Annotated in this window: 89 protein-coding genes, 4 pseudogenes and 2 riboswitches; of the genes and pseudogenes, 58 read left to right on the forward strand and 35 right to left on the reverse strand. The window is 70.5% G+C overall.

Translation table 11 applies throughout. The annotated features are described in order from the left end of the window. The 4 genes and pseudogenes from T398_RS12810 to T398_RS12825 form a co-directional block, all read right to left on the reverse strand. Positions 1-370: pseudogene (locus T398_RS12810) on the reverse strand (cell wall anchor protein); the annotation flags it as partial. A gap of 6 nt (positions 371-376) precedes the next feature. Continuing rightward, positions 377-514, reverse strand: a complete 138-nt coding sequence (locus tag T398_RS12815; protein ID WP_496446901.1) for a hypothetical protein — start codon at positions 512-514, stop codon at positions 377-379. 283 nt (positions 515-797) lie between these two features. Next, positions 798-1,400 carry a hypothetical protein gene (locus T398_RS12820; protein ID WP_496447030.1) on the reverse strand — a complete coding sequence of 201 codons (603 nt, stop codon included), beginning with the start codon at positions 1,398-1,400 and terminating at the stop codon, positions 798-800. 379 nt (positions 1,401-1,779) lie between these two features. After that, positions 1,780-2,616, reverse strand: coding sequence for a phosphatase PAP2 family protein (locus tag T398_RS12825; RefSeq protein ID WP_496446903.1), 837 nt, complete (start codon positions 2,614-2,616; stop codon positions 1,780-1,782). A 42-nt stretch (positions 2,617-2,658) separates the two neighbouring features. Here T398_RS12825 and T398_RS12830 point away from each other — a divergent pair, with 42 nt between their 5' ends. Then, the gene (locus T398_RS12830) at positions 2,659-3,870 is read left to right on the forward strand and encodes a DUF4032 domain-containing protein (RefSeq protein ID WP_496446904.1); all 1,212 of its coding nucleotides are present in this window, start codon (positions 2,659-2,661) and stop codon (positions 3,868-3,870) included. A 48-nt stretch (positions 3,871-3,918) separates the two neighbouring features. Here T398_RS12830 and nagA read toward each other — a convergent pair whose 3' ends face one another. From nagA to T398_RS12845, 3 genes are read right to left on the reverse strand one after another with little or no spacing between them, the layout of a single operon-like run. Further along, a complete protein-coding gene (gene nagA / locus T398_RS12835) occupies positions 3,919-5,028 on the reverse strand; it encodes an N-acetylglucosamine-6-phosphate deacetylase (RefSeq protein ID WP_496446906.1) in 1,110 nt (369 codons plus the stop codon). Further along, positions 5,025-6,002, reverse strand: a complete 978-nt coding sequence (locus tag T398_RS12840; protein WP_496446907.1) for an ROK family protein — start codon at positions 6,000-6,002, stop codon at positions 5,025-5,027. The genes nagA and T398_RS12840 overlap by 4 nt, the downstream gene beginning before the upstream one ends. After that, entirely contained in the window at positions 5,999-6,928 is a 930-nt protein-coding gene (locus T398_RS12845; protein ID WP_496446909.1) for an SIS domain-containing protein, read from the reverse strand. The genes T398_RS12840 and T398_RS12845 overlap by 4 nt, the downstream gene beginning before the upstream one ends. A 184-nt stretch (positions 6,929-7,112) precedes the next feature. Here T398_RS12845 and T398_RS12850 point away from each other — a divergent pair, with 184 nt between their 5' ends. The 4 genes from T398_RS12850 to T398_RS12865 all read left to right on the forward strand — a co-directional run bounded on the left by T398_RS12850 (position 7,113) and on the right by T398_RS12865 (position 10,684). Further along, positions 7,113-7,898, forward strand: a complete 786-nt coding sequence (locus tag T398_RS12850; RefSeq protein WP_496446910.1) for a DeoR/GlpR family DNA-binding transcription regulator — start codon at positions 7,113-7,115, stop codon at positions 7,896-7,898. Between the two features lie 142 nt (positions 7,899-8,040). Then, positions 8,041-9,018 carry an ATP-binding cassette domain-containing protein gene (locus tag T398_RS12855; RefSeq protein ID WP_496447032.1) on the forward strand — a complete coding sequence of 326 codons (978 nt, stop codon included), beginning with the start codon at positions 8,041-8,043 and terminating at the stop codon, positions 9,016-9,018. Then, positions 9,015-10,028, forward strand: a complete 1,014-nt coding sequence (locus tag T398_RS12860) for an ABC transporter permease subunit (RefSeq protein ID WP_496446912.1) — start codon at positions 9,015-9,017, stop codon at positions 10,026-10,028. The genes T398_RS12855 and T398_RS12860 overlap by 4 nt, the downstream gene beginning before the upstream one ends. 197 nt (positions 10,029-10,225) lie before the next feature. Beyond that, positions 10,226-10,684 carry a DUF3263 domain-containing protein gene (locus tag T398_RS12865; RefSeq protein WP_496446914.1) on the forward strand — a complete coding sequence of 153 codons (459 nt, stop codon included), beginning with the start codon at positions 10,226-10,228 and terminating at the stop codon, positions 10,682-10,684. Between the two features lie 31 nt (positions 10,685-10,715). Here T398_RS12865 and T398_RS12870 read toward each other — a convergent pair whose 3' ends face one another. Beyond that, complete coding sequence (locus tag T398_RS12870; RefSeq protein WP_496446915.1) at positions 10,716-10,931, reverse strand: hypothetical protein; 216 nt, start codon at positions 10,929-10,931, stop codon at positions 10,716-10,718. 217 nt (positions 10,932-11,148) lie between these two features. Here T398_RS12870 and T398_RS12875 point away from each other — a divergent pair, with 217 nt between their 5' ends. Further along, the gene (locus tag T398_RS12875) at positions 11,149-11,658 is read left to right on the forward strand and encodes a GNAT family N-acetyltransferase (protein ID WP_496446917.1); all 510 of its coding nucleotides are present in this window, start codon (positions 11,149-11,151) and stop codon (positions 11,656-11,658) included. On the opposite strand, the gene T398_RS12880 is transcribed toward T398_RS12875, so the two are convergent. Beyond that, positions 11,652-13,982, reverse strand: a complete 2,331-nt coding sequence (locus T398_RS12880) for an AAA family ATPase (RefSeq protein WP_496446919.1) — start codon at positions 13,980-13,982, stop codon at positions 11,652-11,654. The two genes, T398_RS12875 and T398_RS12880, sit on opposite strands and share 7 nt — an antisense overlap. A 196-nt stretch (positions 13,983-14,178) precedes the next feature. Between T398_RS12880 and T398_RS12885 the strand changes: the two genes are divergently transcribed. From T398_RS12885 to T398_RS12895, 3 genes are all read left to right on the forward strand, one after another. Next, positions 14,179-14,814, forward strand: coding sequence for a class I SAM-dependent methyltransferase (locus T398_RS12885; protein WP_496446921.1), 636 nt, complete (start codon positions 14,179-14,181; stop codon positions 14,812-14,814). Positions 14,815-14,931: 117 nt separating this feature from the next. Beyond that, the gene (locus tag T398_RS12890; RefSeq protein WP_496446922.1) at positions 14,932-17,778 is read left to right on the forward strand and encodes an alpha/beta fold hydrolase; all 2,847 of its coding nucleotides are present in this window, start codon (positions 14,932-14,934) and stop codon (positions 17,776-17,778) included. Continuing rightward, the gene (locus tag T398_RS12895; RefSeq protein ID WP_496446924.1) at positions 17,778-18,677 is read left to right on the forward strand and encodes an ABC transporter permease; all 900 of its coding nucleotides are present in this window, start codon (positions 17,778-17,780) and stop codon (positions 18,675-18,677) included. Before T398_RS12890 ends, T398_RS12895 begins: the two co-directional genes overlap by 1 nt. 93 nt (positions 18,678-18,770) lie before the next feature. Here T398_RS12895 and T398_RS12900 read toward each other — a convergent pair whose 3' ends face one another. After that, entirely contained in the window at positions 18,771-19,040 is a 270-nt protein-coding gene (locus T398_RS12900) for a DivIVA domain-containing protein (protein WP_496446926.1), read from the reverse strand. 588 nt (positions 19,041-19,628) lie between these two features. Between T398_RS12900 and T398_RS12905 the strand changes: the two genes are divergently transcribed. Further along, positions 19,629-19,862 (forward strand): winged helix-turn-helix domain-containing protein, encoded by a 234-nt coding sequence (locus T398_RS12905; RefSeq protein WP_496446928.1) that lies wholly within the window; start codon positions 19,629-19,631, stop codon positions 19,860-19,862. A gap of 110 nt (positions 19,863-19,972) precedes the next feature. Further along, positions 19,973-20,200 (forward strand): winged helix-turn-helix domain-containing protein, encoded by a 228-nt coding sequence (locus T398_RS12910; protein WP_496447033.1) that lies wholly within the window; start codon positions 19,973-19,975, stop codon positions 20,198-20,200. Positions 20,201-20,551: 351 nt separating this feature from the next. Here T398_RS12910 and T398_RS12915 read toward each other — a convergent pair. Further along, a pseudogene (locus tag T398_RS12915) lies at positions 20,552-20,794 on the reverse strand (hypothetical protein); the annotation flags it as partial. Between the two features lie 26 nt (positions 20,795-20,820). Further along, entirely contained in the window at positions 20,821-22,023 is a 1,203-nt protein-coding gene (locus T398_RS12920) for a helix-turn-helix domain-containing protein (RefSeq protein WP_496446930.1), read from the reverse strand. 511 nt (positions 22,024-22,534) lie between these two features. On the opposite strand from T398_RS12920, the gene T398_RS12925 reads away from it, so the two are divergent. From T398_RS12925 to tmk, 3 genes are read left to right on the forward strand one after another with little or no spacing between them, the layout of a single operon-like run. Beyond that, complete coding sequence (locus T398_RS12925; RefSeq protein WP_496446932.1) at positions 22,535-23,269, forward strand: DNA glycosylase family protein; 735 nt, start codon at positions 22,535-22,537, stop codon at positions 23,267-23,269. Further along, positions 23,253-24,749, forward strand: a complete 1,497-nt coding sequence (locus tag T398_RS12930) for a B12-binding domain-containing radical SAM protein (RefSeq protein WP_496446934.1) — start codon at positions 23,253-23,255, stop codon at positions 24,747-24,749. The genes T398_RS12925 and T398_RS12930 overlap by 17 nt, the downstream gene beginning before the upstream one ends. After that, complete coding sequence (gene tmk, locus T398_RS12935; protein WP_496446936.1) at positions 24,746-25,348, forward strand: dTMP kinase; 603 nt, start codon at positions 24,746-24,748, stop codon at positions 25,346-25,348. The genes T398_RS12930 and tmk overlap by 4 nt, the downstream gene beginning before the upstream one ends. Here tmk and T398_RS12940 read toward each other — a convergent pair. Continuing rightward, positions 25,345-25,890: a class IV adenylate cyclase gene (locus tag T398_RS12940; RefSeq protein ID WP_496446937.1), complete on the reverse strand. Its 546-nt coding sequence runs from the start codon at positions 25,888-25,890 to the stop codon at positions 25,345-25,347. The genes tmk and T398_RS12940 overlap by 4 nt on opposite strands. A 133-nt stretch (positions 25,891-26,023) precedes the next feature. On the opposite strand from T398_RS12940, the pseudogene T398_RS12945 reads away from it, so the two are divergent. From T398_RS12945 to T398_RS12955, 3 genes and pseudogenes are all read left to right on the forward strand, one after another. After that, positions 26,024-26,410: pseudogene (locus tag T398_RS12945) on the forward strand (transposase); the annotation flags it as partial. A 101-nt stretch (positions 26,411-26,511) separates the two neighbouring features. Beyond that, positions 26,512-27,096 (forward strand): winged helix-turn-helix domain-containing protein, encoded by a 585-nt coding sequence (locus tag T398_RS12950; protein WP_496446939.1) that lies wholly within the window; start codon positions 26,512-26,514, stop codon positions 27,094-27,096. 1 nt (position 27,097) lies between these two features. Beyond that, positions 27,098-28,351: an MFS transporter gene (locus T398_RS12955; protein ID WP_496446940.1), complete on the forward strand. Its 1,254-nt coding sequence runs from the start codon at positions 27,098-27,100 to the stop codon at positions 28,349-28,351. 110 nt (positions 28,352-28,461) lie between these two features. On the opposite strand, the gene T398_RS12960 is transcribed toward T398_RS12955, so the two are convergent. Next, positions 28,462-29,100 carry a TetR/AcrR family transcriptional regulator gene (locus T398_RS12960; protein WP_496446942.1) on the reverse strand — a complete coding sequence of 213 codons (639 nt, stop codon included), beginning with the start codon at positions 29,098-29,100 and terminating at the stop codon, positions 28,462-28,464. Positions 29,101-29,273: 173 nt separating this feature from the next. On the opposite strand from T398_RS12960, the pseudogene T398_RS12965 reads away from it, so the two are divergent. The 4 genes and pseudogenes from T398_RS12965 to paaN all read left to right on the forward strand — a co-directional run. Next, positions 29,274-29,504: pseudogene (locus T398_RS12965) on the forward strand (acyltransferase family protein); the annotation flags it as partial. A gap of 272 nt (positions 29,505-29,776) precedes the next feature. Then, positions 29,777-29,910: riboswitch (SAM riboswitch) on the forward strand. A 10-nt stretch (positions 29,911-29,920) separates the two neighbouring features. Beyond that, positions 29,921-31,207 carry a threonine synthase gene (gene thrC, locus T398_RS12970; protein ID WP_496446944.1) on the forward strand — a complete coding sequence of 429 codons (1,287 nt, stop codon included), beginning with the start codon at positions 29,921-29,923 and terminating at the stop codon, positions 31,205-31,207. A 272-nt stretch (positions 31,208-31,479) separates the two neighbouring features. Continuing rightward, a complete protein-coding gene (locus T398_RS12975; RefSeq protein ID WP_496446946.1) occupies positions 31,480-32,478 on the forward strand; it encodes a GNAT family N-acetyltransferase in 999 nt (332 codons plus the stop codon). Positions 32,479-32,530: 52 nt separating this feature from the next. Beyond that, positions 32,531-34,204 carry a phenylacetic acid degradation protein PaaN gene (gene paaN / locus T398_RS12980; protein WP_496446948.1) on the forward strand — a complete coding sequence of 558 codons (1,674 nt, stop codon included), beginning with the start codon at positions 32,531-32,533 and terminating at the stop codon, positions 34,202-34,204. Positions 34,205-34,353: 149 nt separating this feature from the next. Here paaN and T398_RS12985 read toward each other — a convergent pair whose 3' ends face one another. The 3 genes from T398_RS12985 to T398_RS12995 form a co-directional block, all read right to left on the reverse strand. After that, the gene (locus T398_RS12985) at positions 34,354-35,133 is read right to left on the reverse strand and encodes an SAM-dependent methyltransferase (protein ID WP_496447035.1); all 780 of its coding nucleotides are present in this window, start codon (positions 35,131-35,133) and stop codon (positions 34,354-34,356) included. Between the two features lie 99 nt (positions 35,134-35,232). Continuing rightward, positions 35,233-35,391 (reverse strand): hypothetical protein, encoded by a 159-nt coding sequence (locus T398_RS12990; RefSeq protein WP_496446950.1) that lies wholly within the window; start codon positions 35,389-35,391, stop codon positions 35,233-35,235. A 24-nt stretch (positions 35,392-35,415) separates the two neighbouring features. Continuing rightward, a complete protein-coding gene (locus T398_RS12995; protein WP_496446952.1) occupies positions 35,416-35,952 on the reverse strand; it encodes a GNAT family N-acetyltransferase in 537 nt (178 codons plus the stop codon). Positions 35,953-36,162: 210 nt separating this feature from the next. Between T398_RS12995 and T398_RS13000 the strand changes: the two genes are divergently transcribed. Then, the gene (locus tag T398_RS13000) at positions 36,163-36,366 is read left to right on the forward strand and encodes a cold-shock protein (protein WP_007073263.1); all 204 of its coding nucleotides are present in this window, start codon (positions 36,163-36,165) and stop codon (positions 36,364-36,366) included. A gap of 603 nt (positions 36,367-36,969) precedes the next feature. Further along, entirely contained in the window at positions 36,970-38,592 is a 1,623-nt protein-coding gene (gene groL / locus T398_RS13005) for a chaperonin GroEL (RefSeq protein WP_011904189.1), read from the forward strand. A gap of 57 nt (positions 38,593-38,649) precedes the next feature. On the opposite strand, the gene T398_RS13010 is transcribed toward groL, so the two are convergent. The 3 genes from T398_RS13010 to T398_RS13020 form a co-directional block, all read right to left on the reverse strand. Continuing rightward, the gene (locus T398_RS13010) at positions 38,650-38,853 is read right to left on the reverse strand and encodes a hypothetical protein (protein ID WP_496446954.1); all 204 of its coding nucleotides are present in this window, start codon (positions 38,851-38,853) and stop codon (positions 38,650-38,652) included. A gap of 86 nt (positions 38,854-38,939) precedes the next feature. Further along, positions 38,940-39,869 carry a GNAT family N-acetyltransferase gene (locus tag T398_RS13015; protein WP_496446956.1) on the reverse strand — a complete coding sequence of 310 codons (930 nt, stop codon included), beginning with the start codon at positions 39,867-39,869 and terminating at the stop codon, positions 38,940-38,942. 45 nt (positions 39,870-39,914) lie between these two features. Next, positions 39,915-42,344 carry a S8 family serine peptidase gene (locus T398_RS13020; protein WP_496446958.1) on the reverse strand — a complete coding sequence of 810 codons (2,430 nt, stop codon included), beginning with the start codon at positions 42,342-42,344 and terminating at the stop codon, positions 39,915-39,917. Positions 42,345-42,456: 112 nt separating this feature from the next. Between T398_RS13020 and T398_RS13025 the strand changes: the two genes are divergently transcribed. Then, the gene (locus T398_RS13025; protein ID WP_496447036.1) at positions 42,457-44,268 is read left to right on the forward strand and encodes a glycerol-3-phosphate dehydrogenase/oxidase; all 1,812 of its coding nucleotides are present in this window, start codon (positions 42,457-42,459) and stop codon (positions 44,266-44,268) included. Between the two features lie 50 nt (positions 44,269-44,318). Here T398_RS13025 and T398_RS13030 read toward each other — a convergent pair whose 3' ends face one another. Then, complete coding sequence (locus T398_RS13030; protein ID WP_496446960.1) at positions 44,319-45,713, reverse strand: FAD-binding oxidoreductase; 1,395 nt, start codon at positions 45,711-45,713, stop codon at positions 44,319-44,321. Positions 45,714-45,901: 188 nt separating this feature from the next. Here T398_RS13030 and T398_RS13035 point away from each other — a divergent pair, with 188 nt between their 5' ends. Further along, complete coding sequence (locus T398_RS13035; protein WP_496446961.1) at positions 45,902-47,125, forward strand: FUSC family protein; 1,224 nt, start codon at positions 45,902-45,904, stop codon at positions 47,123-47,125. Positions 47,126-47,186: 61 nt separating this feature from the next. Here T398_RS13035 and T398_RS13040 read toward each other — a convergent pair whose 3' ends face one another. Further along, positions 47,187-48,431 (reverse strand): aminotransferase class V-fold PLP-dependent enzyme, encoded by a 1,245-nt coding sequence (locus T398_RS13040; protein ID WP_496446963.1) that lies wholly within the window; start codon positions 48,429-48,431, stop codon positions 47,187-47,189. A 44-nt stretch (positions 48,432-48,475) separates the two neighbouring features. After that, positions 48,476-48,595, reverse strand: a riboswitch (SAM riboswitch). 24 nt (positions 48,596-48,619) lie between these two features. On the opposite strand from T398_RS13040, the gene T398_RS13045 reads away from it, so the two are divergent. Further along, positions 48,620-50,092: a PrsW family intramembrane metalloprotease gene (locus T398_RS13045; protein ID WP_496446965.1), complete on the forward strand. Its 1,473-nt coding sequence runs from the start codon at positions 48,620-48,622 to the stop codon at positions 50,090-50,092. A 48-nt stretch (positions 50,093-50,140) separates the two neighbouring features. Here the strand turns inward: T398_RS13045 and T398_RS13050 are convergent, their stop codons facing one another. Beyond that, the gene (locus T398_RS13050) at positions 50,141-50,308 is read right to left on the reverse strand and encodes a hypothetical protein (RefSeq protein WP_018218073.1); all 168 of its coding nucleotides are present in this window, start codon (positions 50,306-50,308) and stop codon (positions 50,141-50,143) included. Positions 50,309-50,396: 88 nt separating this feature from the next. Further along, entirely contained in the window at positions 50,397-50,735 is a 339-nt protein-coding gene (locus tag T398_RS13055) for a GroES family chaperonin (RefSeq protein ID WP_496446966.1), read from the reverse strand. A 179-nt stretch (positions 50,736-50,914) separates the two neighbouring features. Here T398_RS13055 and T398_RS13060 point away from each other — a divergent pair, with 179 nt between their 5' ends. Continuing rightward, positions 50,915-52,192 carry an AI-2E family transporter gene (locus T398_RS13060; protein WP_496447037.1) on the forward strand — a complete coding sequence of 426 codons (1,278 nt, stop codon included), beginning with the start codon at positions 50,915-50,917 and terminating at the stop codon, positions 52,190-52,192. A 22-nt stretch (positions 52,193-52,214) separates the two neighbouring features. Here T398_RS13060 and T398_RS13065 read toward each other — a convergent pair whose 3' ends face one another. Continuing rightward, entirely contained in the window at positions 52,215-54,275 is a 2,061-nt protein-coding gene (locus T398_RS13065; protein WP_496446968.1) for an ATP-dependent DNA helicase, read from the reverse strand. 138 nt (positions 54,276-54,413) lie between these two features. Here T398_RS13065 and T398_RS13070 point away from each other — a divergent pair, with 138 nt between their 5' ends. The 10 genes from T398_RS13070 (at position 54,414) to T398_RS13115 (ending at position 63,542) form a co-directional block, all read left to right on the forward strand. Next, positions 54,414-54,920, forward strand: a complete 507-nt coding sequence (locus tag T398_RS13070; protein ID WP_496446970.1) for a DUF402 domain-containing protein — start codon at positions 54,414-54,416, stop codon at positions 54,918-54,920. Positions 54,921-55,453: 533 nt separating this feature from the next. Then, a complete protein-coding gene (locus T398_RS13075) occupies positions 55,454-56,080 on the forward strand; it encodes a DUF47 domain-containing protein (protein WP_496446971.1) in 627 nt (208 codons plus the stop codon). A gap of 3 nt (positions 56,081-56,083) precedes the next feature. Then, complete coding sequence (locus T398_RS13080; RefSeq protein WP_496446973.1) at positions 56,084-57,088, forward strand: inorganic phosphate transporter; 1,005 nt, start codon at positions 56,084-56,086, stop codon at positions 57,086-57,088. Positions 57,089-57,140: 52 nt separating this feature from the next. Further along, positions 57,141-57,983: an NUDIX hydrolase gene (locus T398_RS13085; protein WP_496446975.1), complete on the forward strand. Its 843-nt coding sequence runs from the start codon at positions 57,141-57,143 to the stop codon at positions 57,981-57,983. Between the two features lie 162 nt (positions 57,984-58,145). Continuing rightward, the gene (gene phoU / locus T398_RS13090; protein WP_496446977.1) at positions 58,146-58,790 is read left to right on the forward strand and encodes a phosphate signaling complex protein PhoU; all 645 of its coding nucleotides are present in this window, start codon (positions 58,146-58,148) and stop codon (positions 58,788-58,790) included. Between the two features lie 252 nt (positions 58,791-59,042). Further along, positions 59,043-59,999 (forward strand): PstS family phosphate ABC transporter substrate-binding protein, encoded by a 957-nt coding sequence (locus T398_RS13095; protein ID WP_496446979.1) that lies wholly within the window; start codon positions 59,043-59,045, stop codon positions 59,997-59,999. 1 nt (position 60,000) lies between these two features. Next, the gene (gene pstC / locus T398_RS13100) at positions 60,001-60,948 is read left to right on the forward strand and encodes a phosphate ABC transporter permease subunit PstC (RefSeq protein ID WP_496446980.1); all 948 of its coding nucleotides are present in this window, start codon (positions 60,001-60,003) and stop codon (positions 60,946-60,948) included. Next, a complete protein-coding gene (gene pstA, locus T398_RS13105; protein ID WP_496446982.1) occupies positions 60,945-61,865 on the forward strand; it encodes a phosphate ABC transporter permease PstA in 921 nt (306 codons plus the stop codon). Before pstC ends, pstA begins: the two co-directional genes overlap by 4 nt. 64 nt (positions 61,866-61,929) lie before the next feature. After that, positions 61,930-62,796 carry a phosphate ABC transporter ATP-binding protein PstB gene (pstB, locus tag T398_RS13110; protein ID WP_496446983.1) on the forward strand — a complete coding sequence of 289 codons (867 nt, stop codon included), beginning with the start codon at positions 61,930-61,932 and terminating at the stop codon, positions 62,794-62,796. 17 nt (positions 62,797-62,813) lie between these two features. After that, positions 62,814-63,542, forward strand: a complete 729-nt coding sequence (locus tag T398_RS13115) for a winged helix-turn-helix transcriptional regulator (RefSeq protein WP_496447039.1) — start codon at positions 62,814-62,816, stop codon at positions 63,540-63,542. Here the strand turns inward: T398_RS13115 and mshD are convergent. From mshD to T398_RS13130, 3 genes are all read right to left on the reverse strand, one after another. Beyond that, complete coding sequence (mshD, locus tag T398_RS13120) at positions 63,539-64,462, reverse strand: mycothiol synthase (protein WP_496446984.1); 924 nt, start codon at positions 64,460-64,462, stop codon at positions 63,539-63,541. The genes T398_RS13115 and mshD overlap by 4 nt on opposite strands. A 25-nt stretch (positions 64,463-64,487) precedes the next feature. Continuing rightward, entirely contained in the window at positions 64,488-65,357 is an 870-nt protein-coding gene (locus T398_RS13125) for a polysaccharide deacetylase family protein (protein WP_496447040.1), read from the reverse strand. Positions 65,358-65,479: 122 nt separating this feature from the next. Beyond that, positions 65,480-66,199: a winged helix-turn-helix transcriptional regulator gene (locus tag T398_RS13130; protein WP_496446985.1), complete on the reverse strand. Its 720-nt coding sequence runs from the start codon at positions 66,197-66,199 to the stop codon at positions 65,480-65,482. Positions 66,200-66,451: 252 nt separating this feature from the next. On the opposite strand from T398_RS13130, the gene T398_RS13135 reads away from it, so the two are divergent. The 5 genes from T398_RS13135 (at position 66,452) to T398_RS13155 (ending at position 69,934) form a co-directional block, all read left to right on the forward strand. Next, positions 66,452-67,483: a hypothetical protein gene (locus tag T398_RS13135; RefSeq protein WP_496446987.1), complete on the forward strand. Its 1,032-nt coding sequence runs from the start codon at positions 66,452-66,454 to the stop codon at positions 67,481-67,483. Positions 67,484-67,604: 121 nt separating this feature from the next. Then, positions 67,605-68,396 (forward strand): LmeA family phospholipid-binding protein, encoded by a 792-nt coding sequence (locus tag T398_RS13140; protein WP_496446989.1) that lies wholly within the window; start codon positions 67,605-67,607, stop codon positions 68,394-68,396. An 18-nt stretch (positions 68,397-68,414) separates the two neighbouring features. After that, positions 68,415-68,570: an Ms5788A family Cys-rich leader peptide gene (locus T398_RS13145; RefSeq protein WP_018726408.1), complete on the forward strand. Its 156-nt coding sequence runs from the start codon at positions 68,415-68,417 to the stop codon at positions 68,568-68,570. 183 nt (positions 68,571-68,753) lie between these two features. Beyond that, positions 68,754-69,602: a sulfurtransferase gene (locus T398_RS13150; protein ID WP_496446991.1), complete on the forward strand. Its 849-nt coding sequence runs from the start codon at positions 68,754-68,756 to the stop codon at positions 69,600-69,602. Continuing rightward, a complete protein-coding gene (locus tag T398_RS13155; RefSeq protein ID WP_496446993.1) occupies positions 69,599-69,934 on the forward strand; it encodes a DUF1416 domain-containing protein in 336 nt (111 codons plus the stop codon). The genes T398_RS13150 and T398_RS13155 overlap by 4 nt, the downstream gene beginning before the upstream one ends. A gap of 26 nt (positions 69,935-69,960) precedes the next feature. Here the strand turns inward: T398_RS13155 and T398_RS13160 are convergent, their stop codons facing one another. Together T398_RS13160 and T398_RS13165 are read right to left on the reverse strand one after the other, a co-directional pair. Continuing rightward, on the reverse strand, positions 69,961-70,287 hold the full coding sequence (locus T398_RS13160; RefSeq protein ID WP_496446995.1) for a hypothetical protein: 327 nt from the start codon (positions 70,285-70,287) through the stop codon (positions 69,961-69,963). Beyond that, on the reverse strand, positions 70,284-70,697 hold the full coding sequence (locus T398_RS13165) for a DivIVA domain-containing protein (protein WP_496446996.1): 414 nt from the start codon (positions 70,695-70,697) through the stop codon (positions 70,284-70,286). Before T398_RS13165 ends, T398_RS13160 begins: the two co-directional genes overlap by 4 nt. Positions 70,698-70,894: 197 nt before the next feature. Here T398_RS13165 and T398_RS13170 point away from each other — a divergent pair, with 197 nt between their 5' ends. After that, the gene (locus tag T398_RS13170; RefSeq protein ID WP_496446998.1) at positions 70,895-71,134 is read left to right on the forward strand and encodes a winged helix-turn-helix domain-containing protein; all 240 of its coding nucleotides are present in this window, start codon (positions 70,895-70,897) and stop codon (positions 71,132-71,134) included. A 10-nt stretch (positions 71,135-71,144) separates the two neighbouring features. Here T398_RS13170 and T398_RS13175 read toward each other — a convergent pair whose 3' ends face one another. Then, on the reverse strand, positions 71,145-71,681 hold the full coding sequence (locus T398_RS13175; RefSeq protein ID WP_496447000.1) for an RBBP9/YdeN family alpha/beta hydrolase: 537 nt from the start codon (positions 71,679-71,681) through the stop codon (positions 71,145-71,147). 259 nt (positions 71,682-71,940) lie between these two features. On the opposite strand from T398_RS13175, the gene T398_RS13180 reads away from it, so the two are divergent. The 3 genes from T398_RS13180 to T398_RS13190 all read left to right on the forward strand — a co-directional run bounded on the left by T398_RS13180 (position 71,941) and on the right by T398_RS13190 (position 73,875). Then, complete coding sequence (locus T398_RS13180; protein ID WP_496447002.1) at positions 71,941-72,180, forward strand: winged helix-turn-helix domain-containing protein; 240 nt, start codon at positions 71,941-71,943, stop codon at positions 72,178-72,180. Positions 72,181-72,482: 302 nt separating this feature from the next. Beyond that, positions 72,483-72,908, forward strand: coding sequence for a hypothetical protein (locus tag T398_RS13185; RefSeq protein WP_496447004.1), 426 nt, complete (start codon positions 72,483-72,485; stop codon positions 72,906-72,908). Beyond that, complete coding sequence (locus tag T398_RS13190) at positions 72,898-73,875, forward strand: pentapeptide repeat-containing protein (protein ID WP_496447006.1); 978 nt, start codon at positions 72,898-72,900, stop codon at positions 73,873-73,875. Before T398_RS13185 ends, T398_RS13190 begins: the two co-directional genes overlap by 11 nt. Before the next feature lie 626 nt (positions 73,876-74,501). Here T398_RS13190 and T398_RS13195 read toward each other — a convergent pair. After that, complete coding sequence (locus T398_RS13195; RefSeq protein WP_496447007.1) at positions 74,502-78,857, reverse strand: S8 family serine peptidase; 4,356 nt, start codon at positions 78,855-78,857, stop codon at positions 74,502-74,504. A 255-nt stretch (positions 78,858-79,112) separates the two neighbouring features. Between T398_RS13195 and T398_RS13200 the strand changes: the two genes are divergently transcribed. Together T398_RS13200 and T398_RS13205 are read left to right on the forward strand one after the other, a co-directional pair. Then, the gene (locus tag T398_RS13200; RefSeq protein WP_496447042.1) at positions 79,113-79,568 is read left to right on the forward strand and encodes a winged helix-turn-helix domain-containing protein; all 456 of its coding nucleotides are present in this window, start codon (positions 79,113-79,115) and stop codon (positions 79,566-79,568) included. Between the two features lie 54 nt (positions 79,569-79,622). After that, positions 79,623-80,474 carry a hypothetical protein gene (locus tag T398_RS13205; protein WP_496447009.1) on the forward strand — a complete coding sequence of 284 codons (852 nt, stop codon included), beginning with the start codon at positions 79,623-79,625 and terminating at the stop codon, positions 80,472-80,474. An 88-nt stretch (positions 80,475-80,562) separates the two neighbouring features. On the opposite strand, the gene T398_RS13210 is transcribed toward T398_RS13205, so the two are convergent. After that, complete coding sequence (locus T398_RS13210) at positions 80,563-80,937, reverse strand: DsrE family protein (RefSeq protein ID WP_496447011.1); 375 nt, start codon at positions 80,935-80,937, stop codon at positions 80,563-80,565. A 13-nt stretch (positions 80,938-80,950) separates the two neighbouring features. Between T398_RS13210 and mtfM the strand changes: the two genes are divergently transcribed. Beyond that, positions 80,951-81,052 carry a small membrane protein MtfM gene (gene mtfM / locus T398_RS13215; protein ID WP_496447013.1) on the forward strand — a complete coding sequence of 34 codons (102 nt, stop codon included), beginning with the start codon at positions 80,951-80,953 and terminating at the stop codon, positions 81,050-81,052. Then, positions 81,052-81,645 carry a nitrobindin family protein gene (locus T398_RS13220; RefSeq protein ID WP_496447015.1) on the forward strand — a complete coding sequence of 198 codons (594 nt, stop codon included), beginning with the start codon at positions 81,052-81,054 and terminating at the stop codon, positions 81,643-81,645. Before mtfM ends, T398_RS13220 begins: the two co-directional genes overlap by 1 nt. Here T398_RS13220 and T398_RS13225 read toward each other — a convergent pair. Then, on the reverse strand, positions 81,602-82,513 hold the full coding sequence (locus tag T398_RS13225; RefSeq protein WP_496447016.1) for an aminotransferase class IV: 912 nt from the start codon (positions 82,511-82,513) through the stop codon (positions 81,602-81,604). The two genes, T398_RS13220 and T398_RS13225, sit on opposite strands and share 44 nt — an antisense overlap. Positions 82,514-82,646: 133 nt before the next feature. Here T398_RS13225 and T398_RS13230 point away from each other — a divergent pair, with 133 nt between their 5' ends. From T398_RS13230 to T398_RS13265, 8 genes are all read left to right on the forward strand, one after another. Beyond that, a complete protein-coding gene (locus T398_RS13230; protein WP_018218115.1) occupies positions 82,647-83,075 on the forward strand; it encodes a Fur family transcriptional regulator in 429 nt (142 codons plus the stop codon). After that, on the forward strand, positions 83,072-84,181 hold the full coding sequence (gene ygfZ / locus T398_RS13235; protein WP_496447017.1) for a CAF17-like 4Fe-4S cluster assembly/insertion protein YgfZ: 1,110 nt from the start codon (positions 83,072-83,074) through the stop codon (positions 84,179-84,181). Before T398_RS13230 ends, ygfZ begins: the two co-directional genes overlap by 4 nt. 111 nt (positions 84,182-84,292) lie before the next feature. Beyond that, entirely contained in the window at positions 84,293-85,135 is an 843-nt protein-coding gene (locus T398_RS13240; RefSeq protein WP_496447018.1) for a beta-keto acid cleavage family enzyme, read from the forward strand. Between the two features lie 92 nt (positions 85,136-85,227). After that, positions 85,228-86,187 (forward strand): asparaginase, encoded by a 960-nt coding sequence (locus T398_RS13245; RefSeq protein ID WP_496447019.1) that lies wholly within the window; start codon positions 85,228-85,230, stop codon positions 86,185-86,187. A 160-nt stretch (positions 86,188-86,347) separates the two neighbouring features. After that, on the forward strand, positions 86,348-86,998 hold the full coding sequence (locus tag T398_RS13250; protein ID WP_496447020.1) for a helix-turn-helix domain-containing protein: 651 nt from the start codon (positions 86,348-86,350) through the stop codon (positions 86,996-86,998). 104 nt (positions 86,999-87,102) lie between these two features. Then, positions 87,103-87,681 (forward strand): hypothetical protein, encoded by a 579-nt coding sequence (locus T398_RS13255; RefSeq protein WP_496447021.1) that lies wholly within the window; start codon positions 87,103-87,105, stop codon positions 87,679-87,681. Between the two features lie 90 nt (positions 87,682-87,771). Next, the gene (locus T398_RS13260) at positions 87,772-88,083 is read left to right on the forward strand and encodes a DUF2516 family protein (RefSeq protein WP_496447022.1); all 312 of its coding nucleotides are present in this window, start codon (positions 87,772-87,774) and stop codon (positions 88,081-88,083) included. Next, a complete protein-coding gene (locus T398_RS13265; protein WP_496447023.1) occupies positions 88,080-88,967 on the forward strand; it encodes an alpha/beta fold hydrolase in 888 nt (295 codons plus the stop codon). Before T398_RS13260 ends, T398_RS13265 begins: the two co-directional genes overlap by 4 nt. A gap of 142 nt (positions 88,968-89,109) precedes the next feature. Here the strand turns inward: T398_RS13265 and T398_RS13270 are convergent. Continuing rightward, positions 89,110-90,302, reverse strand: a 1,193-nt coding sequence (locus T398_RS13270) for an autotransporter outer membrane beta-barrel domain-containing protein (protein WP_496447024.1), incomplete at its 5' end; no start/stop codon positions are given.

Raw genomic sequence — 90,302 nt, forward strand, 5'->3', positions numbered from 1 at the left:
GGCCGGAACTGTTGGCGCCCCAGGCCAGCATGGTGCCGGTGGAGGTTACCGCCAGACTGTGGCCTTGGCCGGCGGCGACGGCGGTGATTGTGGTGTCGGCTGGCAGATCCACTGTCACGGGGGTGTTGCTGTTGCTGTTGGTCCCGTCGCCTAACTGGCCGTCGGCGTTGTTGCCCCAGGCCAGGCCGGTACCGGGAGGGCTTGCCGCCGCCGCCGGCACGCTCTGCGCGAGCACGGGTGCCGCGCCGACCGAGGTTATGCCCAGCACGATCGCCACCATCAGCGGCACCGCGAACAGCCCCCGCAGACTCGCGGGCCGGAGCCAGCTTCTTCTCACGTCCGCGACCGTGCCGGTCCAGGAACTCTCCATCTACCCCTACCCCTCTGACTCCCCGCCACCGGCCACGTCCGACCACGGCCGGTACAACGACTCCAGCCGGCCGCAGGCTGCGTCGGTGAGGTTGGCGCTGCGCAGGTCGGTGCGGGTGAGGCCAGCGTGGTAGCGGCCGTTCAAAACGGGGTTGATACGGGTCTGCGGTCGGCAGTCGGGGTCGGCGGTTGGAGAAATAGAGCATCTTGTTGATGCGTCGGTCGATGGTAGTCGATGCATCAGGTCGATGTCCCGTCCGCCGGGCCTTCCGGTGTGTGGAAGATGCCCGGTCTCCTAAACCCCGAGACACGGCTGTTGGCCGGCACCCGAATCCGGTACCGGCCAACAGCGTGCTCTCCCCTGGTGGGGGCATGATCTTGGTGGTTCAGCTGACCAGCCCGGCGGCGTGGTCAGCGACCCGGTCGGCTCACTTGTTGAGCCGCCACTGGTCTACGGTCTCGCCTCGGAGAACGCTGAGCAGTGCCTCTTTGTTCTCGAAGCTGGTGACCTTGTCCCGGTCCTCGCTCAGGTGGATGTGCCAGAGGTGCGACGGGTCGGAAGTGGCGGCTTCGTCCTTGCGGAAGTCCCAGCCTTCCACCTCGTTGTCGCTGTCGGCCTGCCCGAAGAACTCGCGCCAGCCGTCCAGTCGAGGATCATCGGGATCCTGGCCGGAGGCGAGCAGACGGCTGGAATACTCCGCGATGTTGGTGGCCTCCGAGAAGGTCCAGTCGTAGGCAGCGGCCTTGTCCGAGGGTCCGCCCTGGTCGTTGTCGTCAAGGACGGAGTAGTCGGTGGGGCCGTTGGCCGCGCGGGTGTTGTGATAGCCGGGCTTGTCGGTGTAGACACCGCCGTCGGCCGTGCCGGACTGCAACTTCAGCAGCTCCTCCTGCAGCCACGACGAAGCCTCGGCCACCTTGTCCGGATGCGGGTTGCTAGCAGCGGTTGCGGGCGTGGCACCCACCGCGAACGCTCCGCCCAGAGTCGCGGACGCAGCCAGGGCCAGCACACTACGACGCAGAATCGTGTTCATGAGAATGCTCCATTCGGGGGTCGACACCCCACACGCACCCGAAGGGGGCAGGTGGCAGGGGTGCAGGCACCGTCCGGCGCTCAACAGAACAGGAAAAGAAGATCCTCGACTACCGCGGTCCGGTGGGACACACACGGTGCCGGGTCCATGTGTAACGACCGGCGGGCCGCCATCATTCCGGGGCCTCACCCACCCCGCGGGCGGGGTCACTTCCTCGGTCGTACGCATGGTGTAACGCCCCGACGCCGGCCGGGATTCCGCCACCACCATGCCCCCGACCACACCCCACACGGGCATCATGGGATATCAGTGATGACGGCCTGACCGGGTGCCGAACCCACCCATACACGACAGGATTCCACGCGGTAGCGGGTCTGAGTCAGTTCGTGCGCTCGGAGGTCCGCCTCCGGCGGCCCTGGTCGATCCTCCGGGGCAGCGGAATGTCAGCCCAGGGCACCCGGTGCAGCACCCGGTCCAGCAGGAGGCCGAGCAGCAGCCCGGCGATCGAGTCGGTCAGCCAGTGCCAGCCCAGGTACAGGGTCGTGGCGAACACCACCAGGGGCGGGACGACCCGCGCCGCGACGGCGAGCCGGGGCGGCAACGTGCGCCCGTACGTCTCCACCAGTTGGGCGAGGAGCAGGACGATCACACCCCACCAGATGATTGTGTTGACGACGTGCCCGGACGGGTAGGAGCGGGTGAACTGCAGCGCCAACTCGTGCTGGAAGAGCGGCAGGGTCTGCTCCGGCGCGAGGAAGGGTTCGCGCGTGCTGGCGCTGGGCGCGGGCCGGGCCGTCGTCACCTTGAGCCCGCCGACGACAAGGTTGATCAGGATGAACCCGGCGACCGGCGGCAGTAGTGGGCGGGCGGAGCGGAGCCGTACGGCGAGCAGAACGCCGAGCCCGACCGCGACCAGGGTCAGCGGTCCGCCCTGGCCGAGGTAGTTGAGGATGAAGGCGACCCAGTACGCGGCGGCCGGCCGGTGCGCGTCCGACCAGTCGGCCACCGCCCGGTCGAGGCCGAAGAGGTAGCCGGCGGCGAGGGCGGCGGTCAGGGCCACCAGACCGGCGAGGAGCAGCCCGTCGCACCACCAGCCAGCCGGGCTGACCGGCCGGAGCCGTACCGCTCGCCACCGGGTCATTGCCTGCCGCATCTCGGCCACGCTACCGGCCCGTTCGTCCCCCGGCCCGGTCCGGGTGGCTGTGTGCCGAACCACGCGGGGAGGCGTTCCGGCGGGGGAGGGCGCAAACTGGAGTGCGTGCGGATCACCTCGGCTCTCGTAGACCCGGCGCTGCTCGACCTGCCCTGGTCGACCCCGCTGGTGGAGTGGCCGGCGCAGCACCTGGTGGCGTTGCCGCAGGGCATCTCTCGACATGTTGTCCGGTTCGTCCGGCTCGGCGGTTACGTGTACGCGGTCAAGGAGACCGGCGAGCGGGTGGCCGAGCGAGAGTACGACCTGCTGCGGGCCCTGGAACGGATCGACTTCCCAACGGTGGAGGCGGTGGCGATCGTCGCCGACCGGCAGACCGAAGCCGGGGAACCGCTGGACCCGGTGCTGATCACCCGGCACCTGCAGTTCTCCCTGCCCTACCGGGCGCTCTTCTCGCACACGCTGCGGCCGGAGACGATGGAGCGGCTCCTCGACGCGTTGGCCGCGCTGCTGGTCCGGATGCACCTGACCGGCTTCTTCTGGGGCGACTGCTCGCTGTCGAACACCCTCTTCCGCCGGGACGCGGGCGCGTTCGCCGCCTATCTGGTGGACGCGGAGACCGGGGTGCTGCACCGCTCGTTGTCGAACGGGCAGCGCGGTGAGGACCTGGAGATCGCCCGGGTGAACATCTTCGGGGAGGCGTTGGATCTACAGGCGGCCGGGCTGCTGCACGAGTCGATCGACCCGGAGGCGGTGTGCGAGGAGGTCGTGCAGCGGTACGAGCGGCTGTGGCATGAGATCACCTATGAGCAGCAGATCGAGCGGGAGGCTCGGCACGACATCGAGGGCCGGATCCGCGGGCTCAACGAGCTGGGCTTCGACGTAGCCGAGATCGCCGTGTCGACGATCGACGGCGGGCGGTATCTGGTGCGGCCGAAGGTGGTGGACGCCGGCTACCACACCCGGCGGCTGCTTCGCCTGACCGGCCTGGACGCGGAGGAGAACCAGGCGCGTCGGCTCCTCAACGACCTGGACGCCTACCGGGCCGAGAGCGACCTGGTCGACGAGCAGCAGGCGGCACACCGCTGGCTGACCGAGGTCTTCGAGCCGGTGGTCCGCGCCGTGCCAGCGCACCTGCGCCGCAAGCTGGAACCCCAGGAGATCTTCGCGCAGATCATCGAGCACAAGTGGCTGCTCTCCCAGCGGGCCGGCCGGGATGTTGGCATGGCCCCGGCGGTGCAGTCGTACCTCGGCGACGTGTTGGCGCACCGCCCCGACGAGCAGGCGGTGCTCGGGGTGGAGATCCCGCCCCCGGGCTGACGGAGGTACGCGCCGTGCCGTGGGCCGACGCGGCCCCGCTCGGCCCGGTCAGTCCAGCCAGGTGCCGGCGCGCATCACCCGGACCACATTCAGGTCGTCGTCGAGCACCAGCAGGTCCGCTCGGAGACCGGGCTGGAGGGCGCCGACCCGATCGCCGAGGCCGATTGCCCGGGCGGGCGTGGTGGCCACCATCTGGGCGGCCTCCGGGACGGCGAACCCGGTGGCGACCGCGTTCCGGAAGGCGGCATCCATCGTCAGCGTGCTGCCGGCGACCGCCCCGTCGCTGGCGAGTCGGGCCACACCGGCAGTCACGGTGACCCGCTGCCCGCCCAGCTCGTACTCGCCGTCGGGCTGACCGGCGGCGGCCATCGCGTCGGTGACCAGCGCGGTCCGCTCCACACCGGCGGTGGTGGTGGCGAAGGCGAGCATGCCGTCGTGCAGGTGCACCCCGTCGGCGACCAGTTCGCAGACCACTGTGGGCGCTTCCAGCAGGGCGATCACCGGTCCCGGCTCCCGGTGGTGCACCGGGCGCATCCCGTTGAACAGGTGGGTGGCGACGCGCGCGCCGGCGGCGATGGCGGCCTGGGTCTGCTGGTACGTGGCGTCGGTGTGGCCGATCGCCGGGACCACGCCGTGGGCGGTGAGTAGCTTGATCGCCGCGGTCGCTCCCGCGCGCTCCGGGGCGAGGGTGACCATCCGGATCGTCCCGTGGCCCAGCTTCAGCAGCTCGGTCAGCTCCGCGGTGGAGGGATCGCGCAGGTACGCCGGGTTCTGCGCCCCGCAACGGGCCGCGGAGAGGTACGGGCCCTCGAAGTGAATCCCGGCGAGCACCCCTTCGGCGACCAGTGGCCGAAAGGCGGTGGTGGCGGCGCGCAGCAGCGCGAACGGCGAACTCACCAGGCTGGCCAGCAGGGTGGTGGTGCCGTGCCGGAGGTGGAAGCCGGCGGCGGCCCGGGCTTCGTCGGCGTCTCCGGTGGTGAAGGTGTGTCCACCGCCGCCGTGGGTGTGGATGTCCACGAACCCGGGGAGGATCCAGTGCCCGTCCCGCCCGGACGGGTACTCGGCGACCGCGGTGATCTGCTCGTTGCTGATCTCTACGCAGCCCTGGCGGATCACCCCGGCGGGGGTCACCACCCTACCGGTCACCCGTACTGTCATCGCTTCTCCAAGCTGTCCAGGGCGAGCAGGGCGGCGCCGATGCAGCCCGCCTCGGCGCCGAGGGCCGCCGGGACCAGCCGTGGCTCGCGGTGAAAGGTCATCCGGTCGGTTAGCGCGGCCCGCAGCGGGTCGAGCAGTTGGGCGCCGGCCCGGGCCAGCCCGCCGCCGAGCACGACCGTCTCCACGTCGAAGAGCGCCTGGCCGGTGGCGAGGCCGTCGGCGAGGGCCGCGACCGCCTCCGTCCAGACCTGCTGGGCCAGCCGATCCCCGGCGGCGGCGCGGGCGGCCACTTCGGCCGCGCTCGGCCCTGGTGTGCTGCCGGTCAGCTCCGCGTAGCGGCGGGCGACCGCTGAGGCGGACGCGATCGCCTCGAGGCAGCCGGCCTGCCCGCAGCCGCAGCGCGGCCCACCGGGACGGACCAGGATGTGGCCGAGTTCCCCGGCGGCGCCGTGCGCACCGGCGGCGGCTGTCCCGTCGATCACATGGGCGGCGGCGATGCCGGTGCCGATGGCGACGAAGAGGACGTGTCGGTCGTTCTGGCCGGCGCCGAGGCGCGCTTCGGCGATGCCGCCGACGCGGACGTCATGGCCGAGCACCGCCGGCATCCCGAGCCGGGTCGTGGCCAAGGCCCGCAGCGGCACGTCGCGGAAGCCGATGTTGGACGACCAGATCGCCACCCCCGCTGCCTCGTCGATGACGCCGGGGACGGCGAGGCCGAGCGCGACCGGAGTGAGCTCTTCCCGGCGGGCCGTGTCCGCCAGGCCGTCGGCCACCTCGAGGATGGTGTCGACCACGGCCGCCGGACCGCGGGCGGCCTGGGTCGGGTGGTGTTCGGTGCGCGCGACGGTGCCGTCTCGGTGGACCAGGGCGCACTTCATGCCGCTGCCGCCGACGTCGATCGCGACCACGACCTGCTGCCGGTCGGGTGCGTCGTCCGGCGCGCTCAGCTTTCCGCCCGGCTTCCCGCTGTTCATGCCAGCACCACGGAGCGGGCGAGGTGCCGTGGTGCGTCGGGGTCGAGGCCACGGCTGGTGGCGAGCGTGACGGCGAAGCGCTGCGCCAGGATCAGGTCGGCCATCGGGTCCAGCGGGGTGCGACCGGCGGCCCAGTTTCCGATCACGCTGCGGCACCCGTGGGTGCGGCTGTGTACGAAGGCGGCACCGGTGGACGCCACATCCTCGGCAAGCCCTTCGGGTAGGTCACCGAAGGCCCAGACCAGCCGGCCCGGTGCGGCGACGGAGATCGGGCCGTGCCGGTAGTCCATGGCTGGGTACGCCTCGGCCCAGAAGGTGGCGGCCTCGCGGCACTTCAGCGCCGCCTCGTGGGCCAGCCCGACGGTCCACTCCCGGCCGAGGAAGGTGACCTGTTCGATTTGGGCGGGGTCGATCGGTAGGGGGGCGCGTACCGCCACCTCGGCATCGGCGGAGAGCGCGGTGATGTTGTCGCCCAGGTGGGCGCGGAGCAGGGCCAGCGCGGTCGTCGCGAATCGGGTTTGCACCACCGCGCGTTCGTCGGCGAAGGCCAACGGCACCGTGGCGTCGGCGAGGTCGGCGGCGAGGGCGGCGGGGTCACCGACCAGGACGGTGGTGGGCAGCACTCCGCGGAGCGCGGCGAGCAGCTCGGTCACCTCGGTGGTGGTGCCGGAGCGGGTGATCGCGATCAGCCGGTCGTAGCGGCGGCCGGTGGGAAATTCGCTGGCCTGGAAGGCGTCGGTCTCGCCGTGGCCGGCGCGTTCGCGGCGGGTGGCGTAGGCCATCGCCATGAACCAGGAGGTGCCGCATCCGACGACGGCGACTCGCTCGCCGGGCTGGGGTAGCTGGTCGGCTACCGAGGTGGCCAGCCGTGCCGCCGTCCGCCAGCATTCGGGTTGACTCGCGATCTCCATGTCGACGTACGACATCAGGTTCTCCAGAGCGTGCGCAATTTGGCTCGTTAGGCCCGGCTTTCGCGCGCTATTGTGCGCCGATTTGGGTGGTGGTGGCAACCAGGCCGGGTATCGAGCAGAACCGGCGTTGCCTTTACCTAGTTTCGCGCACTAGTGTGCACGCACAATCACCAATCGTGCAGCCGCTGGAGGGCTCGGGGTGGACCGGTACGCGAGATGGAACGCCCTGCTCGAGATGCTGACCGACAGCGGTCGGGTCAGTGTCGAGGGAGCCGCCGAGCGCCTGGCCGTCTCGCAGGCCACCATCCGTCGGGACTTCGACCAGCTCGCCCAGCAGCAGATGATCACGCGTACCCGGGGTGGGGCGGTCGCCAACGGCGTCTCGTACGACCTGCCGCTGCGGTACAAGTCCGCGAAGCACTCGGCCGAGAAGCAGCGGATCGGCGCGGCAGCCGCGGCGCTGGTGACCCCGGGCACGGTGGTCGGCCTCAACGGCGGCACCACCAGCACCGAGGTGGCGCGAGCGCTGGCCGTACGGCCGGATCTGAACACCAGCGCCGAGGGTGCCCAGCTCACCGTGGTCACCAACGCCCTCAACATCGCCAACGAGCTGCTGGTCCGGTCCAGGATGAAGGTCGTGGTGGCCGGTGGGGTGGTGCGACCCAAGTCATTCGAGCTGGTCGGCCCGCTGGGTGGGGCCCTGCTGCGGGAGGTCACCCTGGATGTGGCCCTGCTCGGGGTGGACGCGGTTGATCCGCAGCTCGGCGCCGCCGCCCACCATGAGGGGGAAGCGGCGATGAACAGCCTGATGGTGGCGCGGGCGAAGCGGGTGGTGGTGATCGCTGACTCCTCCAAGCTGGGTGGCCACGCCTTTGCCCGGATTTGTCCGGTGGACCGGATGGAGACCCTGGTCACGGACTCCGGTGCGGCACCCGAGGTGGTCGCCGCCTTCCGCGCGGCCGGCGTGCGGGTGGTCTGCGCCTGAATCACACCGGAGAGCCGCCTGTCGCCGCTTTCCGCCGCGATGTGCGGATTGGGTATCGCGCAAACGGTAGTACCGCGTATTGTGTGGTGAGTGCCGCCAACGGGGGAGGTGCAGCTTGCCGGCTGTCCTGGAAATAGCAGGTCTGCAAAAGTCCTATCGAAGCCGAAGGCGGGGCGTCCGCAACGCGCTCGACGGCTTCGACATGCGGGTGGAGACGGGCCAGGTGCACGGCTTCCTCGGCCCGAACGGGTCGGGTAAGACGACCACCCTCCGTACGCTGCTCGGTCTCATCCGGCCCGATGGCGGCCGGATGAGATTGCTCGGGCATGAGGTCCCAGCCGACCTACCCGCGGTCGCCGGTCAGGTCGGCGCGATCGTGGAGAGCCCACAGTTCTTCCCACACTTCACCGCTCGGGACACCCTGTCCCTGCTGGCCACCGCGGGCCAGGTCCGCTCCACCCGGATCGACGAGGTGCTGGAGTTGGTGGGGCTGCGAGACCGGTCCCGGGAGCGGGTGAAGACCTACTCGCTCGGCATGAAGCAGCGGCTGGCCGTCGCCTCCGCCCTGCTGAAGGAGCCGCGACTGCTGATCCTGGATGAGCCCGCCAACGGGCTGGACCCGGGTGGCATCCGGGAGATGCGGGCGTTGATGCGAAACCTGGCCGAAACGGGCACCACGGTGCTGCTCTCCAGCCACATCCTCGCCGAGATCCAACTGATCTGTGACTCGGTCACGATCATCTCGTTGGGTCGCCGGGTCGCGTTCGGCCCGGTGGAGAAGGTGCTGGCGACCCACTCGGCCGGCATCGTCCGGGTACGCCTGGAAGCGGCGGCCGACCTGCCGGAGGCGAGCGAGGCGTTGACCCGGGCTGGGTTCCGGGTCACCCGGGAACCGGATCACCTGTTGCTCGCCGGGGTGGAGGAAGCCGCCATGGTGACCCGCCTCCTCGCCGGTCAGGGCCTGTACGTCAGCGAGCTGGTCTGGGTCGACGCCGACCTGGAGAGCGTCTTCCTCGAGCTGACCGCGACCGCGCCGGCCCCCGGCCAGAGCCGGCAGGTCGACCAGTCAGCCAGACCCGCGGCGGTGGGTCAGAGCACGACAGGAGGGTGGGGCGCGTGAGTCTCTACCGTGCGGAACTACGCCGGCTGGTACTGCGGCGCCTCACCCGCTGGGCGACCGTGCTGGGCCTGGCGGTGTTGGCAACCGTGGCCGTCGGGGTCTTCCTGTCGAACCAGAAGATCGACGACGCGGCCCGGGCCAAGGCCGAGGTGGCCGCCGAGGAAAACTGGCAGCAGCTGGTGCGGCAGACCGAAGAGTTTCGGGCCGAGTGCGAGCAGGCGGCGGACCGGGGCGACCAGTCGGGTCGCTTCCCCCCGGACTGCTCCCAGCTCCCGCCCCCGCCCCCGGACGTCTACCCGGTGGAACAGTACCTACCGACCACCTTCGACTTTCGGGCCAGCTTCGGCCAGACGTTGACCGCGCTCGCGGCGATCCTGGCCCTGGTCGGTTTCGTGGTGGGCTCCTCTTTCGTGGGCGCCGAGTGGAACACCGGCGGCATGATGACCATGCTGTTGTGGCGGCCGAAGCGGGTGACCGTCCTGCTCACCAAGCTGGCCGCCCTGCTCACCGGGCTGCTGGCATTGGCGGTGACCACGACGGTGCTCTGGTTCGGCAGCTTCTGGCTGATCGCCACCACGCGCGGCACCACCGAAGGGATGACCGCCGGCGCCTGGCAGTCCTTCGCCCTGACCGGCCTGCGTGGCGTGACGCTCGCCCTGGTCGCCGCCGTTCTCGGCTTCGGGCTGGCCTCGCTCGGCCGGCACACCGCGATGGCGCTGGGCGGCGCGGTCGGGGTGGTGGTGGTCGGGCAGTTCGGTCTCGGAGTGCTGCTCAGCCTGACCGGAGCGAAGTTCATCCAGGCATGGCTGCTCCCCACCTACGTGCTCGCCTGGATGCAGAAGGAGGTCGTCCTCCAGGACTTTCAGACGTGCAACGTCAACCCCTTCGGTCAATGCGAACCGGAGACCCTGACCGTCACCTGGCAACAATCGTCCGGGCTGCTCGCGGCGGGGCTGGTGCTCATCCTCGGCGGGGCGTGCTGGGCGATACGTCGTCGCGACATCTCCTGACGCCCGCCGGACCGCGCCCGCCGGACCGCGCCCGCCGGGCCGCGCCCGCCGGGCCGGCTCGCCGTCCGGCGAGCCTTGCAGAGGCGCGCTCGCCTCGCCGCTCGGCCAGCCGTCTCGTGCGGCTGGCCGAGCGGCGCACTAGGCTGAGGCACCCCCGGGTCGGCCGTACCGGGCCGACCGCCCTCGCGAGGAGTGTCATGCCGCCCGACACCGCCCCGGCCGCCGCCGAACCCTCCGGCGAGGGGCGACCTGGCGAGGGGCGCGGGCGCTCCGTCGTACCACCGCCCCGGCCGGTGCCCGAGGTCGAGGCCGTCGCGTCCGCCGACTTTGAGCCGGACGCCGCCGCCGACGGCGGTGCACCGGGAGACTCCGCCGGCGACGCGCCGTTGGGCGACGCCGCATCGGGGGACGCCGTCGGCTTGACCGTCGGACTGACCGGGCGGGAGCGGGACATCCTCGACTTCGAGCAGCAGTGGTGGCGGCATCCGGGCGCCAAGGAACAGGCCATCCGGGACCGGTTCGGCTGCACCGCCACCCGCTACTACCAGCTGTTGAACGGGTTGCTGGACAACCCGGCGGCCCTGGCTGCCGAGCCGCTCCTGGTGGGGCGGCTGCGTCGCCTGCGTTCGGCCCGAGCCCGCGACCGACGTCGCTGAGGCCGACCCACGGCCGGCCCCTGCGGTCGGATCAGCGCTTTTCGTGCATGCGCAGGCCGTTGCCGATGGCGAAGAAGGTCGGAGCCCACTCGCCGATGAAGATCCCCCAGCGGTCGGCGCGGGCCATGCCCGCCCGCTCCAGATGCTTCGAGAGGAACCAACTGCCAAACGACAGGCCAATGCTCACGAAACCCGCGATATAGGCGTGCTCCGCTCGAAGGCCGGTCTCGTGTAGGCGCTGCAACATCCGCGATCCCCCTGTCGCAAACGGTCGGCTCGTGCCACGGAAGCCCGGCGGGCCACCAGTGCTGACGCTACCCGCTGCCGTGGTGGGGGACGGAGAAATCAGCGATGGAAGGTGAGGAGGATTCGGATAGGGCCGACCGGTCGATCCCTTTGTCCGGATCGCCAGTCCGCCCCGCTTGAGCTGGACGCTCACCGATGAGCCCGGCAGACTGCCGGACGTGGCGGGTGACGTGCGGTTGGAGCCGGTTAGTGAACGCAACCTCGAATCGTTGCTCTCCGTAGCTGCTGCAGAGGCGGATCCGGCCGATGTTATGCCGCCGGTCGAAGCCCCGGCCGGCTGGTCGCAGGCCCGGCGGGAGGCGTTCCGCGAGTTCCACCGGGCCAGCTTCGCCGGGTTGCCGGGCCCGACCCGCACCCGGATGTACGCCGTGCTGGCCGCCGGCGAGGTCGTCGGGGTGATCCGGATGACTCGCTGCGACGAGCCGGAAGCGGTCGAAACCGGGCTGTGGCTGGGGCGTTCGGCGCGGGGCCGGGGGATCGGGTCGGCCGCGCTCCGGGAGCTGCTCAACAAGGCCGCAGCGGCCGGCATGCGCCGGGTGGTCGCGGCGACCACCCCCGACAACCGGGGTGCGCTCTCCGTGCTCACCAACTGCGGCGCGCAGCTGCGCGAAGCGAACGGCCAGGTCCACGCCGAGCTGTCGCTGGACCTTACGCCGAAGGATCACTGACGTTTCTTCGCGTACTCGGCCAGCCAGGCGACCTGGGCCGGGTCCAGGGAGGGGCGTACGCGGGTGCGGGCGACCGCGACGTGGGCGGTGGTAACGGTCGCCGCGGCGAGCGATTCGCGCATCGCGGCGAGCGCCGCCTCCCGGATCAGCGCCGCGCAGTCCGCTGCGGAGAAGCCGTCCAGGTCATCGGCGAGCGCGCCGAGGTCCACCTCCGGTGCCAGCGGCACGGTGCGCGACGCCGCCCGCAGGATCTCCGCGCGGCCCGCCTCGTCCGGCGGCGGGACGTAGACCAGCCGTTCCATCCGGCCGGGGCGCAGGAGAGCCGGGTCGACCAGGTCCGGCCGGTTGGTCGCACCGACCACAACCACGTTGCGTAAGGACTCCACCCCGTCCAGTTCGGTGAGGAGGGCGGCCACCACCCGGTCGGCCGTACCGCCGTCGGTGGCCTGACCCCGTACCGGTGCCAGCGCGTCCACCTCGTCCAGGAAGACCAGCGTCGGCGCGGCCTCGCGGGCCCGGCGGAACAGCTCGCGCACCGCGCGTTCGCTCTCGCCCACCCACTTCGACAGCAGCTCGGCGCCCTTCACCGAGAGCACGTTCGCCCGGCCGGAACCGGCCAACGCGGTCACCAGGTACGTCTTGCCACAGCCCGGGGGGCCGTAGAGCAGGACCCCGCGGGGCGGCTGCACCCCCAGCCGCGCGAAGGCGTCCGGATTGGTGAGGGGCCACAGCACCGACTCGGTCAGGGTCTGCTTGACCTCGGCCAGGTCCCCCACGTCGTCGAGGGTCACCGACGCCAGCTCCAGGGTCGACGCCGCCATCGTGGTCGGGCGGACCACCGTCAGCGCCGCCCGCAGGTCGGCCATCGTCATGCTGGGCCGCTCCACCGTCTTCTGCCGCAGGGCGGCGCGGACCCCCGCTTCGCGGACCAGTGCGGCCAGGTCGGCGGCGACGAAACCGGGCGTACGCGCCGCGACCTCGTCCAGCCGTACGTCCTCGGCCAGCGGCACCGGTCGGGTCAGCACCCCGAGCTGCTCCCGGCGCCCGGCGGCGTCCGGCAGCGGGACGCTGACCCGCAGCGGGAGCAGGTCCGGGGAACGGAGGGTGGGGTCCACGGCGTCGAGGCGGCTGGTGGTGCACACCACGGCGGCCCCGGCCGCGACGGTCTCGGCCACCACCTTGCGGAAGACGGTGGCCACCGGTCCGGGTGCGGCAGCCGGGGCGAGCGCCTCCACGTCGGTGACCAGCAGGACGGCTGGTCCGTCGGCGCGTACCGCGGCGGCCGCGGCCCGCAGCTGCTCGGCGGCGGCCGAGTTGGTCAACGCGGCGAGCTCCGGCCCCCAGAGTGGCCGAACCCGCGCCTCGAGCCGGGCGGCGACCGCGCGCACGAGCGCGGACTTGCCGGACCCGGCCGGGCCGTCGAGGAGTACCCCGAGCGCCACTGTGGTGCCGAGCCGGCGCAGCACCGCACCGCGGTGGAAGCCGAGGTCGAGTAGCTCGGTCAGCTCCTCGGCCTGGGCCCGCAGCCCGGGTAGCTCCTCCACTGTGGGGGCCGTTGGGCCGGTCGTCTCCGCCGGCTCGGTATCCCGTGCCCCGGTGGGCGCGGCGGTCCGGGGCAGGGGTGAGCCCTCGGCGGGGGAAAGTGCCGGGGACGCCGCCAAGTCGTGGGTGGCGGGGATCGCCGGGTAGTGGGTGGCGGGGATCGCCGGGTAGTGGGTGGCGGGGCCGTGCTCCCACCCGACGGTGGTCTCCATCGTGACCAGCGCCGCCGACGCCGGCGTGGCGGCGGTGACGGTGAGCAGGGCACTGGTCCAGGCGTAGCCGACCCGGTTGGCCAGGCTCTGCCGGGCAGCCGTCAGGAGGCCACGTAACGAAGGGTCGGGCAGCACCGTCTGGGGCAGCGCCTCCTGGGGCGGCAGCTCCTGCGGCAGCAGCGAGATGTCGTCGCCGGTGGTGACCACCTTGCCGAGTAGTGCGAGCCGGAGCAGCTCCGGGGAGACGGCCGCGACCACCTGCGGTGCGCCGGTGAGCACCACCCGGGCGGCGGCGGTGACCGGGGTGGGGCCGACGGTGACCTCGCCGCCGTCGCGGAGGCCGAGGTTGCCCAGGGTCAGGTCATCGGCGTAGAGCAGGCCGGGGGTGGCCTCCGGCTCACTCTCCGCGGCGAGTGCGGCGGTGACCCGCCGGCCGGCCAGCCGGACCGGGTCGCCGGGGCGGATTCCGAGCGCGGTGAGCACCTCCGGGTGCAGCCGCACGATGCCCCGTCGGGCGCCGAGCGCGGCCGGCTGCCGGCTGGCGGTAAGTACGAGTTCCGATCCCCCCACCTACCGAACCCTAGCCGGTGCGAGGAAGGATCTCGGTGAACGCTGCGGTGGCGCAACGGCCGTCGTGATGTCCCGGTCGTCGCTGGTTCTCGCCACCCTCCCCTTTGCCGAACCGGCAAGGATGTTTGCGGCCTCGCGTTGCGCTGCCGGAGGCTGGCACTTCCACGTAATCCGGTATTTGCCAGAGGAACCTGTGATGACTGACTTCGACGCCTTCTTCAACGTTGACTACTGGGATCAGCGATACAGCGCGACCGGGCAGGTGTGGAGCGGCGAGCCCAACCCCGTGCTCGTTGAGGAGGTCGCCCCCCTTGCCCCGGGTACGGCCCTGGAGGTGGGCTGCGGCGAGGGCGCGGACGCCATCTGGCTGGCCGGACACGGCTGGCAGGTCACCGGCGTGGACTTCTCCGCGCAGGCCCTCGCCCGTGCCGCCGAGCGCGTACCCACCTCTCTGGCCGAGCGGCTGCGGTGGCAGCGAGCTGACATTCGCGACTGGCAGCCCGACGACGGCCCCCGCTATGACCTGGTAGCCACCTCCTACCTGCACTTCCCCGGGGCACTGCGGCGACGGGTGTTCGCCACGCTCGCCACCCGGGTGGCCCCGGACGGCCACCTGCTGATCGTTGGGCACCACCCCAGCGACCTGGACACCGCCGTGCGCCGACTACAGGAACCCGACCTGCTCTACACGGCCGACGAGTTGGCGCAGGCCCTGCCCACCGACGACTGGGAGTTGCGTACCCGGGCGGCCCGCCCGCGCGCCGCCACCACACCGGACGGCACGCCGGTGACCATCCACGACACCGTGCTCACCGCCCGCCGTATCCGTTGACGCCGGCAGCGCCGGGCCGGCGCCCAGCCCGGCGACGGCCCGGTGTTCTCCGCCGACAGTGGTGCGTTCTGTGTTCACTCAGGCAATCCTCAGCTTTCCCCCCGTAGCGTGTGCCGCATGAGATCGCCGTCGCCGGCCGCGTGGATCCGGCGTGCCCTGCCCACCCGTCGGCGTGCGCTGGCCGCGGCGGCGGTGGTCGTCGTCCTGCTCGCCGCCGGAGTCGCCGGGGCCCTCCGGCCCGCCGAACCGGACCTGCGCACCGAGGCGGCGCTGGTCACCGTCCGGTCCGGGCCGACCGGCGACGAGCCGGTCGAACTGGACACCACGCTCTACCTGCCCCCCGCCGCGGCCGCCGACGCCCCGGTGCCGGCGGTGCTGCTCGGGCACGGCTTCGGCGGCACCAAGGAGTCGGTCCGCGCCGACGCCGAGGAGTTCGCCGAGCGCGGGTACGCGGTGCTGACCTGGACCGCGCGGGGCTTCGGCCGCAGCGGCGGGCAGATCCACCTGGACCACCCGGACTACGAGGTCCGCGACGCGCAGCGCCTGCTGGACTGGCTGGCCGCCCGCCCGGAGGTCGTCACCGACGCCGCCGGGGACCCGCGAGTGGGGGTGGTCGGCGGCTCCTACGGCGGTGCGCTGGCGTTGCTGCTCGCCGCGCAGGACCAGCGGGTCGACGCGATCGTGCCGATGATCACTTGGAACGACCTCGCCCGCTCCTTCCTGCCGGAGAACAGCGGCGAGGGGCCGGAGCAGGGAGTGCTCAAGAAGGGGTGGGCCGGGCTCTTCTTCGGCAGCGGCGGCAACCCCGGTCCGGCCTCGGTCGGCGGCTCCGGCCCGGCCGGCGGCCTTGCCCCCGGTGGCGGGTCCGCCCCGGGCGGCTCCCTCCCGGAGAACGCGGCCACCACGGCCGGCGCCATCGACCCCTCCTGCGGGCGGTTCGCCGCCGACGTGTGCGCCGCGTACCTGCGGATCGCCACCACCGGGCGCGCCGACCCGGATGCTGTCGCACTGCTGCGCCGCTCCAGCCCGGCCGGGAAGCTCGACCGGGTCGAGGCGCCGACGCTGCTCGTGCAGGGGGCGGCCGACACCCTCTTCCCGCTCACCGAGGCGGACGCGAACGCCCGGGAACTCGCCGCGACCGGCACCCCGGTCCAAGTGGCCTGGTTCACCGGCGGGCACGACGGCGGCGACGGCCCGAAGACCGACTCGGACCGGGTGCGGCACCTGACCGCGCAGTGGCTCGACCACTACGTCAAGGGCGAGGGCGCGGCCCCCGCCGACGACTTCACCTTCTCCCGGATCGCCGGGTTCGACGCCCTCGACCGGGGGCTGGTCGCCAGCGGCTTCCGCGCCACCGGCTACCCGGGCGTTGACGGCACCGGCCAGCAGCCGGTGTCGGTGAGCGGTCCGGCGCAGTCAATCGCCAACCCGCCGGCCGGCAACCCGGCCGCGATCTCGTCGGTGCCCTTCGCCGGGGAGCTCTCGTCGCTGCTCGACGGGGTCGCCGGGGACATCCCCGGCCAGCACGCCCGGTTCGAGTCCGCGCCGTTGTCGGCGGCCGTGGACGTGGTCGGCGCGCCGACCATCTCCATCCGGGCCGCGTCCCCGACCGGCACGGCCGTGCTCTTCGTCAAGCTCTACGACGTCGCCGGTGACGGGTCGGCGACCCTGCCGAACGGGCTGGTCGCGCCGATCCGGCTGACGGGGCTACCGGCGGCCGTCGAGGACGCCGAACCGGTCACCGTCACCCTGCCGGCGATCGTCCGCCGGATCGAGGCCGGGCACCGGCTGCGGGTCGTGGTGGCGACCTCCGACCAGGCGTACGCCACCCCGGTCGAACCGGCCGTCTACAGCGTGGCCCTGGCGAGCGGCGCGGTCACCCTGCCCACAGTCGCCAGTGAGCCGATCCCCACCGACGCCGTCGTCTGGCGTTGGGTCCTCGCCGGGCTGCTCGCCACGATCGTGGTCGGGCTCGTCGTGGTCGTCGCCGTCCTCCGCCGCCGGCACCGGCGTCGGGAGAGCCGGGTCCACCCGGCGTACGCGGGCGTCCCGCTCGCCGTCCGGGAACTGCGCAAGGAGTACGCGGACGGCTTCGTCGCCGTCTCCAACGTCGACTTCGAGGTGCACCCCGGGCAGGTGGTGGGCCTGCTCGGCCCGAACGGCGCGGGCAAGACCACCACGCTGCGGGTGCTGATGGGGCTGACCCAGCCGACCGCCGGCGAGGTCTACGTGTTCGGACACCGGCTGGTGCCGGGCGCCCCGGTGCTGTCCCGGATCGGAGCCCTGGTGGAGGGCCCCGGCTTCCTGCCGCACCTGTCCGGGCTGGACAACCTGAAGGCGTACTGGCGGGCGACCGGGCGGCCGTGGGCCGACGCGCACTTCGACGAGGCGTTGGAGATCGCCGGGCTGGGCACCTCGGTGCACCGGAAGGTCCGGACCTACAGCCACGGCATGCGGCAGCGGCTGGCGATCGCGCAGGCGATGCTCGGCCTGCCGGAGCTGCTGGTGCTCGACGAGCCGACCGACGGCCTGGACCCGCCGCAGATCGCCGAGATGCGCCGGGTCCTGCGGCGGTACGCCACCGGCGGCCGGGCGGTGCTGGTCTCCAGCCACCTGCTCGCCGAGGTGGAGCAGACCTGCACCCACGCGGTGGTGGTGACCAAGGGGCAGATCGTCGCGTCCGGCCCGGTCGAGGAGATCGTCGGCGAGTCGCCGAGCGTCCTGCTCGAGGTCACCGACCCGGTGGCCGCGCGGGAGGTGCTGGACCGGCTGGCGGGCGTCTCGGTGCTGCCCGACGGCGACGGGCAGCTCGTGGTGGACACCAACGGCACCGCCCGCAGCGAGGTGGTCGCCGAACTGGTGCGGGCCGGCATCGGGGTGGACCGGGTGGTGCCCCGGCGACGCCTGGAGGACGCGTTCCTGGCCCTGGTCGGCGAGAACTCTCGGGGAAGCGGGGATCGATGATGGCGCAGACGACGGTCGAACCCAACGCGGGTGACTCCGGCGGCACCCCGTCCGGTGCGGCGGCGGGCTACCGGCCCTTCGCCACGCTGCCGTTGCGGGCCGAGTTCCGGCGGCAGGCGTCGCGGCGACGGACCCAGCTCGCGCTGGGCTTCATGGTGCTGCTGCCGCTGATCATCCTGATCGCGTTCCAGTTTGACTCGGGCGACGACGACAACGGGCGCGGCGAGTTCGGCAGCCTGGTCGAGTTCGCCACCTCCGGCGGACTGAACTTCACCCTCTTCGCCCTCTTCGTCTCCGCGTCGTTCCTGCTGGTGGTCGTGGTGGCGCTGTTCTGCGGCGACACGGTGGCCAGCGAGGCAAGCTGGGGCAGCCTGCGCTACCTGCTCGCCGTGCCGGTGCCGCGGGCCCGACTGCTCGCGGTGAAACTAGTGGTGGCGCTCGCCTACTCGGGCATGGCGCTGCTCCTGCTCGCCGGCACCGCGCTGCTGCTCGGCACCGTGCGGTACGGCTGGGGGCCGCTGCGCAGCACCGTCGCCGCCGAACTGGAGCCGGGGGAGGGGCTGCTGCGGTTGCTGGCGGTGCTCGGCTACCTGGCCGTCGTACTGCTGGTGGTGGCGGGCCTGGCCGTGCTGCTGTCGGTGTCGACGGACGCCGCACTGGGCGCGGTCGGCGGGGCGGTGCTGCTCTGGATCCTGTCCAGCATCCTCGACCAGATCACCGCCCTCGGCGTGCTGCGGGCCTTCCTGCCGACCCACTACAGCACCGCCTGGCTGGGTCTGCTGTCAACGCCGATCCAGACCGACGACGTGGTCCGGGGAGCGATCTCGGCCATCAGCTACGCGACGCTCTTCTGGGGGCTGGCCTTCTGGCGCTTCACCCGCAAGGACGTCGTGTCCTAGCGGTACGCGGATGCTGTCGGTCCACCGGGCTCCGCGGTCGGTCCACCGGGCTCCGCTCCTGGCGGCAGGCAGTTGCGGTCGGTCCACCCGCGCTCAGCGGTGCCATCGGCTGTTCGCGGTCGTGGCGGCGTGCTGGCAGTCGGTGTGCCGGGACTGCCACTGCCGCAGCGCCTGCCGGATCAGCTCACCCTCGGCGTGGGCGGTCGTCGCCTCCCGGGTGAGTCGTTCCAGCTCGTCGGCGACGCGGTCGAGGTAGGCGTACACCTGCTCGGGGTCCAGGCCGCGCCAACGCCGCCGGGCGAAGGTCGCGGCGCGTACCTGGGATGAGAAGAGGCGTCGGGCTCGGTAGATCATGGCTGTCACGTCCTTTCGGTAGGTGCTGGGTCGGGGCGGCGCCGAGGCGGGCGGGGGCGACCGGCACGTCCGCGCGTGGCGTACCGGCCGGAGCCCGGCACCCGCCCCGGGCCCTTTCCCACGTCGCGGACCTTCGCGAGCGGGCGTCAGATGGTTGGGTGCCGGCGGTCAGATTCGGTGTGTCTTTGCTACTTCGCCGGGCCGGAGCGCGGCGTACGGGCAGCCTGCGCTGATCAGCTCCAGCAGCAGCACGGTGGCGGTAGCAGCGGCGGGCTACGTCTCGCGCAACTCCGCCATCATCTGCCCTATCGCCGGGGCGTTGCTGGCCGCCGAGGCTTCCGACGCTCTCATGTGAATCCCCTCCCTCCGAATGGATGCCGGGGCAGCGCGTACCCAATCCGAAAGGCTGCAGAATGCGCAAGGGCTGCCCCGGCATTGCCGGCCAGGATCCCGGCTAGGAGCGACGCGTCCAGCTGCCGAGCGAGGAGCATCGCTCTCTCGAGCGTAAGGTGTCTAAGGTGTCTAAGTCAACGTCGAAGTTGTAGGTGTTGAAGCTGGCGTGTTGGAATGGGCGGGCCGAGCGAGGAGTTGTCCGTCATGCCCAACCGCACCGCTGACTACGTCCGCGTCGTGGATTCGATCACTGCTCAGATTCGAGCGGGTGAGCTTGCGCCGGGAGACAAGCTGCCGACCTACGCGCAGCTCGCCGACCACTTCAAGATCAGTGTCACGACCGCCCAGGCCGCGCTGCGCATCCTTCGGGAGCGCGGACTGGTCGAGGGGCACCAGGGCAAGGGAACGTACGTCGCGGAGCGCCTCGATCCGGCGTAGCGCGTCGGGCGAAGGTCGCGGTGAGTACCTGCGATGAGCGCAGGCACCTCGGCAGATCATGACTGCCGTGGGATGATCGGATGGCCATGCCAGCCCGGAAGGATCCTGACCTGCCTGTGTTGCCGCTGAGCTATGCCGAGATCGCTGCGGACATCACGGCTCGCATTGAAGTTGGCGAGTATGAGCCAGGCGCCAAGTTGCCGTCCTACTTCCAGCTTGCCGATCTCTACTCGGTCTCGAAATCGACGGTTGCCCGCGCCGTGGCACTGCTGCGCGATCGGGGAGTCGCTGTCGGCGCACCGGGGCGAGGGGTGTACATCCGGCAGCCGGACCGTTGAGGGAGCGGGCCACCCGCCCCGGCGTGCCGGATGCGAGTGGCCCGTTGTCGGCTGGCGGCGCGACTTGGCCGCGCGTCTGGCTGATCGCGATCTGCCGACGAAACATCGATCCGCGCGTCGCGAGCTGCTACGTCAGGAAGCGGGTACGGCGCCGGCGCCCGATCAGGTAGCCCGCACCACCGAGGAGCAGTAGCGCGCCGCCGCGCCACCTGGATCACCGACTTCTACAACCGGCGCCGCCGGCACTCCGTCTGCGACTGGCGATCCCCCATCGACTACGAACGATCAGAGACCCGCGCCCTGAAGGCCCAGGCCGCATAACGGAGCCCTCCACGATTCCAGGGGATTGACAATCCAGCGTTCCTCCCAGTTCTGGGAGATGTAGCCGGGCTGTGGCTGGTGGCGGTCGCGTGCCTCGGGGACGAACACGACGAGGGTTCCTGGCCCGGTCCAGCCGTCGGCGAGCAGGCGCAGCGCGTCGGGTCGCCACGACGGCGCGTCGGGATCGCGGGGCATCGGCCCGGCGACGAACACGGATGCCTGCCAACTGTCGGGGGGTTGCTCGCCGGCGTGCACCACGACCGTCTTTCCCACGGGCTCTCCTTCTGCTGGGTGGCTGGTCAGAGCGGGATGCCGACACGTTCGCACAGGCCGCGCAGCTCTGCCCAGCCAGAGCCCCGTCGGGCCCGGTCCAAGGCGCCGCGCAGGGTTTCGGCCACGATCGGGGAGTTGCGTACGCGCTGCGGTGCGAGGCGTTCACCGACCAGGAGCATCCGTACTGCCTCGGTGTCTTTGCCGGTATTCGACAGTGCGCGGGCGAGGTCGATGTAGAACGCGGCCTGCCGGGATACGGCCGGTACAAGGTGTGGGGTAACGCTGCGGGCGATCTGCACGGCGTGGCCGGGGTCGTTGCCGTCGGCTTCCATGCTGATGCGCCAGAAGTTGATGTTGGTGGGGCCGAAGTGTAAGCCGAGCGCGTCGGATTGGCCGGTGCGTTCAGCGATATCGGCGGCCTCGGTGACGGCGGCGGCGGCACCGCTGATGTCGCCCTGGGCGTACTTGGCGAACCCGGACACGGTAACCAGTTGTCCCAGCAGTTCCAGGCCGCCGGGCTTTGACAGGTGTCCTTGCAGCGCGGTGGTGCCCTGGTCGGCGATGATTTGCGCGCGGGTGTAGAGGCCGACGCCGCTGGCGGCGTGGGCCTGCGACCAGGCGGCCATTCCCAGCATGATCGGGTCTTCCAGTGCGGTCGCGGCTTGCCGGGCGCGGTCGGCCACGAGTACGGCGGAGGCGGGTTCGCCGAGGTATCGGATGACGAACGAGGCCGCGTCGGCGGTGAAGACCAGGGCCTTGAGCGCTTCGGTGCGTTCGTGTCCGGCGGCTGCGGCGTGTAGACCGGCCAGGAGGTCGGGGAGTAGGCGGGCGGCCCCGAGGTAGTCGCAGCCGAACCGCAGCGCGGTCACGGTGTCGAGTTGCCGCAGCAGCGGCTGCAGCGGCCCGGCCGCGACGGTGGCTGGGTAGTCGAGGTCGGCTTCGATGATTGCCTTAGTGATGCCGTGGATCGCGTCGCGGGATTGACCCTTGTCGCCGGGTAGTACCCCGGTTGTGGTCAGGTCGGACAGCGGCACCCGCAGTGCGGTGGCGATCTCGGCGAGGAGGAACCGGTTGTCGGCCGACCGTAGGCCGTGCTCGATGCGCGACCAGGTGGTGTGGCTGATCCCGGTGACGCTGGCGGCGTAGCGGATCGACCAGCCGCGCTGCTGGCGTAGCAGTTTGATGCGCTCGCCGATCGGTTCGTCGGAGATCAGTCGCGGTGGCCGCATCCCACTTCTCCTTCCCCTGTGGATGATCGACTTATTCGGTTATGGCCTGCTACCAGCGTAGACGCTGTGGTGCCAGTTGGCACCAGTCACACCGACCGATGGATTTACGGTCGGGTCACGGGACGCGGCGGTCCGTGACTAAGCCTCCAGGCCGCTGCACCCGGACCTGTTGGCGAAAGCGAAGGACGGTCTTTGTCTAACCCGAGAGGGGGTACAGCCCATGGTTCGCTGGCTACTTCGCCGCCACCGTTCCGAACGGCCTACCTAACCCGCTGCGCGGGTTCCCGGGCGTCGGATCGGCCGGGCATTGTCGGTGTGACATACCGGATGAAGGGTGATGCCGGCGGCATCACGGCTAAACCTGCTAGACCTCATCCCACCCGTTGGGTTTCCGGAAGACGGGCCGAGGCGCGAGGACGTGCCGGTAGGGCAGTGAGGGAACGACATGGCGACGCTGATGCAGGACCACCCCGGTTGGCAGGAGACGAGCGGGGGTGCGTGGGTGCGAGTGATGCGGCGCTCCACAGAGCGGTGGCTGCTGACATGGCATGCCGGCGATGAGGTCGTCAGCACCACGTCTGCCGGCCGAGGCAACGGCCTACCTCCGGTGGTGGATCGCATAGAGCCGGTGGTGCCGGTGGGTGCGCTCGCCGTGCTCGCCCCCGCCGTGGAGGAGACCGGCCCGGTGCTGAGGGCGCGAAACGGTGACCTCTGGGACGCGATCGGTACGGCGATCATTCGGCAGGTCATCCGAGCCGGGCAGGCACGCATCATGTACGACCGGTTCTGTGTCGCACACGGCGAGGCCGTGGCGACCCCCTACGGTGTGCGCCACCTGTTCCCGTCGCCCGAGGTGGTCGCGGCCCTGCCGGTGGAGGCGTTCGCCGAGCTCGGCATGGCGTTCAAGCGACGGCCCTTAGCCGCAGCGGCCGAGGCGTACATCGGCAATGCGGAAAAGTGGGAGCAGCTCGACCCGCTCACCGTGGTGAAGGCACTGCAATCCGTACCGCGTATCGGGCCGTGGACCGCCGGCGCCGCCATCGCCGACGTCTCCGGCGACTTTTCCCTCTACCCCTATGCGGACCTTGCGGTCCGCACTTGGGCGCACCGCGCAGCACCCGGCGTCGCCTGGCCGGAGGACGAAGCCTCCTTCGGCGCCCTCTGGCGGCGCGATGCCGGAAACCACCTATCGGCACTCACATTGCTGACCCTCGCTTGGGGAGGAACGCATGTCCGTACACCATGACTACCCGTCCACGGCCGACATGACCGCCGGCCGGGTCGCCGGTCACGACTCCGCCCGCCCTCTCGACCTGCTGTTCGTCAACGCGCCCCTGCGTGACTACGCCGAACGCCCCCGGGTCAACGACTTCACCCTGCCCGTGCTCGGCATGGCCTACCTCGCCACCTACGCAGCCCGCCACGGCTTCAACGTCGGGGTGCTCGACGCCGAAGCGCACGGTATCCCGGTCGACGACACGGTGACCCTGGTCAGCTCCCTCCGGCCCCGGTGGGTGGGGTTGAACCTGCTCGCCCCCACATACGAGATCAGCGCCCGCATCGCCGACCGGCTCGACCCGGCTATCCGAGTCATGCTCGGCGGGCACCAAGCCAAGGCGATGCCAGGGCAGATCCTCACCGACCGGAGGATGCGCAACGCCTCCGCGCTGGTCCTCGGGGAGGGCGAAACCCGGGTCGTGGAGCTGCTGCGCGACCACCGTAGCCGCGCCGACCTACCCGGGATCATGTGGCTCGACCCGATACTGCGCACCACGGTGACAGGCGGGCGTCTCGGCGTGGGGCATCATCACCTGGCGCCTGACATCGACGCCTTGCCATACGTCGACCGCCGGTACCTCACGCGCGATCCTCGGGTAGCTGAGGACGGCCGTATCGAGGCGAACATGGTCGGCGCCCGCGGCTGCCCTTACGACTGCTCGTTTTGCGGCGCTGCCGTCAGCGCCAACCCCGATGTGACGATCCGGGTTCGTGCGCCGGAGAACATCCTTGGCGAGATGTCCGACCTGCGAGAACGGTACGGGGTGACGGCGTTTCGCTTCGTTGACGACCTGTTCCTCGGCGCCCGCCGGGTCATCGACGCGATGATGAAGGCGTTCGCCTGCGCCCGGGTCGGCGAGTGGGCAGTGTGGGATGCCACGGGGCGCATCAATGTTCTCGCCAGGGTCAGCGACACCGGACTCGACCGGCTCGTCGGTAACGGGCTGCGCGAGGTGGCGCTCGGGATCGAATCCGGTAGCCCGCGAGTGCTCCAATACATCGACAAGCGGATCAACCCGGATATGATCCGGACCGTGGTGCGCCGGCTGTGCGAGCGCGGCATCGCCGTCAAGGGCTACTTCATTCTCGGTTTTCCCGACGAGAGCCCGGAGGAACTGGGCGAGACTGTCCGCCTGGTCCAGGAGCTGTGGGCGCTGACCGACCGGCTACCCGGCAGGTTCCGAGCCAGCGTGTTCGAGTTCCGGCCCTACCCCGGGACACCGGAGTGGACACGACTCATGTCCACCGGCCGCTACACCCCGGCGCAGCTTCTCGCCTACGACGCGGTGGACCTGACCAGCGACGGTGCGGATGAGGCGATGCGCGGCCGTGACGAGTTCAACTTCTCCGTGGGCATTCAGTTCGGCGGCGTCCCAGTCACCGAGGTCCGCCGCCACCTCGCCGAGTTGACCCGCGAGCAGCACGCCCGAATCGCGGTGCGCGCATGAGCCGGGAGGGCTTCTTCGTCGTTCTCGACGGCCCCAGCGGGGTCGGTAAGTCCACGCTCGCCCGGCTGCTCGCCGAACGGCTAAACGGTGCCGGGCACCGATGCGTCGTGACGAGGGAGCCCTCCACGGGACCGATCGGCATAGTGGCCCGCGACGGCACCCACGCCTTCCACGGGCTCACGCTCGCCTGTCTGGTTGCCGCTGATCGCTATCACCACCTCGCCACCGAAATCCGACCCGCGCTGGCCGCCGGCTACATGGTGATATGCGACCGCTATCTACCGTCGTCGCTGGTGCTGCAACGGCTCGACGGCGTCCCCACCGAGTATGTGTGGAGCCTCCACGTCCACGCGGACCGCCCGCACCTGACCATCATCCTGGCCGGAGACCCACAGCTCTGCCAGCACCGCGCAGCCCAACGCGGCACCTACAGCCGCTTCCACAACGGCATCGCTGGCGAGATCGAGGCATACCGCGAAGTAGCCTCCGTCCTGGACACAGCGGGCTACCCGACCATCACCTACGACATCGGCCATGGCCCTCCGGAACAGGTCGCGGACGCCTTGAGTCTGCGGATCCTCGCCTTCCTCGCCTGCTAACCAGCCGTCGCCGGCTGCCGAACAAGCTGGTCGTAGGTCGCGCCCGTGCGCTCAAGCGGCGCCCCCAGCGACGCCACCCACCGGGCCAGTTGCGCCTGCGTGCGGCCCATATTGTCGGTGCCAACGGCGATCGCCTCCACCTCGAGGAACGCGCCGGCCCCGTCGACCTCGTCCAGACACAAGACGTAATCATCCACGCGAGCGGTACGGCGCTGCTTGGAGAAACGCACGGTGGGTCGGTAGCCCATGGCCAGGATCGCGTGGTGCATCTGTTCCCGGTCGTTCACCACTGTCTCGAACTCGCGGCACGCCAACACGTTGTCAACCGGAGTCTTCGCCGTGAACGTGCAATGCCCATCCTGGGTCCGCAGCCGCACAAACGTGACCCCAGTCCGAGGCTCACCGTCCCGCCAGGTCTCGGGGGCATACGCCTGGTCGTCCTGATGCGTCGGCGGTGACAACTCGATCCCCCGCAGCGCCAGCACACGAGCCACCTCAGCAGGGTCGAGTACGCGGTACTTGACCTCAATCTCACCACTCACACACGTCAGCTTTCCCTACAGGGCCGCGATGATCAAAGCGCTCGCTTGGACCGACTGTCGCCTCGCTTCGGCCACCGTTGGGAGTCGCTGCAAGACGTGGCTACTGGGATAGGAGTGGCATCAACCATCGATGTCGCTTCCCGGCGCCAGCTGGCAGCGCTGCCGCACCCACTACGCCGCGAACCTCATGTCGATCACCCCGAAAGCCTCCTGGCCCTAAGTGAAAACCCTGCTGCACTCCGTCTACGACCAGCCCGACGCCGCCTCCGTCCACGCCCAGTACGACCGACTCACCGACATCATCGCCGAGAAACCGCCCGCCGTCGCCGAGCGCCTGGACACCGCCCGCGCCGACGTGCTGGCCTTCACCGCCTTCCCGAAGGAACTTTGGCCTCAGATCTGGTCCAACAACCCCCAGGAGCGGCTGAACCGTGAGATCCGCCGCCGCACCGACGTCGTCGGGATCTTCCCCGACCGCAACGCCCTGATCCGCCTCGTCGGCGCTGTCCTTGCCGAACAAAGATCACGGCTTCCGGTGGCGCGACCTCAAGCGAAACGGTCATTGCGAAGACTGAGTCCACAAGCGTATAAACGAAAGAAGTCTTTCGTTTGGGAGTGTCGATGGAGTCGAACGAGCCGGAACGCCGGGTGCGCGTGCAGGACGCGACCAAACTGCGGGCGCTCGCGCACCCGTTGCGCCTGCGGCTGTTGCGCTACTTGCTGGCCGCCGGCTCGAGAACCGCAGCGCAGTGCGCCGAGGCGCTCGGCGACACCGGGTCGAACTGCAGCTATCACCTGCATCAACTCGGCCGTCACGGCCTTATCGAGCGGGTTCCCGCCGAGGGGGCCAACCGGCGTGACCGGCCTTGGCGTGCCGCCTCCGTCGGGTTCGAATTCCTGCCCGAGCCGGGTGATGTCGACGGTCAGCAGGTCAACGCGGCGCTGACTGCGCTCGAGCTTGAGGAGTTCTTCCGGGCGCTGCAGCGCTACCAGCACCAGCAGCACAAGCTGACGGACGAGTGGCGGGAGAGCGCGATCTTTCACCACTACACGCTCTCGGTTACCCCTGAGGAGTTGCGGCACCTCAAGCTGACTCTGGACGCGGTCATCCGGCCCTACCTGCGTCCGATGCGCAACGCGCCTCCGGGGGAGGCCCGGCCGGTCAGTCTCAGTCTGCAGGCATACCCCACGCCTGAGTTCATCTGAGTTGTTCACGCTACTGCGCCACCGTGGAGTCGTTCTGATTCTGCTCGCCGGGCTCTCCTCGACCGTGGCGAGTTGGCTGCTGCTCACCGGGCTGCCGATCTATGTGTTCGGGGTGACCGGTTCGGCGTTCATCACCTCCGCGGTCTTCCTCGTCGAGTTGCTGTGCGGCATTACCCTTGGATCGTTCGCCGGTGCCCTGGCCGACCGCTTCGACAGGTTCCGGCTCATGAGCTGCGTCGCCGTGCTCCAGGCGGTGGCGGTGATCCCCCTGCTGGGTCAACCTGAGCACCACCTGTGGGTCATCTCGCTGGTCGCCGGGGCCCAGGCGGTGCTGACCCAAACGTTTGACTCCGCCCGCAACGCCGCGTTGCCGGGCATCGTCGAGGCCGCGCACCTGGTGCGCGCCAACAGCATGGTGGCGCTCAATGTTAGCGTGGGGCGGCTCATCGGCGGCTCGCTTGGCGGATTCGCGATCACCCGCGAGGGCACCCGTTACCTGGCCGTCGGCGCCGCTGTGGCCTTCGTGGTCGCGGCGGTCCTGGTCACAGCCGCCCGCCGGGCTGCGGACCAGTCCAATCCGTCGGGGACGCCGGAGCGTACGGCGTCGTTCTTCGCCGCCTGGCGGTCCGGCCTCGCGGCGATGCTGCGCAACCGCAGTGTGTGCGTGACGTTTCTGAGCGTGGCGCTGAGCGGTATCGCGCAGGGTCTGTTCGTAGTGCTCTTCGTGGTCTTCGTCAGCCGCGCGCTGCAGGCTGACAGCACGCTCACCGGCATGCTGCGGGGTGTCCAGGCGATCGGCGGTGTGGCGGGCGGGCTTATTGTCGGCACACTCGGCGCGCGACTCAGTCCCCGGCTGCTGATGAGCCTTGGCGCCACCACGTTCGGCCTGCTCAGCTTGGTGATCTGGAACGGACCGGCGGTCACCCGTCAGCCCGGGTGGTACATCCTGCTGTTCATCCTGGTCGGGGCGCCCGGCATCGCCTACAACAGCGGAGCCTTCGCGCAGATTCAACAAAGCGTGCCCGACACCGACCTGGGCCGGGCCTTCGGTGGCTACTACGCGATATACAACGCATCACAGGGGCTGGGCATGGCAGCCGCCGGTCTGCTTGGCGACGCGTTCAGCGTCGTGCTCGTCCTCAACGTGCAGGCCGCGCTCTACCTGGCCTCCGGAGCGGTCGCCTACCTGGGCCTGCGCGCGGTCCTGCGGCAGCGCCGCGACCTGCGACAGCGCTCCACCATCGACATTGGGTAGATCCTGATCGGGGAGTCGCTGTCAGAGCACCGAGGCGAGGGTGTGTATCCGGCAGCAGGACCGCTCCCCGAGCACCAGATACCGACTGGTCAGCGGGCTACGCCGCCGTATCAGCCCGGAGAGCCGTCCCTAGCGTCATCGGCGGTCGCCGGGGCGGCACCGAACAGGCCCAACTGCAGTAGGCGTTGGTTGGCGGCGCTGCGGCGGGCCAGCACCTGCGCATCGAACATGGGCCGGTCCAGGTTGGGCTGCATGACCGGCTCCAGTAGTAGTGGGCCGAGAATCAGGCACAGCATCTGGAACGGCGCCCACTCGAGGTCTGCGTCCGTCTGGCCGTTCTCGGTCGTGATCAGCCGTTCCAGTTCGGTACGAGCACCCGCCAGCAGGCGGCCAAACAGCGCGGCGCTGGCCGGGCTCTCCTCCTGCAGTGCCCGGCGCAGATAGCCGCGCAGCACCGGGTCGGCGCCGAATATCCGCGCGGACACCTCGCCCAGCGACGCCATCAGATCCGTGCCGCTCGGATCCAGTTCCCGAAGGGCAGTGCCGAGCCGGGCGAGAACCTCCTCGTCGACGGCGGCGCGCAGCCCTTCCTTGGAGCCGAAGTGGTGCATCACCAGGGCCGGCGACAGGCCGGCCTCGGCGGCTACCGCGCGGGCCGAGGTGGCGGCGAAGCCGCGCTGCGCGAACAGGCGCAGGGCCGCCTCGCGCAGCCGCGCCCGCCCGGTCAGGTCCGACGGCGACGCTTGCATGCCAGCACGGTATGTCACCGCACCGGCACCGCCCCGCAGGAGCTTCCGGCAGCGGGGATCTCCGGGTTCCACCTGATCCAGGCTGAACGGCTGTTCAGTACGCTGAACCTATGGCCAGTCTCGTGGACAAGCCCGCCGCCCCCGCATCCCGCACTACCTGCGAATTGCCATGATTTCGGGACGCCTTCGCCGGTCACCACCGGCTCACCCGCGCCATGGCCGCCAACTCCTACCCGATCTACATCATCCACCTGCCGATCGTCGTCGTCCTGCAGTTCGCGTTCGCCCGTGCGGGTCTACCCACCTTGGCCACCTTCGCCGCCGTTGCCACCCTCGGCGTGGTCATCAGCGTCGCCGCCGCCGTGGCAATCCGCCGCCTGCCCGGCCTCCGCACGATCCTGTGACCGCCACCCAACTCCCCACCCTGGCCACGATCGTCGAGGCCGCATCGAGCCGGCAGCCGATGCTGATGACGTAGGCTTCTTCAGCCTCGCGAGGGGGCGGTTACCAGCGCTCCTGACGGCCAGGCCGTCACGGGGAGTGAAGCGGTGGCCGTCGTCACGATGGCCGAGTGGCGGACGATGGCGCTTGCGGGGTGAATCACATTCCGCCACAGAGTGGGACCGGGCGGTCATCGGCCGTCGTCGCCGGCCTAGACTCGGCGGCACAACTGAATGCCTCATCCAGAGGGGCTGAGGGACACGGCCCGACGACGCCCCGGCAACCACCCACGTGATCACCCAGAGTGATCGGCGGGGCAGGTGCCAATTCCGGCCCCGCCGCAGAGTGCGACGCGGGGGCAGATGAGAGGAATCTCGAGATGACGTCCACCCTCGCCCCGTCCGGGATCGACCCCGCCGCCAGCCCGGCCCGGGCCCTGATCTGCCGCGCCTGCTCGGCCCGGTACCCGCTCGTCGCCCAGCACGCCTGTTACGAGTGTTTCGGCCCGCTGGAGGTCGACCACGATCCCGCCGCGCTGGCCGCTGTCACCCGTGAGCAGATCGAGGCCGGCCCGCGCAACATCTGGCGGTACGCGCCGCTGCTGCCGGTCGGTCAGGACCCGGCCACCCGGGTCACTCTCGACCCGGGCTTCACCCCGCTGGTCGCGGCCCCGCGGCTGGCCGCCGAGTTGGGCCTCACCGCGCCGCTGTGGGTCAAGGACGACAGCGCCAACCCGACCCACTCGTTCAAGGACCGGGTGGTGTCGGTGGCGTTGACCGCCGCCCGGTCGTTGGGCTTCACCCGGTTCGCCTGCGCCTCCACCGGGAACCTGGCCAACTCGGTCGCCGCGCACGCCGCCCGGGCCGGCGCCCCGTCGGTGGTGTTCATCCCCAGCGACCTGGAGCAGGGCAAGGTGCTCACCACCGCCGTGTACGGCGGGGACCTGGTCGCGATCGACGGGTCGTACGACGACGTGAACCGGCTCTGCGGCGAGTTGGTGGAGACCGACGAGTTCGAGGACACCGCCTTCGTCAACGTCAATGTGCGGCCCTACTACGCCGAGGGCTCGAAGACGCTCGGCTACGAGGTGGCCGAGCAGCTCGGCTGGCGAATCCCCGCCCAGGTGGTGATTCCGATGGCCTCCGGTGAGCTGCTGACGAAGGTCGACAAGGCGTTCGCCGAGTTGGTCGAGATCGGCCTGGTCGAGGCGCCGGCCGGCGGCTGGCGGGTGTTCGGGGCGCAGTCGGCGGGCTGCAGCCCGATCGCCGCTGCCCTGCACGCCGACAGTGACACCATCAACCCGGTCAAGCCGACCGGCATCGCCAAGTCGTTGAACATCGGTGACCCGGCCGCCGGCCCGTACGCCCTGGAGTCGGTCCGCCGGACCGGTGGTTGGATGGCGGCGGCCGACGACGACGAGATCCGGGCCGGGATCCGGCTGCTCGCCCGTACCGCCGGGGTCTTCGCCGAGACCGCTGGCGGGGTGACCGTGGCGGTGCTGCGAAAGCTTGTCGAGTCCGGCCGGCTCGACCCGACCGCCGAGACGGTGATCTTCAATACCGGTGAGGGGCTGAAGACCCTGGACGCGGTGGCGGATCAGGCGGGCCCGAGCCACCGGATCAAGGCGTCGCTGCGGGCGGCCCGGGATGCCGGCCTGATGGGTTGATACGTCATTTAGTGATTGATGAGCCCCGGACTGCGTGAAACCTGCCCGTGCGGGCTTGACGTCCGGTTTTTCATGGCGAAAAATAGCTAGTGCGGGAGGGCTCTCGCCGGAGACTATGTTCTTTCGACCCAGCGCCAGCGGCGTTGTGCGGGAGTCCCTTCCGACCACCCCAAATTTTCCTGCCGCCGCCCTGGCTTCCTGCCTGGTTGCGAAGATCCGGCCCGTCGATAAATAGCTGGACCAGCCAGCGCCTCGTGGCGGAGGCTGCGGGCATGGGCATCACCGTCACCCCCTTCGGCCCCGCCGACGACCACGCGATCGACGCGGCGGTCCGGATCGAGGCGGCAGCCGCCGCCGCTGATCTGCCTGACTTTCCGCTCTTCTGCCCGCAGCGGTTCATCGGGACCGTGCGGCATCCGTTGCCCGGCAACGCGCCCGTGCACCTGCTGGCCCACCTCGATGGTGCGGCCGCCGGCCTGGTCACCCTGGAGTTGCCGCAGCTGGACAACACCGAGAACGTCTTCGTCGACCTGACGGTGCATCCGGCCGTTCGGCGCCGGGGGGTCGGGCGGGCACTCTTCGATCGCGCGGTCGAGCTGGCCCGGGAACACCGGCGTAAGCGACTGACCGCGATGACCCTGGACACGGTGGTGGCCGGTGCCGCCTTCGCCCGGACGCTCGGGGCGGACTCCGTGCTGGCCGACGTCCGCCGCGAGCTGGACCTCGGCCGGCTCGACCCCGCGGCGCTGGCCCGTCTGCTGGCCGAGGCCGAGGACCGGGCCGCCGACTACCAGCTGGTGTTCTGGCAGGGCCATACCCCGGAGGAGTACCAGGCCGACGTCGCCTACCTCGAGGGGCGACTCGTAAGCGACGTGCCGATGGGGGACCTGGTGTGGGAGCCGATGCGGTACGACGTCGAACGGGTCCGGGCCACCGACCTCGCGCTGGACGCCCGCGGCCGCCGTCGCTACCACACCGGGGTACGCCACCGGGCTTCCGGCCGGCTCGTCGCGTGGACCATGCTCGACGTGGCGGCCACCGTCGACTGGCACGCGCTCCAACAGATCACCATCGTGGACCCGGAGCACCGGGGGCGCCGCCTCGGCCTGCTCGTCAAGCTCGAAAACCTGCGGTACCTGCGGTCCCACGAACCGGCGGTGCGGGTCATCAACACCTTCAACGCCGCCGCCAACGACCACATGATCGCCATCAACGAGCAGCTCGGGTTCCGGGTGGCGGACCATTGGACCAACTGGCAGTTGGCGATCTGATCTGTGACGCAGCCCTACTGATCGTGCTGACATCTGTTGCATGATGTCGGGCATGACGGAGACCCCGCACCCCCTGTACGACAGGCACGCCGAGACCCTCGACCGGGCGCTGACCGCCATCTCGCAGCGCGGGTACTGGTCCGCCTACCCGGAGTCGCCCAGCCCGCGGGTGTACGGCGAGACCGCCGCCGACGACGGCAAGGCGGCCTTCGAGGCGTACCTCGGTCGTGACTTTCCCCTGGACCAGGCCGGCGCCGGGAGTACGGTCCGGACCGAGGTCAGCCCCTTCGGCGTTGACCTGGGCGTCGGCTACCCGCACGCGAGCGCGGACCAGCTCACCACCGCCGCCGCCACGGCACTGCCGTCGTGGCGGGACGCCGGCCCCCGGGCCCGGGTGGGTGTCTGCCTGGAGATCCTGGATCGGCTGCACCGCAACGTCTTCGAGCTGGCCAACGCGGTGCAGTTCACCAGCGGGCAGGCGTTCGTGATGGCCTTCCAGGCGGGCGGTGCGCACGCGTTGGACCGGGCGTTGGAGGCGCTCGCCTACGCGTACGCGGAGATGACCCGGCACCCGGGCACGGCCGGCTGGGAGAAGGCGGCGGGCAAGGGCGAACCGCTGCGGATGACCAAGACCTTCCACGTGGTGCCGCGGGGCGTCGCGCTGGTGATCGGCTGCAACACCTTTCCGACCTGGAACTCGTACCCGGGGCTCTTCGCCTCGCTGGTCACCGGCAACCCGGTGATCGTCAAGCCGCACCCGCGCGCGGTGCTGCCGCTCGCGATCACGGTGCGGTACGCCCGCCAGGTGCTCGCCGAGGCCGGCTTCGACCCGAACCTGGTGCAGCTCGCCCCCGAGGCGCCGGGCGAGAAGCTCGCCTCGACGCTGGCCCAGCATCCGGCGGTACGGATCGTCGACTTCACCGGCTCCTCCGAGTACGGCGACTGGCTGGAGGCCAACGCCCGGCAGGCGCAGGTCTACACCGAGAAGGCCGGCCTGAACGCGGTGGTCATCGACTCCACCGACGACTTCAGCGGAATGTGCCGCAACCTGGGCTTCACACTGACCCTGTACAGCGGCCAGATGTGCACCACCTCGCAGAACATCCTGATTCCCCGGGACGGCATCGAGACCGACCAGGGGCACAAGAGCTTCGCCGAGGTGGCGGCCGGCATCGCGGCGGCGGTTGGCAAGCTCACCGCCGATCCGGCGCGCAGCGTGGAGTTGACCGGCGCGATCGTCAACGACGGGGTGTTGGAGCGGCTGGACGAGGTGACCAAGGTCGGTGAGTCGGTGCTGGAGTCCCGTGCCGTCACCCACCCGGCCTTCCCCGGCGCGGTGGTCCGGACGCCGACCATCGTCCGACTGCACGCCGACGACACCGCCGTGTACACCCGGGAGTGGTTTGGCCCGATCTCGTTCATGATCGGGACCGACTCGACCGGGCACAGCCTGGAGCTCCTGCGCGCCACGGTAGGTGAGCAGGGTGCGTTGACCGCGGCGGTCTACTCGACCGAGGAGGCGGTGCTGGACGCGGCCGAGGCGGCGGCGGTCGAGGTCGGGGTGCACCTGTCGGCGAACCTGACCGGAGGCGTCTTCGTGAACCAGTCGGCGGCCTTCTCCGACTTCCACGGCAGCGGCGCGAACCCGGCGGCCAACGCGGCTCTCACCGACGGTGCCTACGTCGCCAACCGGTTCCGGATCGTGCAGAGCCGTCGCCACGTCTGAGTAAGACCCACCCCTCGGGGCTGCGGGGGTGCGCAAGCCCGGCTCCGGCCGCACGTTCATGATCTGTACCAGCGGGGCACTTCCGGGCGGACGACACCTTCGCGGCGTTGTCCGCCCGGCGCCCCTGGTGCCCTGGCGGCGAAGACGAGCTAGGGCTTGCGAGCGATGCCGGCCCAGTAGTAGGCGGCGTGCGGGTCGCTGGGCGGGCCGTCGTCGGGCTGCCAGGCCGCCACCGGGACGATTCCCGGCTCCACCAGCTCCCAACCCGCGAAGAACCGGGCCACCTCGTCGCGGCTGCGGGGTACGAGGGTCATGCCGCTGTCAACGGCAGCGTCAACGGCCGTCTTGACGGCCTCCGGGTTGAAGTCGCCGGTCGGATGGGTGATCGCCACGTAGCTACCGGACGGCAGGGCGTCCATCAGTACGCGAATCTTGCGCCACGGGTCCTCGGCGTCCTCGAGCAGCATCAGGGTCGCGACTATCGTCAGGGCGACCGGCCGGTTGAGGTCAAGTACCTCGCGCAGTTTCCGGTGGTTGACAATCAACTCCGGCTCACGCAGGTCGGCGTGGAGGTACTCGCTGCACCCCTGCTCAGTGCTGATCATCAGGGCTCGGGCGTGGGCCAGGACGATGGGGTCGTTGTCGACATAGACCACTCGGGTCTCCGGGGCGATCTCCTGGGCTACCTCGTGCAGATTCGGCCTGGTGGGGATGCCGGTGCCGACGTCCAGGAACTGCCGCACGCCGGCCTGTCCGACCAGGTAGCGGGCCACCCGGTGGACAAATCGACGGTTCTCGGCGGCCATGGACCGCACCGTTGGGATCGCCGATATCAGGGCCTCGGCGACGGCCCGGTCAGCGGCGAAGTTGTCCTTGCCCCCGAGCCAGTAGTCGTAGATCCGCGCGGAATGCGGCACACCATTGTCTATTGCGGACGAACGGGGCCGCTGCTGATCTTCCGTAGCCGGGTTACTGCTGGGCACGGTCACCTCCTACTAAGGACGCTCGTGGAGCGAGCGGCGTTCAGCCTAGCCGGACATCGACGCCAGCGACATTCCCCGAGACCAGTGCGGCTGGGGTCCGGGTGGCACCGGGTGCACTCCTGGCCGGGCCCGCCGATCGGTGTTCGGGTTGGTGGCCCGGACTCGTTCGGTGTCGTACCGCACCCGTTCGGTGTCGTACCGCACCCGTTCGGTGTCGTACCGTGTCCTTCAGGCCGGGCGGCGCATCTGCAGCTCGGTGAGGGCCGGGATCGTCGGGTGCGGAAGGCGGCGGCCGGTGTCGACGAACCCCAACCGACGGTACGCCCGGTAGGCCCGCTCGTTGCCGACCACGACCTCCAGCATCAGCTCTGGACGACCGCAGGCGCGGGACCAGTCGGCCACCGCGTCGATCAGGTCGGGCAGCAGTCCGCGGCGCCGCCAGGACGGGGTGATGTAAACGGCGAAGATGACGGTGAGCCCCGGTTCGTCCGAAGTCGCCGTGCCCCCGGCATGTCCGACCAGCCGGCCGCTCGGGTCCGCGACGAACTGCGCGTTGGTGCTGCCCGTCGCGGTGTACGCGATGCGCGCCGCGTAGTCGGCGTGGGGGCGGGCCGCCGCGTCGGCAAGCGTCTCCAGGAAGGCCAGCGGTGCGTCGGCGAGCATCTCCAGCCGCAGTGCCCGCATTCGGGCGGCGTCGGCTGGCTGGACCCGACGGACCCGCGCCCGCCGGGTCGATGCCGGCCCCGGGGTGGGATCGCTCGTCATGTCGGTTATTTATCACAACGATGCCCGACGATGGGAGCTGCTCACCGCATGTCCGATTTGTGGTCGTGCGCCGTCGTCACGCCTCGTGTAGCGTGCGATTTCGGTCACCGGTTCAGCGGCCGTCGCCGATCGTCGAACCGGTGCCACCCGTCGGCCGGCGTGCCGGCTCGGCCGGGGTGAGTGGAGTCGCGCAGAGTTAGGAAGTGCACCGTGGCACAGGGCACCGTGAAGTGGTTCAACGCCGAAAAGGGCTACGGCTTCATCGCCGTTGACGGGGGGCAGGACGTCTTCGTTCATTTCTCTGCAATCGAGATGGACGGCTACAAGGCGCTGGATGATGGCCAGCGGGTGGAGTTCGAGATCGCCCAGGGGCAGAAGGGCCCGCAGGCCGAACGGGTGCGCGTCGTCGCCTGAGCGACCGGCGTTGCCACGGGGGCGATCGGCGTAACGGTCGTCCCCAATGTTGTCGCCGCCCAGCCGACCGGCTCGGTGACGCTCGGCTGGGTCTGCCGGCCGCCCGCTGGGTCTGCCGGCCGCCCGCTGGGTCTGCTGGCCGCCCGCTGGGCCCCGGCTGCTGTTCGTTCGTGCCCCGGCTCTCGCCGCACCGTCACCTTCCGAGCCTTACTCGAGGAAAGAACGAGCCCTACCTGAGGAAGCAGGTAGGGCTCGTTGTCGTTGCTGCCGCATGGTCGGCGTGCGAAGGGCTGGTGAGGGTGGTTCGGCGGCCGGTGGAAGTCGACTGCCCTGGGCGATCGTGCTTGCACTCGGCAAGGGGGAGTGCTAAACAGGTCATTGGCACTCGCATACCGTGAGTGCCAATGGTCGGGGCGGGAGGGCCACGGTTGCAGCGGCGTCGCAGGACGCGGGTGCGGCAGTTGGCCGGTCGTCGCGGGCTATCCGGCCCGGCCGACAGACGTCGCCGTCGCCAGGTGGCGACGTCTGAAGGTGCGTAACCAGGCGGCCCATCCGGGAGACACCCTCTCGGGTGGCCGTGAGTGTCCAGGAGGACAACGCCGTATGGCCAAGATGATCGCGTTCGACGAGGAAGCTCGCCGCGGCCTCGAGCGGGGCATGAACCAGCTCGCTGACGCTGTGAAGGTGACCCTCGGCCCCAAGGGCCGTAACGTCGTGCTCGAGAAGAAGTGGGGCGCTCCCACCATCACCAACGATGGTGTGAGCATCGCCAAGGAGATCGAGCTCGAGGACCCGTACGAGAAGATCGGCGCTGAGCTGGTCAAGGAGGTCGCGAAGAAGACCGACGACGTTGCCGGTGACGGCACGACGACGGCGACCGTCCTGGCCCAGGCCATGGTCCGTGAGGGCCTGCGCAACGTGGCTGCCGGCGCCAACCCGATGGCCCTGAAGCGGGGCATCGAGACCGCGGTCGCCAGCGTCTCGGAGGAGCTGCTGAAGCTCGCCAAGGACGTCGAGACCAAGGAGCAGATCGCCTCCACCGCCTCCATCTCCGCTGGTGACCCCAGCGTCGGCGAGATCATCGCCGAGGCGATGGACAAGGTCGGCAAGGAAGGCGTCATCACCGTCGAGGAGAGCAACACCTTCGGCCTGGAGCTCGAGCTCACCGAGGGTATGCGCTTCGACAAGGGCTACATCTCCGCGTACTTCATGACCGACCCGGAGCGGATGGAGGCCGTCTTTGACGATCCCTACATCCTGATCGTCAACAGCAAGATCTCCTCGGTCAAGGACCTGCTCCCGATCCTGGAGAAGATCATGCAGTCGGGCAAGCCGCTGCTGATCATCGCCGAGGACATCGAGGGCGAGGCCCTGGCGACCCTGGTCGTCAACAAGGTCCGGGGCACCTTCAAGTCCGTCGCCGTCAAGGCCCCGGGCTTCGGTGACCGCCGCAAGGCCATGCTCGGTGACATCGCCATCCTCACCGGTGGTCAGGTCATCAGCGAGGAGGTCGGCCTCAAGCTGGACGCCGTCAGCCTCGACATGGTGGGTCGCGCCCGCAAGGTCGTGGTGACCAAGGACGAGACCACGATCGTCGACGGTGCCGGCGACGCCGAGCAGATCCAGGGTCGGGTCAACCAGATCCGGGCCGAGATCGACAAGAGCGACTCCGACTACGACCGGGAGAAGCTGCAGGAGCGGCTGGCCAAGCTGGCCGGCGGCGTTGCGGTGATCAAGGTCGGCGCGGCCACCGAGGTCGAGCTGAAGGAGCGCAAGCACCGCATCGAGGACGCCGTTCGCAACGCGAAGGCTGCCGTCGAGGAGGGCATCGTCCCGGGTGGTGGCGTCGCGCTGGTGCAGGCCGGCAAGACCGCCTTCGACAAGCTCGACCTGACCGGTGACGAGGCGACCGGCGCCCAGATCGTCAAGATCGCGCTGGACGGCCCGCTGCGGCAGATCGCCGTCAACGCCGGCCTCGAGGGTGGCGTCGTCGTCGAGCACGTCCGTGGCATCGAGGCCGGCCACGGCCTGAACGCCGCGACCGGTGGCTACGTGGACCTGATGGCCGCGGGCATCATCGACCCGGCCAAGGTGACCCGTTCGGCGCTGCAGAACGCGTCGTCGATCGCGGCGCTCTTCCTCACCACCGAGGCCGTTGTGGCGGACAAGCCGGAGAAGACCCCGGCTGCTCCGGCTGGCCCGGGCGGCGGGGAAATGGACTTCTGAGTCCAGTTTCGCGAGACCGGAGGGGCGGGCCGCTCGGCGGTCCGCCCCTTTGCGTGGCTACGTTGGCAGCGGCCGTTGGTTGCGCCGCTTCTGCGTCTGGTCGTACGGCTGGGGTGCCGGGACCGGCTCGTCTACGACCGGCACCGGTTCGTCGGCGGGCGGCTCGTCGGCGCCGTCCATCTCCGCCTGCTGCTCGGCATCGCCGACGTCGAGGCGGTCATAGGGCAACGGCGGCCCGGGCTGTTCGTCTTCCGTCGTCATGTGGGCCTCCTCCACCGAAACGGTAGGGGCCGTTGCCGGCTAATGGGGGCGAATGACGCTATCGGATGATCTATCCCATTCGTCGGTTATTGCTCCCCGAGGCTCCGCCGGTACCCGAAGAAGACCCGCTCGATCCGGGCACCCGCGCTGCCCGAGTAGAACCGAACCGGCCCCACCCAGCCGATCTGCGCCCGCGTGATCCCCGCGGCCCGCTGGTCGGCGAGGCAGCGACGCAGCAGCACCCCACCGATCCCGGACCCGGCCGCGGCCGGCGCGGTGCCCATCGGGCCGAACCAACCCGGCCGGGATGAACCCCAGGCGGCGAAGCCGAGGAGGTCGCCGTCGCGTTCGGCGAGGTGGCAGCCGGCCCGGTCCCGGCCGATCGACTCGGCCACCTCCGCGGCCCAGGTGCCGTCGAAGGTCCCCGACACGAATGCCGTCAGCGCCGGCAGATCCGCCGAGTCCGCCCGCCGTACCGTCACCCCCTGACCGGCCAGCCGCTGCTCCGTCGGTGCCGTCGGCCGTAGTGCCGGGCTCCCGGCGCCGGCGAGGTCGGCGGTCATGTTCCAGGCTGTACTGTCCCGGGCGTACCCGAGCGCCTCCGCCGCGCAGATCGCCGGCGTGTAGCGCACATCAATGCCGGGCCAGGCATAGTACGGCGGATTGCCCGCCAGCCGTACCTCCCTCGCCCCGAGCCCGGCGAACTGTTGCTCGGCGCGCGACACCAGCGCCCGCGCCGCCCCCCGTCGCCGGTGCGCCGGCCCCACCGCGACCAGGTCCACATGCGCGGCCGGGCTGCCCGGCGCGGAGAGCGAGCCGAGCAGTACGCCGATGAGCCGGTCGTCCCGGTAGGCGCCCAGCGCGACGACGGGGCGGCTGGTAACCGCCCGCGGCCAGAGCGTCGCCACGATGGCCCCCGCCTCGGCGGCGTCGTCCGGCAGGTCCAGGGACCGGCCGCACAGCTCGATCACGGTCGGCAGCTGCTCCGGCGTCAGCTCGGTGACCAACAGATCCATGGACGCTGACCCTAGGCCACCGGGACACTGTTGTTAAGAAGGCGTTCAGCCGCGGGCGGCGCGGACGGCGGCGTACGCGTCCACCAGGCCGGCGCCCGCGACCTGCGCCTCGTCGCCGCACCGGTCGCCACTAACCCGGACCGCGGTGGCGGTCTCGGTCAGGATCCGGCGCGTCCGAGGTAGATCGCCGATCAACGCCGGGTTGGCCGACCACATCAGCGCCGCCACCCCGGCCACCTGAGGAGTCGCCATCGACGTGCCGTTGAGCGCGCCGTACCCGCCACCCGGCAATGCGCTGAGCACCTCCGCGCCCGGGGCGACCAGGTCCGGCTTGGCGACGCCGCCGGTTCCCGGGCCGCGCGAGGAGAAGTCGGCCACCCGTCGCCGCCGGTCGACCGCGCCGACAGTCAGGACATCCGGGTGGAAAGCCGGGGAATCCTCGATCGAGCGGCAGCGGGGCCCGGTGTTGCCGGCGGCGACCACCATGAGGATCCCCGCGGCGGCCAGGGCGGCAACGGCCGGCTGGAGCGCCCCAGGATCACAGCCCTCCAGCGCGGGGCAGCCCCAGGAATTGGTGAGGATCTCCGGCGCGCGGTGTGGGCGACCGTCGCGGAACGGATCCCCGCCGGTGGGGAAGGGCGCCAGCATGAACTGGAGGCAGTCCAGATAGAGCGCGGGGTTGCCGAGGTTACGGTCCAGATTGACGCAGCCGGTCCAGGTGGCACCGGGGGCGACCCCGGCCCCGTCCCGCCCGACCGCGCTGCCGAGGGTGTGGGTGCCGTGCCCGCCCCGGTCCCGCGGGGCCGAGGTGGCGTTCCAGGGGTCGAACCACGAGTCGTCCCCGCCGCGGAAGCCGGCCGCCAGCCCCGGATGGGTGCCATCCACCCCCGAGTCGGAGCTGCCCACGGTCACCCCCGTACCAGTGATCCCCAGCTCCGACCAGACCCGGTCGGCGCGGATCAGCCGGATGTTCCACTCCGCGCCCGACGGCGGCGCGGCGTCGCCCCGGGCGACGGGGGCGGGCGCGGGCAGGGGGCGGACCCGCTGGCTGACCAGCACCCGATCCACCTCGGGACGGTCTGCCAGCCAGGCCCGCACCAGCGGCCCGCCGTCGACCTCGATCGCGTTGACCAGGTAGTAGGGCGTGTGGTCCAGCCGGAACCGGCGCAGCTCCCGGCGCAGGCCGGCCTGCGTCCGCTCGGCGGTCTCCACCAGCCGCCGGTAGACCTCGGTGGCCCGGCGGTCGCGACCGGCCCGCCCGGTGGCGGCGGGTACGTCGCCCAGGTCGGCCTGCTCCCGGAGCACCACGAAGAGCCGTTCACCGTGCAGCCCGGGCTGCCCTGGCCCGACGGCTACCGCCCCGGCCGCCACCAGCAGGGTGGCCGCCGCCACCCCGGCCACCGTCCGACCGGGTCGGGCGCCCGGACGTCGGACGAGCACCACCCCGTACCCGAGGGCGAGCAGGACCGCGACAGTGCAGCCGGCACCGGCGGCGACCGCTACCCAGAAGGGCACGTCCCGGGCGGTGGCCAGCACCAGGCTGACCTCCTCCGGGTCGGCCCAGGCGAGCGGGCCGAAGACGCTCAGCCCAACCAACCCGGCGGTGGCGGGCCCGACGCCGGTCGTTGTCCGCCGAGCGGCGGCGGCCAGGGCCGCCAGCGCGAACCCGGCCGGCGGCAGCGTCAGCAGCAGCGGCAGCTGGGCGCCGGACTGCCCGACTCCCGCCCCGAGCAGCAGCAGAACGACGCCGGCGACCAGACCGTCCACCAGCACCAGCCGGCCTGATCGGGGCGGGGTGTCGGCGCTGCGGCGGGACCAGAACGCGGCGGGCAGGAGCGCGGCTGCCAGCCCACCGACGGCCGCGGCGGCGAGCGCGGCGAGCAGCGTCTCCAACAGCCCACCGAGCGCACCAACCCAGACCCACGGCAACAGCAGGGCCAGCCCGCCCGCGAGCCCCAGCAGCGTCACCGGGGCGGGGCGTGGGGCGCGCCGTCGGTGCCGGCCCGGTTGGCCTTCCGGGCCCCTCGGCGCGACCCGGTGGGTGACCAGCCGGTGGATGACCAGGGCGGCCAGCCCGGCCGTGCCGGCGAGCGTCGCCAGATACGCCTCGTGCTGCACCGGTGGCAGCGCCCGCGGCAGGCTCAGCGCGCCGAACACCAGCAGACCCACCAGCCAGAGCTGGCCGACGGTGCGTACCACCCGGGAGCGGGGCAGCAGGGCGAGCAGCAGGGTGGGGATGCCAGCCAGGACCACCACCGCGGCGGTGGTCACCGGCCAGAGCCAGACCAGCCGGTCCACGCCGATCAGGAGGAGGAGTTGGTCGGTCAACCAGCCGCCGACTTGGGTGACCACGGTGAGGCCGACGATCCACAGCCCGAGGAAGACGGCGGCGACCACCGGCGCCGGGCTGCTCCGCGGTGGGCCGGCCGGGCTCGGGAGGGGGTGGGCTGGCCAGGGTCCGGGCTGCACCGGCACACCGTACGACGTCGAACCACCGTCGGCCGGCGGTGGGACGGAGTGTCCCGGAATGCGCTGCTGCCCTGGCCGAGACGGGGAGGGCTACCGTGGAGGCGTGCGAGACCCGAATGTGTCCCGAGCGACGGCCAGCCAGCTCTCTCCGCAACGGCGCACCGCCGACCTGCGCAGCCTGGCGGCCGAGCACTTCGATGTCCTGATCATTGGCGGCGGGGTCACCGGCGCTGGCGCCGCTCTGGACGCCGCCTCGCGTGGCCTGAAGGTCGCCCTCGTCGAGGCGCGCGACTATGCGGCCGGCACGTCCAGCCGGTCCAGCAAACTGATCCACGGTGGCCTGCGCTACCTCGAACAGCTCGAGTTCGGCCTGGTCCACGAGGCGCTCACCGAGCGGGGTCTGCTGGCCACCCGGCTCGCGCCGCACCTGGTCCGCCCGGTGCCGTTTCTGGTGCCGCTGCCCGGCGGCGGGCTCCGGGACCTGCCGGCCCGGATGCTGCGCCGCTCCTACTACGGCGCGGGTGTGGCGGCGTACGACGCCTTCGCCGGCGTCTTCGGCGGCGGCCGAGGGATGCCGCTGCACCGGCACCTGACCCGGGAGGGGGCCCGCCGGACCTTCCCGAGCCTCAAGGCGGAGGGGCTGGCCGGGGCGATCCGCTACTACGACGGCCAGGTCGACGACGCGCGGCTGGTGGTCACCCTCGCCCGGACCGCGGCCAGCCTCGGCGCGACCGTGGTTAACAGCGCCCGCGCCGTCGGTCTGATCCGGCAGGCCCGCGAGGTGACCGGGGTTCGGGTTCGGGACCTGGAGGCGCCGGCCGACTCCCCGGACGCCGAGTTCGAGGTACGGGCCCGCACCGTGATCGCGGCGACCGGGGTGTGGAGCGACGACATGTCGCGGATGCTCGACGATGTCGGGCTACGCCCCCGGGTTCGGGTCCGGGCCTCGAAAGGCGTGCACCTGGTGGTGCCCCGATCGGCGATCACCGGCGAGACCGGGCTGATCCTGCGGACCGCCACCAGCGTGCTCTTCGTCATCCCCTGGGGTGGGCACTGGATCATTGGTACGACCGACACCGACTGGCGGCTGGACCGCTCCCACCCCGCGGCCTCCGCCCGGGACATCGAGTACCTGCTGGCGCAGGTCAACACCATCCTGGACCGGCCGCTGACCACCGCCGACATCGAAGGCGTGTACGCGGGTCTGCGACCGCTGCTGGCTGGCGAGGCGGACTCCACCTCCAAACTGTCTCGGGAACACGCGGTGATCGAGCCGATGCTCGGGCTGCTGCTGGTCGCCGGGGGCAAGTACACGACGTACCGGGTGATGGCCGCGGACGTGGTGAACCGGGCGGCCCGCCGGCTCGGCGCGGCGCCGTGGTCGCGTACGGCCGACCTGCCGTTGCTCGGCGCTGACGGCTACTCGGCGATGTGGTGGGACCGGGCGGACCTGGCCCGCCGGCACGGGGTACCGGTCGGCGTGGTCGAGCATCTGCTGGAACGGTACGGCAGCCTCACCCTGGAGCTGTTGGCCCTGATCGACGCCGATCCGTTGCTCGGCTCGCCGTTGGCCGGCGCGCCGGAGTACCTGGCCGCCGAGGTGACCTATGCGACCCGGGCCGAGGGGGCGCTGCACCTGGAGGATGTGCTGGACCGGCGGACCCGGATCTCCATCGAGACCGCGCACCGTGGCCTGGAGTCGGCCGAGCACACGGCGGAGCTGATGGGCGCGGTGCTGGGCTGGGACGCCGATACCCGGGCCCGGGAGGTGGCGCACTACCGGGCGCGGGTGGCGGCGGAGCGCAACTCACAGCTGATGCCGGATGACGCGACGGCCGACACGGCTCGGCTCGGTGCCCCCGATGTCCGTGGCTTCGCCGCCGACCGGGGGGACGGGGATTCGGTGGAGCGGGCCGCCCCCTCCCCGTAGCCACGGCGCCGGGTCGGCACACCTTGCCCGGGTTGTGTAGGCCCGCCGGGTCAGAGCACCTTGCCCGGGTTGAACAGGCCCGTCGGGTCCAGCGCCGCCTTGATCGCCTGGTGCACCCGGATCCCGACCGGACCGACCTCCTCGGCCAGCCACTCGCGCTTGAGCAGGCCGACTCCGTGTTCGCCGGTGCAGGTGCCTCCCAGCTCGAGCCCCAACCGCATGATCTCGTCGAATGCGCGTCGTCCCCGGTGGAGGCTCGCCGGGTCCGCCCGGTCGACCACGATGTTCGGGTGCAGGTTGCCGTCCCCGGCATGCCCCACCACACCGATTGGTACGTCGCACTCGGCGGCGATCCGCGCCACCCCGTCCAGCATGGCGGCCAACGATCCGCGCGGCACCGCCACGTCGTCAATGACCAGGCCGCCGTTACCGTCCGGGTACGTCTCAGCGGCGAACCGTTCCATCGCCGGGTGCGCCAGTCGTCGTGCCTGTAGCAGCGCCGCTGCCTCGGCCGCGTCGGTGGCCGTGTACACCTCGTCGGCGCCGGCCGCCGTGCAGACCGCCGTGAGCGCGGCCAGGTCGTCGGCGGCGCCCGCGCCGGTGTCAACGGCGGCCAGTAGCAGCGCGGCCGCATCCTGGCGCAGGCCCATCGGCCGGTACGCCTCGATGGCGCGCAGGTGCGTCTGGTCGAGCAGTTCCAGCAGGCTGGGGGAGAGCCCTTGGGCGGCGATCTTAGCCACCGCGGCCCCCGCGGCGGTGCTGCTCGGGAAGACCGCCACCATGGTCCGCGACTCCGCCGGAGCGGGCCGCAGCGCGACGGTCACCTCGGTGAGCACCCCGAGGGTGCCCTCGGAGCCGACGAAGAGGCGGGTCAGGTCGTAGCCGGCCACTCCCTTCGCGGTACGCCGTCCGGTGCGCAGCACCTCGCCGGAGGCGAGCACCACCTCGAGGCCGAGCACGTACTCGGTGGTCACGCCGTATTTCACGCAGCACATGCCACCGGCGTTGGTGGCGACGTTCCCGCCGATGGTGGACGATTCCCAGGAGCCGGGGTCCGGCGGGTACCACAGCCCGTGTTCGGCGACCGCGGCGCCGAGAGCCGCGTTGACCACTCCCGGTTGCACCACCGCGATTCGGCTCACCGGGTCGATCTCCAGGATGGTGGTCAGGGCCGAGGTGCTGATCACGACGGCGCCATCCACCGCGTTCGCCGCACCCGCCAGCCCGGTCCGGGCGCCCTGCGGCACCACCGGTGCCCCGTGCCGCGCCGCGGCGCGTACCACCGCCGACACCTGGGCGGTGTCCTGGGGGCGGGTGACCACGAGTGGCGTGCCGGCGGAACAGAGATCTGCCTCGTCCCGCTGGTGCGTCCGGAGCAGATCCGGGTCGGTCAACACCGCGTCGGCACCGAGCGCGGCACACAGCTCGTCGAGGAGGGGACCCATGAGCCGAGGCTACGACCCGCCCGCCCCTGATCCCACCCCGCCCTCCGTTGCCCGTCTGTTTTGTTCCGGGCGCGGTACGGAACTGCCGGGAAGAGGATTCGACCGGGTACGGGGTGGGTAGTACCCGCCGTGGCCTGGGACGAGCGACCTGCATTGGGGTAGCGACTCGGTCGCGGGATGGCGGTGGAATGGACATCGACGGCGCCCGGATCGCGGCGACGGCACGGCGGCTGCGCCGTCGTGGCCGGGCGACTCTCAATGATCGGGTGTCCCGGGTCCGCGCGACGTTGGTGCTCTCCGTGCAGGCCGGACTCGCCGCCGGCATCTCCTGGCTGGTGGCGCATGAACTGCTGGGCAGCCCGCAGCCCGTCTTCGCGCCGATCTCGGCGGTCGGTACCCTCGCCGTTTCGGTCGGGCAGCGCTTCCGTCGAACGGTGGAGCTGATCGTCGGGGTGGCGGTGGGGGTGGCGGTCGGCGACCTCTTGATCTTTCTACTGGGGACCGGACCGTGGCAACTCTGTCTCGTGGTGACCTCGGCGATCCTCCTGACCGTCTTCGCGGGCGGGAGCGTAGCGATCCTGATCCAGGCGGCGGCGACGGCTGTCCTGATCGTCACGCTCAGCCCGGCCGGGCACAACCTGGAGATTCCGCGGTTCCTCGACGCGCTGATCGGCGGTAGTGCCGCGCTACTGGTGACCGCGCTGCTGTTACCACTGAACCCGGTACGGGTGCTCAACCGGGCTGCCCAGCCGGCCTTGGATCTGCTCGCCAACCAGCTCGACGCGACCGCTGACGGGCTGCGGAAACGGGACCGGGACAAGGCGCAACTCTCGCTGGAGAAGCTCCGCGACCACAAGGAACAACTGGCGTCGTTCGACGAGGCGATCCAGGGCGCGAAGGAGACCGCCACGCTGTCCCCCGCGCGTTGGCACCGCCGCGACGAGTTGACCCACTACGCGGAGGCGGCCGACCCGGTGGAACGGGCGATTCGAAACAGCACCACGCTGGCCCGGCGTGCCATCACCCTCATCGAGGACGCGGAGCCGATCCCCGACCCGATGCCGGCTTCGATGGTTCACCTCGCTGAGTCGGTGCGGCTGCTTCGGCACGAGTTCGCTGTCGGCGAGGAGCCGGATCGGGCCCGCGAGCGGTCGCTGCGCGCGGTCAGCGAGGCCGCGCGGGCGTACACCGAGGGCGTGGGGTTCTCCGGCAGCGTGGTGGTTGCCCAGGTGCGTACCGTCGCCAGCGACCTCCTGGTCGCCTCCGGTGTTACCCAGGAGGAGGCGAACCGCCTGGTTCGCGAGGCATTCGGTGACCTGAAGAAGAACAAGCGCGCGGTGAAGTCGGAGCAGTCCGAGGGGAAGTCGGAGCAGTCCGAGGGGAAGTCGGAGCCCCCGCCCGCGGCGGGCTGATCCGCCCGCGGTGTGACCGTGGTCCCCGCTGCCGTCCCGACAGCCGTCGCGAAACCGCCGGTCACCCGAGCGCGGCGAGAGCAGCCAGCAGGTGGTCCACGTGCTCCCGGGTGCTACCCAGCCCGATACTCGCCCGCAGCGCGGTCGCCGGCAGGTCCCGCCGACCGCTGCGGGCGGACGCCTCCGAAAGTAACCGCCGGGCGAACGGGTGGGCGCAGAACAGCCCGTCGCGTACCCCGATCCGGTGCCGGCGGGCCAGGTGTGCGGCGACCTCAGCCGAGTCCCGGCCGGCCAGCACGAACGAGACGATCCCCACCCGCGGCGCGGCCGGCCCGAAGGCGTGCAGCTCGACCGCGTGCGGCAACTCGGCGAGGCCCGCCCGCAGCCGGTCCAACAGCCGCTGCTCGGCGTCGTGCAGCGCAGCCCAGTCGGCGCCGGCGAGGGCGTCACACACCGCGGCGAGCGCTACCGCGCCGAGCAGGTTCGGCGTGCCGGCCTCGTGCCGTGCCGGTCCGGCCACCCACCGGACGTCGTGGGTCGCGCCGCCGACGTGGCTGGTCGCGCCACCACCGGCCAGGTACGGCGGGGCCGCGTCCAGCCAGTCGGCCCGCCCGAGGAGTACTCCCGCGCCGAACGGCGCGTACAGCTTGTGACCGGAGACGGCCAGATAGTCCAGATCGAGGGCGCGGACGTCAACGGGGGCGTGCGGGGCGAGCTGCGCCGCGTCCACCGCGATCCGGGCCCGGTGCCGCCGGGCCACCCGCGCCAGCTCGGCCACGGGCCACCGCTCGCCCGTCACGTTGCTCGCGCCAGTCACCGCGACCAGCACCGGCGGCTCGCGGTCGGTGCCGCGGCGCAGCTCGCCGAGGGCGTCGTCGAGCGCGCGGACCGCGCCGGCGGGGTGCTCTGGCATGGGCAGCCGTACCGGTCCGCGCGGCCAGGGGAGCAGGTTGGCGTGGTGTTCGCCGCCGAACGTCACCACCGTGGTGCCGGTGGGCAGCGCGCGGGCCAGCAGGTTGAGCGCGTCGGTCGTGTTCCGGGTGAAGACGACGTGGTCGCCGGGGCGGGCGCCGAAGAAGTCACCGACCGTCTGCCGGGCCTGCTCGTAGGCCAGGGTGCAGTGCTGCGACAGCGCCCCGGCGCCCCGGTGCACACTCGCGTACCAGGGCAGCAGTGCGGTCACCGCGTCCGCCGCGGCCTGCGCGCACGGGGCGCTGGCCGCGTAGTCCAGGTTGATCTGACCAGGTACGCCGAGCACGGCGAGTGGGCCGGCGACGGTCGGCGACGGGGTGAGGGCGCAGGTCATCAGGGTGGCTTCTCCGGAGTCAGGGACCCCGGGCGGGTGGGCGGGGTCCGCGCTTGCCCGACGCGCGCCGCGCCCGGCCCGGTCATCACCCGGGGCACCCCACCGCGAACCTCGACGAGGGTTGCCGGCCAGCAAGCCGGGGCTTGTCGCTGGCGCTCGTGACCTGCCTTGCAGTCTAACGGGCAGCGGTGTGGCCGGCCGGGCGGGTCGGTGGTGACTACGCTGACGGCATGGCCGACACCCCGCCCGGCGCGCCCCCGCCGTCGCCGACCACCGCCGCACCGACGGCTGCTCCGCAGATGCCGTCCCGCCGTTGGAACTGGCGTCGATTTCTCGTTCTCGCCCTGGTGATCCTGCTGATCGCGGCCTCCGCCCTGGTCATGGTCTGGCAGCTTGGCGAGGCCCTCGGCGCGGAGGCGCTGAGAATCGGTGTGATCGCGGCGGTTCTTCCGGTCCCGGTGCTGGTCGCCTGCTTCCTCTGGCTCGATCGGTATGAGCCGGAGCCGCTGCGGTACCTGGTTTTCTGCTTCGCCTGGGGTGCGTTCGTCTCCACCGCGGTGTCGCTGTTGGTCAACACCTTCGCTACCGGACGGTTCGAGGCGGTGGGGCTGCCGACCGCGCTCACGGCGGTGTTGGTCGCGCCCTTCATCGAGGAGCTGACCAAGGCGCTGGGGCCGATCCTGCTGCTGATCTTCCGGCGGCGGGAGATCTCCGGAATCACCGACGCCCTGGTCTACTGCGGGCTCTCCGCGATCGGCTTCGCGATGGTGGAGAACATTCTTTATCTCGGCGGGTACGGATATCGGACGGGCGCGGAGGAGTTCGGCCCGGCAACCGGCACGCAGCAGGTCATCGCGATCTTCATCGTCCGGATCCTGCTCTTCGGGTTTGCCCACCCGCTGTTCACCGCCATGACCGGGGTGGGGCTGGGAATCGCCGCCCGGAGCGCCGACCGGCGGGTGCGGGTGCTGGCCCCCGCGGCCGGCCTGCTGCTGGCGATGATGTTGCACGGTGCCTGGAACCTGCTGCCGACGTTGACCCAGGCCACGGGGGAGCTGTTGATTCAGCTCTACGGCCTCATCGGCGTGATGGTGCCGATCTTCTTCGGCATGGTGGGGCTGGCGGTCTGGCTGCGATCCTGGGAGGGGCGGCTCACCGAGCGGATCCTGCCCGACTACGTCCGTTCCGGTTGGCTCACCCCGCCGGAGGTGGCGACGTTGAGTAGTCTCGGCCGCCGGCACGCCGCCCGGGTGTGGGCCAAGCGGGTCGGTGGCGAACAGGGGCGGAAGGCGATGCGGGGCTACCAGTTCGCCGCCACCCGGCTTGCGCTGCTGCGCGACGGGATGCGTCGTGGGCTGGATGACCGCCCGGCGGAGCGCGAGCGGGCACTAGCCGAGGAGCGGTACCTGCTGGAGCTGATCAGCGGCTACCGGGCGTTCTTCGTCGGCCGGGATCCGCGCGTCCCGGCTGGTGTGTGGGACGGGCGCCGCTACCATCTGCGGTTTCCGGATGGTTCACAGCGCGCGGTAGCAGCGCCGGAGGAGCCGGTGGTACCGATCCCGATCGTGCTTGCGCCGCCTTCGCCACCCGCTCCGCCCGGCTATCCGCCACCGCCCGGATGGTACGGGCCGCCTGCCTCCGGTCCCCGTGGGCAGTTCTGACCCCGGTCCGGCCGGACGCCCGAACGGCGACCGGCCGGACCGAAACGGTCACGTCATCAGACTGGTGAGGAAGTCGCCGAGGCCCTGCGCCAACGCCATCAGCACGCCCCCGATCGCTTTGACCATTTCCGCCGCGCCATCGGGTCGGAACGCCATGAAGTAGATCAGGAACGCGATGAAGCCCCAGAACAGCAACTTCTTGAGCAGTACCGGCATCGTCCCTCCCCAGGGCACCTGGTGCGGCTAACTTCCCGGGAAGGAGCGGAGCAAACGGCTACCGGTGGCGGCCGGTAGGGCGCTGGGGCTACAGGTAGAGGCCGGTGGAGTTTGGTTCGACGCGTTCGGCGGCGACCGCGTGCACATCCCGCTCGCGCAGCAGCACGTATCCGCGGCCATGCAGCTCGACCTCGGAGCGGTCGTCCGGGTCGAACAGCACCCGGTCACCGGAGACGATGGAGCGGACGTTCGGCCCCACCGCCACCGCGGCTGCCCAGGCCAACCGCTTACCGACGGCGGCGGTCGCCGGAATCACGATGCCGGCAGTGGAGCGACGCTCGCCTTCACTGCCCTCCATGCGGACCAGCACCCGATCGTGCAGCAGCCGGATCGGCAGGCCGGAGTCGAGATTCTCGTCGTTGGTCACAGGGCCAGACGCTACCGTGTCCCGCTCCGCCGTCCGGCCGTGGTTCCCCGGTGGTGACCGTGGGCATCCGGTGGCGGATTAGCCCCACGATGATTGGATTGACGGCGTATCCTGTCCGACCAACCGGTAACGCCGGAACGCGTGACGCTAGGAGGTGCGCATTGAGCCGATTCGAGCGGATGCGTGGGGGGCTTCGGCACGCGTACGAGTCGTATCGGTTCCGGCGGCGATCGGCGGGCCTGCGCGCCGGTACGCCCGGTAGCACGCCGGCAGATGTGGCCAGCCCGGCGCCAGCCCCGCCGCCACCACCGCCGGCGGTCAGCGGCGTGGCGGCATCTCCGCCGCTGCACAGCTCGACCACCAGCCGGGACGACGCGGATGTGCCGCACGCGCTCCGGATCGGGGCCGCCTGGTCCTGGCGCCTGCTCGCGATCGGGATCGTCGCCTGGGCCCTGCTGCGGATCGTGGGTCAGATCCGGATCGTGATCATTCCGCTGGCCATCGCGCTGTTGCTCTCGGCGTTGCTGGCCCCGGCTGTTGGTTGGCTGCTTCGGGCCCGGTTCCCGCGCTCGCTGGCGACCGCCGTGGTGTTGGTGGGTGGGCTGGCCGCGGTGATCGGCACGCTGACCCGCGTGGTCAACGAGTTCATCCAGGGTGTGCCGGAGCTGAGTGAGAAGGCGTCCCAGGGCGTACGCCAGATCCAGAACTGGTTGATCAACGGCCCGCTGGACCTCGACGACAAGCAGCTGGCCACGTACGTCGACGAGGCGGAGGAGTGGGTCAACGAGAACATCGATGGGCTGACCAGCGGGGCGCTCTCCACCGCGGCCACCCTGGCCGAGGTGTTGACGGGCACGATCCTGGTGCTCTTCGCGACGTTCTTCTTCCTGCGTGACGGCGGTCGGATCTGGCGCTTCCTGGTCCGGTTGGTGCCGGTGAACGCCCGGTGGAAGGTCGACGATGCCGGCCAGGCGGCCTGGCGGACGCTCGGCGCGTACGTACGGGCCACCGTGCTGGTGGCCTTCATCGACGCGCTCGGCATCGGCATCTTCCTGGTGATCTTCGAAATTCCGTTCGCGTTTCCGCTCGCCGCGCTGATCTTCCTCGCCTCGTTCATTCCGATCGTTGGTGCGACCTTGTCCGGCGGGGTCGCGGTGCTCGTCGCCCTAGTGGACAGCGGACCGATCACCGCGTTGATCATCTTGGGTGTGGTGATCGGTGTGCAGCAGCTTGAGGGGCACGTGCTCCAACCATTGATCATGGGGCGGGCAGTGGCCATCCACCCGCTCGCGGTGATCGTTGGTATCGCCGCCGGTGTGGTACTCGCCGGGATCACCGGGGCGCTGATCGCGGTGCCGCTGATCGCGGTGCTCAACACGGCCGTACGCCGCCTCGTCACCCGTACTGTTCCGGAGACCCCATCGGACGCGGTCGTCGTGGCGAGTAAGGCCCCCTGACCCGTCCCACCGGAGTGGGGGGCTACCCGGTCGGACCCTTCGCCAGGCGCTCGAGGGCGCCGCGGGCCACGTCGGGGCGGGTCGTGTACCAGAACGGCGGGAGCGACCGGCGGAGGAAGGGGCCGTATCCCCGGGCGGTCTCCAGCCGGGAGTCGAGCACCGCGACCACCCCCCGGTCGCCGGTGGCGCGGATCAGCCGGCCCACGCCCTGGGCCAGCCGGACGGCCGCGATCGGCACGCTGACCGCGGCGAACCCCGACCCCCCGTCGGCGTCAACGGCGGCGGCACGGGCAGCGGCGAGCGGCTCGTCCGGCCGTGGGAAGGGCAGCCGGTCAACGACCACCAGCTGACAGGCGTCGCCCGGCACGTCCACCCCCTGCCAGAGCGACATCACCCCGAACAGGCAGCTCGCCTGTTCTTCGCGGAATCGGCGGACCAGCAGCGGCAGCGCCTGCTCGCCCTGGAGTAGTACGGGCAGGTCGGTGCGTTCCCGGAGCAGCTCCGCCGCCTGCTGCGCAGCCCGCCGGGACGAGAAGAGCCCGAGCGTCCGTCCGCCGAGCGCCTCGACCAGTTCGAGAAGCTCCGCGCCGGCCGCATCGGGCAGCCCGGAGGCGCTGGGCCGGGGTAGGTGCGCGGCGACGTAGAGGATCCCCTGCCGGGCATAGTCGAACGGAGAGCCGACGTCGAGCGACTGCCAGTCCGGACCTGAGGTGACCGGCGCCTCGGTCGTGGCAGCCGGAACCTCCAGGCCCAGAGCCCGGGCAACGGCGTCGAAGCGGCCCCCGAGGGTCAGGGTGGCCGAGGTGGCGACGACGGTGCGTTCCTCGTAAAGGTGGGTGGCGAGGGTGCCGGCCACCGAGAGCGGGGCGACCACCAGCGCCCGTCGCTCGGTGGAGTCGTTGCGTTCCACCCAGGCCACGTCGTGGTCGGCCTCCTCCAGCAGCCGTTGCGCGGTGCCGGACAGCTCGTCGAGTACCGCCTTGGCCTGCTGTTTTCGGACCGGGTCCGGGTCGTCGGCCTTGACCTCACCGATCGCGTCGAGCGCCGCGCGGGTCGCGGCGTCGAGCAGCGTGCATGCCTCTCGCAGCGGGCTCGGCAGACCGGTGGTGAGCCGACCTGCGGGAGCCTCGGCGAGCCCGACGGCCAGGGCATCACCGGCCGCGGTGAGCGCCTCGGCCGTCTCTGGGCGGAGTAGTGGGCGGGCCTGACGGGTGGACCGGTCGATTGACTCCGGCACCAACTCGGCCTGTGCGGCGGAGGAGACCCGATCGGCCAGCTCGTGCGCCTCGTCCACGATGAGCAGCTGGTGTGGGGGAACGATGTGTCGCCCGGCGAGCATGTCCACCGCGAGCAGGCTGTGGTTGGTGACCACGAGATCGGCCTCGCGGGCTCGGGCCCGGGAGGCGTCGGCGAAGCACTCGGCGCCGAACGGGCAACGGGCCGCGCCGACACACTCCCGTGCCGGCATGGACACCAGGCGCCAGGCCTGCTCGTCAACGCCGGGATCAAGCTCGTCCCGGTCGCCGGTGTCAGTCTTCTCGGCCCAGTCGCGGAGCCGTTGGACCTGCCGGCCGAGGCGGCCGGCCTCGCCGAGCCACGTCGTGCCGCCCGGCCTCGGCGTGTCGAAGAGCGTGTCGCCGGGCTCCTCCTCGGTGGCATTGTCGAGCCGGGCCAGGCAGAGGTAGTGGTGCCGCCCCTTGAGCACCGCGAAGGTGGGCCGCCGGCCGAGCAGCGGCTCCACCGCGTCGGCCAGCCGGGGTAGGTCGTGGTCAACCAGTTGGGACTGGAGCGCGAGGGTGGCGGTGGAGACCACCACGGGGCCGTCAACGGTGAGCGCGGGCGCCAGGTACGCCAGGGATTTACCGGTGCCGGTGCCGGCCTGCACCAGCAGGTGCTCGCGGGCGGTTACGGCTGCCTCAATCGCTGTTGTCATTTCCTGCTGACCCGGGCGTGCTGCGCCTCCGGGGACCGCCTCGACTGCCGCAGCGAGAAGGTCAGCCCCGGTCACCCCACCGCCGGAGCGCCGGCCGCCGGCTCGGGGCTTTGGGCTGGCGGAGTCGGTGGCGGTGCGGGGAAGGGTCACCGGGTGACGGTACCGGTCGGCATCGACCACCGGTTCCCGGCGGGCGGCGCGGCGTCGTCACGATCCGACATCTGACCGGGTGGTGTCCGGTTATCTCCTTGCTACGTCGGATCGACGGAATCGGCTAGGGTGCCAGTCATGCCGAGCGACCCGGTCCGCGTGATCTACCGCAAGTACGACGGCAGCGCACATCGCGACTACCCGGCTCGTCGGCTTGCCGAGGACGACCTTGGCGTCTGGCTCGGCGTGCCAGTCGGCACGCCCTCGGTCTACCACGGCCGCCCCTCCGTCGAACAGATCCCGTTCGTGCTCCTGGTGCCGCATCACGCGTGGTGGACCGGTATGTTCAACCCGCCGCCGCGGACCAGCGAGGTCTACTGCGACATCGCCAGTCCCGCCCGCTGGGAGAACGACGACACCGTGCATCTCTTCGACTTGGACCTGGACGTGGTGCGCCGACGTGGCTCCGGTCTGGTGGAGCTGCTGGACGAGGATGAGTTCGCCGAGCACCGTAAGCGGTTCGGCTACCCGGACGAGGTGGTCACCGAGGCGCACACCGCAGCCCACTGGCTGTTCGCTGCGTTGGGCGACGGCACCGAGCCGTTCGCCACGTCGTACCGAAAGTGGCTGGCGCTGGTTATCTGAACGGGTTGGCTGGACCGTGTCCCTCCACCGACCAGTTGGTCGGGTGGGCGGTGATGCCGGTTTCGGGGTGGGCGGTGATGCCGGTGTTGCCAGCACTCCGGAGATGCGCCAAAACTGTCCGCTGTCCGCTGTCCGCTGTCCGCTGTCCGCATGTCCAAGGGACTTGGCCGGACGCTGGGGCCAGTCGTGGCCCGGAGCCGTCTCCGTGTGAGGTATATCGCTGCCCCACCCGTGAGTGCGGCTCGAGAGTGTGCGTAACCGCATGTTCATGCCCCCGTGGGGTGGTGGGGTCATGGGGCAGGTTCGGCTTCGGATGCCGGGGGTAACCGCCGCCTGCCGGCCCACCTGCCGGATCGGCACCCGGACCGGCAGGCCCCAACGGATAAAGGTGAACAGATGGTTAACTGAATGTGAATGGGAGTAGGCTAGTGGTGGGCCGGTTCATTTGGCATTTCGGCGGCACCTAGCATTCCCACTCGGGCCACCCGCGAGGTGGCTGCCACCACCCCCGCCGACACGACGAGGTCCGTCCTGTGAAGTTTTCCTTCCGCCCGAACGAGGGTGCCTTCTACGAGCTCTTCACCAGGGCCGCGCAGAACTTGGTGCGGGGCACCGAACTCCTCAACGAGCTGGCCCTGCCTGGCGTGGTGGTGCAGTCGGTCAGCGAGCGGCTCACCGAGGTGGAGCACGACAGCGACCAGATCACCCACGAGCTGTACAAGAAGATCAACTCTACCTTCATCACGCCGTTCGACCGCGAGGACATCTACCGGCTCGGCTCGCAGCTCGACGACGTCATGGACCACCTGGAGGCGGTCGGCAACCTGCTCTACCTGTACGGCCTGACCGAGCTGCCGTCGTTGCCGCGGGAGATGCACGAGCTGGTCAACGTCTTGGACCAGCAGGCGAGGCTGACCGCTGAGGCGATGCCCCGACTCAGGTCGATGCGGGACCTCGAGGACTACTGGATCGAGTGCAACCGCCTGGAGAACGACGGCGACCAGGCGTACCGGATGCTCTTGGTCCGACTCTTCTCCGGCGAGTACGACGCGTTGACCGTGTTGAAGATGAAGGAGGTCGCCGACGAGCTTGAGGCCGCCTGCGACGCCTTCGAGCACGTGGCGAACACAGTCGAGACAATCGCGGTCAAGGAGTCCTGATCCGTGACCCCTGAACTCATCGCCGTGCTGGCGGTGATCGCAGTTGCGTTGGTCTTCGACTACACGAACGGATTCCACGACGCCGCCAACGCGATCGCGACCAGCATCTCCACCCGGGCGCTGACCCCCCGGGTCGCCCTGGCCATGGCGGCGGTCGGCAACTTCATCGGCGCGCACTTCGGTGCCGAGGTCGCCAAGACCGTCGGCAGCGGCCTGGTGGAACTGCCCACCGGTACGGCCAGCCTGGCGATCGTCTTCGCCGGTGTGGTCGGCGCCATCGTCTGGAACCTTGTCACCTGGTACTTCGGCCTGCCGTCGTCCTCGTCGCACGCCCTGATCGGTGGTCTGGTCGGCGCCACCGTGGCGGCGTCCGGCGCGGTGCTGTGGAGCGGCATCGGCCAGAAGGTCGTCATTCCGATGATCCTGTCGCCGATGGTCGGTCTCCTGCTCGGTTACATCGTGATGGTCGCGGTGCAGTGGATCTTCCGGCGGGGGCACCCGGGCAAGCTCAACCGGGGCTTCCGTTGGGCCCAGAGCGCCTCGGCCGCGGCCATGTCGGTCGGCCACGGCATGCAGGACGCGGCGAAGACAATCGGTATCGTGGTGCTCGCCCTCTACGTCGGGGGCTTCCAGGGCAGTCCGACGCACATCCCGGAGTGGGCCTTCTGGACCTCCGCGGCGGTGCTCGCCGCCGGCACGTACGCCGGTGGGTGGCGGATCATCCGGACCCTGGGCCGGAAGATTATCGACCTGCGGCCGCCGGAGGGCTTCGCCGCCGAGACCGTGGCCAGCTCGGTGCTCTACTTCAACGCGCTGGTGCTGGGCGCGCCGATCTCCACCACCCACACCATCACCTCGGCGATCATGGGTGTCGGCGCCACCAAGCGGCTCTCCGCCGTTCGTTGGGGGGTCGCCGGCAACATCGTGGGCGCCTGGATTCTCACCTTTCCGGCGGCCGGCAGCATCGGCGCCCTGACGTACTTCCTGGTTCGTCCGTTGTTCAGCTGAGGTGCGGGCAGGGGCGCTGGGCGCTTCGCCGGCCGGGATCTAGGCTCGCTCCATGACGAGCGACGGCGATGGTTTCCCGGTCCCATCGGCGCTGGTGGAGCATGCCCGCCGGTTCCGCGAGCAGGAGAGCGCCCCGGCCGTACCCCGGGTGGCGGCCACTGTCCTGCTGCTTCGCCCCGCCGCCCCGCCGTCCGCCGGCCGGGACGGCTTCGAGGCGTACCTGATCCGTCGGGTCGCGGCGATGGCCTTCGGCGGCGTGTACGCCTTCCCGGGCGGCGGCGTGGACCCCTCGGATTCGACGGCCCACGTCGACTGGGCCGGGCCGACCCCGGCGCAGTGGGGAACCCGGCTGGGGCTGGCGCCGACGGCGGCGCAGGCGGTTGTCTGCGCCGCCGCGCGGGAGGTGTTCGAGGAGGCCGGGGTCCTGCTCGCCGGCCCGGACGCCGACACGGTCGTCGGCGACGTGGCCGGCGGTGACTGGGAGGCGGCCCGGGTAGCTCTGGAACGGCGGGAGGTGGGCTTCGCCGACCTGCTTGCCCAGCGAGGGCTCACCCTCCGCTCGGATCTGCTGCTGCCGTGGAGCCGGTGGATCACACCCGAGTTCGAGCCGCGCCGGTTCGACACGTACTTCTTCGTCGCCCGGCTACCGGTGGGGCAGCGTACCCGGGATGTCTCCGGTGAGGCGGACCGCACGCTCTGGATCTCCCCGGCCGACGCCTGCGCCGCCGGGGAGCTGACCATGCTTCCGCCCACCCTGGTCACCCTCGGGCAGGTGGCAGCCTGCCGGGATCTGGCTGGTGTCATCGCCGCCGCGGCGACCCGTGATCCGGCGACTCCGGTGATGCCTCGGCTCGAGGACTCCGGCGTCGGCCCGCCGAGGTTTCTCCTGCACTGACTGGTCAGTCAGGTTGCCCTGCCCAGCGCCGCTGCCGGATTCGGCTGATTCGGGCCACAGCCGGTAGGTTCTGTCTATGCGATGTGGCTGACTCGTGGTTCGCCAAGGCGTACCCGCCCTCGGGACGACGGCGGAGCCGCGAGGCGAGCAGGTGGAGGCGCGATGGTCCGGAGCGGCTACGACGAGCAGCTTGATCGGTTGACTGGCGCCCTGGCGGTGATGAGTCGGGAGGCCGCGGCGGCGATCCGGGGTGCGGGCACCGCGCTGCTGGACGTGGACCGGGAGGCAGCCGAGCAGGTCGTGCGGAACGACGCGGTCCTCGATCAGCTTCGTTGGGACATTGAGGCGACCGTTCCGGAGCTGCTCGCCCGGCAGCAGCCGGTCGCCTCGGACCTGCGCCTGGTGCTCTGTGCCATCCGGATCGCGGCTGACCTTGAGCGGATGGGTGACCTCGCCGTTCACATTGCCAAGGTCGTGCAGATGCGGTATCCGGTCATGGTCGTCCCGCCGCCGGCGGCTGGCGTGGTGACGGAGATGGCCGAAGCGGCGGCGCGGATCGCGGAGAAGGCCTCGACCGTGCTCACCACCCGTGATCCGCTGACCGCCATGCAGATCGGGCTCGACGACGACGAGGTCGACACCGCCCAGTCGCGCCTGTTGTCGCTCCTGTTGGCCAGCTGGCAGTACGGGGTGGAGAGCGCCATCGACCTCGCCCTGGTCGGTCGCTACTACGAGCGGTACGCGGACCACGCGGTCAACGTGGCGCGTCAGGTTGTCTACCTGGTCACCGGCACGATTCGGCTCTAGGCCGGTCGCGTCGGCGCCGACCAGCAGACCCGGGGCGGCGGGCGCTCGACGCGACCCGGGTTCGGGCTGAGATTGGGACATCTGGGCAGTCGGTGGCCGGAAGGTCACAATGCTGCGGTCCCCGGCCACGATTTTCGTCGCGGAGTTCACTTTTCGTTCACTTAGCGCCGGTCGCGCGGCTACCTGGGCCTTCTACCTTGACTTCTCGTACGGCCCGGACGGGCTGGCACACCCCGATAGAGAGGCTTTCTGGTGAACCGCAACGTGCTTTCGCGGCGCGTCCTCGCCGGCACCGCGCTCGCCGCGCTCGCGCTTACCGGCTGCAGCAGCAACAACGAAAGCGCCGATGGTGGCGAGCAGCTTTCGGGTGAGGTCAAGGTCAACGGCTCCAGCACCGTCGCTCCGTTGAGCGAGGCCGCGGCCACCTTCTACCGGGAGGTCCAGAACAACGTCAACGTCTCCGTCGGCACCTCCGGCACCGGCGGCGGCTTCGAGCGGTTCTGCAAGGGGGAGACCGACATCTCGGACGCCTCCCGTCCGATCAAGGAGTCGGAGATCGAGGCCTGCGAGGCAGCCGGGATCCAGTTCAAGGAACTGGTCGTCGCCAACGACGCCCTCACGGTGGTCGTCAGCAAGGACAACGACTGGGCCGACTGCCTCACGGTTGACCAGCTCAAGGCGATCTGGGAGCCGAACTCCAAGGTCGCCAACTGGAACCAGGTCGACGCCAGCTTCCCGGACGAGCCGCTGAAGCTCTTCGGCCCGGGCACCGACTCCGGCACCTTCGACTACTTCACCGACGAGATCAACGGTGAGGAGGGCGCCAGCCGCACCGACTACACCGCGTCGGAGAACGACAACGTCGTGGTGCAGGGCGTCGCCGGCACCAAGGGCGGCCTGGGCTACTTCGGCTTCACCTACTTCGAGGAGAACGCGGACAAGCTCAAGGCGCTCAAGGTCGACGGTGGCTCCGGCTGCGTCGAGCCGAGCCTGAAGACCGCGCAGGAGAACACCTACCAGCCGCTCTCCCGGCCGCTGTTCATCTACGTCAGCGACGCCGCTGTCAAGAAGGAGCAGGTCGCGGACTTCGTCAACTTCTACATCGAGGAGATCGACGACATCGTCCTGGAGGCGAAGTACGTCCCGCTCACCGAGGAGCAGAAGAGCACCCTCCAGGCTGAGTTCGACGACCTGAAGGCTGCGGCCTGACGTGTCCACCAGTACCTCGAACGCCGGTTCCGCCGCGGGCAGCGCCCTGCGGCGGGGCCGGCGTCGCCCCGTTGACAGCACCATCAAGGTCCTGCTCGTCGCTGCCGCGTTGGTCTCCGTCGCCACCACGATCGGGATCGTCATCGCGCTGGTGCAGCCGACTATCGGGTTCTTCCAGCAGGTCAGCGTCGTTGAGTTCATCACCGGCACGAGCTGGACGCCGACCTTCGCGCAGAAGGCATACGGCGTTCTGCCCCTCGTCGCCGCCACGCTGACGGTGACCGGCGTCGCGCTGACCATCGCCGTTCCGCTCGGCCTCGGCTCGGCGATCTACCTCTCGGAGTACGCCAACCCGGGTACCCGCAAGGTACTCAAGCCGATCATCGAACTGCTCGCCGGCGTGCCGACGGTCGTGTACGGCTTCGTCGCGCTCTTCGCGCTCAACCCGCTGCTGCAGAAGTGGTGGCCGACCGACGACGGGCCGGCTTTCCAGAACCTGCTCATCGCGGGTATCGCGATGGGCATCATGATCGTGCCGACCATCGCCAGCATCTCCGAGGACTCGATGGCCGCCGTTCCGCGCAGCCTGCGCGAGGGCGCGTACGCGCTGGCCTCCACGAAGATGCAGGTGTCCACCCGGGTGGTGGTGCCGGCGGCGATGTCCGGCATCGTCGCCGCGGTGGTCCTGGGTATCTCCCGCGCGGTGGGGGAAACCATGATCGTTACGATCGCGGGTGGCCTCACCTCTGACCGGATCGTCCTCAACCCGCTGGAGGGGGCGGCGACCATGACCGCCTTCATCGCCAACATCTCCTCGGGCGACATCCCGGTCGGGTCGCTCGACTACGACTCGGTCTTCGCCGTTGGCGCGCTGCTGTTCCTCATCACCTTCGCGTTGAACGCGGTGTCGATCCGGATGGTCCGTCGTTTCCGGGAGGTCTACGAGTGAGCACCCCCACCATCACCACCGAGACCCGACCGGATCCGTCCGCGTCGGGCAACGTGCTGACCCAGCGCCGTAGCCGGCCCGGTGAGGTCGCGTTCCGGCTGGCGATGCAGGCCTGCCTGTTGATCGCCTTCGGCGTACTCGCCGCCCTGCTGACCTGGGTGCTCGTCAAGGGCTGGAACCGGCTGGACTCCCGGCTGTGGACCGAGATGCCCACCGGTCTGGTGAGCCGGCTGGACACTGCTGGCGTGCAGTCCGCGCTGGTCGGCACGCTTTGGATCATCTCGTTGGTCGCGCTGATCTGTCTGCCGATCGGCATCCTGTCCGCGATCTACCTGGAGGAGTACGCGGACAACACCCGCTGGTACAACCGGCTGCTGGAACTCAACATCCAGAACCTCGCCGGCGTACCATCGATTATTTTCGGTATCCTCGGCCTGGGGATCATCGCCCGGGCGCTCGGCCTCGGGTTCACGGTCATCACCGCGGCGATCGTGCTGTCGCTGCTGGTCCTGCCGGTGGTCATCATCGCCACCCGGGAGGCCATCCGGGCGGTACCGCAGTCGATCCGGCACGCCTCCTACGCCCTTGGTGCGACCAAGTGGCAGACCGTGTCGCGGCAGGTGCTGCCGTCGGCGGTTCCGGGGATCGCCACCGGATCGATCCTGGCCCTGTCTCGCGCAATCGGGGAGGCCGCACCGCTGATCGTGCTGGGCGCGGTCACCTTCATCACCTTCAACCCGGATGGGCTGGACAGCGGGTACACCGCGCTGCCGATCCAGATCTACACCTTCATCACCCGCTCGCAGTCGGAGTACACGGAGCTCGCTGCCGGTGCCATCGTCCTGCTGCTGGCGATTGTGCTCGCGATGAACTCAATCGCGATTTTCGTGCGTAACCGGTTCGAGAAGCGCTGGTAGTAAGTAGTCCGATGACGGATCACCGCCTCCACCGTCCCACCCACCCCACCCAGAGGTGAGCACCGTGAACTCCACCGACACCACCAACCGGCCCGGCGTCAGCATCGCCGGCGTTGGCGCCCAATCGACCGGAACCCCCAAGCCTGACGCGGCGGACCCGGTGATGGAGCTCTCCGGCGTCAGCGTGTACTACGGCGCCTACGAGGCCGTACGGGACACGTCGATGCCGATCCAGGAGAAGCAGATCACGGCGATGATCGGCCCTTCTGGGTGTGGCAAGTCGACCATCCTGCGGTCGTTGAACCGGATGAACGACCTCATCCCCGGAGCGCGCGTCTCCGGCGCGGTGACATACCACGGCCAGGACCTGTACGCCAAGGACGTTGACCCGATCGAGGTCCGGCGCCGCATCGGCATGGTCTTCCAGAAGCCGAACCCGTTCCCCAAGTCGATCTACGACAATGTGGCCTACGGACCGCGGGTCACCGGCATGAAGGTCGCCAGCATGGACGACCTGGTGGAGAAGGCGCTGCGCGACGCCGCCCTCTGGGACGAGGTCAAGGACAAGCTCAAGACCAGCGGTCTGGCCCTCTCCGGCGGTCAGCAGCAGCGGCTCTGCATCGCCCGGACGATCGCCGTCCGGCCCGAGATCATCCTCATGGACGAGCCCTGCTCGGCGCTCGACCCGATCGCCACGGCGAAGATCGAGGACCTGATGTCGGAGCTGTCGAATGACTACACGATCGTCATCGTCACCCACAACATGCAGCAGGCGGCCCGGGTGAGCCACCACACCGCCTTCTTCACCGCCGAGGTGGACGAGCGGCAGGAGCGGCACGGTCGGCTGGTCGAGTTCAGTCAGACAGGCAAGCTCTTCACCAACCCGGCGGACAAGCGCACGGAAGACTACATCACCGGCCGCTTCGGCTGATCCCGCGGCCGGTGTCGATGAATAGCGCCGTCGAGAACACCAGGGGTGACTACCGAGCGGAGGGAGGCTTCCAACTACTTGTGGTGGATGACGACAAGGTCGCCGGCCCAGAGCTGGTGACGGAGTTGTCCGCCCTCCGGGTGCGTGGTTGCTACTTCCCGCACGCCGCCGAGGCGCTGCTGGCCGCCGGTGCCCTGCAACCGGACGCGGCTGTGGTGTCGGCTGGGCTCACCACCATGGCCAGCACCGAGTTGGTCCGACTGCTGGTTGGGCAGGCCGGCATCCCCACCCTGGTCGGGGTGGGGGATGACGACGGGTCGGTGGTTGTCGGGGCGCTCCGGGCCGGCGCCACCGCCTGCGTCCGGCGGCCGTACCGGGTGGACGAGGTGGTACCGATCCTGCGCGGGATCCGGCCGGAGACCGCCGGCAGCCTGGATCCGCCGGTCGAGCTGGGCGGTCTTCGGATGGAGCCGGCCACCTATGAGGTGACGCTGCACGGCCGGCCGGTGTCGCTGCCGTTGAAGGAGTTCCGGCTCCTGTACTTCTTCATGACGCACGCCGACCGGACGGTCAGCCGGGAGCAGCTGTTGTCGGCGGTGTGGGACGGGTCGACCGGGGAGAGCTCGAACACCCTCACGGTGCACATCAAGCGGCTCCGCAGGCGACTGGAGGCGGAAGGGGAGCGGCAGCCGCTCATCATTACGGTGCGCGGGCTGGGCTACCGTTTCACCCCGCCGGAGCGTTAGCCCAGTTGGTAGTTGACGTGCGCCGACCAGCGGGCGAAGCCGAGCCGCTCGTAGAGGGCCACCGCCGCGGTGTTGGACTCATCCACGTAGAGCATCACCCGGTCCAGGCCCCGCTGGTCTCGGAGGTATGCCAGCCCGGCCGCGGTGAGCGCCTTGCCGAGCCCTCCACCGTGGGCGGTCGGGTCAACGCCCACCACGTACACCTCGCCGATTCGGGCGGAGCCGGGCCGGTCGTGGACCTTGGTCCAGTGGAAGCCGAGTAGCTGTCCCGCCGGGTCGACGGCGAGGAGGAAACCGGCCGCGTCGAACCACGGCTCGGCGCGGCGGGCCCGCAGGTCGGCGGCGGTCCACCGGCCCTGTTCCGGGTGGTCGGCGAAGGCTTTGGCGTTGAGTGCCAGCCAGGCGTCGTCGTCGGCCCCGGGCCGGTACGCGCGCAGGGTCACCCCGTCCGGCAGGGGCGGCTGCGGGATCGGGGCGGTGAGGGGCCGGCGGAGTTGCCAGAGCACCCGGGCCCGCCGATAGTCCAGGTCCACGGCGAGCGCCGCCGCGGAGGGGTGGTCGCCGTGCGCCCAGGCGCGGAGCGGGCCGGTGACGGCGGCGCGTACGCCCCGGGCCAGGGCCCGTCCGGTTCCCCTGCGTCGGTACACGGGGTGGACTGCCAGCTCCACCCCGGTGCCGGCGGCCGGGTCGGTGGTGTCCAGGTGCGCGTACCCGGTCAGGGTGCCGTCGGCGGTGCGGGCGGTGAGGTGGCAGGTCGGTGCGTGCGGGTCGCGGAGCCGGAGCAGGGTGTGCTCGTCGAAGGGGTCCGCGCCGTCGGCATCTCCCGCGGCTCGGGCGAGGGCCAGCACGTCGGTGATCTCCGGTGGGTGGAGCCGGTCGGTCCGGGTCACCCGGTCGCTGGCGGGTTCGGTGCTGTTCATCCGGTTACGGTAGCTCGGGAGCCCGTCAGGTGACGCCGGGTGAAAGCCCCGTTACCAGGAACCGGGCGGTGAGCTCGGGCAGGATCCGGTTTAGGGCCTCCACGGTGTCCTGCCGGGGCCCACCCGCATCGTGCAGGAGCACGATCGAGCCGGGTTCCACCCCGTCGAGCACGGTCGTCGTGATGTGATCGGCGCCGGGGCTCTCCCAGTCCCGCGGGTCGATCGTCCAGTGCAGCGGGGTCATTCCCAGTTCCTCGGCCGCGGACACGATCGAGTAGGTCCAGGCGCCGCCGGGCTGGCGGTAGTACGAGATGGGGGCGTCGGGGACGGCGGCGTGGATCGCGTTGCTGGTCCGGGTCAGGTCTGCCCGGATCTCGGCCGGTGACCGGGAGCCGAGGGCGATGTCGTGGTTCCAGGTGTGGTTGCACAGGGTGTGCCCGTCGGCCACGATCGCTTGGACCAACTCCGGGTAGGCGCTGGCGTTCTCGCCGGTCACGCAGAAGGTGGCGGTGACCCCGTACGCCTGCAGGGACCTGAGGACCTGTGGGGTGTACTGGGGGTTCGGCCCGTCGTCGAAGGTCAGGGCCACGGCCGAGGTTTCGGTGGTGCGCTGGGTGCCTTCGTCGTAATAGTCGCTACTCGGGGTCGGTGCTGGGACGGCTGCGGCGTCGCCGTCGTGCTCCCATGGTGTGGTGGCGCTGCTGTCGGGTGTTGGTGTCCCCGACGGGGCGGACTGGTCGGGCGAGTGCGGTGTGGTGGCGTTGCTGGTGATCGGGTCTCCCGTCGGCGCTATGCCACGCCCGATCGCGAACGCGGAGCCGAGCAGCGCGATCACGACGACTGCCGCGATGGCGAGGGAGCGGGTGGCGGGGGTGAGCTTTCTCAGCCCGCCCATCCGGGTGGGATCGCCGCTTTTCATCTGCACCGTATGTACCCCCGTACTTACCGGTAAGCGGTTCTAGAACATGAGGATAGTCCCGATTATCGGTAATAATCGGGCAAATGGTTAATAGCGGATCAAGCGGGAATCGGGGCGGGCTCCGACTCCGGTAGCGCCCGGGCGGGCGGAACAACGAACTTGTAGCCGACCTGGCGGACGGTGCCGATCATCGACTCGTACTCGGAGCCGAGCTTGGCGCGCAGCCGACGGACGTGCACGTCCACGGTGCGGGTCCCGCCGAAGTAGTCGTAGCCCCACACCTCGCGTAGCAGTTGGTCCCGGGTGAAGACCCGCCCCGGATGCTGCGCCAGGAACTTGAGCAGTTCGAACTCCTTGTACGTCAGGTCGAGGGGGCGGCCCTTCAGCTTCGCGGCGTAGGTGTCCGGATCGATGGTCAACTCGCCGGCCCGAATCGAACTGTCGGCCCCCGTGGTGGTGTCCGTCAACCGGCCGATCACTAAGCGTAACCGGGCCTCGACCTCAGCGGGGCCGGCTGAGGCGAGGATTACATCGTCGACGCCCCAGTCGGCGTTGAGTGCGATCAGCCCGGCTTCGGTGACGACCGCGAGCAGGGGCGCGTTGAGTCCGGTGGCGTGCAGCATGCGGCAGGTGTCCCGGGCCTCGCTCAGCTCGGAGCGGGCGTCGATCACCACGACGTCTGGGCTGGGGCCGGCGACCAGGGTGCGTACGTCGCGGGGGGCGGTGTGGACCGAGTGGGGTAGTAGGTCGAGCGCTGGCAGCACAGCGGATGGTTCACCTGCGCGTGCCGTTACCAGAAGCAGGATCTCCACGATCATCTCCGTCCCGGCGGCGCGGTGGCCGCGCGTGACCCAGCGCGCGCTCCGCACTGAGGCACTGAGGGCACTGGGGTACTGCGGGGTCCCGGCGTCACTGACGGGCGGGTAAACAGGTTGAGCCTAACCGATCGCCCTGCGTCAACCTTCGGTGCGAATCTGTTTTGTCTCCTTATGTCCTCAACTGGGGGGTAGGTTTTAACGTCGCCGAAACCGTGCGCCCGCGGCGCCGGCGCGGTCTGGCACGATCGGTGGGTGCTTCCCTCCAGCAGACCCGAGACCGGCCGTGAGCCCTGGCCCGAACAGCCTTCCAGTGGTCCGCCCGCGCCGCGGGCCGGAGGTGACGACGGGCGGCCGGAGCGCGGCGGCCCACGCCGGGCCCGGCGGGACGGGGACCCGGTCCGCCGGGCTCCGGGCGATCCCGATGACGGCCAAGAGCAGGACGCGGAGGAGGCCCCGCCGGTCGCGGTGCGTCGGTCCGTCGCGCTGGCCGTCGCCGGCTTCGCGGCGCTGCTCGGGATGGGTCTGGTGCTGGCGGCGCAGACCAGCGGCCCGGGGCACCGGATCCCGTTCACGGTCGTCATCTTCGGCGTCCAGGCGCTCTCGGTGCTGGCCTGGACGATGGCGTTTCGCCCACCGGCGTTGATGACGGTGGCCGGGGTGGGTGCCGTCGCCGCGATCATCGCCGACACCGTCGCCGTCCGCAGCGACCCGGCCCGGCTGATGCCGCTGGTGCAGGTCCTGCTGGTCGGCCTGGTCGCCGCGGTCGTGGGGCAGTTCGTCCGGCGGGTGGACCGGGCGCAGGTTCTCGAATCGCTGCGCGGCACCGTGCTCATTGTCGCCGGCTCCGTCGCCCTCCCCACCATGATCGTGCTCACCCGGATCCCGATGGGCACCCAGGTCATCACGGTCTGCCTGGTCGCGGCCGGGGTCGCACTCGCCGTAGCCCGGATCACCGACGCGTTCGTCGCCTGGCCCCGGCTGGCCCCCCAGGTGCCACGGGGTGCGGTCGGCGTGGTTGGCGGTGCCATGGTCGGCACCATGGTCAGCGCGGTCCTGGGCAGCTACCTCGTCACCCCGTTCACCCCGACCCGGGCTGCGATCATGGGGCTCGTCGCGGCGGTCGTCGCCGTCCTGGCCGACCTCGCTGTCGGGTTTGCGGAGGTGGGTCGGGAAATGGCCGGCGAGCCGACCCCCGGGTGGGCGATTCAGCACATCCAGGGTCCACTCACCGGCTTCGCCCTCGCCGCGCCGGCCGCGTACGTCCTGTGCAAGCTGGTCCTCTGAGCGGTCGGAGCGCCACGGGTCCGGGTAGCCTCGCCGCAGCGACGGCGGTGCCGGGAGGAGCCCGGCGGTGCCGGGGAGGGCGGCGGCGGTGACAGGAGCGATGGCGGTGCCAGGAGGAGCTGTGACGACCGAGGAGCGCCCGTACCAGGACGAACGCCCCCGATCCCGGCGCGGGCGGCGCGTACTCGTCGTGCTCCTGGTCCTGCTTCTGGGCCTGGTCGGGCTGGCGGTGGTGGCCGACCGGGTGGCAGCGGGGGTCGCCGAACGCGCACTGACCGATGAGGTCCGCGAGGAACTCGCCAAGGAGGGCGTTCAGGCCGGGCCACCGGAGGTCGAGATCGGCGGTTTCCCCTTCGTCACCCAGGTCCTCGACGGCCACTACGAGCGCATCTCCATCCGGCTCACCGAGGTCCGGGGATCAGTCCAGGGCGACGTGCTGGCCCTGCCGACCCTCGACGTCGACGCCTACGACGTGACCGCCTCGCTGGACACCCTTCGTTCCGGACGGGGCGGGGTGACCGCCGGGAGTGTCACCGGCACCGGCACCATCAGCTACGACAGCCTCGCCGCCCGGCTCGACCAGGAAGGGCTGCAACTGGGGGAGCGGGACGGCCGACTCGCGGTGACCGCTCCGGTGGAGCTCCTCGGGCAGCGAGTGCCGGTAACCGGCACCGCCGACATCACGGTTGACCAGGGCCAGGTGTCGCTGCGGTTCACCAACCTGACCGCCGAGGGCATGCCGAACAGCTCGCTGGTCCGGGCGTTGCTGAATACCTTCGCCGAGGGCATCTCCGTTGACCTGCCACTGCCGGCGCTCCCGTTCGACCTCACCGTCAGTGAGGTCCGGCCGTTACCCGAAGGGCTCCAGGTCACCGCGGAGGCGGCCGAGGTGCCGATCCACGCGGGGAGCTGAGTCGAGTACGCGTCCCGGATGGTGGTTGAGCCGTGGCGCGCGGCGACATCGCTGGTAGTCTCGCTGCCCATGGGGATGTTCCTCACCAAACGGCGCGCGGTCGACCTGTGCCGTGTGGCCACCTGCCTGTGTCGCCCTGTCCGGTTGACGGCGGGGCTGTTCTCGGCCGCCTGACGCGGCCTCCCAGCGCCCAGGGTCGGCGCACCTGACCGGTGCCCCCCTCCTGCGCCAACCAGCGGCGCCGTCGCACGACCCGTGATCCCGATCCGAGCCATGGGTCCCGCGCGTGGTGGACCACCGACGCACCATGACCTCCCGCGCGCTGGCTCACCATCCATCCTCACCAGGAGTGATCTGATGAGTCGTGACACCGCACTCGTCTCGGCCGACTGGGCCGAGAAGAACCTCGAAACCCCGGGTGTCGTCTTCGTCGAGGTCGACGAGGACACCTCGGCCTACCACACCGGCCACCTGCCCGGTGCGATCAAACTGGACTGGAAGACCGACCTACAGGACCAGGTCCGCCGGGACTTCGTGAACAAGGATCAGTTCGCGGCGCTGCTCTCCGAGCGGGGCATCGCCAACGACGACACCGTCGTCCTCTACGGCGGCAACAACAACTGGTTCGCCGCGTACGCGTACTGGTATTTCGCGCTCTACGGCCACCGTGAGGTACGGCTGCTCGACGGCGGTCGCAAGAAGTGGGAGCTGGACGCCCGCCCGCTGACCACCGAGGTGGTGTCCCGCCCGCCGACGCGGTACGTGGCGCTGGAGCCGGACCGCACCATCCGGGCGTTCCGCGACGAGGTGGTGGCCGCCATCGGTACGAAGAACCTGGTCGACGTGCGCAGCCCGGACGAGTACGCGGGCCGCCTGCTCGCCCCCGCCCACCTACCGCAGGAGCAGGCGCAGCGTGCGGGCCACGTGCCCACCGCGATCAGCGTGCCGTGGTCCAAGGCGGCCAACGAGGACGGCACCTTCAAGTCCGACCAGGAGTTGCGCGAGATCTACGCCGCGGCCGGGCTGGACGAGGGCCGGGAGACCATCGCCTACTGCCGGATCGGTGAGCGCTCCTCGCACACCTGGTTCGTGCTCCAGGAGCTGCTCGGCCACCGGAATGTGAAGAACTACGACGGCTCCTGGACCGAGTACGGCTCGCTGGTCGGCGTGCCGGTGGCGCTCGGCGACGAGCCCGGGAAGAGGTGAACGTCATGACTGCTTCGACCGCGGCCGGGTGCGCCGCCCCGGATCAGGCCGCTCCGCTGCCGGCCAGCCTCGACCTGGAGAAGGAGACCGTCATCGCCGGAGTTGTCCGTGGCGCCGCGGGTGAGCCGGTGGCCGGTGCGTACGTCCGCCTGCTCGACTCCACCGACGAGTTCACCGCCGAGGTGGTCACCTCGCCGGCCGGGCAGTTCCGCTTCTTCGCGGCGCCCGGCACGTGGCGACTGCGTGCGCTGTCCCGGCACGGCAACGGTGACACCATCATCACCGCCAGCCGGGGCATCAACGAGGTGGCTGTCACGGTGGTCGTCGACTGACCGCCCTGCTGTCTGACTGCGGCCCGCTACCTCCGGTTGCGGGCCGCAGTCGTCCGGTCGCGTCGCGCGCGGCCGACGACGGGCTGGAGGAACCGTCGGGAACAGCCGCCGTCGTGGTCGGGCCGCAGCAGGCAGCGCCAGCCGTGCTCCAGTCGCCGGTCACAGAAGACCTGATGGTGTACGTCGAGTGCGCCGGTGACGGAGACCGTCGTCTCCCCGAGCACCAGCTCGGGCAGGAAGCTCAGGGAGCGGGCCAGCGAGCGGGCGAGCAGGCGCGCGCCGGCGAGGTCATCGGCGTGCAGGGTCAAATGGACGACGAAGCGCGGTCGACTGTCGTGGTCGGGCGCGGTCATGCCCGTACGCCCGGGGTGAACCGGGACTGCCAGTCGCGCAGCGCCCGTTTGATCCGGACGTTCTCGTCTCGGGTCCTCCGCAGCTCGGTCTGCAGCACGGACAGGTCCGCCGCGACCCGATAGAGGAAGAGTTCCACCTCGGACGCGTCGAGTCCCCGCCGGACCTGCGGGAACTGCCGCTGCCGTACCTCCTCGGGGGTCAACGGCCAGCGCGTCGCCGACCGGTGGTACCCGCGGTGGTGTCCGCCCGCGTTGCCGGCGAACGACCGGTGGTGCTCGCCCACATCGTTGGCGGCGCTGGTGGGACGGCCGACGTTCGCACTGATCTGCGCGCGTGTAGCGGGGTGGCTCGGGGTAGGGCGGTCTCGCCAGCGACGGAAACGTCGGAACGGGTTACGCACGTCAACCACCTCTCCGGACCGGACGGGCCGGGGTGAGCCGTGCCCAGCCCACCCCGACCGGGGGATCGGCCCTACTCGTTGTCACGCGAGGAGGACCTGTTGGCGAACTTATGCGCGTAAGGCGCAAGAGTCAAGGCTCGGGTGGGCATCGGCTTGTCGAGGTGCCGGGATGCGTGATCGAATCAACGAGCCACGCGAGGAGCGCCATGCCTGCTGTACCGGATTACCTGAGAATCTCTAACCGAATCATGACGGACGTCGAGAGCGGCAAGCTCAAGCCGGGTGAGAAGCTTCCGTCGATCGCCCAGCTCTGCGAGCTGCATCAGGTCGGCGCGTCCACGATCCGCCAGGTGTTCATCCGGCTGGAGGCGCTGGAGGTGATCGACCGCCACCAGGGCAAGGGTGTCTTCGTGACCGATCCGAAGACGTGGCTCCGTAAGTCATGAGCCGGTGGCGTCAGGGGATGAGTGCGTCGAGGAGCTCGAACCGTTCGTACGGCTGGTGGTGGTCGCCGAAGTGCCCGTCGTCGCGCACGATCTGGGTGCCGCCGAGCCGCTCGAACATGGCGCGTCCCTGGCTGTCGTCGCAACCGTACGGATCTTTGCGGGAGTTGACGAAGTAGATGTCCCGCACGTGCGACCGGATCGCGGCCCAGTCGTAGCTCTGTTGGAGGACCGGTTCCTCCTCGGTGTTGGGCCGGGTGCAGTAGCCGGCGACCAGGATTGCCTGGGCGACAGTCACGTTGACCTGCTCCAAGACCGCGAGTAGTAATGCGGCACCGCCGGAGTGACCGACGAGGACAGTGTCTTCGTCGAAGCTGTGCCCGTTCAGCACCTTTGGCAGGAAGGTAGCTATCGGCTCAACATTGATACCGGGGTAGTGCGGCACCTCGACGGCGTATCCCCGGGCCGCGAGTCGCCCTCTCAGCCAGGGGTACCAGCATGCGTCGGGGTTGCCGCCGGTCCCGTGGAGGATGATCGCTTTGCGTCCCACTGTGCCCCCTTTGGATCGACGTCCTTATACTCCATGCCTGGCTTCATCGGTCAAGGCAGTTCGCGATCGCCAGTTCGCAGTGGGCAGCGGCCCACATCGCTGTCGGCGCCGGTGAGGCATCCTAGATCCGCACCGATCAGCGACCGGTGCGGGCAGTGCGCTGGCTCGGGCGGGACGGAACGATCCTGACGGCGGCAACCGGCCGGTCTCGCCAGCGACGAAATCGTCGGGTCCTACTCGTTGCCACGCGAGGAGTGAGATGCCAGCGACACCGGACTACATCCGGATCTCCGACGAGATCATTGATGACATCAGGTCAGGCCGATACAAAGCCGGGGACAAGCTGCCCTCGATCGCTCAGCGCTGCGAGCGGTACCGCGTAAGCCCGTCCACGATCCAGCTCGTCAACGTACGACTGGAGGCGCTGGAGGTGATTGACCGTCACCAGGGAAAGGGTGTCTTCGTGACCGATCCGAAGACGTGGCTCCGTAAACCCTGACCCGCCGGCATGACGCACTTGGGCATCTTGGGTGATTTAGGGCAAACCGGGTTCCGTGTCCTCGGCGGTTGCCTGGTACTCACTCATGCCGCAAGAGGATGACAAATCGAACATCGGCTTTAACATTGTGGACTGGTCGCCAGCGTGATCGTCCATCACATTCATCGCCCTGGCATTGATTTATCCTCAGCCGGGGTTCTAGGATTTCGTCGACTTCGGTGTTCTCCCGTAGCTTCCGGTTGGCCGGTTGCCAGCCGCCGGCCAACCGGTGGAAGAAAGAAGGAGGCGGCTATTGTTCGCCTATGTCGTTCGAGCCCCTTTCCACTATGGAGTCAGCCCTCTGGGGCCTACTAGGTAGCTTCATTGTGGAAGCACTCGAACTCGGCGCTGCGCTGCGCCGCGCGAAAACCCTGCCATGGAAACGCCCAGACGAGCCGGGACTCCCCGCCTACCTGGCCTCAGTCGTGCTCCGGCTCGCCGCTGGCGCGGGACTCGCCGCCCTCATCGGAGCCGACGGGCAACTGGCGAGTCCCTTCGCTGCCGGGCTCCTCGGCATCACCGCACCGCTATTGATCGAAAAAATCCTGCGCCAGGTTGACATGGCGCCGACCGAAGCCGCCGCACCGCACCATCGCTCGACGCTACCCCGCAGTCGTTCCTTACCACCCCCGCTAGCAAAAGACCAGAAGCTGGCCCCGGGAGATATGGATTCTTCCGATGTCGACTGACTCCTTTCGTCGTCAACTTGTGCTAGCGCTCGGGCGTTCCTCTCCGGCCTTCCACCCACCACGAGCAGCCCGAACCGGCCATTTAAGACACTTTATTGGTGCACTGACCCGACGTACCCCAGCCTTCACCGGCCAACAAATCGGTAGCCTGCCCGACGTCAATCTCCGCCAGGGCGACTCTCGTGCCGCCGACTTCCGCGGGACCGACTTGGCCGGCGCGGAGCTGAACAGCAGCGATCTTCGCGAGCCCGATCTCGTCGGAGTCAACCTCGCCAACTTCGCCGGAGTCGACCTCACCGGTGCGAACCTCGCCGGTGTTGACCTCCGTGGTGCGGACCTCACCGACGTCGACCTCACCGGCGCGAACCTCGCCGGTGTTGACCTCCGTGGCGCGGACCTCACCGACGTCAACCTCACCGGCGCGCTCCTCATCGGGGCCAACCTCGCCGGGGCCAACCTCGCTGGCGTCGACCTGACCGCCGCGAACCTCCGTGGCGTTGACCTTGCCGGTGTTGACCTTGCCGGTGTTGACCTCGCTGGCGTCGAGCTGGCCGCCGCCAACCTTACGGCGGCCGACCTTACGCGGGCCGATCTCACCGGCGCGTTTCTCATCGGTGCCGACCTCACCGGTGTTGACCTTGCCGGTGTCAACCTCGCCGGCGTTGACCTTCGCGGAGTCAATCTCACCGGCGTCAACCTCACCAGCGCCGATCTCCGTGAGGCCAACCTCGACCGCGCCAATCTCACCGGCGTCAACCTTTGCGAGGCCAACCTCTACGGTGCCGTTCTCACCAGCACCGCACTTGCGGGGGCACGGTGGGATTGGGCCACCATCTGGCCGCCCGAGCGGGCGGCGGAGATCTGGTTCCGGTCGGCGGAACGACCGGATCAACCGGGTGTCTACGTCGTGCTACCAGAAGCCGGCGGCCGGGATCGCCCACCCGTTGCCGTGGGACCGGGCACGTAGGCGTCGGCGTGGTCGCTGCCGCCGTTACAGACCGCCTTATCGAGGGTCCGAGGATGCCGCAGGCTGTGCTGATGTCAGAACCAAGCGTACGAGTGCCAGTGGACCAGCTCCGACAGGTGTGTTGAGCTGCTAATAGCTCAGGTAGCGGCGGGCAGAGCAACTGACCTTCCGATCCTTCGGGGCATTTCTGGTCATACCGTCGCCGGAGCGGTACGACGTGTACAACGAGCCGGCTCTGCTCACGATCGGACAGGTGTCCGAGTCTTGGGTCGACCTTCGGGCATGCTTGAGGGTGGCTCGAACGCTCCTGGTTAGGGGCTCGTTTGGCTCGCTGATGTTCTGCGGGCAATAGGCGATGAGGCTGTGGGTTAATCACAGGCGAAAAACGACTGCTGAATTCGCAATTTTCAGTTGGGTGCGCGGCTCTCCTTCCGGAGCGGCGCCAAGTTTGGAGCAGTGGCGGCCGCTACTGGCTCAAGACCAAGGCGGATGAAAGCTGGCAGGTGGCGAACGGGCGCCCCACCCCGGGAAGGGGTGGGGCGCCGGTCGCTGGCCAGCCAGCGCTAGCCCATCGGTGTCGGTGTCGGTGGTCGGTGACCCGCTCGGGTCGCCGGCCACCGACCTACTCAGATGCCGCTTGCTTTCGTGCAGTCCGACGACGGTTCCAGGCTGAAGTCGAGGGTTGCGACGAACCCTGCCTGAACCCGGATGCGGTCGAACTCCGGAACCCAACCGTCCTTGGCGACGATCACGTCGTAGCGGCCCTTGGGCAGCCAGACCGTGTACTTGCCGGAGGCGTCCGCCGTCAGGGTGAAGCCGGCGCCGCTGCCGGACGCGTTCACCCGGACGGTGGCCGGCACGCCGGCCGTCTCCCCGCCACAGGTAACCCCGGTGACCGTGCCCTGCAGCTTGCCCCAGCTCTTCGGCGGAGACACGTTCATCTCCACCTGCACCGGCGGGACCGAGTTCGGCGTGTCGGCCGTGAACGCCAACTCGCCGCTGTAGCGACCGGGCTGCTCGACCCCGGCCTCAGCGGTGGCCGTGAGCGTCACCTTCACCTTGCGGGACTCGCCCGGCTCCAGCGTGAAGCTGGACGGTGCGGTGCTCAGCCACGGCAGTTCCGCCTCCGCGGCGCACAGGTCCAGCCCGCCGAGGTGTTCGGTCTCCGCCGATCCGACGAACGAACTGGGCGAGCCGCCGATCCGGTAGGCCCCACACGCGGCGGCCCCCCGGTACCGGCTGAACTCGGCGTTCGGCAGGTCCTGCCAGGTGCCGGACGCCGGGTCGTAGGCGATCGTCTGGTTCGTCACCGTGCTGGAGCCGTTGGTGACCCCGCCGGCCAGCACGAGCATCCCACCGGCCGCGGCGTACGACGAACCCCACAGGTCCAACGGCATGTCCGCGATCGGAGTCCAGGTGTCCGAAGCCGGGTCGTACCGGTGGGCTTCGGTCTCGGCCCCCGAGCCACCGGCGCAGTAAACCTGGGCGCCGAGGCCACCGCAGCTCATCCAGGAGACCGGGCGCGGGTAGGGGGCAACGGTGGTGAAGGTTTCGGTCTGCGGGTCGAACGCCACCGTCTCGTCCGAGGCGGTACAGGAGCCGTCGGTGCAGCCGCCCACCAGGTAGATCTTGCCAGCGACGACGGCGGTTCCGGGGGCAGCGGTTGGCGCGGGGTTGGTGACCCCGTCCAGAGTGCTCCAGGTTTCGCTGGCCGGGTCGAAGACATTCACCGTGGGGTCCGGGTCGGAGGTGCTGCCCCACCCGCCGGTGACGTAGATCTTGCCGCCGACCGTCGCGACGCCCGGCTTCGCCCGGGAGGTGGGTAGCGCCGTCAGCTCCGACCAGGAATCGGTGTCCGGGTCGTAGACCCAGGTCGCGCGTTCCGTGCCGGTGGTGCTACCGCCGCCGATCGAGTACACCTTGCCGTCCAGGACGGTGGCGGAGTTGTCGAAGACCTCCGCCGGGAGGTCCGCGACCCGGGTCCAGCTGTTGTCCGTCGACTCGCCGACCTCCGCCGGTGCTCCACCGTACGTGGTCCCGGTGCGGGCCGTGCTGAGGCCCTTCATCGTGACCTCGCGCAGCGGGGCTCCCGGCTGGTTCAACAGCTCGAATTCGCCGGCCCGCTCCAACACCTCGACGTTGGCCGGGGCGGTGCCGGTGTTCTTCACCGTCACCTGGGTGCTCCGGGTGCTGCCGTACGGCTGGTGTGACTCCACCTCGGTCGGGGTGACCGTGAGCTCCCCGGCGGCGAGCGCGATGTCGGCCCGGGTTACCTCGTCGGCGGCGATGGTCACGTCCTGGGTGGCCAGCGGGTACGGCGTCCTCTCCGCGGTGAACGGGTGCGTTCCGGTGAGGCTGGAGAAGAGCCAGTAGAAGCCGTCCGACTCCGCCGGGTCGTCCGGCGTGCCGGCCGAGACAGCGTTCTCCTCGGGCTGATCCACGCTGGTCACCGTGACGCCGTTGAGGGGTGCGCCGGTGTTCTGGTCGCTGGTCGTGCCGACCACCAGGCCGCCGGGCACCGGAGTGCAGTTGAGGTTGGACAGGACGACATCGTCAACCTGCCACCACCAGGCGAAGCTGCCGGCGAAGCGGAACCGCACCTGGGCCTCCGACGCGCCGGCCGCCGGCGTCAACGGCACCTCTTCGACCCGCGGCCCGCGCAGGCTGCCGGTCTGGTGCCAGACGTTGGTCCAGGTTTCGCCGCCGTCGGTGGTGACGTCGATGTCGGCGCTGTCGCTGATGCCGAGTGCCCGCCAGTCACTGTTGAACCGCAGCACCGGCGCGGGGGTACCGGAGAGATCCACCGTCGGGCTCACCAGGTCGGTGTCCTGGCTGTTGCCGAGGCCGAGCTCGTCGCTGTCGATGATCGCGAAGCCGCCGCTGCCGCCGGTCAGGTTGCCTCGCCCGCCGAGGTCTTCGAAGGTCCAACCGCCGTCCTCGGTGCGGTTGACCACCGACCAGCCCTCCGGCGTGGTGGTATCGGCGAAGTCCTCCGTCAGCAGGGGGTCGCCGTAGCTGCCGGTGTAGCCGGCGGCCGTGCAGGACTCCTCTACCGGAACGGCCAGGTCGACGGTGGTGGCGTCGCCGCCGACCGGTACCTCCCGAGTCACCGTGTGGTAGCCCGGGTACTGCGGGGTGGCGGTGATCGAGATGGTGTTGTCGCCGGCCACGGTGGTTGACCATTCTCCGGTCACCGGGTCGGTGAAGGTCGGGTCGCCCGGCTTACCGGCGATGTCGATCTGGGCGTAGAGCGGCCAGCCGTGCCCGGAGGCGTCGGTGACCTGACCGCCAACCGTGACCACCGGGCTGGCGACGAGTGCGAAGTCTCGGGTCACCGCCCCGCCCTCGTCCACGGTGAAGGTGTCCGACTGCGACTCGTAGCCGTAGACGCTGGCCGTCACCGTGACCTCACCAGCCGGCACGGTCAGCGCGTACCGGCCGTCGGTGCCGGTGGTGGTGTCGCGGGTGCCGTCGTCGATGGTTACCCCGGCGATCGGCTCGCCGTCAGCGGCTGAGGTCACCATCCCGGCGACCCGTCCGACCGGGCCGCGGGGGGCCTCGTTGACCGACGCGTACGCGTCGAGCCGACCTTCGCCGAAGACGTTGTTGTCCTCCGCGGTCCCGCCGCAGCTGGTGTCGTCAACGTCGCGGGCGGTGCTGTCCAGCAGCGCCTCGGTGGCCGCCAGGTCCCCGCGGAGGCTGGGCGCGACCGACCAGATCAGGGCCGCCGTGCCGGCGACGTGTGGGGCCGCCATGGAGGTGCCGCTGAACGCGGCATACCCGCCGCCGGCGACGCTGGAGCGCACGGACACTCCCGGCGCGGCGATGTTCGGCTTGAGCAGGTCGGTGCCGGAGCCACGGCTGGAGAAGCCGGCGATGGCGCCGTTCGACCCGTACGCCCCGACGGCGTACGAGCTCTCGTAGTCCCCGGGGGAGCCGGCGGTACCGCAGCTCGGGCCGCTGTTGCCGTTGGAGAAGACCGGGAGGATCCCGGCGGCCCGCCACGCGTCGACGGTCTGCTGGTACCAGGGGTTGTTGCCGCCGCCGCCCCACGAGTTGTTGACGATGTCGGGGCGCAGGTCAGGGCGGGGGTTCTCGCCGTTGGCGTCGGTCGGGGCCAGGATCCACTGGCCGGAGGCGAGCAGCGCGGAGTCCGAGCAGGTGCCGAACTCGCAGCCCTTCGCCGCGATCCACCGGGCACCCGGTGCGACGCCGATCTGGTTGTCACCCCCGTCGTCACCGACCATCGTGCCCATCGTGTGGGTGCCGTGGTCGTTGTTGTCGCAGGGGTCCGAGCCGGGACAGATGTCCGACGGGTCGAACCAGTTGTAGGCGTGGTCGAAGCTGCCGCCGCCGAGGTTGCCCCGGTAGGAGTTGACGAGGGCGGGGTGGTCGTACTGCGTGCCGGTGTCGATGTTGGCGATCACGATGCCTTCACCGCGGTTGCCGAACTCGTCCCACACCTGGGGGGCGCCGATCTCGGCGACGCCCCACTCGATGGCGTCGGTGCGGGCCTCGGCCTCGGCGGGCGTCGGTTCGACCAGCTGGCGGCTGCGGACCGGTTCGATCCGCTCGACCTCGGGTCGGTTCGCGATCTCGTCGATCAGGGCCCGGTCACCGTGGACCTGGACGGCGTTGGCGATCCAGTAGGAGGTGTGCTCCGCCTTCCGCGCGTCGAGCAGCCGCAGCAGGTCGGCTTGGGTGCGTTCGGCGGTGTTGGTCAGGAGCTGGTGGACCGCACGGGCCCGGTCGTCGGGCGTCTGCAGGGTCGCGGTACTGGCGAGCGGTGCGGTTTCCCGTAGGTAGACCAGGAAACTGGTGCTGTCGCTGGTCTCCAGCAGCTCGGACGCGACGGTTGCCCGCTCGGATGCGCCGGGCGGCGACGCGGCGAGCGCTGGCTGGGCGCTTAACCCCAGCACCAGCGCCCCGAACGCGACGGCCAGACGCCCCAGGCGTGACCGCGCGGATGGTCGTACGAACACGTGTCCTCCCCACGTCCGCGGGCCCGGGCTGTTCCGTGCCCGCGCCAGCCATGCTCGTGAAAACACCGACGCTGATCAATAAATTGTCTCGGTCAGTATTCGATCAGTGACTGGGCGCGCTTCTGGTCGTACGCTGACTCGGTGTTCAGCCCGACATCATCTCGGTGAGGTGATGCCCGTCGGGTCAACGCGGGTGCCTGGGGAGGCGGCGTGTCTGAGCGGAAAGGTCCAATCGTGGTCTGTGTGAGCCCCGACATGGCCGTGCGCGAGCGCGTGCTGCGTCGCCTCGACGGGGTGGGGCCGGTGTTGAGCTGTGCTGATCTCGCGGAGCTGCGGGCGATGCTCTTTCCTGAACCGCCCGTCACCGAAGAGCGGGGCACCGGTCCACCGGAGACCCCGGTCCGCTACGGCGAGCTGGTGGTTGACCCGCCGGGGCACCTGGTCACCTGGCGGGGGCATCCACTGGCGTTGACCCGTACCGAACGGCGGTTGTTGACCCGGTTGGTGACCCCGCCGGGCCGGCTCTGGAGCTACGAGCGACTCTTCGCCGCGGTCTGGGGCGGCGCCTACCTCGGCGACACCGCGATCCTGCACTCGGCGATCAAGCGGCTCCGGCGCAAGCTGCGCCTGCTCTCCGGTGGCCCACGGGTGCTGACCGTGCGCGGCGTCGGCTACCGGCTCGTCCTGGGCTCCGACGACTCGGGCGGATAACGCGGCCGCCCCGGCGGCGGCTGACCCGGGTCCGGGGCATGACACGATGGCGCGGTGAGCGCTGTCCACCCGGGGTACGCCCCACCCTCCGGGCCTGATCGCCCGCCGTCCCGGTCGTGGGTCCGGCGTTGGCTGCTCGTGGGCACGGCGGCCTGGGCGGTGCTGCTGGCCGGGCTGGCCTGGTGGTCGGCCCGCACCGACGAGCCCACGGTGCGGGAGCAACGCACGATTGAGCAGGCGTCGCCGGTGGTCAACGCGGCGGTCGGTCGGCTCGTCGCCGAGCTCGACGGCGCGGCGTGGGCGATGACCCCGCCCCGCGTGGAGCGGGGCTGCCGGGTCACCCCGGTCAGCACGGGCGCCGAACTGACCCGCGGGATCGGCGTCCTGGTCGCCGAGGGAGGCGAGCGCGAGCTGCTCCGCCAGGTCGCCGACGCGCTGCCGGCGCGATGGCGGGCCGGGGTTCGCGACGCCGCCGAGGGTCCGCTGCTGCGCGCCGACGCTGGTGAGTTCGTCCTGGTCGAGGGGGAGTCGACGAGTCCGGGCCGGGTTCGGTTTGAGGTACTGACCGGCTGTCGTCCGGCCGGCGCCGCGTCCGGCGATCTGCTGCTGGGGAGCCCGCCCGAGGCAGCGCTGCGTGCCGCGTTGCAGGCGCTGGGCCGTCCGGTGCCGGAGCAGGTGGATCAGATTTGGACATCGTGCCCTGGCGGCGCGAAGGCCCGGACCGAGCGGTTGGCGGCCGGCCCCGAGCCGGCATCGTTGAGCGCCCTGGCCCCGTTGGCCGCCGCCGGCACCGTTGTGGTCGACACCCCCGAGGTGTACGCCTACCGGAGCGGCACCGACCTGGTCATCGCCGACGCCACCGGCGACCAGCTGCACCTGATGCTCTCCACCAGCTGCGCGGAGTGAACCCTCCGGTCCGACCCGCCGGCGCAGACCAGCCCGTCCTGGTAGCCGAGCGACCGGCCCGTCCTGGTAGCCGAGTGACCGGCCCGTCCTAGTAGACGAGTGCCCGGGCCTCCTCGGCCATGACCTCCTCGAGGAAGACCGCCGAACCGGCGATCCGGACGCCCGACAGCACGTCGCCGGGCCCGATGTCCCGCCGGGCCGCGCACTGCGTGCAGGCGGTCACCCGGCCCGTCGTCAGGATCACGTGCAGTAGCTCGCCCAGCGGCGCCGCGTGCGGCAGCTCGAACTCCTGCGCCCGGCCGGGCAGCGCGAACCAGGTCGCCTCACCGGTCAGCCAGAGCGAGACATCAACTCCGGCGGCGGCTGCGGTGGCGGCGATGGTGAACGCCTGAGCGCACCGTTCCGGGGCGTCAACACCGGCAGTGACCTTGACGACGAGGGTTTTGCCCACGAGCGCCAGCATAGGATAGTCGCCGATGGTCACCGAGATAGGGTTCGTAAGTTTGCTGGTCGCCGGGCTGGGCGGGCTCGCCGGCGGCTTGGTCTACCTCGCCGTACGCATTTCGAGAGGGCATTAGTGAGTGACGAGAATCCGCTTCAGCCGCCGTGGCTGAACGCGCCTCCGGTGGACCCGTACCCCTACGAGGAGAGCCACGACCTGCGTACCGGCCCGAAGCTGCACCCCACTCTGGACGGCCTGCTGCCGTACATCGGGGTGTGGCGGGGTCGGGGCCGGGGCGGCTACCCCACCATCGAGGATTTCGACTACGCGCAGGAGATTCGGATCAGCCACGACGGCCGACCGTTCCTCTGCTACGAGTCGCGGGCGTGGCTGCTGGACGAGCAGAGCCGCCCGGTCCGCCCGGCCGGGCGGGAGACGGGTTGGTGGCGGCCGGTACTCGATGCTGACGACCGGGCGACCAACGAGTGGGAGGCGCTGATGAGCACGCCCACCGGCGTGATGGAGCTGCACCTCGGCAAGCGCACCGGCACCCAGCTCGAGTTCGCCACCGACGCGGTGGTCCGCACCCCCACCGCGAAGGAGGTGACCGCCGGTCACCGCCTCTTTGGCATCGTCGAGGGCGCCCTGCTCTACGCGCAGGAGATGGCTGCGGTCGGGCACGGCCTCACCCCGCACCTGTCCGCCCGGCTGATTCGGGTGGGCGGCTGAGCCAGTCCGGCTGGTCGTCGTCGGGCGGGACGGGGAAGCCGAGAAGCGCCTGTAGCCGCCGGGTGTAGGCCGACCGGGGCCGGTCGATGCCGTCCAGGAGGCGGACCTCGACCAGGCCCCGGACCGACGAGCTGAACCAGACCGCGTCCGCGGCGTGCAGCTCGGGCGGGGTCGCCAGCTGCTCGTGCGCGCCCAGCCCCACCTGTGCGGCATTTGCCAGCAGCCAGGCGGCGGTGGTGCCGGGCAGGACGCCGGCTGCGGCGGGGACCGTGCGCAGCGCCCCGTCGGTGAGCCAGAGGACGTTGGCGGTCGGCCCCTCCAGGACGTACCCGTCGGTGGAGGTCCAGAGCGCGTCGTCGACGCCGTTGCGGGACGCCCACCGGCGGGCGGCGTTGTGCACCGCGTACGACGTGGTCTTGCTGCCGGTGGGCAGCCAGTCCAGGCCGGCACGCCCGCGGGCCGGCACGCCCAGCGGCAATGTCGCCACGGTGATCCCGTCCCGGCGGGCCGCCCGAGCCGGCGGTGGCACCGGGGCCAGCGTGGCGTACACGGTCGGGGCCATGCCGCCGCCCGCGCCGCGGGTGCAGACCAGCCGCAGTGCCCCCTCGACCTCGGTGGGCCAGTCGACGCAGATCTCCTCGAGCAGCGCGATCAGGGCGTCGGCCGGCGGCAGGGTCAGACCCATCACCGGCGCCGCCCTGGTCATCCGTTCCAGGTGCGCCTCCCGCAGCCAGGGCCGGCCCGCCCGCAGGTGCATCGTTTCGAAGAGGCCGTCACCGTGCAGGACGCCCAGGTCGTCGCCGCGCAGCACCGGCTCGGTGACCGGCACCCGGCCCCGCCCGAGCACCGCGATCCTCGCCGTCGTCATGGCCGCCGAGCATAGGGCCCGGGCGGGCTGCGCCGAGTGGGGTCCGACCCGGCACCACCGACACGGGTGCCGGCCGAACGGGGCCGGTAGGACGGGAGAGTGCTGTTCGGCCCGAGCGAACTATGCTTAGACGGTGTCCGAATCCTCCCTCGCGGAACTCCTCCGGGCCCGTGGGCTGCGCTTGACGGCGCAGCGGCAGCTTGTCCTCCAGGCGGTGTTGGATCTGGGGCACGCCACCCCGGAGCAGGTCCACACGGCCGTCCGGGAGGTGGCCGCCGGGGTCAACATCACTACTATCTACCGCACGCTGGAGCTGCTGGAACGGCTCGGCCTGGTGACGCATACCCACCTCTCGCACGGCTCGCCGACCTTCCACGCGGCCGGCGAGGACCAGCACGTACACCTGGTCTGCCGGGAGTGCGGCGCGATCGACGAGATCGATCCCGCCCTGCTGCGCCCGTTGGCCGACCAGCTTGCCGAGCAGCGGGGGTTCCGGGTGGACGTCGGCCATGTCTCCCTCTTCGGCCGCTGTAGTCGTTGCGCGAACGGGGAGCAAGAATGATCGATATTGCCGGGGCGGTCTCCGTCGAGAGCATCGACGAGGACAGTCGGGATCAACCGGAGCCGGCGCATGCCGCGGCGGGGGTCCGCTCGGTGGCGGCGCACTACGGGGATCCGCTGCGCGAGCAGCGCACCCTGGAGACGGCGGTCGGCCTGGTCGACCGTTCGCACCGGGGGGTGATCGCGGTGCCGGGTGAGGATCGCCTCGGCTGGCTGCACACGCTCACCACGCAGCACCTGGCGGATCTGCCCGCCGGGCAGGGCACCGAGCTGCTGGTGCTCTCCCCGCATGGGCACGTCGAGCAGCACGCGATGGTGACCGAGCAGGGCGGTACGACCTGGCTGGACACCGAGCCGGGCGACACCGGTGGGCTGCTCGGGTATCTGGAGCGGATGCGCTTTTTCAGCAAGGTGGAGCCGCGCGACGTGACGCCGGAGCACGCCCTGCTCTCGCTGGTCGGCCCGGCGGCGGTGGACGCCGTGGCGACGCTCGGCGTCTCCGGCCTGGCTGAGCCGGACCTGCTCGAGGTGCCCGGCCCGAAGTTCCGGGCCGGCTCGGTGCCGCCCCGGTCGACGGTGCGCTACGACGTCCGTGCGCTACCGATCGGGGGCTGGGCCCGCCGTGGCCCGCTCGGCGTCGACCTGCTGGTGGCTCGGGAGGCCATGGGCCGGGTGGTGGCCGAGCTGCGCGGCGCGGATGTGCCGGTCGCCGGGCTCTGGGCGTATGAGGCGGTGCGGGTGGCCGCCCGTCGGCCTCGGGTCGGGCTGGACACCGACCACCGGAGCATTCCGGCGGAGGTGGGCCTGGTCGGGCCGGCCGTACACCTGGAGAAGGGCTGCTACCGGGGACAGGAGACGGTGGCCCGGGTGCACAACATGGGTCGGCCGCCGCGTCGGCTGGTCCTCCTGCACCTGGACGGGGTGACCACGGACCAACCACCGTCGGCCGGCACTCCGGTGACGCGGGATGGGCGGACGGTCGGCTTCGTCGGCACCGCCGTGCACCACCACGAGCTGGGCCAGGTCGCCCTGGCGGTGGTCAAGCGCAACGTGCCCGACGACGCCCGGCTGCTGGTCGGGGAGACCGCCGCGATGATCGATAGCTAGGGAAGGACCCCGGTCAGACGCCGTTTACGGCGGAAGGATTCAGGTTTGCCAGTCGGCATGCCGGAAGACTTCCGGCCGGACGGTCGTCGATCGGGCGACTAGGATCCGGGCATGACGACAGGAACGTTGATCACGGTTGCCCCGACCGGGGCCGAGTCGGCCAAGGTTGAGGTGCCGGCGCTGCCGGTCACCCTCGATGAGCTGCTGCTGACCGCGAAGGAGTGCGAGGCCCTGGGCGCCTCCGTGGTCCACGTCCACATCCGGGACGCCGCGGCGCAGCCGACCCTTGACCAGCGGCGGCTGCGCGAGACCGTCGCGGCGCTGCGCGAGAGCACCGACCTGGTGGTGCAGCTCTCCTCGGGTGGCGCGGTGAGCGACCCGGAGACCGACCGGCTCGCCGTACTAGACGCCGCTCCGGACATGGCCTCCTGCACGATGGGCACGGTCAATTTCGGCACCGACGTGTTTCTCAACCGGTGGGAGTTCATCGTCGAGCTGCACACCCGGATGCAGGAGCGCGGCATCGTCCCGGAGTACGAGATTTTCGACCTGGGGCACCTCACCGCCCTGCAACGCCTGCTCGGCAAGTACGGACTGCCGGCCGGCGGGCATGTGCACGTCGACCTCGTCCTGGGCGTGCCCGGCGGAATGCCCGGCACTCCAGCGGCCCTGGTAGCCGCCGAGCAGATGCTGCGGGACCTGCCAACCGGCACCACCTTCTCGGCGACCGGCGTGGGCCGGAGCACGATCCCGGTCCTGCTGGCCTCGCTCTCGGCCGGCGGTCACCTCCGGGTGGGCATGGAGGACACGGTGACCTACGCCAAGGGGCAGCCGGTCGAGTCCAACATGCAGCTCGTGGCCCGCGCGGTCGGCTTCGCCCAGCTCGCTCAGCGCCCTCCGCTCACCACCGCCGAGGCCCGGGAACTACTCGGCGTGTCCGCCCTTCGCCGGTAAGTGGTGTGTCGGGGGTCGCCCCTGACGATGCGTGCCCAATTCCCTGATCACCCGTCGGCTGGACGTTCCCGAAGGGCGGTAACGTCCACCCCGTGGGAAAGACGTACGAGGGCGGCGTGCCGCTCGTTGAGGTGGTCCGGTCGGGTTTCGTTGAGGGCGTGCATCGCGGGTCGGTGGTGGCGCTCGACGCGACTGGCGCGGCGGTGGCGAGGGCGGGGGATGTGACGTCGCCGATCTTCCCCCGATCGTCGAACAAGCCGTTGCAGACGGTGGGAATGATTCGGGCGGGCCTGCGGCTGGGCGACTCCGCTGACCTCGCCCTGGTCTCGGCCAGCCACGAGGGGGAGGATTTCCACCGGGCCCGGGTTGGTGGGTTGTTGGCGCGCGCTGGGCTCGACGAGTCCGCGTTGCACTGCCCGCCCGACCTGCCGGCGGATGAAGCGGCGCGGGCGGCGGTGCTGCGCGCCGGCGGTGGCCCGACCCGGATTCAGATGAACTGCTCCGGTAAGCACACCGGAATGCTGCTGACCTGCCAGGCGGCGGGCTGGCCCGAGGAGGGGTACTGGCGCAGCGAGCATCCGTTGCAGGAGCGGTTGCGAGCGGCGATTGAGGAGTTCACCGACGAGCCGGCGGCGGCGGTCGGGATCGACGGCTGTGGCGCACCGGTGCTGGCCGTGTCGTTGTCTGGCCTCGCCCTGGCGTACCTGCGGCTGGTGCAGGCGGAGCCGGGCTCGCCGGGGCGGGCGGTGGCGGACTCGATCCGGGCGCATCCGGAGATCGTCGGCGGTACGCGGGCCGACGACAGCCGGATGATGCGGGCGGTGCCGGGGCTGCTCGCGAAGATCGGGGTGGAGGGGGTCATCGCCGCGGCCGTCCCGGGCGTCGGTGCGGTGGCATTGAAGATCGACGATGGTGCCGGCCGGGCCCGGATGCCGGTGCTGGTCTCCGCGCTGCGCCGGCTCGGGGTGAGCGCACCGGCGTTGGCGGAGTTCGCTGAGGTCCCGCTCTTCGGCGGGGGGCGGCCGGTAGGCGCCGTTCGGTCGCTCTGGTGATCTGCCGGAGCGGAAGTTAGGTGTCGCGGTGCTGGCTGCCGTTGGGGGCCAGTGCCGTGGCTTCCGGCCACGCGTCCGGGCGCTGCGGCCACGCGTCCGGGCGCTAACTCTGGCTAGCATTTTGCTTGCAGTAGTTAGCGCCGCGAGCTAGCGTTGAGTTATGGCCAGTGGAAAAGACCTTCCCAACATCGGCGGGTTCATTCGGGACCTGCGCCGGAGTGCGAAGATCTCCCTCCGGCAGCTGTCCGAGCAGGCGGGAGTCAGTAACCCGTACCTGAGTCAGATCGAGCGCGGGTTGCGCAAGCCCAGCGCGGAGGTGTTGCAGCAGCTCGCCAGCGCGCTGCGGGTCTCCACCCCGGCGATGTACCTGCGGGCCGGGCTGCTGGATGACCGCGAGGGGCAGGGCGTTCTCGCCGCGATCGCCGTGGACCCTGACCTGACCATGGCACAGAAGCAGTCGCTCACCCAGATCTACGAGACGTTCCGTCGCGAGAACGCGCGGCTCGCGGAGGCGACCGCCGCCGCCGACGTGGCGTCGGCCGACGCCGCGACCGGCCCGGTCACCACCGAGGCCGCGACCGGCCCGGTCACCACCGAGGCCGCGACCGGCCCGGTCACCACCGAGGCCGCGACCGGCCCGGTCACCACCGAGGCTGCGACCGGCCCGCCCACCACCGAATCGGTCGCCGGCCCGCCCACCACCGAACCGGAGTCGAGCCCAGCCGAGCCGTCTGGGGCCTCCGCCGACCTGGCCAACATCGCGGTCACCGGCCCAACGACGACCGGGGGTACGCCGACCGGCGGCGCGTGAGTCGCACCGCCATCGACCCGACTCCATTTCCGTCCCGACGCCAGTGCAGCAGTCCGCCCATAGGGCGACCCCGAAGCCGCCGATGCGGTCGAAGAGGAGAAACGATGACTAGTCAGCCTAAAACCACTCGTATCCCCGCCCCCCTCTACGCCGCCGCCGGTGCCGGCGATCTGGCGTACCAGCAGCTGCGAAAGCTCCCCGCGGCCGTGACCGAGCTGCGTAACCGGGTCGCTGCCGACCTCAGCACGGTAGACGGGGCCGAGCTGCGCCAGAAGGCCACCGAGACCTTGCGCACGGCGACCGCAACCGCCGAGAACCTGCGCCGGCGGGCCGCCAGCGACCTGGACCTAAACCGGCTTCGGGAGACCGCCACCCGTAACGCAGCCGTCGTGGTCGCCAGTGCTCAGGCCGCGCAGGAGCGGGCGGTCACCACCTACGGCGCGCTCGTCGGCCACGGGGAGCGGGTTGTCGGCGCTGGAGTGCTCGAGGCCGCCGACACGGTGAACACCGACATCGAGACGACCGAGCAGGCCCCCGCACCCACCCCGGCGCAGGTCGCCGAGGCCGCCGAGGCCAAGCCGGCCGCCGTCAAGAAGCGTGCCACCAAGGCTGCCGGCAAGCCGGCCACCTCGTCAACGAAGTCGTCGCGCGCGACGAAGCGGACCCCGCCGGCCGGCGACTGACCAGCGGCGACGGGCGAATGCCCGTGACGCCGAAGACCCCGGAGGTGGCCTGGCGGACGTCTCCGGGGTCTTCGGCATAAGCTTGCCGGCATGGCCATCGCCGCGCCGATCTTCGCCTTTGCCGTCCGCGACGTGATAGAGCTGATTCTGCTCGTCTTCGCACTCATCGTGCAGGGAGTCGCCCTGGTCCACGTCATCACCCAGCGGTCCGACGCGTTCGCCGCGGTCGGCACCATTCCGAAGGGTGCCTGGGCGGCGATCCTCGCCGTCTGTCTGGTCATCACGCTGCTTGCCCGGATCAGCATCTTTGGACTGGTCGGGGTGGCTGCTGGGTTGATCTATCTGCTCGACGTCCGGACGGGTCTGCGGGACCTCCGGGGCGGCCGGGGGAACTCCTGGTGAGAGGCTTCCGGTGGCCGCCCCCACCGGATGGCGGCCCCCGTACCTGGGGTCCCGGGCCGAGTGCTCCCCGCACCGGGCGGCCAGCACTGCCGGAACCGGAGACGGAGCTGGTCGCCACGCCGCACGGCGTCCTCCTGGAGCAGTTGGTCACCGGCGCCGGCGATCCGGTCACCGTCTTCGCGCATGGTCTGGGCAGCGGCATCGCCACCACCCGTCCCTTCGGCAGCGGTGTTACCGGCCGCAGACTCTTCTTCCAGTTCCGTGGGCATGGTCGCTCCGCCGCCCCGCCCGGGCCATGGACGTACCACGATCTCGCGCGCGACCTGCGGTCGGTCGCGGACCGGGGCCTCGCGACCCGGGCATTCGGCGCGAGCCTGGGCGCGGGTGCGCTCTGCCGGCTGCTCGCCGACAACCCGACGCGGTTCGACCGGCTGGTCTTCTACCTGCCGGCGGTGCTGGACCGGCCGCGGGGCGATGCCGCCCGCCGCCGGCTGACGGCACTGCTCGACGCGCTCGGCAGCGGTGATGTCGGTCAGCTCGCGGAGGTGGTTCAGTTGGAGCTTCCACCGGCCGTCCGGAACACGCCGGCCGGCTGGGCATACCTACGGCAGCGCCTCGATCAGCTGCTGCGAGACGGCCTCGGCTCGGGATTGGTCGGCCTGCCCGGATCGGTGCCGGTCCGCGACGCCACGGAGCTCGCCGAGGTCACGGCGCCGGCTCTGGTGATCGGGTGTGTCGGCGATGAGCTGCATCCGGTCGAGGTCGCCGAGCGGCTCGCCGCCGCGTTGCCCCAGGCCACCCTGCACGTGTACGACCGACCTGGTGTCCTCTGGGCCAAGCGGGCCGACCTGCGGGAGCGCATTTCCACCTTTCTCAACGAGTAGCCCGGATGAGACGCGGGACCAGCGCGGCTTCGGTCTGCCGGCGGGGGAGCCCAGGGCGACTGCCCAGCTGAGTTCCGCCCTCGTCCGCCGACCGGCGGAGGAGGGCGGAACCCTGGTCTCGCTGTGGAGGTGGGGAGGGTTGCTAACCGGCGCAGCCGGGGACGTCGACGCAGTTGTTGGGTTGGTTCTTGGTTACGGTGGTGCCGGTTGCGGTGTTGAGCTCAACTGTGCCGCCACTATTGAAGATGCCTCCGCCATCAGTGATGGCGATGTTTTTGACGACTTTTGTGTCGATGAGGCTGGCCGTGTCGAGATTGAAGATCCCGCCGCCTTGATCGGCCTGGTTGTTCGTTATTGCGGTGTTTCGCGAAACGAGATCACCAAGGCTGTAGATGCCACCGCCTTCGGTGGCGGCGGTGTTATTCGTGATGACGCCGCCCTCGGTCACGACGGAAGAAGCCGGGTTTACCGCTAGCCCGCCACCCCGGCCTGCGATGGCGGTGTTTCCGTTGAGGGAAACGGATCGGAGCGTGATTTGTGCTTCGATGCCGCTGAGTAGGCCGCCAGCCTCCATGGCTGTGTTGTGTGAAATATGGCTGTCCGTGATGATGCCGGTCGTGGCGACAAAGAGGCCACCGACGTTTCCGCCCTGGGTGTGGTTGGCGGTAATGGTGCTGTGCTCGATCCGGACGGAGCCGAGGCCGAGAATTCCAGCACCTGCGACTGCGGTGTTGGCCTTTACGTGGGACTTTTTGATTTCGAGGGGGCCGGAGCTGTTGATGCCGCCGCCGATGCTGCCGGCGGTGTTGTGGCTGATGGTGGACTTCTTCAGGTGGATGGTGCCGTCGCCGGCGATGCCGCCGCCGTCGCGTTCGGTGATGTTGCGGGTGATGGTGCTGTGGTTGGTGGTGAGGGTGCCGCCGGTGTTGACGAGGATTGCGCCGCCGTCGCCGTCGGTCTGTCCGCCGGTGAGTTTGAGTTTGTTGAGGGTGAGGTCGCCGCCGGTGTTGATGGTGAGGATGCGGAACTGGTTGGTGGTGGCGGCGCGTTCGATGGTGGTGTGTTTGTTGCCGTTGAGGGTGATGGGGGTGGTGATGGCGGGCAGGCCGGCGCCGTCGAGGTCGGCGGTGAGCAGGTAGGTGCAGTTTTTGGTGAGGTTGAGGGTGGCGCCGCCGCGGGCGTTGGCGAGGGTGATGGCGGCGATGAGGGCGTCGGCGCCGCAGGGGACCGGGATGCCCTTCTCCGTCTTCTCTTTGTCCTTGCTCTTCTTCCCCTGGTCTTTGCTGTCGCCTTGGTGGTTGTTGGGGGGTTGGTTGGCGTTCTGGGGGTGGTCGC

The sequence above is a fragment of the Salinispora goodfellowii genome, from assembly GCF_059570675.1.

Bases quoted from the DNA above. Each gene is read 5' to 3' on its own strand.
- T398_RS12820 (WP_496447030.1), bottom strand. From the start codon at position 1,400: ATGAACACGATTCTGCGTCGTAGTGTGCTGGCCCTGGCTGCGTCCGCG.
- nagA (WP_496446906.1), bottom strand. From the start codon at position 5,028: ATGACAGTACGGGTGACCGGTAGGGTGGTGACCCCCGCCGGGGTGATC.
- T398_RS12840 (WP_496446907.1), bottom strand. From the start codon at position 6,002: ATGAACAGCGGGAAGCCGGGCGGAAAGCTGAGCGCGCCGGACGACGCA.
- T398_RS12845 (WP_496446909.1), bottom strand. From the start codon at position 6,928: ATGTCGTACGTCGACATGGAGATCGCGAGTCAACCCGAATGCTGGCGG.
- T398_RS12865 (WP_496446914.1), top strand. From the start codon at position 10,226: ATGCCGCCCGACACCGCCCCGGCCGCCGCCGAACCCTCCGGCGAGGGG.
- T398_RS12870 (WP_496446915.1), bottom strand. From the start codon at position 10,931: ATGTTGCAGCGCCTACACGAGACCGGCCTTCGAGCGGAGCACGCCTAT.
- T398_RS12885 (WP_496446921.1), top strand. From the start codon at position 14,179: ATGACTGACTTCGACGCCTTCTTCAACGTTGACTACTGGGATCAGCGA.
- T398_RS12890 (WP_496446922.1), top strand. From the start codon at position 14,932: ATGAGATCGCCGTCGCCGGCCGCGTGGATCCGGCGTGCCCTGCCCACC.
- T398_RS12895 (WP_496446924.1), top strand. From the start codon at position 17,778: ATGGCGCAGACGACGGTCGAACCCAACGCGGGTGACTCCGGCGGCACC.
- T398_RS12905 (WP_496446928.1), top strand. From the start codon at position 19,629: ATGCCCAACCGCACCGCTGACTACGTCCGCGTCGTGGATTCGATCACT.
- T398_RS12920 (WP_496446930.1), bottom strand. From the start codon at position 22,023: ATGCGGCCACCGCGACTGATCTCCGACGAACCGATCGGCGAGCGCATC.
- T398_RS12925 (WP_496446932.1), top strand. From the start codon at position 22,535: ATGCGGCGCTCCACAGAGCGGTGGCTGCTGACATGGCATGCCGGCGAT.
- T398_RS12930 (WP_496446934.1), top strand. From the start codon at position 23,253: ATGTCCGTACACCATGACTACCCGTCCACGGCCGACATGACCGCCGGC.
- tmk (WP_496446936.1), top strand. From the start codon at position 24,746: ATGAGCCGGGAGGGCTTCTTCGTCGTTCTCGACGGCCCCAGCGGGGTC.
- T398_RS12950 (WP_496446939.1), top strand. From the start codon at position 26,512: ATGGAGTCGAACGAGCCGGAACGCCGGGTGCGCGTGCAGGACGCGACC.
- T398_RS12960 (WP_496446942.1), bottom strand. From the start codon at position 29,100: ATGCAAGCGTCGCCGTCGGACCTGACCGGGCGGGCGCGGCTGCGCGAG.
- thrC (WP_496446944.1), top strand. From the start codon at position 29,921: ATGACGTCCACCCTCGCCCCGTCCGGGATCGACCCCGCCGCCAGCCCG.
- T398_RS12975 (WP_496446946.1), top strand. From the start codon at position 31,480: ATGGGCATCACCGTCACCCCCTTCGGCCCCGCCGACGACCACGCGATC.
- paaN (WP_496446948.1), top strand. From the start codon at position 32,531: ATGACGGAGACCCCGCACCCCCTGTACGACAGGCACGCCGAGACCCTC.
- T398_RS12995 (WP_496446952.1), bottom strand. From the start codon at position 35,952: ATGACGAGCGATCCCACCCCGGGGCCGGCATCGACCCGGCGGGCGCGG.
- groL (WP_011904189.1), top strand. From the start codon at position 36,970: ATGGCCAAGATGATCGCGTTCGACGAGGAAGCTCGCCGCGGCCTCGAG.
- T398_RS13010 (WP_496446954.1), bottom strand. From the start codon at position 38,853: ATGACGACGGAAGACGAACAGCCCGGGCCGCCGTTGCCCTATGACCGC.
- T398_RS13015 (WP_496446956.1), bottom strand. From the start codon at position 39,869: ATGGATCTGTTGGTCACCGAGCTGACGCCGGAGCAGCTGCCGACCGTG.
- T398_RS13030 (WP_496446960.1), bottom strand. From the start codon at position 45,713: ATGGGTCCCCTCCTCGACGAGCTGTGTGCCGCGCTCGGTGCCGACGCG.
- T398_RS13035 (WP_496446961.1), top strand. From the start codon at position 45,902: ATGGACATCGACGGCGCCCGGATCGCGGCGACGGCACGGCGGCTGCGC.
- T398_RS13040 (WP_496446963.1), bottom strand. From the start codon at position 48,431: ATGACCTGCGCCCTCACCCCGTCGCCGACCGTCGCCGGCCCACTCGCC.
- T398_RS13050 (WP_018218073.1), bottom strand. From the start codon at position 50,308: ATGCCGGTACTGCTCAAGAAGTTGCTGTTCTGGGGCTTCATCGCGTTC.
- T398_RS13060 (WP_496447037.1), top strand. From the start codon at position 50,915: ATGCGTGGGGGGCTTCGGCACGCGTACGAGTCGTATCGGTTCCGGCGG.
- T398_RS13070 (WP_496446970.1), top strand. From the start codon at position 54,414: ATGCCGAGCGACCCGGTCCGCGTGATCTACCGCAAGTACGACGGCAGC.
- T398_RS13085 (WP_496446975.1), top strand. From the start codon at position 57,141: ATGACGAGCGACGGCGATGGTTTCCCGGTCCCATCGGCGCTGGTGGAG.
- phoU (WP_496446977.1), top strand. From the start codon at position 58,146: ATGGTCCGGAGCGGCTACGACGAGCAGCTTGATCGGTTGACTGGCGCC.
- T398_RS13115 (WP_496447039.1), top strand. From the start codon at position 62,814: ATGAATAGCGCCGTCGAGAACACCAGGGGTGACTACCGAGCGGAGGGA.
- mshD (WP_496446984.1), bottom strand. From the start codon at position 64,462: ATGAACAGCACCGAACCCGCCAGCGACCGGGTGACCCGGACCGACCGG.
- T398_RS13125 (WP_496447040.1), bottom strand. From the start codon at position 65,357: ATGGGCGGGCTGAGAAAGCTCACCCCCGCCACCCGCTCCCTCGCCATC.
- T398_RS13130 (WP_496446985.1), bottom strand. From the start codon at position 66,199: ATGATCGTGGAGATCCTGCTTCTGGTAACGGCACGCGCAGGTGAACCA.
- T398_RS13145 (WP_018726408.1), top strand. From the start codon at position 68,415: ATGGTGGTTGAGCCGTGGCGCGCGGCGACATCGCTGGTAGTCTCGCTG.
- T398_RS13150 (WP_496446991.1), top strand. From the start codon at position 68,754: ATGAGTCGTGACACCGCACTCGTCTCGGCCGACTGGGCCGAGAAGAAC.
- T398_RS13160 (WP_496446995.1), bottom strand. From the start codon at position 70,287: ATGACCGCGCCCGACCACGACAGTCGACCGCGCTTCGTCGTCCATTTG.
- T398_RS13170 (WP_496446998.1), top strand. From the start codon at position 70,895: ATGCCTGCTGTACCGGATTACCTGAGAATCTCTAACCGAATCATGACG.
- T398_RS13180 (WP_496447002.1), top strand. From the start codon at position 71,941: ATGCCAGCGACACCGGACTACATCCGGATCTCCGACGAGATCATTGAT.
- T398_RS13185 (WP_496447004.1), top strand. From the start codon at position 72,483: ATGTCGTTCGAGCCCCTTTCCACTATGGAGTCAGCCCTCTGGGGCCTA.
- T398_RS13190 (WP_496447006.1), top strand. From the start codon at position 72,898: ATGTCGACTGACTCCTTTCGTCGTCAACTTGTGCTAGCGCTCGGGCGT.
- T398_RS13200 (WP_496447042.1), top strand. From the start codon at position 79,113: ATGGCCGTGCGCGAGCGCGTGCTGCGTCGCCTCGACGGGGTGGGGCCG.
- T398_RS13210 (WP_496447011.1), bottom strand. From the start codon at position 80,937: ATGCTGGCGCTCGTGGGCAAAACCCTCGTCGTCAAGGTCACTGCCGGT.
- mtfM (WP_496447013.1), top strand. From the start codon at position 80,951: ATGGTCACCGAGATAGGGTTCGTAAGTTTGCTGGTCGCCGGGCTGGGC.
- T398_RS13225 (WP_496447016.1), bottom strand. From the start codon at position 82,513: ATGACGACGGCGAGGATCGCGGTGCTCGGGCGGGGCCGGGTGCCGGTC.
- ygfZ (WP_496447017.1), top strand. From the start codon at position 83,072: ATGATCGATATTGCCGGGGCGGTCTCCGTCGAGAGCATCGACGAGGAC.
- T398_RS13240 (WP_496447018.1), top strand. From the start codon at position 84,293: ATGACGACAGGAACGTTGATCACGGTTGCCCCGACCGGGGCCGAGTCG.
- T398_RS13250 (WP_496447020.1), top strand. From the start codon at position 86,348: ATGGCCAGTGGAAAAGACCTTCCCAACATCGGCGGGTTCATTCGGGAC.
- T398_RS13255 (WP_496447021.1), top strand. From the start codon at position 87,103: ATGACTAGTCAGCCTAAAACCACTCGTATCCCCGCCCCCCTCTACGCC.
- T398_RS13260 (WP_496447022.1), top strand. From the start codon at position 87,772: ATGGCCATCGCCGCGCCGATCTTCGCCTTTGCCGTCCGCGACGTGATA.